86 protein-coding genes (2 of these 86 running past the window's edge) are annotated in these 115,343 nt (G+C 42.6%); 45 read left to right on the forward strand and 41 right to left on the reverse strand.

From position 1 onward, the window contains the following. The 7 genes from FRX45_RS03690 to FRX45_RS03720 form a co-directional block, all read left to right on the forward strand. On the forward strand, positions 1–2,715 hold the 3' portion of the coding sequence (locus FRX45_RS03690; RefSeq protein WP_193311571.1) for a TonB-dependent receptor. Its footprint begins 636 nt before the window's first position; only the last 2,715 of its 3,351 coding nucleotides appear in the window; its start codon lies off the left edge, out of view; its stop codon occupies positions 2,713–2,715. Positions 2,716–2,728: 13 nt separating this feature from the next. After that, the gene (locus FRX45_RS03695) at positions 2,729–4,348 is read left to right on the forward strand and encodes a RagB/SusD family nutrient uptake outer membrane protein (RefSeq protein WP_193311572.1); all 1,620 of its coding nucleotides are present in this window, start codon (positions 2,729–2,731) and stop codon (positions 4,346–4,348) included. A 76-nt stretch (positions 4,349–4,424) separates the two neighbouring features. Continuing rightward, positions 4,425–5,573 carry a formylglycine-generating enzyme family protein gene (locus FRX45_RS03700; RefSeq protein WP_152267062.1) on the forward strand — a complete coding sequence of 383 codons (1,149 nt, stop codon included), beginning with the start codon at positions 4,425–4,427 and terminating at the stop codon, positions 5,571–5,573. 47 nt (positions 5,574–5,620) lie between these two features. Further along, on the forward strand, positions 5,621–6,934 hold the full coding sequence (locus FRX45_RS03705; protein WP_152267063.1) for a fibrobacter succinogenes major paralogous domain-containing protein: 1,314 nt from the start codon (positions 5,621–5,623) through the stop codon (positions 6,932–6,934). A 137-nt stretch (positions 6,935–7,071) separates the two neighbouring features. Continuing rightward, positions 7,072–9,522, forward strand: coding sequence for a DUF6259 domain-containing protein (locus tag FRX45_RS03710; protein WP_152267064.1), 2,451 nt, complete (start codon positions 7,072–7,074; stop codon positions 9,520–9,522). 163 nt (positions 9,523–9,685) lie between these two features. Beyond that, complete coding sequence (locus FRX45_RS03715) at positions 9,686–12,616, forward strand: glycoside hydrolase domain-containing protein (protein ID WP_152267065.1); 2,931 nt, start codon at positions 9,686–9,688, stop codon at positions 12,614–12,616. Positions 12,617–12,668: 52 nt separating this feature from the next. After that, entirely contained in the window at positions 12,669–15,797 is a 3,129-nt protein-coding gene (locus tag FRX45_RS03720) for a DUF5107 domain-containing protein (RefSeq protein WP_152267066.1), read from the forward strand. A gap of 156 nt (positions 15,798–15,953) precedes the next feature. On the opposite strand, the gene FRX45_RS03725 is transcribed toward FRX45_RS03720, so the two are convergent. The 14 genes from FRX45_RS03725 to FRX45_RS03790 all read right to left on the reverse strand — a co-directional run bounded on the left by FRX45_RS03725 (position 15,954) and on the right by FRX45_RS03790 (position 31,562). Then, a complete protein-coding gene (locus FRX45_RS03725; protein ID WP_226804930.1) occupies positions 15,954–17,633 on the reverse strand; it encodes a HAMP domain-containing sensor histidine kinase in 1,680 nt (559 codons plus the stop codon). Then, positions 17,633–18,760, reverse strand: a complete 1,128-nt coding sequence (locus FRX45_RS03730; RefSeq protein ID WP_152267068.1) for a sensor protein KdpD — start codon at positions 18,758–18,760, stop codon at positions 17,633–17,635. The genes FRX45_RS03725 and FRX45_RS03730 overlap by 1 nt, the downstream gene beginning before the upstream one ends. After that, positions 18,757–19,848, reverse strand: a complete 1,092-nt coding sequence (locus FRX45_RS03735; protein WP_152267069.1) for a porin — start codon at positions 19,846–19,848, stop codon at positions 18,757–18,759. The genes FRX45_RS03730 and FRX45_RS03735 overlap by 4 nt, the downstream gene beginning before the upstream one ends. Before the next feature lie 55 nt (positions 19,849–19,903). Further along, complete coding sequence (locus FRX45_RS03740; protein WP_152267070.1) at positions 19,904–20,467, reverse strand: K(+)-transporting ATPase subunit C; 564 nt, start codon at positions 20,465–20,467, stop codon at positions 19,904–19,906. Positions 20,468–20,575: 108 nt separating this feature from the next. Then, positions 20,576–22,624 carry a potassium-transporting ATPase subunit KdpB gene (gene kdpB, locus FRX45_RS03745; RefSeq protein WP_152267071.1) on the reverse strand — a complete coding sequence of 683 codons (2,049 nt, stop codon included), beginning with the start codon at positions 22,622–22,624 and terminating at the stop codon, positions 20,576–20,578. A gap of 10 nt (positions 22,625–22,634) precedes the next feature. Beyond that, positions 22,635–24,350, reverse strand: coding sequence for a potassium-transporting ATPase subunit KdpA (kdpA, locus tag FRX45_RS03750; protein ID WP_152267072.1), 1,716 nt, complete (start codon positions 24,348–24,350; stop codon positions 22,635–22,637). Between the two features lies 1 nt (position 24,351). Further along, a complete protein-coding gene (kdpF, locus tag FRX45_RS23805) occupies positions 24,352–24,432 on the reverse strand; it encodes a K(+)-transporting ATPase subunit F (RefSeq protein WP_193311604.1) in 81 nt (26 codons plus the stop codon). 330 nt (positions 24,433–24,762) lie between these two features. After that, positions 24,763–26,112 (reverse strand): sigma-54-dependent transcriptional regulator, encoded by a 1,350-nt coding sequence (locus FRX45_RS03760; RefSeq protein ID WP_152267073.1) that lies wholly within the window; start codon positions 26,110–26,112, stop codon positions 24,763–24,765. Between the two features lie 63 nt (positions 26,113–26,175). Continuing rightward, positions 26,176–27,387, reverse strand: a complete 1,212-nt coding sequence (gene manA, locus FRX45_RS03765; protein WP_152267074.1) for a mannose-6-phosphate isomerase, class I — start codon at positions 27,385–27,387, stop codon at positions 26,176–26,178. Positions 27,388–27,408: 21 nt separating this feature from the next. Then, the gene (rnhA, locus tag FRX45_RS03770; RefSeq protein WP_152267075.1) at positions 27,409–27,882 is read right to left on the reverse strand and encodes a ribonuclease HI; all 474 of its coding nucleotides are present in this window, start codon (positions 27,880–27,882) and stop codon (positions 27,409–27,411) included. Positions 27,883–27,944: 62 nt separating this feature from the next. Next, positions 27,945–28,733, reverse strand: coding sequence for a PhzF family phenazine biosynthesis protein (locus FRX45_RS03775; RefSeq protein WP_152267076.1), 789 nt, complete (start codon positions 28,731–28,733; stop codon positions 27,945–27,947). Between the two features lie 59 nt (positions 28,734–28,792). Beyond that, the gene (locus FRX45_RS03780) at positions 28,793–30,421 is read right to left on the reverse strand and encodes an acyl-CoA carboxylase subunit beta (protein WP_152267077.1); all 1,629 of its coding nucleotides are present in this window, start codon (positions 30,419–30,421) and stop codon (positions 28,793–28,795) included. Between the two features lie 26 nt (positions 30,422–30,447). Further along, positions 30,448–30,828: a Dabb family protein gene (locus tag FRX45_RS03785; protein WP_152267078.1), complete on the reverse strand. Its 381-nt coding sequence runs from the start codon at positions 30,826–30,828 to the stop codon at positions 30,448–30,450. Between the two features lie 416 nt (positions 30,829–31,244). Further along, positions 31,245–31,562, reverse strand: a complete 318-nt coding sequence (locus tag FRX45_RS03790; RefSeq protein WP_152267079.1) for a peptidase associated/transthyretin-like domain-containing protein — start codon at positions 31,560–31,562, stop codon at positions 31,245–31,247. 351 nt (positions 31,563–31,913) lie between these two features. Here FRX45_RS03790 and FRX45_RS03795 point away from each other — a divergent pair, with 351 nt between their 5' ends. The 8 genes from FRX45_RS03795 to ytxJ all read left to right on the forward strand — a co-directional run bounded on the left by FRX45_RS03795 (position 31,914) and on the right by ytxJ (position 44,248). Beyond that, positions 31,914–33,812, forward strand: coding sequence for a toprim domain-containing protein (locus FRX45_RS03795; RefSeq protein ID WP_152267080.1), 1,899 nt, complete (start codon positions 31,914–31,916; stop codon positions 33,810–33,812). A gap of 59 nt (positions 33,813–33,871) precedes the next feature. Further along, the gene (locus tag FRX45_RS03800) at positions 33,872–34,705 is read left to right on the forward strand and encodes a DUF1835 domain-containing protein (protein ID WP_152267081.1); all 834 of its coding nucleotides are present in this window, start codon (positions 33,872–33,874) and stop codon (positions 34,703–34,705) included. Positions 34,706–34,740: 35 nt separating this feature from the next. Continuing rightward, complete coding sequence (locus FRX45_RS03805) at positions 34,741–37,245, forward strand: DNA gyrase/topoisomerase IV subunit A (RefSeq protein WP_152267082.1); 2,505 nt, start codon at positions 34,741–34,743, stop codon at positions 37,243–37,245. A 228-nt stretch (positions 37,246–37,473) separates the two neighbouring features. Continuing rightward, the gene (locus FRX45_RS03810; RefSeq protein ID WP_152267083.1) at positions 37,474–38,283 is read left to right on the forward strand and encodes an N-acetylmuramic acid 6-phosphate etherase; all 810 of its coding nucleotides are present in this window, start codon (positions 37,474–37,476) and stop codon (positions 38,281–38,283) included. Between the two features lie 373 nt (positions 38,284–38,656). Further along, the gene (locus FRX45_RS03815; protein ID WP_152267084.1) at positions 38,657–41,641 is read left to right on the forward strand and encodes a SusC/RagA family TonB-linked outer membrane protein; all 2,985 of its coding nucleotides are present in this window, start codon (positions 38,657–38,659) and stop codon (positions 41,639–41,641) included. A gap of 14 nt (positions 41,642–41,655) precedes the next feature. Then, positions 41,656–43,332 carry a RagB/SusD family nutrient uptake outer membrane protein gene (locus FRX45_RS03820; protein WP_152267085.1) on the forward strand — a complete coding sequence of 559 codons (1,677 nt, stop codon included), beginning with the start codon at positions 41,656–41,658 and terminating at the stop codon, positions 43,330–43,332. A 207-nt stretch (positions 43,333–43,539) separates the two neighbouring features. After that, on the forward strand, positions 43,540–43,728 hold the full coding sequence (locus FRX45_RS03825) for a hypothetical protein (RefSeq protein WP_152267086.1): 189 nt from the start codon (positions 43,540–43,542) through the stop codon (positions 43,726–43,728). 184 nt (positions 43,729–43,912) lie between these two features. Further along, a complete protein-coding gene (gene ytxJ, locus FRX45_RS03830) occupies positions 43,913–44,248 on the forward strand; it encodes a bacillithiol system redox-active protein YtxJ (RefSeq protein WP_152267087.1) in 336 nt (111 codons plus the stop codon). Between the two features lie 252 nt (positions 44,249–44,500). Here ytxJ and ahcY read toward each other — a convergent pair whose 3' ends face one another. Further along, positions 44,501–45,826, reverse strand: a complete 1,326-nt coding sequence (gene ahcY, locus FRX45_RS03835; RefSeq protein WP_152267088.1) for an adenosylhomocysteinase — start codon at positions 45,824–45,826, stop codon at positions 44,501–44,503. Between the two features lie 156 nt (positions 45,827–45,982). On the opposite strand from ahcY, the gene FRX45_RS03840 reads away from it, so the two are divergent. From FRX45_RS03840 to FRX45_RS03855, 4 genes are all read left to right on the forward strand, one after another. After that, the gene (locus tag FRX45_RS03840) at positions 45,983–46,492 is read left to right on the forward strand and encodes an Lrp/AsnC family transcriptional regulator (protein WP_152267089.1); all 510 of its coding nucleotides are present in this window, start codon (positions 45,983–45,985) and stop codon (positions 46,490–46,492) included. Positions 46,493–46,707: 215 nt separating this feature from the next. Next, positions 46,708–47,223: a DUF7935 family protein gene (locus FRX45_RS03845; RefSeq protein WP_152267090.1), complete on the forward strand. Its 516-nt coding sequence runs from the start codon at positions 46,708–46,710 to the stop codon at positions 47,221–47,223. Positions 47,224–47,364: 141 nt separating this feature from the next. After that, the gene (locus tag FRX45_RS03850; protein WP_152267091.1) at positions 47,365–48,066 is read left to right on the forward strand and encodes a MotA/TolQ/ExbB proton channel family protein; all 702 of its coding nucleotides are present in this window, start codon (positions 47,365–47,367) and stop codon (positions 48,064–48,066) included. Positions 48,067–48,304: 238 nt separating this feature from the next. Beyond that, positions 48,305–48,700, forward strand: a complete 396-nt coding sequence (locus FRX45_RS03855; RefSeq protein WP_152267092.1) for an ExbD/TolR family protein — start codon at positions 48,305–48,307, stop codon at positions 48,698–48,700. Here FRX45_RS03855 and FRX45_RS23150 read toward each other — a convergent pair. Together FRX45_RS23150 and FRX45_RS03865 are read right to left on the reverse strand one after the other, a co-directional pair. Further along, the gene (locus FRX45_RS23150; RefSeq protein WP_193311573.1) at positions 48,693–49,652 is read right to left on the reverse strand and encodes a N5-glutamine methyltransferase family protein; all 960 of its coding nucleotides are present in this window, start codon (positions 49,650–49,652) and stop codon (positions 48,693–48,695) included. The genes FRX45_RS03855 and FRX45_RS23150 overlap by 8 nt on opposite strands. 150 nt (positions 49,653–49,802) lie before the next feature. Beyond that, positions 49,803–51,440 carry a beta-N-acetylhexosaminidase gene (locus FRX45_RS03865; RefSeq protein ID WP_152267094.1) on the reverse strand — a complete coding sequence of 546 codons (1,638 nt, stop codon included), beginning with the start codon at positions 51,438–51,440 and terminating at the stop codon, positions 49,803–49,805. Between the two features lie 301 nt (positions 51,441–51,741). On the opposite strand from FRX45_RS03865, the gene FRX45_RS03870 reads away from it, so the two are divergent. From FRX45_RS03870 to FRX45_RS03880, 3 genes are all read left to right on the forward strand, one after another. After that, a complete protein-coding gene (locus FRX45_RS03870; RefSeq protein ID WP_226804932.1) occupies positions 51,742–53,028 on the forward strand; it encodes a TolC family protein in 1,287 nt (428 codons plus the stop codon). Positions 53,029–53,292: 264 nt separating this feature from the next. Next, positions 53,293–54,411 carry an efflux RND transporter periplasmic adaptor subunit gene (locus FRX45_RS03875; protein WP_152267096.1) on the forward strand — a complete coding sequence of 373 codons (1,119 nt, stop codon included), beginning with the start codon at positions 53,293–53,295 and terminating at the stop codon, positions 54,409–54,411. A 79-nt stretch (positions 54,412–54,490) separates the two neighbouring features. Next, a complete protein-coding gene (locus FRX45_RS03880) occupies positions 54,491–57,685 on the forward strand; it encodes an efflux RND transporter permease subunit (protein WP_152267097.1) in 3,195 nt (1,064 codons plus the stop codon). 226 nt (positions 57,686–57,911) lie between these two features. Here FRX45_RS03880 and FRX45_RS03885 read toward each other — a convergent pair whose 3' ends face one another. Then, entirely contained in the window at positions 57,912–58,781 is an 870-nt protein-coding gene (locus FRX45_RS03885) for a serine hydrolase (protein ID WP_152267098.1), read from the reverse strand. A 375-nt stretch (positions 58,782–59,156) separates the two neighbouring features. Here FRX45_RS03885 and FRX45_RS03890 point away from each other — a divergent pair, with 375 nt between their 5' ends. From FRX45_RS03890 to FRX45_RS03920, 7 genes are all read left to right on the forward strand, one after another. Continuing rightward, the gene (locus FRX45_RS03890) at positions 59,157–59,804 is read left to right on the forward strand and encodes a dihydrofolate reductase family protein (RefSeq protein WP_226804934.1); all 648 of its coding nucleotides are present in this window, start codon (positions 59,157–59,159) and stop codon (positions 59,802–59,804) included. 525 nt (positions 59,805–60,329) lie between these two features. Then, a complete protein-coding gene (locus FRX45_RS03895; RefSeq protein ID WP_152267099.1) occupies positions 60,330–61,532 on the forward strand; it encodes a hypothetical protein in 1,203 nt (400 codons plus the stop codon). Position 61,533: 1 nt separating this feature from the next. Next, the gene (locus tag FRX45_RS03900) at positions 61,534–62,664 is read left to right on the forward strand and encodes a hypothetical protein (RefSeq protein ID WP_152267100.1); all 1,131 of its coding nucleotides are present in this window, start codon (positions 61,534–61,536) and stop codon (positions 62,662–62,664) included. Positions 62,665–63,240: 576 nt separating this feature from the next. After that, positions 63,241–64,827 carry a family 16 glycoside hydrolase gene (locus FRX45_RS03905; protein WP_152267101.1) on the forward strand — a complete coding sequence of 529 codons (1,587 nt, stop codon included), beginning with the start codon at positions 63,241–63,243 and terminating at the stop codon, positions 64,825–64,827. Positions 64,828–64,840: 13 nt separating this feature from the next. After that, the gene (locus FRX45_RS03910; protein ID WP_152267102.1) at positions 64,841–67,915 is read left to right on the forward strand and encodes a PVC-type heme-binding CxxCH protein; all 3,075 of its coding nucleotides are present in this window, start codon (positions 64,841–64,843) and stop codon (positions 67,913–67,915) included. Between the two features lie 148 nt (positions 67,916–68,063). Further along, positions 68,064–68,612, forward strand: coding sequence for a hypothetical protein (locus FRX45_RS03915; protein ID WP_152267103.1), 549 nt, complete (start codon positions 68,064–68,066; stop codon positions 68,610–68,612). A gap of 192 nt (positions 68,613–68,804) precedes the next feature. After that, positions 68,805–69,578 carry a HEAT repeat domain-containing protein gene (locus FRX45_RS03920; RefSeq protein ID WP_152267104.1) on the forward strand — a complete coding sequence of 258 codons (774 nt, stop codon included), beginning with the start codon at positions 68,805–68,807 and terminating at the stop codon, positions 69,576–69,578. A gap of 12 nt (positions 69,579–69,590) precedes the next feature. Here FRX45_RS03920 and abc-f read toward each other — a convergent pair whose 3' ends face one another. The 8 genes from abc-f to nhaA form a co-directional block, all read right to left on the reverse strand. After that, positions 69,591–71,180, reverse strand: coding sequence for a ribosomal protection-like ABC-F family protein (gene abc-f / locus FRX45_RS03925; protein ID WP_152267105.1), 1,590 nt, complete (start codon positions 71,178–71,180; stop codon positions 69,591–69,593). A gap of 533 nt (positions 71,181–71,713) precedes the next feature. Then, positions 71,714–73,897, reverse strand: coding sequence for a phosphocholine-specific phospholipase C (locus tag FRX45_RS03930; RefSeq protein ID WP_152267106.1), 2,184 nt, complete (start codon positions 73,895–73,897; stop codon positions 71,714–71,716). Positions 73,898–74,162: 265 nt separating this feature from the next. Next, positions 74,163–74,687 (reverse strand): GNAT family N-acetyltransferase, encoded by a 525-nt coding sequence (locus FRX45_RS03935; RefSeq protein ID WP_226804936.1) that lies wholly within the window; start codon positions 74,685–74,687, stop codon positions 74,163–74,165. Between the two features lie 79 nt (positions 74,688–74,766). Then, the gene (locus tag FRX45_RS03940; protein ID WP_152267107.1) at positions 74,767–75,255 is read right to left on the reverse strand and encodes a DUF1572 domain-containing protein; all 489 of its coding nucleotides are present in this window, start codon (positions 75,253–75,255) and stop codon (positions 74,767–74,769) included. 408 nt (positions 75,256–75,663) lie between these two features. After that, the gene (locus tag FRX45_RS03945) at positions 75,664–75,882 is read right to left on the reverse strand and encodes a hypothetical protein (RefSeq protein WP_152267108.1); all 219 of its coding nucleotides are present in this window, start codon (positions 75,880–75,882) and stop codon (positions 75,664–75,666) included. 112 nt (positions 75,883–75,994) lie between these two features. Continuing rightward, positions 75,995–77,698, reverse strand: a complete 1,704-nt coding sequence (locus FRX45_RS03950; protein ID WP_152267109.1) for a tetratricopeptide repeat protein — start codon at positions 77,696–77,698, stop codon at positions 75,995–75,997. A gap of 231 nt (positions 77,699–77,929) precedes the next feature. After that, positions 77,930–78,289: a hypothetical protein gene (locus FRX45_RS03955; RefSeq protein ID WP_152267110.1), complete on the reverse strand. Its 360-nt coding sequence runs from the start codon at positions 78,287–78,289 to the stop codon at positions 77,930–77,932. Between the two features lie 149 nt (positions 78,290–78,438). Beyond that, complete coding sequence (nhaA, locus tag FRX45_RS03960; protein ID WP_152267111.1) at positions 78,439–79,800, reverse strand: Na+/H+ antiporter NhaA; 1,362 nt, start codon at positions 79,798–79,800, stop codon at positions 78,439–78,441. A gap of 239 nt (positions 79,801–80,039) precedes the next feature. On the opposite strand from nhaA, the gene FRX45_RS03965 reads away from it, so the two are divergent. Continuing rightward, positions 80,040–81,404, forward strand: a complete 1,365-nt coding sequence (locus tag FRX45_RS03965) for a TrpB-like pyridoxal phosphate-dependent enzyme (protein WP_152267112.1) — start codon at positions 80,040–80,042, stop codon at positions 81,402–81,404. 326 nt (positions 81,405–81,730) lie between these two features. Here the strand turns inward: FRX45_RS03965 and FRX45_RS03970 are convergent, their stop codons facing one another. The 6 genes from FRX45_RS03970 to FRX45_RS23155 all read right to left on the reverse strand — a co-directional run bounded on the left by FRX45_RS03970 (position 81,731) and on the right by FRX45_RS23155 (position 88,470). Continuing rightward, on the reverse strand, positions 81,731–82,756 hold the full coding sequence (locus tag FRX45_RS03970; RefSeq protein ID WP_152267113.1) for a DUF3500 domain-containing protein: 1,026 nt from the start codon (positions 82,754–82,756) through the stop codon (positions 81,731–81,733). Positions 82,757–83,267: 511 nt separating this feature from the next. Next, positions 83,268–84,431 carry a Gfo/Idh/MocA family protein gene (locus tag FRX45_RS03975; RefSeq protein WP_152267114.1) on the reverse strand — a complete coding sequence of 388 codons (1,164 nt, stop codon included), beginning with the start codon at positions 84,429–84,431 and terminating at the stop codon, positions 83,268–83,270. Positions 84,432–84,617: 186 nt separating this feature from the next. Beyond that, a complete protein-coding gene (locus tag FRX45_RS03980) occupies positions 84,618–85,646 on the reverse strand; it encodes a sugar phosphate isomerase/epimerase family protein (protein ID WP_152267115.1) in 1,029 nt (342 codons plus the stop codon). Between the two features lie 248 nt (positions 85,647–85,894). Further along, entirely contained in the window at positions 85,895–87,112 is a 1,218-nt protein-coding gene (locus FRX45_RS03985; protein WP_152267116.1) for a cupin domain-containing protein, read from the reverse strand. A 22-nt stretch (positions 87,113–87,134) separates the two neighbouring features. Next, the gene (locus FRX45_RS03990; RefSeq protein ID WP_152267117.1) at positions 87,135–88,199 is read right to left on the reverse strand and encodes an aldose 1-epimerase family protein; all 1,065 of its coding nucleotides are present in this window, start codon (positions 88,197–88,199) and stop codon (positions 87,135–87,137) included. A 124-nt stretch (positions 88,200–88,323) separates the two neighbouring features. Continuing rightward, entirely contained in the window at positions 88,324–88,470 is a 147-nt protein-coding gene (locus FRX45_RS23155) for a hypothetical protein (RefSeq protein WP_193311574.1), read from the reverse strand. A gap of 211 nt (positions 88,471–88,681) precedes the next feature. Between FRX45_RS23155 and FRX45_RS03995 the strand changes: the two genes are divergently transcribed. Continuing rightward, positions 88,682–89,458: a 3-keto-disaccharide hydrolase gene (locus FRX45_RS03995; protein WP_226804938.1), complete on the forward strand. Its 777-nt coding sequence runs from the start codon at positions 88,682–88,684 to the stop codon at positions 89,456–89,458. A 136-nt stretch (positions 89,459–89,594) separates the two neighbouring features. On the opposite strand, the gene FRX45_RS23160 is transcribed toward FRX45_RS03995, so the two are convergent. The 3 genes from FRX45_RS23160 to FRX45_RS04005 are packed head-to-tail and all read right to left on the reverse strand — an operon-like array spanning position 89,595 to position 90,658. After that, on the reverse strand, positions 89,595–89,756 hold the full coding sequence (locus FRX45_RS23160) for a hypothetical protein (RefSeq protein ID WP_193311575.1): 162 nt from the start codon (positions 89,754–89,756) through the stop codon (positions 89,595–89,597). A 31-nt stretch (positions 89,757–89,787) separates the two neighbouring features. Continuing rightward, the gene (locus FRX45_RS04000; protein ID WP_152267118.1) at positions 89,788–90,114 is read right to left on the reverse strand and encodes a four-helix bundle copper-binding protein; all 327 of its coding nucleotides are present in this window, start codon (positions 90,112–90,114) and stop codon (positions 89,788–89,790) included. Positions 90,115–90,145: 31 nt separating this feature from the next. Further along, on the reverse strand, positions 90,146–90,658 hold the full coding sequence (locus FRX45_RS04005; protein ID WP_152267119.1) for a hypothetical protein: 513 nt from the start codon (positions 90,656–90,658) through the stop codon (positions 90,146–90,148). Between the two features lie 524 nt (positions 90,659–91,182). Between FRX45_RS04005 and ku the strand changes: the two genes are divergently transcribed. Continuing rightward, complete coding sequence (ku, locus tag FRX45_RS04010; RefSeq protein WP_152267120.1) at positions 91,183–91,965, forward strand: non-homologous end joining protein Ku; 783 nt, start codon at positions 91,183–91,185, stop codon at positions 91,963–91,965. Between the two features lie 37 nt (positions 91,966–92,002). After that, positions 92,003–92,893 carry a non-homologous end-joining DNA ligase gene (ligD, locus tag FRX45_RS04015; protein WP_152267121.1) on the forward strand — a complete coding sequence of 297 codons (891 nt, stop codon included), beginning with the start codon at positions 92,003–92,005 and terminating at the stop codon, positions 92,891–92,893. Between the two features lie 97 nt (positions 92,894–92,990). Here ligD and FRX45_RS04020 read toward each other — a convergent pair whose 3' ends face one another. Then, a complete protein-coding gene (locus FRX45_RS04020; RefSeq protein WP_193311576.1) occupies positions 92,991–93,341 on the reverse strand; it encodes a hypothetical protein in 351 nt (116 codons plus the stop codon). Between the two features lie 556 nt (positions 93,342–93,897). Between FRX45_RS04020 and FRX45_RS04025 the strand changes: the two genes are divergently transcribed. The 11 genes from FRX45_RS04025 (at position 93,898) to FRX45_RS04075 (ending at position 104,034) form a co-directional block, all read left to right on the forward strand. Continuing rightward, complete coding sequence (locus FRX45_RS04025; protein WP_152267122.1) at positions 93,898–95,004, forward strand: nickel-binding protein; 1,107 nt, start codon at positions 93,898–93,900, stop codon at positions 95,002–95,004. Between the two features lie 190 nt (positions 95,005–95,194). Then, the gene (locus FRX45_RS04030) at positions 95,195–95,569 is read left to right on the forward strand and encodes a group I truncated hemoglobin (protein WP_152267123.1); all 375 of its coding nucleotides are present in this window, start codon (positions 95,195–95,197) and stop codon (positions 95,567–95,569) included. A gap of 30 nt (positions 95,570–95,599) precedes the next feature. Beyond that, positions 95,600–96,997 carry an FAD-binding oxidoreductase gene (locus tag FRX45_RS04035; protein WP_152267124.1) on the forward strand — a complete coding sequence of 466 codons (1,398 nt, stop codon included), beginning with the start codon at positions 95,600–95,602 and terminating at the stop codon, positions 96,995–96,997. Positions 96,998–97,309: 312 nt separating this feature from the next. Then, complete coding sequence (locus FRX45_RS04040; protein WP_152267125.1) at positions 97,310–98,083, forward strand: oxygenase MpaB family protein; 774 nt, start codon at positions 97,310–97,312, stop codon at positions 98,081–98,083. A 168-nt stretch (positions 98,084–98,251) separates the two neighbouring features. Continuing rightward, positions 98,252–99,115: a CvfB family protein gene (locus FRX45_RS04045; RefSeq protein ID WP_152267126.1), complete on the forward strand. Its 864-nt coding sequence runs from the start codon at positions 98,252–98,254 to the stop codon at positions 99,113–99,115. 16 nt (positions 99,116–99,131) lie between these two features. Beyond that, positions 99,132–100,520: a Gfo/Idh/MocA family protein gene (locus FRX45_RS04050; RefSeq protein ID WP_152267127.1), complete on the forward strand. Its 1,389-nt coding sequence runs from the start codon at positions 99,132–99,134 to the stop codon at positions 100,518–100,520. Between the two features lie 81 nt (positions 100,521–100,601). Then, on the forward strand, positions 100,602–101,468 hold the full coding sequence (locus tag FRX45_RS04055) for an amidohydrolase family protein (protein ID WP_226804940.1): 867 nt from the start codon (positions 100,602–100,604) through the stop codon (positions 101,466–101,468). Between the two features lie 427 nt (positions 101,469–101,895). Next, positions 101,896–102,459, forward strand: coding sequence for an RNA polymerase sigma factor (locus tag FRX45_RS04060; protein ID WP_152267128.1), 564 nt, complete (start codon positions 101,896–101,898; stop codon positions 102,457–102,459). After that, on the forward strand, positions 102,440–102,712 hold the full coding sequence (locus FRX45_RS04065; protein ID WP_152267129.1) for a hypothetical protein: 273 nt from the start codon (positions 102,440–102,442) through the stop codon (positions 102,710–102,712). The genes FRX45_RS04060 and FRX45_RS04065 overlap by 20 nt, the downstream gene beginning before the upstream one ends. 3 nt (positions 102,713–102,715) lie before the next feature. Beyond that, positions 102,716–103,372, forward strand: coding sequence for a ClpP family protease (locus FRX45_RS04070; protein ID WP_152267130.1), 657 nt, complete (start codon positions 102,716–102,718; stop codon positions 103,370–103,372). Positions 103,373–103,584: 212 nt separating this feature from the next. Next, positions 103,585–104,034, forward strand: coding sequence for a competence protein CoiA family protein (locus FRX45_RS04075; RefSeq protein WP_152267131.1), 450 nt, complete (start codon positions 103,585–103,587; stop codon positions 104,032–104,034). A gap of 453 nt (positions 104,035–104,487) precedes the next feature. Here the strand turns inward: FRX45_RS04075 and FRX45_RS04080 are convergent, their stop codons facing one another. The 3 genes from FRX45_RS04080 to FRX45_RS04090 form a co-directional block, all read right to left on the reverse strand. Next, positions 104,488–105,165, reverse strand: coding sequence for a hypothetical protein (locus FRX45_RS04080; protein ID WP_152267132.1), 678 nt, complete (start codon positions 105,163–105,165; stop codon positions 104,488–104,490). Between the two features lie 384 nt (positions 105,166–105,549). After that, positions 105,550–107,841 carry a hypothetical protein gene (locus FRX45_RS04085; RefSeq protein WP_152267133.1) on the reverse strand — a complete coding sequence of 764 codons (2,292 nt, stop codon included), beginning with the start codon at positions 107,839–107,841 and terminating at the stop codon, positions 105,550–105,552. Between the two features lie 358 nt (positions 107,842–108,199). Next, positions 108,200–110,215 (reverse strand): putative Ig domain-containing protein, encoded by a 2,016-nt coding sequence (locus FRX45_RS04090; protein ID WP_152267134.1) that lies wholly within the window; start codon positions 110,213–110,215, stop codon positions 108,200–108,202. A gap of 159 nt (positions 110,216–110,374) precedes the next feature. Between FRX45_RS04090 and FRX45_RS04095 the strand changes: the two genes are divergently transcribed. After that, positions 110,375–111,220, forward strand: a complete 846-nt coding sequence (locus FRX45_RS04095) for a polysaccharide deacetylase family protein (RefSeq protein WP_152267135.1) — start codon at positions 110,375–110,377, stop codon at positions 111,218–111,220. A 143-nt stretch (positions 111,221–111,363) separates the two neighbouring features. Here FRX45_RS04095 and FRX45_RS04100 read toward each other — a convergent pair whose 3' ends face one another. Continuing rightward, a complete protein-coding gene (locus FRX45_RS04100) occupies positions 111,364–112,869 on the reverse strand; it encodes a RagB/SusD family nutrient uptake outer membrane protein (protein WP_152267136.1) in 1,506 nt (501 codons plus the stop codon). Positions 112,870–112,888: 19 nt separating this feature from the next. Beyond that, positions 112,889–115,343, reverse strand: the 3' portion of a protein-coding gene (locus FRX45_RS04105) for a TonB-dependent receptor (protein WP_152267137.1). 1,151 nt of this gene lie beyond the right edge of the window; only the last 2,455 of its 3,606 coding nucleotides appear in the window; its start codon lies beyond the right edge, outside the window; the stop codon is at positions 112,889–112,891.

A 115,343-nucleotide genomic window follows, 5' to 3' on the forward strand; every position in this document is an offset into this window, starting at 1 on the left:
GATGTGGAAGGGATAGGCACAAGGCCGTTAAGTAACGCCAGTATTGCCCTGCAGGGTAAGGTGGCTGGTGCATTTATATCTCAGAATTCCGGTCAGCCTGGTCATGATAATGCGAGCATACTCATTAGAGGTGTGGGAACATTTAATAATACTTCTCCGCTCGTTATGATAGACGGAATGGAAGGCAGCTTAAGTGATGTTAATCCAAAGGATATTGCTTCCGTCTCAATTCTTAAAGATGCTTCTTCTTCCGCCATTTACGGCAACAGGGCAGCCAACGGGGTAATCCTGATCACTACCAAACGTGGCCGCCAGGATAAAATGAACGTAGAGTACACAGGCTATTATGGCGTTCAGAAAGTAACCTCCATGCCCGAAGTACTGAAGGGGCTGGATTATCTTGACCTGAGTGCAAAAGCCTATTACAATATCAATGGGAGAAACCCTTCCTGGTATACAGACGAATACATGGATAATTTCCGCAACAATGTAGATCCGGTTGTATATCCTTTGGATTTTGATTGGGGAGATTTCCTGCTCCGTCCCGCACGTATGCATGATCATTATGTATCGGTATCCGGCGGATCAAAAGCCTTTCAGTATTCCGCATCCGTTGGTTACCTGGATCAGGATGGGGTAGCGATCGGTAACAATAGTAAGAAGCTGACCTTCCGGTCAAATTTATCTTCGCATTTTCTCAACGACAAACTGCATATTAATATCCTCGCATCCGGTCATGAGCAATCTATCAACGACCTGGTTGACGGGATGACTTCGGCATTTTATTTTGCCTATGTTGCTCCTCCCACGGTAAGAATGGTGATACCCGGTGTTGGTTACAGCAATTATGCATATGGCTATGGCGCTAAGGAAGCCGGTGGTATCAATACCATTAAAGCCGGGCCGCTTAATCTGAGGGGTGTCATCACACTGAATCCTTTCAAAGGACTTGAGCTGAATGCTTCTTACGGCATCTATAAAAATTTTTATGAGCAGAAAATATTCCGGCCTTCCGTACAATTGCAATCACTGAACCCGGATGGAACCGTGGTGTTGCCTACACCAAGTGTCTCTAATTTATCTTATGTGCGTTCAGAATCTCTCACCACCATATTCAACGCCTATGCTACGTATGCATTCAACCTGCAGGGTGTGCATAATTTTTCCGTCATGGCAGGAATGGAAGCCAGGGAATATGATAACCAGGGCTATGAAATGTCAAGGGCCAATTTATCGGTCAATATTCCACAGTTCGGATTCGGCGACCCTGTTACGCAAAAAAACAACAGTGACGCTTCCGGGTTATCCTGGCTTTCACAGTTTGGAAGGTTTAATTACAATTATAAAGGAAAATATCTTTTTGAAACAAACCTCCGCAATGACGGCAGTTCAAGATTCCAGGATAAATGGGGGCTTTTCCCCTCCGTTTCCGCAGGATGGCGGTTGTCTGAAGAAACCTTTCTCCGGGATCGTGTGAACTGGTTGTCTGATCTGAAGATCCGCGCTTCCTGGGGCAGGCTCGGTAATGAAAGTATCGGTCAGTCCTATGCTGCTTCCGATGAACTCAGCCTTAACCTCCTGTATAATTTCAATAATACGCTCTACCCCGCAGGCGCTGTTACCAAGCTCGCTAACAGGAGTACTTCCTGGGAAACCGCTGAAATGACAAACCTCGGTATAGACTTCAGCCTCTTTGATAAAAAGCTGGGGGGTAGTGTTGACTATTTTATAAAGAAAACCTACGATATCCTGATGCAGATTCCCGTGTCCAGTACGCTGGGGCTTACCACTATTCCTTACCAGAATGCCGGTAAAATGAAAAACCATGGGATAGAGATGTCATTAAAATATAATGACCGGATTGGAAAAGTTGGCATTGGGGTAAATGTAATGGGTTCACGTGTTACCAACCGGGTTACAGATCTGGCCGGCAGAAGTCCCATCATTAATGGTAGCCTGGTATGGAAAGAAGGAAGTTCCTATAATTCATTGTATGCGTATGAAACAGAAGGCATCTACCAGTCGCAGGACGAGATCAACAAACACCTGATCCTTACTGATAAAGATGGCAATTCAACCAATCCCTATGTAGGACTGGTTCCTGCACCGGGAGATATAAGATTCAAAGATCAGATTACGGTGGATCGCGACCACGATGGTATTGCGGAGTCAAGAGACGGTGTGATTAACGAAGATGATAAAGTAATCATCGGCAGATCCTATCCTGACTGGACCTTTTCGTCCACCATTTCAGGCGACTGGAAGGGAATTGATCTGACAATATTTTTCCAGGGTGTATATGGGGTTAACTCACTGAACCAGGGATTTGTTACTTCACCCTTCCACGGGGGGGCTGCCAATACCGGCGCCTGGTATAAAGATTCCTGGACGGAAGAAAATCCAAGTAAAACCATACAGCGTGTGTATTCAGATCCATCCCGCTATGATATTGTCTCTGCTTACTATATGGAAGATGCCTCCTATATCCGGTTAAAGAATGTAGAAATAGGGTATACGTTGGCCGGCAATATTATACGACGTACGGGGCTCAATCCCGCCAATACAAAACTGAGAATTTTTGCCAATGTGCAAAACGCTTTTACCTGGACAAAAATGCGTTTCGGTTACGATCCTGAAAAACCTTCAACGATCATTAATTCTCTTCAATACCCCCAGGTTAGAATATATTCCTGCGGAGTGAATGTTAAATTTTAAAGCGCTTCTTTTTATGAAATATACGTTTCACCTCATTATAGCTTTCCAGTTGCTGTTCGGTTTATCCTGCAGTAAAAGTTTCCTGGAAAAAAAGCCACTGGATTTTATTTCACCGGATAATTACCTCACCAATGATGCGCAGGCTAAGATATTATTGAATGGTGTGTATACCAGTCTTGACTTTATCGGAACCAGCAATGAAAATCAAAAAATGTTTCCTTTTCAACTGGAGACCACGACCGATGATGTGTATGATTCCCAGCCCTGGCACAATACTACAGAATGGGCAAGAGGCCAGGGAAACAGCAACAGTCCCTGGGCAAGGTGGAAATGGGACCTGGATTTCCAGGGTATTTCCCGGGCCAATGTTTTTCTGGCTGGCATGACAGCAGCAACGTTTGAATCGGCTGACAGGAAAAGGTATATCGCAGAAGCTAAATTTCTCCGGGCCTGGTTTTACCATGACCTGGTTGTGTATTACGGAGGGGTGCCACTGATCCTTACACCCGGCGACCTGAGCAACAGCTTTCCTACCCGTAACAGCAAGGAAGAAGTAATCGGACAGATCCTAAAAGACCTGGAAGAGGCGATCCCTGATCTGCCCAGGCAATATGCTGCAGATGAAGACCGCGGAAGGATAGCCAAAGGAACAGCCATGGGATTGAAAGCGCGGGTATTGCTTTATAATGAGCAATGGGAAGCTGCTGCTGCTGCTGCCAAAGCCGTGATTGACCTGGGCGTATACAGCCTGTTTCCCGACTACCAGGGATTGTTCCTTGAGAAGAATGAAAACAGTACAGGACAGGAAATTATGCTGCAGGTATATTATACGCCTGATATCATGCCTTCTTTCATATATTATCCTATAGGTGTGTATCCTGCTTTTGCACCAACGCTCCAGTTTGTGAATGCCTACTATATGAAAAACGGGTTACCCATTGACCGGGCTGGTTCAGGGTATGATCCCGAAAATCCATATATGAACAGGGATCCAAGATTAAATGCTTCCATCTTTTATCCCGGTTCTAAATACGTAAATTATATTATAAAAACGCCGGATCCTGCCATTTCCAAGGACTCCGTAACCATCCCTTCCTGGTTACTTAATGAGAGCGGTTTCCGGGCAAAGAAACACTTTGACGGAACCCTGATGAATATCGAAAAAGAAGGCCATAACAAATGCTTTATGCGGTATGGAGAAATTTTACTTACGTATGCTGAAGCGCAGAATGAAGCCCAGGGTCCACAGGATTGTTATGATGTGATTGACCAGTTGAGAAGAAGGGTTGGAATGACGACTTTGTCGGATGCTATGCCGGGATTATCTAAAGACGATATGCGAAAGGTGATCCGCAACGAACGCAGGGTTGAACTGGCTTTTGAAGGTACGCGGTGGGCAGATATCCGTCGTTGGAAAATAGCAGAACAGGTAATGGTGGATGCAATGGGATACGATAATACAAAACTGGTGGCTTATCCCGGAGATGGATTAGGCACTTCGCCCGACTGGAAATATGAGCCGATGGTCATTGATCACCGTTCTTTTAATGCCAACAGAGATTATCTGTGGCCCATACCGCAGAAAGAAATCAATGCGAACCATAACATGGTGCAGAACCCCGGGTATAATTAAGGGTGTTATTACCTGCAGTCAGCTTAAAACCATTTACCATCCGGTCTGTTAACAGGATCATTAAACGTTTACAATAATGCGCAAACCAAATAGTTTATTATATTTTATACTGGCAGTCGTGCTGCCGCTGATGCACGGGGCGTGCAAAAAAGACACAGCCCTTCCCCAGCTTTCGAAAACAACACTCAAAGCAGTGGGGCCCACCTTCGCTGATATCCAGGGCCGCGTGTATGTGGAAGGTAGTTCCGCCATTATTCAAAGAGGCGCCTGCTGGGAAATGAAAACCAGTGCAGGTGATTCCAAAGTAGTGCAGTTCCCTACTATTCAGGCTGATACCATGCACGCAGAAGGAGGTACTGGTCTGATCAATTTACGCGTTACGGGATTACAGCCAGACACTGCTTATTATGTACGCTTTTTTGCTATTAACGGCGATGGCGTTCAATACAGTTACCCGGTACTGGCCCGAACTCCCCCCATACCAGCCGGTGGTGTTTTTGTAGAGGGTTTCCTCATCGGGCAAACATTCAGCATGGGAAGTCTTGTTGGAGCGCCGGACGAAACACCGGTTCATGAAGTAACACTTCCCAATTATTTTATTGCTACACATGAGGTTACCAACACCCAATATTGCAAATTCCTGAACAAGTTGGATAGCGCAGGACAAATTTCCCCGGAAGGCGCCGTAGGAAACCTCGAATATATTGATATGGATGATGAGGATGTGCTGATCGTGTATGATAACAATGCGTTTCGTCCTAAAACAGGATTTGAAGATTATCCCGCAGTAGAAGTATCGTGGTATGGTGCAAAAGCATATTGTAACCTGTTTGGTTATACGCTGCCAAGTGAAGCGAGCTGGGAATTTGCGGCAAGGGGTGGATTATTAACCAACAAATATATCTATGCAGGCAGCGATAATGCTGCTGACGTTGCATGGTACAACAGCAATGCAGGCGATCAGTTACACCCTGTTGGTCAAAAACAGGCGAATGAACTGGGTGTGTATGATATGACCGGCAACGTATGGGAGTGGTGCGAAGACTGGTACGGCGCCGATTATTATGCAAACAGTGGCATTGATAACCCTACCGGTCCTTCTTCAGGAGAGCATAAAGTACTGAGAGGAGGTTCCTTTGCCGAGGAAGCTTTTAGCAGCACCAAACGGTATTCCGTTTCTCCCGATGCCACGGAAGCTAATATTGGTTTCCGGGTAAGGTACTGACAACATCGTAATTGAACATTCAGCATCACAAATCATTCTACATTGTTATGAAAAAAATATTCCTTCTTCTGATACATGTCATGCTGTTCGCAGCCTGCACAAAAAAAATGGATTACAATCCGGCAGTAACGCCTGCCGTTGAAACCAAATATCCTGTGAATGTAACGGCTTCCACTGCGGAACTCGTAGCAGATGCACCTGATGGCGGCGGGGAGGTCCTTTCTCGCGGATTCTACTGGATATATCAAAGCCCGGAGATGTTAAATACAGATGGCTCTGTAAATATGTCTCTGGCAGATAGTCTTATTATTAAACAGGGTACAAAAACGGAATCGGATCCCAAAGGAGACTTTAAAAAGAAAATAGAAAACCTCGTAAAGGATACGGCGCTGTTTGTAAAAGCCTATGCCATTAATGCAGCAGGAACCACGTATGGAGAAGTTGTTGCTTTCCGTTCCTCCAAACTGGTGGCTCCAACCGTTACCATCAACCAGGAATATGAAAGCATCGGCGATACTGCCGTAATAGCTGTAGGCGAAGTAACGGCTGTGGGTGGAGACCTGGTTACCGAACGGGGGTTAATATGGGGAACACATGAAGACCCGCTGCTCAATACAAACAAAATGTTGTTGGGTGAAGCACAGGGTAGCTTTACATATACCATTCCATCGCTCGAATTATTTGTGAAATATTACATCACTGCCTATGCCGTGAATTCATTGGGTACTTCTTATAGCGAACCGTTGATCATTGTATTTATTCCGCCAACCTTTACCGATGCAAGAGACGGTGAGGTATATACGGTAAAACAATATGGTGGTGTGATCTGGATGACACAGAACTTCCGGCATCTTCCTGATATAGGCAATGCCGCAGGGATATGGGTACAGGAATATATGGGATCCAGCATCCCGGAAGCGAAAGCCACGCAGGAGTATAAAACCTACGGCGCATTATATAATCTTCAGCAGGCTACTGACCTGGCGCCGGAAGGGTGGCATTTGGCCACCGATGAGGAATGGAAAAAACTGGAAATCATCTCCTCAAACGGAGCATTAACTCCGGAAGCGGCTAACGCATTGGAATGGAGAGCCGCCGGTGGTGGCAGGCTGAAGGGATGGGATGGAGCAAACAATGATATGGCGTTCAATTTAATGCCCGGCGGTAAACAATGGTGTGGTGGGGCTTTCCAGGAGCTGGGCGTATGGGCGCACTACTGGGCGGCTAAAGAGGGTCATCCTTATGACTCCTTTTTCCGCAGGATGCTGGCAGGCTGGGATAATAATATTTTCCGGCAGGATTCTAACGTTGATGGATACCCTGTGTGTGCCGGTATGTCGGCCAGGTATGTAAAAGATTAAGGTTTCCATAAACAACTAGCATGTATTAATGTATTACCTGTTAACCGGATGCCTGTATTATGGCAGGTATCCGGTTACATTTCATCCGGAGAACCTGGTAGAAACTTCAATTGATTCAAACAACACTTTTATCCTGTATGCGCCTTATCATCATTTGCGTTTGTTTATTATCTATTTCTTTGCCTGCATCTGCACGCCACCCCGTTGAAAAAGCACAAAAAAATATTCAACTGGAAAACAGGCAACTGGCATTGGCATTTGATCCAGCAACCGGGGCGTTGACTAAACTGATCAATAAAAAAACCGGCGATAATTATATCAAAAATCCCGCAGGCGGAAACCTGTTCAGGTTATACCTCAACGCAGGTAAAATGCCGGATCTTTCAGCAGGACCGCATAATGGAAGCGACGGAGGTGTGCTTGTGGATCCTTCCGGTTGTATCCTGGAGCACTTTTCCCTGAACAAAAAAAAGGATGTTACTGAGCTCATTTTACAGATCCGCCCGAAAACATTTGCTGTTAAGGTAAAGGTTACCATCACGCTCTCCAATGCCGCGGATTATTTTGATTGCTCGCTGGCCGTTACCAATGGTTCAGATGCGTCCTGCCGCATATATTCAGCTTTACCTTATTTCTCAGGCATCAGTCTTGGAAATACAGCCGCGACAAATCTCGCCGTGAATATGTGGGACAGGGGTTATCCCGGCATTAAAGCATGGGAAAAAAACAGTGGGGGGGTATACGGCAGGGATGTTTCCATGCAATGGCAATGTGTATATGAGCCTGCGTTGGATGAGGGATTGGCATTTATAACCATGGATACTGCTTTCAGCAATAAAATCCTTACCTGTTTCCCGGGTGGGGGGATGCAGTCCTTATACTTTGATACCAAAGAGATACAACCTGGTCTTTCCTTTCAATGGCCAACCGCCCGCGTGGTTGTTTTTAATGGCAACTGGCGCACTGCTGCGAAAGTATACCAGGGTTGGGCCAATGAATATCTCAAACCGAGACCCGTGCCCCGGTGGTATACCAATGAAGTTGCCATACGGGGAAGTAGCTGGATTCCTACGCGGGAAGCTGTAGAAAAGAACAAATCAACTCAACAGCCCCATAGTTTTACTTCTTTCCGTAATCTGTTGCATTTATATCAGGGTGGTTATTCGGATTGCCTGGAAATGGCCATGTGGAATGAAGGGGTGAATCTTTGGCCGGAAACCTATGGGCCCTGGATGTCTTCAGGATTTCTTGACTTCCGCTCAGACCTTGGTGGAAAATCAGCTTTTGAAGAAGGTGTAAAAAATGTGCATCGCTTTGGCCGAAAAGTAGCCATGTACGTTGCCGGATATGGCATCAGAACAACCAGCCCGTTGTTTAAGGATGGTGACTGGAAAAAGTGGGCGATCGTTAATAATAAGGAAGGCGAAATCAATTTTGGTTACCGCGGTGAAAAGGAAACGGAGATCTTCGGCATTTTTAACTGCCTGGGATATAAACCCTGGCAGGATAACATCATACGGGTCTGTACCATGCTTGCCAGGGCAGGCGTTGATGAAATACGACTTGATGAAATCGGCTTTCCGTTCAAGCCCTGCTTCAACCAGGAGCACCATCATGCCAGCCCGTATGATAGCCAGGTATGGACGCGGGAATACCTGAGAAGAATCCGGGAAGCGGTAGATCAAATCAATCCACAAATGGTGATCTCCACCGAATTTTTCATGGACTATTTCCATACTTATACCAACGGCGCCCTGGTAATGGACTGCAGCGGTAAGGAAATTGATGCGATGAAAGTGGCCCTGCCGCAGTACATGGCCATGTCTTACCATGCAGGCGCTGCAGAAGCTGCTATCACAGGTGCCATCATGGGTAAGCCCGAAGCATACCGGCTCAACTGGGCCTGGACCGATAAAGGAACAGAACGGCCCGATGATTATCCTTCCGGACCCGGCATCCGTTTACCCTTTTACGAATTGTATCCAACATTTGCAGAAACGCTGGTGAAAGCGGATATCACCGACCAGGATCCGACCGCCGCGCAGGACCCCGCATGGATGGGACATCTTTGGAAGAACAAAGATTACTGGCTTTTAATAGGAGGGCATGATGATATCAGTGCGCTGTCCGCGGGCGAAATAGATGTGATGCTTCCGGAACTGCCTGAGAAATTTAAGTATGCTTTTGAATTTAATGTGCAGACCCTTGAGATGAAACCAATACCCATAACGCGCAGTAAAAAAGGTATATCCGTAAAACTGCATCACCCATTGTCGTTGGTATTTTTCCCTGCTGTTTCCTGCCCGCCACTGCCGGTCATAGAACAACTGAACCGGAAGCTAAGTGCCGGATCAGGGATGCAGGTGGCTGTAAAACTTTTCGCTCCCTGGAATCCGCTATCTGAAAAAAGAAATATTTCATCGCTTGTATTAAAAGCACCTGGCTTTGAGGTGAGCAAAGGAAAAGTAAAAGGAGATACTGTTTATTTTGATATTCAAAGTCCTGTTGGTATTGAACCCAATAATTATTTTTTACAGGTACAAAACAATCATTGCATGCCACGCAGGCAATGGTTCCAGGTAGAATAAATCAGTGATCTTTAATTATACTTATAAAACAATATAAATGCTTTGGTTCGGGGCTATTTATAATAAGGGAGAGGATTTCCTCTTCCTTTCTTTACATTTTCTTTCCATAGAGAAAATGTTCATCCATTCAACCCGGAGTATTCCATATGCATCAATTACTATCATGAAAAAAATTACCTGCTTCGTTTGTGCCTTATTTGTAATGTGGAGTACACAAGCCCAGAACAAGGATATTACCTATACTGTGCCTGCCGCTTCCTGGCCGGAACAATTCGGAAATCACCGGGCGGTTATCAACATCAAAGAGCCTGCGGATGCCGTGCATATTAATTTCCTGTGGAGAAGGCATGATAAGGATCCTGAAACAAGAAAAATGCAGATCGTATCTGCTGCAACAGGAACGGAAGTGCCTAATATTCACAGGGTGTATATTGATAAGGAAAGATGCGAGCTCGTTTTTGGTCCTGTAAAAGAGGCGGGAGAATATTACTTTTATTATCTTCCTTATACACCGGAACTTAAGCAATACAGTCCAGGATACTATCTTGATCCTGAAAAAAAACCTGCTGCTTCATGGACGCAGCAACATGCATTGGCTGACAATCCCTCCGCTTTCCATAATGTACAGGAAGCTACCGTTAAGCAAATACAGGCGAGATCATCTTTTGATAGTTTCTACCCCATGGAAGTCACCGCCACAGCCAAGGAAGTAGATAGCTTTCTGCACAGGAACACCGCAGATTTTCTTGTTTTTGCAGAAGACAGGACTTATCCCATCCGAATGCCGGATGCCTTGCCCCTACGCTGGATTGAAAAGCAACCATCGCTAGCCTTCACCGGGCATGCACTGAAAAATGAATATTATGCTTTTCAACTCGGCGTAATCGCAGCACGTAAAAACATTGAAAATATTAAACCGGTATTCTCCGATTTAAAAGATGCCAAAGGCAACACGATTCCTTTATCGGCAATTACCTGCTTCAATACCACCGGTGTGGATACGAAGGGGAAGCCCTTCACCAAAAAAGTACATATTATACAGGGAAAGGTGCAGCCACTCTGGATCGGGATAGATATTCCTGCAGGGGCAGCACCGGGTAATTACCAGGGTATGATTACTTTGGCTGCTGATAACGCGAAGGAACAAACGATAAAACTGCAGCTCAGTATTGCTGATTCAACCCTGCCCGACCGGGGCGACGGTGAAACATGGCGGCATTCAAGGCTCCGGTGGCTGAATTCCACCCTGGGCATCAATGATAATCCAACGTTACGTTATAAGGCGCTGCAAGCAACAGGTAACCGCATTGAAGCTACAGGAAAATCCGTGTTGCTGGATTCCTATGGATTACCCGCTCAAATCAATATCACGGATAAAAGTATTTTAGCTGCTCCCGTGCAATTTGCTGTGGAAATCAACAACAGGGTAGTGGTTTTTCCGGCAGGAAAATTTTCTATTACAGAAAAAAAGCCTGGTATTATCAAATGGAAAAGCAGGATCGAAAATGACAGCTTGTTGCTTGAATGCAATGGAGAAATGGAGTTCGATGGAAGGCTTAGCTACAAATACCGCGTGCAGGCAAAGATCCCTGTGCATATCCAGGATATCCGTATCGCTTTTCCCATGAAAAAAAAATTTGCTACCTACCTGGTAGGTATGGGCAGAATGGGCGGTTTTACACCCAAAAATCATATCTCCCGCTGGCTGAAAACAGAAGACAGTTTCTGGATAGGCGAAACAAGCGGCGGACTCCAATGCGAACTGAGGGGTGGCCGCTACCATGGCCCGTTGCTGAATTTATACCAGCCCAATCCGCCAGCCAGTTGGTTTAATGGCGTGAATGGCGGTTTCAGGATTGACAGTGATGAGCAAACCGTTACCGCATCTGCATATAGTGGAGCAAGAAAAATGAACGCGGGTCAATCCGTTGATTACGAGTTTGCGGTATTGCTTACGCCAGTAAAAGCAATGGACATGAAAAAACAGTTTACAGAACGGTATTTCCATAGTCCGTATCCTACTCCCGAGGTGATTGCAAACGGAGGGAATGTGATGAATATTCATCATGCCAACCCATACAACCCTTTTATCAATTATCCATTCATCGCGCAAAAAGAAATGAAAGGCATTACGGAGCAGTGGCATGCAAAAGGATGGAAGGTCAAAATATATTATACGGTCAGGGAGCTGAGCAATCATCTTACCGAAATATGGGCCTTGCGCAGCCTGGGCAATGAAGTATTGTCCGGTGGAGACGGTGGTGGTTACCAGTGGCTGCAGGAACATCTCGTAACGGATTATTCACCGCAATGGTATACGCACCTGGGTAATGGGGTAGTGGATGCCGCTATTCTGAACGGCAGTGAATCGCGCTGGTATAACTATTATATTGAAGGATTAAACTGGCTGGTAAAAAACATGGATATTGACGGGCTGTATCTCGACGATGTTTCCTTTGACCGCAATATCATCAAAAGAATGCGCAAGGTAATGGAGCTTACCAAACCCGATTGCATGATTGACCTGCATTCCAATACCGCATTCTCCCTGGGTTCTATGAACCAGAACCTGGAGATGTTCCCTTTTATAGATAAAACATGGTTCGGCGAAGGATTTAATTTTGACCTGATGCCGGCCGATTTCTGGTTGACCGAAGTAAGCGGAATACCATTTGGCATTGGCAACGATGTATTGATGCACATGAGTGTAAACAACAGGAGAGGGATGAGTTTTGGAATGACCCATCGCGGGTTTGTTCCGATGTGGAAACTTTGGGATGAATTCGGCATTGCTGAAGCGCAGATGAGAGGTTATTGGGAAAAAACGCCCGTAGTTACTACAGATCACAAAAACATCGTTGCCACCGCATATGTGAAAAAAGGGAAGACGCTGATTGCAGTGGGTAGTTGGGAAAATAAACCGGCTACGGTACACTTAAAACTGAACTGGAAAGTACTGGGCTTAGATCCTGCGAAAGTAAATATTACAGCACCTGCCATAGATGATTACCAGGTGAAGAGAACCTATAAACCAGGGGAACCGATTTTAATAGATGCCAAAGGAGATTGCCTGTTAATCGTTTCTGAGCGATAAGCGCTTACCTGCTTTTTTATTACTTACAAACAAGTCCTCAAAATTGTATACGATGAAGTATGTCATGAGTTTTTGTGCATTGGTTTTTTTTTCAGTCATATCTGTCGCGCAGCAGCAGTCGCAGCTTACGGAGAAAACGATGTCCATGCCAACGTATCCTTTTTCTGACCCTAATCCGATTGCATCTCCCGTTGAAGCCTATCCCAATATGTATCCTTATTATAGATTTGATGGGTATACCAACGAAGCCGTTCCTAAAAACTGGAAGGTCGTGGAACTGGAAAATCAATTTATCAAAGTGCTGATTTTCCCGGAGATCGGGGGCAAGATCTGGACCGCCATCGAAAAGAAAACCAACCAGCCTTTTTTATATTATAATCATGTGGTTAAGTTCCGTGACATTGCTATGCGTGGTGCATGGACCAGTGGCGGTATTGAATTTAATTACGGCATCATCGGGCATACGCCCAACTGTTCAACACCCGTGGACTACAGCACCCGAAAAAATGAGGACGGAAGCGTGAGCTGTTTTGTAGGCGCCCTTGATTTGATCACCCGGTCTACCTGGAGAATAGAGATCAACCTGCCCGTTGGTAAGGCCTATTTTACCACACGGTCTTTCTGGCATAATTCTAATTCTATCACCCAGCCTTATTATCACTGGATGAATGCAGCTATTCCTTCCGCAGGTAACCTGGAATTTATTGCACCGGGAAATCATTATATCGGCCATGAAGGCGAAGTGGGAAATTGGCCGATAAATACAAGCAATGGAAAACAATTGTCTTTTTATGAACAGAATGATTTCGGGGAATATAAGTCCTATCATGTGATGGGAAAACAGGCTGATTTTTTTGGTGGCTACTGGCATGACAAAAATTTCGGGATGGCGCATTATTCCCACAAAGATGATAAGCCTGGAAAAAAATTATTTATCTGGGGATTGTCTGAGCAGGGGATGATCTGGCAAAATATTTTATCTGATCATGACGGGCAGTATGTGGAAGTACAGGCCGGGCGACTGTTTAATCAGAATGTGGAAACCAGTTCCTTTACCCCTTTTAAGCAAACAGGTTTTGCACCTTATGGCATGGATACCTGGTCTGAATACTGGTTCCCCGTGCTACAAACAAAAGGGATCTCTGTGGCTAATCCATACGGTACCCTGCATGTTCAAAAAGACAGCGGTAAACTCGCGCTGTATTTTTCACCCGTTGCCGCCATCTCCGATTCCATCCAGGTTGAAGCAGCCGGAAAAACGCTGTACAGACGGTTTGTATCCCTGGCGCCGCTGGATTTTTTTTCAGACTCAATTTCAAGCCCTGACCTCAGCGGAAATATAGTGGTTAAGATCGGTAAGCATAAAATGGTATATGATGAAAAAGAAGAGAAGGATACTTTGACGCGTCCTTTATATGCTCCCGCGGGTATAGATAACAGTGCGCATCATCTGTACCGGGTTGCTACCGACAGGCTGCAACAAAGATTTTACGGCGAAGCGGAACGTTACCTCAGGCTGGCACTTCAAAAAGACAGCTTTCATGTTCCTTCCCTAACCGCTATGGCATGGCTGAAGCTGGAGTCTATGCTATATGATTCGGCTGCTTTGTATGCCCGCCACGCGCTGGCAATCGATACATACGATGGCGCTGCCAACTATTATTTTGGATTGGCCAGCCTTTCACTTCGCAAGAATGGCGATGCGTTGGATGCGTTCAGTATGGCAACGCAGTCAACGGAATTCCGGGGAGCTGCTTATACGGAACTGGCGAAAATACAGCTCAGGAATAAACAATATGCGGAAGCTGTGGCATACGCCGATAAGGCGCTTGCATACAATGCAAAAAACAATACAGCTCACGAAATCAAAGCCATCGCCTTCAGGCACCAGCATTCCATGCAGCAGGCATCAGCCTTGCTGGGCGAATTGTTACAGAACGATCCGCTTAATCATTTTGCCCGGTTTGAAAGATATTTATCGGATAGCATAAAGTATCCTTATACCTACTTCAGTATGCTTATCCGGAATGAGATGCCTTCCGAAACAATGCTTGAGCTTGCGATAGCCTATTATAACAGAGGTTGCACAAAGGAGGCAGAACAGTTGTTGACCAGAATATCCGGTCATCCCGAAGCGATGTACTGGTTGGCCTGGATATACCATCAAAGCCAAAGACCATATACCCCCTGGATCGAAAAAGCAGAAAAGCTTTCACCCGCATTCATCTTTCCGTTCCGCCATGAAACTGCATGCATTTTGGAACAGCTTACCCACGAAAGCCATTCCTGGAGAATCAAATATTACCTGGCACTTATTTACAGAAGCCATAACAGGATCAATGACGCAGGCGAGCTGTTGCATGCCTGTGGTACAGCACCTGATTATGCCCCGTTTTATATTACCAGGATGAACACCACTCCGCACGATGCCCCGGTCACACTGAATCATCTCAACAAGGCGATAAGCCTTGATCCATCCAACTGGAGATACCATAAACTCCTTACTGAATTTTTTATCGGGCAGCAACGGTATAACGAGGCATTGGATGCTTGTGAAGCATATTATAAAAAACATGCTTCCGATTATAAAATGGGCATGCTGTATGCGAAAACACTCCTGCTCAACCAGCAGTATACCAAAGCGGATAAGGTGTTGGCCGGATTGTATATCATTCCCTTTGAAGGCGCTACAGAAGGACATGAGCTTTATCGCGAAGCAAAACTGATGCAGGGCGTTCAGGCACTCCATCAAAAAAAATATGTAAAAGCGCTGGGTTTTCTTAAACAATCGAAAGCATGGCCCACACAGCTTGGATCAGGCAAACCATATGAACAGGATATGGATCAGTTGGTACCCGATTTTCTCGAAGTGATCTGTTATGAGGCATTGGGGAAAAAGGCGGCATCGGAAAAAATCATCCAGACCATTGTTCAGCGTCCGGCGACATATAAAATAAAAAACAGCAGTCTGCTGGTAAAAGCCTGGGCAATGGATAAGAGTGGACTTGGAACAGGTAGCGGCCTGGAATTTTTGACAAGCCAATTGAAAAAACATCCTTCACAAAAAATTATACGATGGAGTTTTAATATGTACACCGCACAGGCTTTTCCGGAACTGTCGGTTCATGAAAAAGATGCTGATATAAGGGTTCTTGAAGCTATTGCATCAAAAATTGAATAATTAAAACAAAGTTATTGCAAAACTTTGCTTAAAATGCTACACCAGGAGAAGGAGTTACATAAATGATTGTACCACAGCCTGAACTGCCTGTATCCTAACTTTATAAATAGTCAAATTAGATTTATTAAAGGTGAATCCTGATCGCACTTCCGCATTTTATAATTCAAACCCAAATTCACTCCCCATGCCGAAAGTGCTTTTCACCCATATTTTTCCACCCATGGCTTCAATAAATTCCTTGGAAATAGCCAATCCCAATCCCATGCCTTCTTTTTTACTGCCGGGTACTTTAAAATAGCGATCAAATATTTTTGGCAGGTGTTCTTCGGCAATGCCGCTACCGTTATCGGTTACCACAAAAACAACTTTTCCATTCAACGATTTTATGGAAAGATCAATAACACTATTATCGGGTGAATGTTTAATAGCATTGGTTAAAAAATTAATTAATACCCATCCGGTCTTTTCTATATCGGCCAAAACAGGCGGCAGGTCATCAGCTATTTGCCTTTGAATGCCAATGTTTTTTTCTTTTGCTGCGCTAATAACAGCCGCTATCGCCGCATCCGCAATGGTTGCGGCATTTGCCATTTGCCTGTGCAATTGTATATGCCCTGTTTCCACCTGCGATATATTAAGCAGTTCGCTTAATATTTTCAGCATCCGTTTATTGTCATCTTTCAAATGTTGTATCAACTCTTTTTGCCCGGTAGAGAGGGCTCCTGTTCTTTCGTCATCCAGCAACTTCAGCCCAAAATCGGAAGATGCCAGCGGGGTTTTTAGTTCGTGCGATATGGTTGCGATAAAATTTGTTTTTGCTGTATCCAGCTCTTTAAAAGAGGTAATGTTTTTTAATACGATTACCTTATTCCCACCTGTTTCATCAGAAAGTTCGAGGGTTTCCTTGGTAAAATAATTCTCCTTATCATTCACTACCACTTTAAAAAGCGTAGTGTTTTTTTCATCCAGCAGAAACCGGAACAGGTCATTTTTGCTGCTTACTTCATCGGCGGTTTTCCCTACTATATCATCCGTTTGCAGTGAAAGCAATTGTAAGGCCTGGTTATTGGCAAACAGCACGGTATTGCTTTTATCAATGCCAATGCTTGCGTCTTTCAGACTATTAATAACCGCTTCTGCACGTTTTTTTTCAAACATTAATTTACTGAGATTGCTGCTGGCATAATATTCAAGTCTTTCGGCCATGGTATTAAAAGCATCGGACATCTTACCAAATTCATCCTTACGGTCTATATGAATACGGTGCCCGTAATTTTTCGCGGCAATTTCCTGTATTCCTATGGTAAGTTCATTTATGGGATTGGTAAGAACAGACGGAAAGTTGTAGGAAAAGGAAAGTGCCACAATAAAGATCAGTGCGGCCATCATTGACAGGTAGCCCAGCGCTTTTTCCGCTGTTTTTTCAGATATTTTGTTTTTGGCTTCAATTGCCGCCATATTTAAATGGAGAATATGCTGCAATTGGTTCCTGATACCAGCCATAATGGAAAGTGTGGTGTCGGCCGATTTCAGTTTGTTGAAGTTTACACGTATAGCATGAGTTCCTTCTTTTTCGCCGGGTTCGGTGGTATTGGCTTCCTGCTGACGCAACGCCGTTTCAAAAACAGCTAATGATTTTTGAGGATGTACAAAAAAACTATCTAATGCCGACTGCATGGCATGGCAGTATTCCAGCGATTCGTAGTTGTTTTTTAAAATAACTTTTGAAACCTGTTTCAGTTGTACCAGGTAATAAATGCCAACTCCTCCCGCCATAAGCAGCAGCACGAAAAGAAAAAGCGTACCCGTTCGTATTTTATTCTTTACACTCGCCATCAGGAAAGAATTACAAGATCCACATCGTTTTTAGATAATGTTTTTAACAACTGGTTGAATATACCTGTTCGCAAAGCGATTTGAAAAAGATTAATATGGGGTTTACCTACGCAAACCGTGGTTATTTTTTTTTCGAGCACTGTTTCCATGATACTTGCCGTAATATCATCATTTTTTTTCTGTATTACTTCTGCACCCAGCTCGGTTGCGTTTTTAAAGTTATTGATTAAGTGCCGCTGCACCGCCAAAGGTATTTTTTCCATACTTTCTTTTGGTGTTTGCACATAAAGCACAAACCACTTGCTGTTGTAATACGATGCAAGGCGCGCTGCTTTACGTATAATGCGTTGCGCTATATCGTGGTTAGAAGAGATACAGGCAAGCAGGTATTCATGCCGGAAAGGCTGGGTTTTGGCCGTAATCTCATGATCTACTTTTCGCTCTACCTGTCCCGCCACTTCCTTAAGCGCCAGTTCACGCAACTGTAAGATTTTTTCCGGCTGAAAAAAGTTGGTAAGTGCTTGTTGTACTTTGGTATGATCATATATTTTTCCTTCTTTGAGCCGTTTTATCAGGTCCTCCGCCGTCAGGTCAATGTTCACTACTTCATCTGCCAACTGAAGCATTTTGTCGGGTATCCTTTCTTTCACCTCTATACCCGTAATTTGTTTTACATCTTCATTAATACTTTCAATATGCTGGATATTTACAGCGGTAATTACATCAATACCCGCATCCATAATATCCAGTACATCCTGCCAGCGCTTTTCATTTTTGCTGCCGGGTATATTGCTGTGCGCCAGTTCGTCTACAATAACAATAGCCGGGTGTAATAAAAGTATGGCTGCTACATCTAATTCTTCCAGCCTTTTTCCTTTGTAAAAAGCCTCACGCCGGGGTACAGCCGGTAAGCCTTCAGTCAATGCCTGGGTTTCTTTTCGGGCATGTGTTTCAATATAGCCAATACGAATGTTTACCCCATCATTGAACAGGGACCGGGCTTCCTGGAGCATGCGGTAGGTTTTACCTACGCCGGCACTCATGCCAATATAAATTTTCAGCTTCCCTTTACCGGCATTGGTTGAAAAGTATTGATCACCATTCGTATGTATTTCACCGGTATTCATTGCAACGAAACAGCTATTGAAAAAGTAATAAATGTGGTATTGTTCCCTGCACCGTCCTTTTTTTCAAAAATGGCATCTTTACTGTGCAAAGTTCTTCCTTCCAATCTTATCAGCGCATTTTTTACAGGAGCATAATCTACGTTAACGGAATAGCCGGTTGTTTGAAAGCCATTGGCACTACCCGTTGCAATGATCACCTGGCTTTTATCGCTATAGTGCTCGCCTCTTACCGCTATCGCCCATTTGCTACTGATGGTATATTTTAAAATACTCACGGGGCTATACCACGTGTTGGTGCCGTTACCGGAAACCGTTTTTTGCTCCGCACCAATATCAAAACCGAGCGTTAAAGTAATTTTATCATTTAGGCCAACAATGCCATAAATATTATGAAAAGCCCTTGTTAGCCTTGCCGAATCCGGTTTGTCGGTTCCAATAAAAGTACTGTAGTTCAGTAAAACTTTGTCGGATGGTTTGTATTGAATTTGGGTGCCCCAGCTCATTAACGAATTTCCATCTACCCGTTTAATACGTTGCCAGCCATTTAACGCCAGTCCGCTGAATAACCATTTTTCATTTTCAGTAATAAAGGTAAGTTTAACCCCGGCCTGATAATAAGGTGAACTTTCTGCAGACATGCTTCTTGTCAGCGTTGGGCAATCCTTGCTCACCGCGCTTTCAAAACCTATATGTGAGGTAAATATGCCCGCATCAAGCCAAAGGCTTTTATTCCTGCTCAGTTTTATGCCCGCGCTGGCTTCATAAATGTTTTTTAAAACATCCGGTTCTGCGCTATAGTTGGCGCTCATGTAAGTGCCGGCCGATAGAGCAAGACTGGCTCTTACTTTTTCGCCCGTATACGAGCCTTTTAAAAAACCGAGATTCAAATTAAACTCGTTCTGCCGGTTATGGCTGTAAATAAAGCCCGGGCGATTGTGATGGGATGGGATATTGAAATCATAAGCATAATATGCTTCTACATAACCACTCCATGTTATGGTAGTGTTTTGTTTTTCTTCCTGTGAATCATTTTGCGCGAATGTGGCATTGGTTGCCAGCAGTGCGAATACGATCAATACTTTTTTCATTGTTGTTCAGTTGTGACATGAAATTTTTATGATCATTCAATATGGCATGCCATCCCTATTTTAATTTGTCCAGGGCGATGTTAAGTTTCAGTACATTTATTTTTGATGGACCCAGCAAACCCAGTAATGGCTTTTGGGTATGATTTGCTACAAGTGTATGCAATTGATCTGCGGAAAGGTTGCGGGCTGCGGCAATACGTTTTACCTGTATACTGGCTGCGGCGGGAGAAATATCAGGGTCGAGCCCGCTACCGGATGCTGTAACCAATTCTACCGGGATAGCACTTTTAGTTATACCGGGATTATGTACTAAAAAGCTATCAATTCTTTCCTGTACTGTTTTTAAATAGTCGGGATTAGAAGGTCCCTTGTTGCTGCCTCCACTTCCGGCCGCATTATAATCCACGTTGGATGGACGCCCCCGGAAATATTTGTCATCGGTAAATTTTTGACCTACGTTGGCATAGCCTGCCACTTTACCATTTACGGATAACTTTTCACCATTACCTCCACCAGGCGTTGCTTTACCCACGGCGGCAATAAATAGGGGATAAATAACAGCGAGTAGTATAATGAATACTGCTGTAAGTTTAATGGATATTAACAGATTCTTTTTCATATAATGTTTTTAAATTTGAATAAATCATTTTTATGGAAGTTGTAATCAGGGTGTCGGGAGATGAATTCATTGAGATCATATCCTGCTACAGACACTATGCGTAATTATTTACATCCATACACCCAACACCATATCAATTAGTTTGATACCGATAAAAGGAACGATAACGCCTCCCAGTCCATAAATCACTAAGTTTCTTCTTAACAAAGCGCTTGCACCAATGGGCTTGTATTGCACACCCCTTAATGCCAGTGGTATTAATAAGGGAATAATGATCGCATTGAAAATGACCGCCGATAAAATAGCTGATTCAGGACTTTTGAGATGCATGATATTTAATGCCTGTAACGAAGGAATGGAAGCGATGAACAATGCCGGTACAATGGCAAAATATTTGGCCACATCGTTGGCTATGGAAAAAGTAGTTAATGTGCCGCGGGTAATTAATAACTGCTTACCAATTTCCACTACTTCTATCAGCTTGGTGGGATCATTATCAAGATCAATCATGTTGCCGGCTTCCTTTGCAGCCTGGGTTCCACTGTTCATAGCTACGCCCACATCCGCCTGCGCCAATGCCGGTGCATCATTGGTACCATCGCCCATCATCGCCACTAATTTACCAGACGCCTGTTCCTGTTTAATATAATTCATCTTATCCTCTGGTTTTGCCTCGGCAATAAAATCATCCACACCGGCCACACCGGCTATATATTTAGCCGTAAGCGGGTTATCGCCGGTTACCATTACGGTTTTCACCCCCATTTTGCGCAATCGTTGAAAGCGTTCCTGTATGCCAGGTTTAATTACATCCTGCAACTCAATAACACCAATGACTTTTTCATTTTCCGATACCACAAGCGGGGTGCCGCCGTTTACTGAAATTTCTTTTACTTTTTGAATAATTTCCGGCGGGATGGTATTGCCCGTTTTTTCCACCATATTTTTAATGGAATCATATGCGCCCTTACGGATACGGGTACTGTCAAAATCAATACCGCTGCTGCGTGTTCCGGCGGTGAAGGGAACGAACCGGGGATTATTGACCGGATAGCGGGCGGGATTAATACCAGCCAGTTCAATAATTGATTTGCCTTCCGGTGTTTCATCGGCCATCGAAGCAAGCATGGCACACTGCACGAAATGCTTTTCATCAATACTGTCAGATTTATGGAAATGAGTTGCCTTCCTGTTTCCGATTGTTATTGTTCCGGTTTTGTCTAATAATAAAACATCCACATCTCCAGCGGTTTCCACCGCCTTACCGCTTTTTGCTATTACATTGGCGCGCAGGGCTCTGTCCATACCGGCAATGCCAATAGCGGATAATAAGCCACCAATAGTGGTTGGTATTAAACATACAAACAGGGAAATATAAGCGGCGATGGCGATGGGCGTTTGCGCATAATCGGCAAAAGGCTTTAACGTAACACAAACAATCAAAAATAGGATGGTAAATGAAGCCAGTAAAATAGTGAGGGCAATTTCGTTGGGTGTTTTTTGCCGGTTGGCCCCCTCTACCAGGGCGATCATTTTATCTAAAAATGTTTGGCCCGGTTCGGTAGTTACTTTTACAACGATCTTATCCGATAATACTTTTGTACCTCCCGTTACTGATGATTTATCTCCGCCTGCCTCTCTTATCACTGGCGCCGATTCTCCGGTGATAGCGGATTCATCAATAGTAGCGATGCCTTTAATAATTTCGCCATCCATGGGTATCACATCACCCGCTTCGCAAACAAATCTGTCTCCGGTCCGCAATTGCGAGGAGGGTACTATTTTTATTTCGTCAACATACATTTCTCCAATTGGAAATATCTTTTTTGCAGCGGTATCCTGCCTGGTTCTGCGCAGACTTTCCGCCTGCGCTTTTCCTCTTGCTTCCGCAATGGCTTCAGCAAAATTGGCGAATAGCACTGTTATAAAGAGTATGGCGAATACGGTAATATTATACCATATAGCACCCTCCGAAGTATCACCCGATAATAAGGTGTAACCTGCAACACCCAGCATTACCAGTGTGCCCAGTTCAACGGTGAACATCACGGGGTTTTTGATCATGAAACGCGGATGCAGCTTAACAAAGGACTGCATGAAGGCTGCTCTCATCAGGGCAGCTTGAAATACATTTCCCAAACGTTTATTTGTTTTCATAACTATTCAATCATTTAAGTGAAAAGAATTCCGCAATAGGACCTAGTGTTAACGCGGGGAAAAAAGACAATGCGTTGATGATGATGATTACGCCAAAAGTCATCACTCCAAAAGTGAGTGAGTCGGTACGCAGTGTACCCGGGGATTCCGGAATGAATTTTTTGTTAGCCAGCAAACCTGCGATAGCTATCGGCCCAATAATGGGAAGGAACCTGGCCAATAGTAAAACAAAACCCGTAGTTACGTTCCAGAAGATATTATTATCACCCAGTCCCTCAAAACCACTTCCGTTGTTTGCGTTGGCAGACGTGTATTCGTATAACATTTCCGAAAAACCATGATAAGAAGGATTATTAAGCCAGGCTCCCGGTTGTACCGCCCATGCTGTTTCAGGATGATTCGCCACCATAAAAGCAGCCAGTGCTGTAAACCCTTTTATCAAAAAAGCAGATAACAAAGTAACCACGGCTGCGATCTTTACTTCACGGGCTTCCACTTTATGCCCCATAAATTCAGGGGTTCTTCCAACCATCAGTCCACCAATAAAAACAGCTATAATGATATAGATAAAGTAATTGAGGATACCAACACCGCAGCCGCCATAAAATGAATTGATCATCATGCCTAATAATTGCATCAGCCCCGATACGGGCATAGAACTATCGTGCATGGAGTTAACCGATCCTGTGGAGATGACGGTGGTAATAATGCTCCAGTAAGCAGAGGCGGCGGGGCCAAACCGCACTTCTTTTCCTTCCATGGCGCCTGTTGGCTGCATAACTCCTAACTTTTCAATTGCAGGGTTGCCACTCAGTTCAGCAATTACAGCAGGCACTAATAAACAAAGTATACCTGCCGTCATCACTCCAAAAATTACATTGGCTAATTTTTTTCTTTTTGTATAGAAGCCGAGTGCAAAAATCAGTGCAACCGGTATAATTACCTGTGCGGTTATTTCAACCATATTGGTGAAATAATTTGGATTCTCCAGGGGATGAGCGGAGTTGGCGCCAAACCAGCCGCCACCATTGGTACCCAAATGTTTGATTGCGACCATGCCCGCGGCGGGACCTCTTGATACCTGCATCGTATCGCCTTGCAGGGTGGTGATGGTATCTTTTCCCTGATAGCCGGAAGGCACACCATTAAAGGCCAATAGTATGGCAACAACAATACTTAGCGGTAATAATAACCGGGTGATTGATTTGGTAAAGATGACCCAGAAGTTGCCGAAGTTATTGGTTGTTTTTTCTTTCCATGCATTAAATACACCTATCACAGCGGCAATGCCGGTAGCGGCACTAACAAACTGTAGAAAAGTAACAACAAACAACTGGGTTAAATAAGTCATTCCCGATTCGCCGGAATAGTGTTGCAGGTTGCAGTTTACCACAAAGCTGATGGCCGTGTTAAAAGCCAGGTCGGGTGTTTGTGCGGGGTTGCCATCGGGGTTCAGTGGAAGCTTATTCTGAAACAGTAACATAAAAAACGCATACACTAACCATAGCATATTTATGGTGAGCATGGATTTTAAAAACTGTTTCCAGTCCATGTTTTTCGTGGCGTCAATACCGCTGATGCGGAAAATGAGTTTTTCCAGTGGGTTCATAAAATCCGTTACCGTTTTTTGCCCGCCAAAAACTTTCGCTACATATTTCCCTAATGAATAAGCTAATAGTATGGTGAGCAAAAAAGTAATAACAACACCTGTTAATTCTGTATTCATTTCAAAATTTTTCTGGTTTTAATAGTACATATACCAGGTAGCCCAGTACCCCAATAGACAGTATAAATAAAAAAGTCATCATGGTTTTACATTTTTTCAAAAAAGTCAACTGACTTAAAAAACAGCCGGAAGCATGAAAGCATGATTAATAATAAAAGCGCAGTAAGCATATTTTAAATTTTAGTTGAATGACCGTAAAGCCTGCTGCACGGTAAGGCTTTTTCAAGGCAGACGGGAATTTCATATTCGTTGATCATTTTAAATAGTTTATGGCTTAATGCCAAAATAAGTACCAAGTCTGTGTAAAGCGATTGAATGCGCCATAGCAGGAGATTGTATGGCTTCTGTTAAAATCAATACATAAAAAACCCTTTCATTTTGAAAGGGTGCATGCTATCGTTTTGAAAGGGGGTTATTTGATCTGGTACTCCTCCAGCTTGCGGTATAAAGTGGTTAAGGCGATATTCAGCAGTTTAGCGGTTTCGGTTTTATTGCCATTGGTATAACGCAATACTTTTTGAATATGCGATTTTTCGGCGTCCGCCAGTTCAAATGAAGTAAATTTTCCGCCTTCCTTATTTCGCGTATCGCTATTTTTAATATCATAAGGCAGATCGTCAATAGTGAGTGTTGTACCATCAGCCAGCAATACGCTACGTTCCATTACATTTTTCAGCTCCCTGATATTGCCATTCCACGGGTATTGTTTCAGCGCTTCAATAAAGCCGGGGTCTAAGGAATGTATTTTTCTGTTTGTTTTTTGGGCGAATACCTTTGCAAAATATTCAGCAAGTAGTGGTATGTCTATTACCCGTTCCCGCAAAGGCGGTAATTCAATTTGAAAAACGGAGAGGCGGTAATATAAATCCGGGCGGAAATTTCCTAACGCTGCTTCCTTTTTCAGGTTCCGGTTGGTTGCGGCGATAATACGTACATTCACTTTTACCGCTTTTGTATCACCCAGCCGGGGGAATTCGCCGGTTTCAATTACCCGCAGCAATTTAGCCTGCAACTCAGGGGCCATTTCTCCTATTTCATCTAAAAAAAGCGTGCCGTTATGCGCTTCTTCAAAAAAGCCCTTTTCATCTTTCATAGCGTTGGTAAAGGCCCCTGCTTTATGACCAAAAAGCTCATTCTCCAGCAGATCCCTGGAGAATGCCGAACAGTTGAGTGCTACAAATGGTTTTCCATTTCTGCTGCTCAACTGGTGAATAGCCTGGGCAAATACTTCCTTTCCTGTTCCGGTTTCACCTGTAAGCAGTACAGTAGCATCTGTGACCGCTACTTTTTTAGCTAATTCAATGGCAGCCAAAATAAGTTTTGATTTACCTGTAATGTTATCGAATGAGTATTTTTGGCCTACCTGTTTTTCCAACTGCATTATTCTTTTTGCCAGTGCCACTTTTTCGGTAGCGCGGAATAAAAGAGGAATGATCTTATTGTTATCATCTCCTTTTGTTATATAATCAAAGGCGCCGCTTTTAATAGCCTGAACTCCATCTGGTATATTTCCAAATGCAGTGAGTAAAATAATTTCAGTTAAGGGATGTTTTGATTTGATTTCTGAAACAAAATCAACACCATTTCCATCGGTAAGTTTTACATCGCATAACACAACATCAATATCTTTTTGCGATAATATTTTTTTGCCTTCCTTTAGAGTGGCCGCCTGTTCCACTATAAAGCCTTCAAGGGCAATAATACGGCTCATCAATTGCCTTATAGTTGCTTCATCATCAATAACGAGTATATTTCCCTGCATACCAAATTAAAGTACAAAGCTATCTGAAAGGAAGCAAAGATTGAAGATTTAAGGTGATGTGATTTATAGTTGTATTTGCTTCGGTACGCCCGCTTTATACAATACCGCCCTTGTATCAGTGCTTATGGTATAGGTTTCAGCAGCACCCACTAATACAGATTCCCCCTTTTTTAAATGAAGCGTTTGTACAGGAGTTGCCATATCAGCTTCTCCTTCTGCAATCAATAATATTTCTGCAGAAAAAGCGGTATGCCTGTATGTGGTTTGTTTGTCGGGCATAATTTTGCTTACTTCAAAATCGGGAACAGGACAATGATATACAGTTTCTGCCTCCTTTTCTTCTCCATTCATGATTTGCGGAACAATGCCTTCAAACAATGTGTGTTTTAGCAACTCGGGCACATCTATATGCTTGGGAGTTAGCCCACCGCGCAACACATTATCAGAATTAGACATCAGTTCAATATTCTGTCCTTCTAAGTAGGCATGTGGTACACCTGCCCCCTGGAATATGGCTTGCCCGGGGTGTAACTGTACAATGTTAAAAAAATAAATAGAAAATACCCCGCGGTCAATACCGGTATAATTGCCATTGTGCGATGTTACTGTTTTACATGCCCAGTATGCCGGGTCGGATTTTGATAACTGGTTGGCCTTATATAATGGTTCTGATTGGTGAAGTAAGGGTTCCAGCATACCATCAACCGTAGCCTGCGGTAATTCCATCACCTGTTTGTATAATCCATAATAACCTTCTTTTTCAAATACGGGCAACAGTATTTTAAATGCCTCTGTTTGCTGTAAGGTTTGCAGCAGCAATTTCTTTTCTTTAAAACCATGCAATAACCAAAACTCGCTTAGTGCCAGCATTACCTCAGGCTTATGGTTATCATCCTTGTAATTGCGGTGCGGCGCATTAAGCGGGATCCCGGCTTCATTTTCCCGCGCAAATCCTTTCTCCGCTTCAGCTTTGGAAGGGTGTACCTGTATAGACAGCATATCCTTTACGTCTAATACCTTAAAGAGATAAGGCAATTCACCAAATTGCCGGGCAACTTTTTCTCCGAGCCATTCAGGTGCGTCTTCTTTAATTAATTCATTTAATGCCATACCCTTGTTTTCATTCCACTGAACAATGGAAGGATTGCTGTTATGCGCACCCATCCAGTATTCGGCATAAGGTTGTTGTGCAGTATTGTTTATACCTAATAATGCCGGTATATATGCTGTTCCACCCCATGCATAGTGTTGTACTTTGCCTGTGAGTTTATACATAATTTATTTATTTAATTATAATCAGTCATTGATACCATTTTCATACATTTCATCTGCTATCAGGTTTTTTCCATCAGCAGCAGCAGTAGCCAATTCATCACAGCGATTATTGTAAGGGTTATCTGCATGCCCTTTTACCCATACAAATTGAATGCTATGTTTTTGCGAAAGCTGGTAAAAATGTTTCCACAGATCTTTATTTTTTTTGCCGCCTTTAAAATCTGTGGCTATCCATTTTTTCAGCCATCCTTCTTTTACCGCCTTTACTACGTACTGGCTGTCCGAATAAATGGTAACGGGCATATGCTGCTTTTTTATCGCCTCCAGCGCGGCAATTACTGCCATCAATTCCATACGGTTGTTCGTGGTAAGCCGGTAACCCTGTGATAATTCTTTTTCTGCAGATCCCCATTTTAAAATAGCCCCATATCCCCCACGGCCGGGGTTGCCACGCGCTGAACCATCAGTATAAATAATTAATGTTTGCTGAGACATAGTTGTTACCGGAAGCCCGAAGCATTTTAATTTTCGAAATTCGAATTTATCTTCTCCTGATTTTATAATATTATTTCTCCTTTCATATACGTAACGGCATAGCCGCTCATTAAAACCCTGTCGCCCGATAGTTCACAATCCAAATATCCCTTTCTTGCAGAAAGCTGTATAGCCGTAAGCCTGTTTTTGCCAAGCACTTCGGCCCAATAGGGCGTAAGCAAGGTATGCGCCGAACCGGTAACAGGGTCTTCATCAATTCCGCTTTGCGGAAAAAAGCAGCGCGAAACAAAATCGGATTCTTTGCCGGGTGCAGTTACCAGCACTCCCCTGCTTTTAATAGTGGCCAATGTTTTAAAATCGGGCTGTAATTGTTCAACACTTTGCTGGCTGTCTGTAACTACCATGTAATCAAACTTTCCTTTGTATACTTCTGTTACAGCTATCTTCAATCCTTCGCCTATTGCCGGCGGTATATCTTTTGGTTTTTCAAAATAATCACGGGGGAAATCCAATGTAAGCTGCCCGTTCCTTTGTTGCATCACTTTTAGCAGTCCGCTTTTTGAATAAAAGCTGATCTCTTTTTCCGTATGTTGTAAATGATTGAAAAAGATATGAGCTGCGACCAGCGTAGCATGCCCGCATAAGTCAACTTCAACGGTTGGTGTAAACCATCGAATATGATAATCGTTGTTTTCCCGGACAATAAATGCGGTTTCAGCAAGATTGTTTTCCAATGCTATATTTTGCATGAGTGCGTCCGGCAGCCATTCTTTCAAAGGGCATACAGCAGCGGGATTGCCGCCAAAAGCTTTTTCAGTGAAAGCATCCGCCTGGTATATCGGAATTGTCATTGATTGGTTGTTTGATTAGTTGATTGGTTAACTGATAGCGGATAGCTAACTGCTGATAGCTACACCTGAAAGACGCCCAATTTAAATGGACTTTTTATTGGAGCATGATTGGCTGCTGCTATTCCTTCTGCAATCAGTTTCCTGGTATCTGCCGGGTCAATAATATCGTCTACCCATAACCTTGCAGCGGCATAATAAGGCGTTGTTTGTTTTTCGTAGCGTCCTTTAATTTCATCCAATAATTTCTTTTCTTCTGCAGGCTCAATCACTTTGCCTTTTGCTTTTAACGAACTCACTTGTATTTGCAGTAATGTTTGTGCGGCCTGTTCGCCTCCCATTACCGCTATTTTTGCAGAAGGCCACGCATAAATAAACCGCGGATCATAGGCTTTGCCGCACATAGCGTAATTGCCCGCACCGTATGAGTTACCAATGATAACCGTAATTTTTGGTACAACTGAGTTGGCTACTGCATTCACCATTTTAGCGCCGTCTTTAATAATACCGGAATGTTCGCTACGGGTGCCCACCATAAAGCCGGTTACGTCCTGTAAAAAAATAAGAGGAATATTCTTCTGGTTACAGTTCATTATAAAACGGGCAGCCTTATCCGCACTATCGTTATAAATAACACCCCCCATCTGCATTTCACCCTTTTTTGTTTTTATTATTTTTCGCTGGTTGGCTACAATGCCTACCGCCCAGCCTTCAATACGGGCGTATCCGCATAGTATAGTTTGTCCGTAATCCCGCTTATACTGGTCAAAATCAGAGTCGTCTGTTATTCTTTCAATGATATCCAGCATATCATACGGCTTTGTGGCGTCTGAAGGCAGGATACCATATATTTCCGTTGGATCTTTTTTGGGGGGCTTAGATTTTATCCTGTTAAATCCTGCGTTTTCTTTCATCCCAAGCCTCCCGCAGATCTTTTTTATCTCGTCCAAGCATTGTTGCTCAGTATCAAATTTATAATCGGAGATACCGCTTATTTCGGTATGGGTAACAGCGCCGCCCAGGCTTTCGGCGTCCACCTCTTCACCGATGGCGGCCTTTACTAAGTAAGGTCCGGCAAGAAAAATGGAGCCATTGTTTTTTACCATTAATGTTTCATCACTCATAATGGGAAGGTAGGCGCCGCCGGCTACACAGGCGCCCATTACCGCAGCAATCTGGGTAATGCCCATGGCGCTCATCCGCGCGTTATTGCGAAAAATCCGGCCAAAATGTTCTTTATCCGGAAAAATTTCATCCTGCATTGGCAAAAACACGCCGGCGCTATCTACCAAGTAAATTACCGGCAGGTTATTTTCCATGGCAATTTCCTGCATGCGCAGGTTTTTTTTGCCGGTAACCGGGAACCATGCACCTGCTTTTACGGTTTGGTCATTCGCTACAATTACACATTGTTTTCCGCTTATATAACCAATGCCCGCAACAGTTCCACCTGCCGGGCAGCCGCCTTGTTCTTCATACATCTGGTAGCCCGCAAAAACACCAATTTCTATAAACGGTTTATCCGCATCAACCAAATATTCAATGCGTTCCCTTGCAAGCAATTTGTTTTTTTCTTTTTGTTTTTCTCTTGCCTTTTTACCACCCCCCGCGTAAATTTCCTCCCGTTCCTGTTTTACCTGGCTTAGGGCCAGTTTCAGAACATCTTCATTTTTATTGTTTTCTATCTTCATATCAGCAGCGTATTTATGATCGCTGTTTAATCCTTTGTCCAGTAATCTATCACCAAAACCTTATCTAAGTAAGGCTTTAGAACATCGCCAAACGCTTTATGAGCGGGATGAGGAAGATATGCAGCCCTGTCTGCTTCACTTTTAAAGCTCAGGAAAAAACAATGTGTAAATCCCTGCGCCAGGTTTTCAGGACTGTTGTTGGTTCCCCACTCAAACCCTTTAATTTCTTTGATTTTTGAAGGCAATGCCCTGAATGCATTTTCTACTTTTTTTACATCTTCGGGGCTGGCATCATCTTTAAATTTAAATACAACGACGTGTCTGAGCATTTTCTGTTCTTTATTTGTTCCTGAAATAATTGTTGCTGCAATAATGCAGGTAGCGATAATAGCGATTACATTTTTCATTTGATCTGTTTTAAATACCGTATTCAATAGTTGTTTTAAATACTGGTCAAATATAATCTATAGATTACATTTTCTTCCTTTCATCCATTTTATAGAACATTTTCCTTTAATTTTTTAAAGTGTATTGGTATGTAAAAAAGGAAATAAAGGGATAAAACAGATATAAGAAAATTTTTTATAAGAACAATTGAAAAATGATAAGCCCTGGCCGGGTATCCTGGAGTGATTGTATTATAAATAATAATAAACCAATGTTTTTATAGTTGAAGTATCACCCCCCACATTTGACGTAAGCATGCGCTTACAGCTAAGGAGAACAGAGGTATAAAAGCACAAAAGCGATATGATTTAACATATCGCTTTTGTATTGTGTTTAGCATAGACTACTAATTCATTACAATGAAATTAGTGTTCTGCTATTGTTCTAGTTTAATTTCGCCTAAGTCTGTTGCTTCGCCTTCTTTTACTTCTACACCATCTTTAGATGCATTTTTGTAAGGGGCGTTAGCTTCAATGATTACTTTGTATGTTCCCGGTTTGGCATCAGTTATTTCAAATGCGCCGTTTGCAATATCAGCTTTGAGCGTGTCGGTGCCTGAAATGGCCCATGCTCTAACCGCAGCATCTGGTGGGTTTACTGTACCTTTTACTGAACCATTGGTAATCACATTAAATGCGAATAATCCTGCGGCAACTATACTTAATGCTGCCAATGTGAGCCTTGCTTTTTTCATAATTCTGGAATTTATTGATTATGTAATTGGTTACAACTTTATCTGTTATTCCAGGGAAAGTAAATCAGGAGGGATATGCTACTTAAGACAACTACTATGCCAAAAAATAAAACGGCTCTTGTTAAAATGTTTTAACAGGATTGGTGACAGGCAAACTTCCGGTGTTTTTGTTTTTGAAAATTGAATAAAAATAATTTGATAAGCCATTGCATCGGATGGCTTATACACAGGGAGTGCATATTCTGCTTACCGTCTCTGATTTCGTTTTATTATATTTGCGGCGTTCTGCAAATACTAAAATAATTAGTATACCTTGTCATTTTAAACCACGTTGAACAATAGAAATAATATATGGCTGAAGCGAAACAAAACCTGTTTGACTACACGGAAGATTCAATCAAATCATTAGACTGGCGCGAACATATTCGTTTGCGCCCGGGAATGTATATCGGAAAATTAGGAGATGGGAGCAGTCCAGATGATGGTATCTATGTATTGCTTAAAGAAGTGCTTGATAATTGTATTGACGAGCATATGATGGGATATGGGAGGCAGGTGGATATTGTGGTTGAAGGTAAAACAGTAACGGTTCGCGATTTTGGCAGAGGTATACCTTTAGGCAAAGTGGTGGATGTGGTAAGCAAAATAAACACCGGCGCCAAATACGACAGTAAAGCTTTTCAGAAATCCGTTGGATTGAACGGCGTAGGTACCAAAGCGGTAAATGCATTGAGCAGCTATTTTAAGGTTATGGCAGTAAGAGAAAGTAAGCAGAAAACCGCGGAGTTCGAAAGAGGTATATTAATTAAAGAATATAAAGAAGCAAAAACGGATGAAACGAATGGAACCCTGGTAACCTTTATACCTGATGATACGGTATTCCGTAATTTTCATTTTCAGCCGGAATATATTGATAACCTGTTATGGAATTACTGCTATCTCAATGCAGGGTTGATAATAACATTTAACGGAAAAAAATACGTTAGCAAAAATGGATTGCTTGATCTGCTGCAACGCAAAACCAACGAAGATGAGATCCGCTATCCAATCATACATCTCAAAGGTGAGGATATTGAGCTGGCAATTACACACAATAATGATTACGGGGAAGAGATATTCAGTTTTGTAAATGGCCAGTATACCACGCAGGGCGGAACGCATCAACAGGCTTTTCGCGAAGCCTTTGTAAAAGTGATAAGAGATTTTTATAAAAAGGACTATGATTTTACCGATATCCGGCAAAGCATTGTGGTTGCGGTGGCGGTGAGAGTGGTGGAGCCGGTATTTGAGAGCCAAACCAAAACCAAGCTGGGTTCCCAGTACATGCAGGAAGGCGGCATTAGCATGAAGAATTTTGTACATGAATTTCTTTCTAAGGAACTGGATAATTTTCTGCATAAAAATCCGGCTATTGCCGAAGCTTTAAAGAAACGGATAGAACAAAGTGAAAGAGAGCGAAAAGAATTGGCCGGCATTAAAAAATTAGCGAACGAAAGAGCAAAAAAAGCCAATTTGCACAACCGCAAGCTACGCGATTGCCGTATCCATTTTAATGATGATCCTCCGAACAGCAAGAGTAAGGAAGCCTTTCATGAACGCCGGTTGGAGAGCACTATTTTTATTACAGAAGGCGATTCGGCGAGTGGTTCTATTACCAAAGCCCGCAATGTGGAAACACAGGCAGTATTTAGCCTTAGGGGTAAACCATTAAACTGTTATGGGCTCACTAAAAAGGTAGTTTACGAAAATGAGGAATTCAACTTGCTGCAGCACGCATTAAATATTGAAGAGGGCATTGAAGGATTGAGATATAATAATATAGTGGTGGCAACAGATGCCGATGTAGATGGTATGCATATCCGGTTGCTGCTGCTTACTTTCTTTTTGCAATTTTTTCCGGACCTGGTAAAGAACGGGCATGTGTATATTCTTGAAACACCCCTGTTCAGGGTGCGCAATAAACAGCAAACGATTTATTGTTACGATGAAGGCGAAAAACAGGCTGCTATTAAAAAATTAGGCGCCAAACCAGAGATCACCAGGTTTAAAGGGTTGGGTGAAATTTCACCGGATGAGTTTGTAAGATTCATCAGTTCTGATATGCGTAAGCAACCGGTAATGGTGATGCCCGAAACGCACCTGCAGCAATTGCTGGAATATTATATGGGCAAAAACACCCAGGACAGGCAGGAATTTATTATTGATAATTTACGTGTGGAGATAGACATTGCAGAAGAAATAAAAGTGTAGTAAACATTGGGCCATCGTTCTGATCTGGAATTTTATTTTTCTGATTTTAAAGTTGTTACATGATACATATTGTTTTTAATGAAGCAGATACATTGGTTTTGAACAAAGCCATTGAACTGGACAAAGCCCTCCAGGGTAAAGTGATACAGATAAAAGATGATTATGCTGTTGGCCCTTTGGCTAATTTATATGTTGGGGAAGGAATAGGTGCACGCAAAGCCTGGTGGGCACAGGTGCTGGCAGGCGGCGATTATGATGGAAAAGCAGGCGATGGCTCCGTGGATGATTATAAAACCATAGCCGAAATGGTGGGTGAATTGCGCCGCAATCCGGAAGAAACACTATGGATTTGGGCGGCACAGAACAAGCATGATGTGAGCGGTTATTACTGGCTGCTTCATTATGTAAAAGAATTCCAGGGGCGGGTGTTCATACTTTATTTGAATAACCTTCCCTTTATCAATGAAAAAGGAAATATTTTTTATCCTTCCTGGCTGCATACCATCCCCCCGAAAGAATTTTTAAAAGCAAAAAAATTAGCCCGGCCGATTACATTAAGCGAGTTTGAGGTAGATCCGGATGAATGGACCAGGTTGAGTGAGGAAAATAAAGGGGTACGGATATTAGAAGGCGGTAAAAAATTAGTTCAGTACGATTATGACTTTTATGACGCTGATCTGAAACGCTATATTACAAAGGATTGGCAGAAGGCAGGTAAGATCATTGGCCAGTTTTTATCTAAAAACAAACATACTACCGGCGATGCCTATATGTTATGGAGACTGAAATTAATGATAGCCGGCGGGGAATATGATATACAGGGCGAATTGAAGAATATGAAAGATTTTGAGATCAAAAGCAAAGCCGGTGTAACAGAGCGGGTAAATGGATAGGATGAAATTAATTTAAAAGTTGTGGAATTATTTATATGAGTAAAGACAATTTTTTAGGAAATGAATCAGGAATTCACGGGCAGTATAAAACATGGTTCCTCGATTATGCTTCTTATGTTATCCTGGAAAGAGCTGTTCCGGCAATTGAAGACGGGTTAAAGCCTGTGCAACGACGCATCCTTCATGCTATGAAGGAAATGGATGACGGCCGTTTTAATAAAGTAGCCAATATTATCGGGCAGTCCATGCAATACCATCCGCATGGAGATGCTTCTATTGGCGATGCGCTTGTGAATATGGGACAAAAAGACCTGCTCATTGAAACGCAGGGCAACTGGGGCGATGTGCGCACGGGCGATGATGCCGCTGCGTCCCGCTATATTGAAGCGAGGTTAAGCAAATTCGCACTGGAAGTGGCGTTTAACGCTAAAACTACTGAATGGCAACTGAGCTACGATGGGAGAAAAAATGAACCGGTAACACTCCCTATGAAGTTCCCTTTGTTGCTGGCTCAGGGAGCGGAAGGAATAGCGGTTGGGTTATCTACCAAGATATTACCCCATAATTTTTGCGAGATCATTGAAGCGGCTATTAAACATTTGCGTGGTAAAAAATTTGAATTATTCCCCGATTTTCAAACCGGGGGAATGATTGATGTAACCCATTATAATGAAGGCAAACGTGGGGGAAAGGTAAAAGTGCGTGCACATATTGAGGAATTGGATAAAAAAACGCTGGTCATACGCGATGTGCCTTACGGCGTAACTACCGCGCAACTGATGGATTCCATTGTTAAGGCAAATGACCAGGGGAAAATTAAAATAAAAAAAGTTACCGATAATACCGCCGCCAACGTGGAGGTACTTGTTGACCTGGCTCCCGGCATCTCTACCGATATTACTATTGATGCATTGTATGCTTTTACCGATTGCGAGGTAAGCATTTCGCCCAATGCCTGCGTGATCGCTGAACAAAAGCCACGTTTCATAACAGTGCACGACCTGCTGCGTTCATCAGCCGAATTAACGAAAGATCTGCTGAAAAAAGAACTGGAAATTAAGCTGGCAGAATTACAGGACAAATGGCATTATACTTCCCTTGAAAAAATATTCTTTGAAGAAAAAATATATAAAGAATTAGAGAAGAAGCATGAAACCTGGGAAAAGGTATTAATGGCTATTGACAAGGCATTTGGTCCTTTTAAAAAACAATTGAAAAAGGAAATATCCAAAGAAGACATTGTTAAACTAACGGAGAAGCCTGTACGCAGGATCTATAAGCTGGATATAGATGAACTGAATGCACAGATTGGAAATATTGATAAAGAGATCAAGCAGGTAAAATACGACCTGGAGAATCTTGTAGACTTTGCTGTAGCCTACTATGATAACCTGTTGAAAAAATACGGTAAGGGCAGGGAACGCAAAACAGAGATCAAACTATTTGAATCCATACAGGCCAAGCAGGTGGCTATTGCCAATGCCAAATTGTATGTAAACCGTTCAGAAGGATTTATAGGCACCGGGTTGAAGAAGGATGAATTTGTGGATGATTGTTCGGACTTAGATGATATTATAGCCTTTACAAAAGCCGGTAAAATGAAGGTGGTGAAAGCTGCGGATAAAGTGTTTATTGGCAAAGATATTCTGCATGTTGCCGTTTTTAAAAAAAATGATGAACGCACTACTTATAATATGATTTACGCGGATGGAAAAACGGGGATCAGTTATGCCAAACGGTTTAACGTTACAAGCGTTACCCGCGATAAAGAATACGATCTGACCAAAGGGTCAGACAAAAGTAAAGTACACTATTTTTCGGTTAATCCCAATGGCGAAGCAGAAGCTGTTAAAATTGTACTCAGTCCTTCTTCAAGCGCCCGTAATAAAGAACTTGAATTTTATTTTGAAGAATTAGAGATCAAAGGCCGGGGCAGCATGGGTAACCAGGTAACAAAATATCCGGTTAAATCTGTGAAGTTCAAGGAAGCCGGCCGCTCTACATTAAGTGGCAGAAAGCTATGGTTTGATAATAATTTTGGCCGGCTGAATACAGAGGGGAAAGGTTCGTTCCTGGGCATGTTCGACAGCGAAGACCGTTTATTGATCATTTACAGTAACGGCAACTATGAAATTTCCGACACGGAGCTCAGCCAGCGCATTGACGGGGAAAAAGTATTGCTGATTGAAAAGTTCGATCCGGAAAAAATAATCACGGCAGTATACCTTGATAAGGAGAAATTGCAATTCAATATTAAAAGGTTTAAAATTGAGACCACTACATTGCGCAATAAATTTTTCTTTATAAAAGAAGGTGAAGGAAACCAGTTGCAAACGGTTACTACCGATGAAACGCCGGTACTGGTAATGCAGAGCGGCAGGGGCGCCCAGATCAGGAAAGCTAAAATTAAAGTGAATAAAGTAGTTGAGGTGATGGGCTGGAAAGCCGTAGGCGCTAAACTGGCGGATTATTCTAAAACTGTGGAAATGGATTGGGAGAAAAAGAAACCAGAGGATAACCAGCAGCCTGAGCTGTTTTAATAAACTGCCATATGGCCAATGGGTATCTGTTACCATTTAATTTCTCTGGAAAATGAACGGTATATTAAATTTGAAACCTGCTTATACACTACTGTTATGTCAAAGTTGATAGGTGAGACGTGATGAATGGTGAGAGGCGAAATTCACTATTGCCCATTGTCTGTTCACCTTTATCCTCGCACCGCTCACGATAACATACAGATATAGTTTGATTAACTTAATACCATTATGATACGAATTACAGAACAGCCCTCTTTGTACAGGCGCCTGGAAAAAATGACCGTGGAAGAACTTACGGCTAATATTAATACTGAGGATAAAAAAGTAGCGCTGGCGATAGAAAAAGCATTGCCGCAAATCAATAAGCTCATTACAGCTATTGTTGATAAGCTGAAGGCAGGCGGGAGAATGTTTTATGTTGGGGCGGGCAGTGGCGGCCGTCTTTCTGTATTAGATGCCATTGAGTTGCCTACAACCTATGGCATACCCGGGGGTGTGGTAAACGTAGTACTGGCGGGAGGGGTGGAACATCTAATTGAGGCACCTGAAGAAAAAGAAGACGACACTGAGGCGGGATGGAATGCACTAAAAGAATATAATATTTCTGATAAAGATATTGTTGTGGGAATTTCGGCAAGCGGAACAACACCATTTGTGCTGTCTGCTTTACAGCAATGTAAATCTCATAATATAACAGCTGGTTGTATTGTCAGCAACCCCGAAACACCTATTGCGGCGATGGCAAAACTACCCGTGGAGGTAATTACAGGTCCTGAATTTGTTACAGGAAGCACCCGTATGAAATGCGGTACGGCGCAAAAAATGATCTTTGATATGATCAGTACCACCACTATGATACGATTGGGAAGAGTAGAAGACAATAGCATGGTAAATGTATTGCTGATCAATGATAAGATCACCGACCGGGCCGTAAAAATCTTGATGGAAAAAGCAGGGCTTACTGATTATAACGATGCAAAAACCGTTTTACTCAAACATGGCAGTGTAAAGAAAGCTATGGATGCGCTTGGCGGATAGGTTTCAGGTTTCATGTTTCAGGTTACATGTTTCAGGTTACATGTTGCAGGTTACATGTTGCAGGTTACATGTTTCAGGTTACATGTTGCAGGTTTCAGGTTGCAGGTTTCAGGTTATAAGCTCAAATCCTCCTTGTATCTTGTACCCTGTAACTTGTACCTGCTGTTCACTCACTATTTACTACTCACCGCTCCCCACTCCCATGCATCGTTTCCCTGCTGCAATTTGTCTGAGTGTAAGCGATAAAAGATAAATACCATAAGTATAGCGGAAAAAATTTCAAACGTTTGCACAACATTGGTACGTGTTTAAGTTAAAAAACAGTATTATGTTTACTTCGTATAGTATATTATAACCAAAATTATCTAAGCTCATGAGACAACGATTGCTATGGCTAATGGTATTCTTATTACCATTTTCTCTATGTCTTTCTGCCCAGGAAGCTAACAAACCTGTTTCAGGTACTGTTAAAACCGAAACCGGAGAAGCAGTTGCAGGTGCTTCTGTTACAGCAGAGAATTCTTCTAATAAATCAAAAACAACAGTTACCTCCAATGAGGAAGGTGTGTTTGCTTTTTCAGGGCTTGCAAATGGACGCTATACTTTTACAGTAAGTTATGTAGGTTATAGCACTGAAACGCTTACCGGTACTGTAGGCGATGCGGGGCTGCAACTGCCTGTTGTGTTAAAAGTAGCTGCTCAAAGCCTTGAAGATGTGGTAGTGGTAGGGTATGGTACGCAGCGCAAAAAAGATGTAACCGGTGCTGTAAAATCGGTTAAAGCCGAGTCGTTCAACCGGGGTATTGTAAATAACCCGCAACAATTATTGCAGGGAAAAGTAGCGGGTGTAAATATCACCTCGTCCAGTGGCGAACCCGGCGCCCCGGTAAATATTGTAATCCGTGGGGCTGCCAGTGTTAGAAACAGCAGCTCGCCGCTGTTTGTAGTAGATGGCGTTCCTTTGGATAATGCCGGTACCGGCACGGGTGACGCGTTAAACTTTCTGAACCCGCAGGACATCGCATCCATGGATGTATTAAAGGATGCGTCTGCTACCGCTATTTACGGCTCGCGTGGAGCCAACGGTGTAATCATCATTACAACAAAAAGAGGCAGGGCTGGAACATCCGTGTTAAATTTTACCACCAGCGCCGGTATCTCAAAAGTTGCCCGCAAACTCCCGGTGTTTTCAACCGATGAATTTAAAAAGCAGGTAGTGGGCGTAGGCGGCGACCTGGAAGATTTTGGCTCATCAACCGACTGGCAGGATGAAATTTTCAGAACCGGCCACACTTATGAAAACAATTTAACGCTCAGTGGTGGTGCTGATAAGCTGGTATATTATGCCTCGCTAAACGCCCAAAACCAAACCGGTATTTTAAAAGGCAGTAACATGAAACGGTATACCGGTCGTTTTAATGCCACACAAAAATTCTGGGACGATCGCTTGTCTGTTGATGTAAATCTTACAGCCACAAATACCAACAACCGGCGTCCTCCGATTGACGGTTTATTAGGAAGTGCCATTTCTAATAACCCCACTTTACCGGCACGTGATGCAGACGGGAATCCCGCTAAATTCGAAAATGCAAGCAACCCGCTGGTGGAACTGGATCTCTACAAAGACATTGCTTCGGTAAACCGTGTGCTGGGAAACATTTCGCCAACATTACGAATTATAAAAGGGCTTACCTATAAATTGAATTTTGGTATTGACAATACTACCACAACCCGCGACATCGTTAATTTTGCCAACGCGGTACCGCAGCGCGACGGCAGGTTTGAAACACAGAGCATACAGTTGAGAAACAGGTTGATTGAAAATTATCTTACCTATACAACCGATATTGATAAACATACTTTTTCTGCATTGGCAGGCCATTCTTACCAGAACATTATGTATCAATATCGCAGCTCCAGCATTAACAAGCTACCGCTTAATGACCTCGACCCCATCTACAATCCGGGCATAGGCCAGGAACTGACCATGGCCAATAACAGGCCCACTGGAAACGCTAATATTGATGAGTTGCAATCTTATTTTGCCCGTATTAATTACGCGTTCGACAACAGGTACCTGTTAACAGCAAGTTTCAGGATGGACGGATCTACCAAGTTTGGAGAGAACAACAAATACGGCTATTTCCCTTCCTTCTCATTGGGATGGAATATAAAGGAAGAAGAATTCATGGCTAATTCTGCTTTCAGCGCCCTGAAACTAAGAGGCGGCTGGGGTATGACGGGTAACCAGGAAATTGAGCCCAAATCAACACAGGCATACTTTAGAACTGAAGTAACATCGGGTGCCAGTTATCCTTTATATCCAACCGGCGCTTACCCGCCAGGTACATTCTTCGCACGCTTTGCAAATCCTGACCTGCAATGGGAATCTACTCAACAAACCAATATCGGTTTAGAGTTTGGTTTGTTTAATGGTGCATTGAATGGTTCAATAGACTGGTTTGATAAAATTACTGACAATATACTTTTATCTATTCCACCACAGGATCCCGTACAACCCGCCGGAACCACTTTCGCGAATATCCCTGGCATGAAAATCAGGAATACCGGTATTGAAATTGACCTGGAGTATCGCAAAAGAATTACTAATGACCTGAGCTTTGGCATTGGCGGTAATGCTACTTTCATGAAAAACAATGTAACGGGATCACCTTACCAGGTTATTTTCTCCGGTTCAGCTACCGGTTCCGGATTAACAAGTGCTACTCTGAACGGGTATATCAATGGTAACCCGATCGGCTCCTTCTACCTCTTAGACTTTATTGGGATTGATGCAGATGGGCTGAGTAAGTATACGGATACGGATAAAGACGGGATCATTACCCCCAAAGACAGGATCATAGCTGGTTCTGCAGTGCCAAAAACACTATATAACTTCTTTGGTAATCTTTCTTATAAAGGATTCGATTTTGTAGTGAATTTTAATGGCGTGAGTGGCAATAAAATATATGACAACACCGCTACCGCCAATTTTTACAAAACGAAAATTGCTAAAAACAACAATACCACAGCCGAAGCGGTACAATACCCGGAAGAGTCTATTAACAATGCCGCAGGCGTGAGTACCCGTTATTTGAAAGATGGCGGTTATTTGAGGCTCAACAACATGTCTCTGGCTTATAACTTTAATACAGACCGCCTGGGTGTACAAAAATGGATAACCAACCTGCGGCTGTATGTAACCGCTCAGAACCTTTTTGTAATTACGAAGTACGATGGTTTTGATCCCGAGATTAATAGCGACAGGTCAATTGACAGGGCGGTGTCGTATGGGATTGATTATCTTAATTATCCCAAAGCACGCACGGTTATTTTCGGTTTAAATCTATCATTCTAAAAATTTGATTGTATATGATTAAGAAGCTATTTTATATACTTTCCATTTATACGATTGCTGTTGTTTCGGGCAGTTGCAGTAAGTTGGAAGAACAGGTGCTGGATGAAACTTCCAGTACCGGCGCTACCGATAAAGAGGTAACAGAAGGGCTGATTGCACCGGTTTATGCGGTTTTACCCGGGCTGTTTCAACACACACAATACTTTGCTTTGCAGCAAATTTCTACTGATCAGGCTATTTTACCCTACAGGGGCGGTACAGACTGGGGAGATAACGGCATCTATATTTCGCTACACAAACATGAAACGACCAGTAGCGATCCTAATGTAAGGAATGTATGGAACAATATCACCCTTGGAATTTCGCGTGCTATACTGGCTATTAATACTTTACCCACCAGTACCGATCCCAATGCACAATTGTTTTTAGCGGAAGCAAGAGGCATGCGGGCCTATTATAACCTGTTGTGTCTCGATTTATTCGGAGTAGCATTCGTTAAAGATGACCCTAAGATAAATTCGGTTATTTTAAGAGGTAACGATGCAGTAGAATACATTAAATCTGAACTGCTGGCTATTGAACCCATCGTTCGTGATGATACCGGCCCCGGCAGAATTACAAAAGCAGCCGTATGGGGATTACTGGCAAGGTTACATTTACAGGCTGCGGTTTACAGGGATATCTACGGGTCATTTAATTTTACAGGTGACGATATGGATAAAGTGATTCAATACTGTGACCAGATTATTAATTCAGGGAAATTTGAACTGTCGCCCGAATACTTTGAGATATTTGGCGATGCCAATCACACCAATAAAGAATTGATTTTTGCCATAGATCAAAGGGCAGATCTCAATGGCCACAACCGCATGGCGTATTTTTCTCTTTCCGGCGATCAGTTCCCCCTGGCTGCTTACCCCGGTGCAAATGGTACAGATGGTCCGGGCATTACCTCCGACTTTTATGAAACCTGGGCGCAGGCCTATGCACCCGATGACCCCGCGGAAATGGATGGCAGGTTTTTTAAGAGGAATCTTGATACTACGACAACCTGCATCGCGGGAGACGATTTTTACATTGACCGCGGTATTTTAAGGGGACAGCAGTATGGACTGATAAGAACGGGAGGGGTATTTGAAACATGTCCTAACGGAGATATGAAAGTGGGTAAGCTGTATAACAATACCCGTAATCGTCCGGATTTACCGGTGTTTTTTACCGAAAACATAGATTTTACAGTAGCTGGAAGCAATTACAACAATGGCTACCGGGTTGAAAAATATGAGTTTAGCCGTGGTTCTGTAAGTGGTAGAAATTTTGGAGAGCATGATATTGTGATCTTACGCCTTGCTGATATTTACCTGATGCGTGCCGAAGCCCGGTTAAGAAAGGGTGGGGGCGAAACAGAAGCACTGGCAGACGTGAATACCATACGTGCTGCCAGAACAGCAAGAGTGGTTCCGCCTGCATTAACAGAAATGAACTTAGATTTATTATACCGGGAAAGAGGATTTGAGCTGTATTGGGAAAACGTTCGCCGCACCGATATGATCCGTTTCGGAAAATATGAAGGTACATGGACGGAAAAAAACAATTCCGATCCTCAGAAACGCATTTTCCCTATCCCGCAAAACGCAATAGACGGAGCATCTAACCTGCCTGATTACTTAGTGCAGAACCCGGGTTATTGAGTTGTATAGCAGATGCTTGTTCCAGTCCGGAGATTAAAATTTGCAACACAGATTTAGTCTCCGGATTTTTTATTTTACACATCTTCTGTAGAGCAATTGCCCCATAATATAAAAATATAATGATCTCCGATAGCTGTAAGTATCTGCTAAAGCCAATGACGGAATTTGGTACGGTATTTTATTTATATCAGTTTAAAACACAGCTATATGAAAAAGATAAAAGATCAGCAAACGGCGAAACACAATACGCAGTTTAATACCAATAAAAATCGTCCGGAAAACAAGGATGACCTGGATAGCAGGGAAGGAGAGGAACAGGAATTTAAAGGAGATGATACGACGCATAACCCAAAGACGCATAAGAACAAAAAGCCCGGGCAAAAAAAGAATGGATAGGGAATGGTTGCAAAAAGTCTATAGTTTATGGTTTGTTGTTTATAGTTTTTGGCAACTGCTCCGGAGCTTATCTTTGCATTTCTCTTTTTCGCATTTTATCTGCCCCCCAATGATTCGTTCCCCTACAGGCACACGGACAGGCGGGCATGAAAAAGAAAAGCAATAAATTTCAAATCAAATAATTATGGACTGGCAGAAACTCATTAATGAAAATCAATTGGAGGAATTGGTCGGAAAATCACAAGAAAAGCCACAGCTCATTTATAAACATTCTACCCGTTGCGGAACCAGCTCACTTATTAAGAGCAGGTTGGAAAGAGCGGCTGCTCCGTCTGGTATGGATTTTTATTTTCTTGACCTGATCGCATATCGTTCCCTGTCCGATAAAATTGCACAAAGTTTTGGGGTGAGCCATGAATCGCCCCAGGTACTGCTTATTCAAAACGGTGAATGCATCTATCATCAAAGTCATGGCGCCATTTATATGGAAGAAATAGCAGCACAAAGCATGCGTGCCTGATAAAGGGGGTATGAGCTATCGGGTATCAGCTATCAGTCAGTGAGTACTACTAACTACAGGCTGAGTGCTCCTTTTCCGCTTCGAATTTATAGTTTGTGATTTATAGTTGAAATTTCGCTCGGGCGGACAGCCTTTCGGATCTCTGATTTGTAGTTATCAGATTTAGATATCAGGTGGAAGTACCTTATACCTCACACCCGATACCCATATCTCATGCCTGATACCTCACACCCCATACCTCACACCTCCTCCCTAATACCTGTACAGTTCCGGTTTGAAAGGTCCTTCTTTTGGAATGCCGAGATATTCAGCCTGGGTTGTTGTAAGCTCTTCCAGTACAACACCAATTTTTTTCAGGTGCAAACGGGCAACTTTTTCATCTAAGCGCTTGGGAAGCACATATACTTTGTTCTCGTAATTTTTATAATTGGTCCAGAGTTCAATCTGCGCCAGGGTTTGGTTGCTGAATGAATTGCTCATTACAAAGCTGGGATGCCCGGTAGCGCAGCCCAGATTTACCAGGCGGCCTTCTGCCAGTAATATAATGTCTTTGCCGTCTATCGTATAAAGATCAACCTGTGGTTTAATGGTGTCTTTGGTGCTGCCATAATTTTTATTCAGCCAGGCCACGTCAATTTCAATATCAAAATGGCCTATATTACAAACAATGGCTTTGTCTTTCATCAGCTTAAAATGATCGCCTGTTATCAGGTCGCGGCAACCGCTGGCTGTAACAATGATATCGGCTTCTTTAACTGCATCAATCATTTTCTTTACTTCATAGCCGTCCATAGCAGCCTGCAAAGCACAGATCGGATCAATTTCTGTAACGATCACACGGCAACCCGCACCCGATAATGATGCAGCGGAACCCTTGCCCACATCGCCATAACCACCTACAACGGCTACTTTACCCGCCAGCATTACATCTGTGGCGCGGCGTATAGCATCTACCAGGCTTTCTTTACATCCGTACTTGTTATCAAATTTCGACTTGGTAACAGAGTCGTTTACATTTATGCAGGGAACGGGTAATGTGCCTTTCTGCATTCTTTCATATAAACGGTGAACGCCTGTTGTGGTTTCTTCACTCAATCCCTTCACGTGCTGGATGAGTTCAGGATATTTATCAAAAACAATATTGGTGAGGTCGCCACCATCGTCTAATATCATATTCAAAGGACGGTCGGCGCTTCCGAAGAATAAAGTTTGTTCAATGCACCATTCTGCTTCTTCATTGGTTTGTCCTTTCCATGCGTACACTCCAACGCCTGCTGCTGCTATAGCGGCTGCGGCATGATCCTGGGTAGAAAAAATGTTACAGGAACTCCATTTTACTTCCGCACCCAGTTCAATCAGCGTTTCAATTAATACGGCTGTTTGAATGGTCATGTGCAGGCAACCTGCTATGCGGGCTCCTTTTAAAGGTTGCTGCGCACGGTATTCTTCACGAATAGCCATAAGCCCCGGCATTTCTGCTTCGGCCAATTTTATTTCTTTACGGCCCCATGCGGCAAGACTAATATCTTTTACCTTATTGGGCAATGAAAAATCAATGGATTTGGAAACTGCTGACATGTGTAAATGATTTAATAGATGTACAAATATGTTTTTCGCTCACGCAATAGTTAATGCTGCAAAACTACGCTTATAGAATATAATTTTACAGAGACGGTTATATTTGGGGGAAAACCATGTTTTTTTTAATTTTAAAGGATATTTATATAGTCAGGTATGAAAAAGACACAGCAAAAAGAAAAACCGGCTATACAGCTTCCGGTGTTAGATGATAAAGATGTTGCTATACTTGGTTTGTTGCAGCAAAATGCCAGGATAACGGTGAGGGAAATATCTGATGCCATACACCTGAGCACAACGCCGGTGCATGAAAGGATTAAAAGGATGGAAGAGGCCGGGGTGATCCGCCAGTATGCTACTTTGCTTGACCATACCAAAATAAAAAGAGGGCTGATAGTGATTTGTTATGTGTCGCTCAAACAACACAATAAAATGGCGGGTGGGAGGTTTATCAGAGCCATACAGGATATGCGGGAAGTGGTGGAATGTTATAATATTTCAGGCGATTTTGATTTTATGCTTAAAGTAATGGTAGAAAATATGGATGCTTATTATGATTTTCATGTAAACAAATTAAGCGAGGCCGAGAATATAGGACATGTTCAAAGTGTTTTTGTGATGGGCATCATTAAGCAAACCCACCAATTGGTGTATCAGGGTGAGTAGTCAGTGGTGAGTGGTCAGTGGTGAGTAGTGAGAAGTGGCAATAACGGGCACCTCATAGCAGTTGATTGGTTGGTTTATGGCGGTTGATTATTTTGTCCCTGTATTAGCTGATGGCTAAAAGCTCATAGCAGTTAAAAGATTTATTTTATTTCTTCTTTTATTGAACACAACACAATACGCTTATTTTTGTTTTATGAGCAGCATAAATTACCAGCATGGACAATAGCAGCATTATTATTTTGGCTATCGCAATTATTGCGGGTGTTTTAGGAATTTACCTTTTTGCTTATTTCCGTGAAATAAGAGGTGTTAAAAAAGAGCAAAAAAAACCTGTGTATGATGCAACATTGCAATTGCAGGCGTACGAACGGCTTACCATATTGGCCGAACGCATCTCACTGAAGAACCTGATATCAAGGGTATCTTCTGCCAACATGCAGGCCGCGGTATATCATTCATTACTGGTGGAAAGCATTAAGCAGGAATATGAATACAATCTTTCACAGCAATTATATGTATCTGCACAGGCCTGGCAGGCGGTAACCAATCTTAAAGAGCAGAATATTTTTATTTTGCACCAGTTGGCCAATACCTTACCCGATTCAGCCACAGGCATGGATTTGGGCAAACGCATCCTTGAATTACTGGATGCAGATCCCAAAGCTTCTTTGCATAATATTGTGCTGGAAGCATTGAGATATGAAGCCCGGCAGCTAATGTCTGGTGTATGATCGCTTTCTATATAAAATGTTAATAGAATCCGGCAAGCCATTTGTAAAGAAAATAATCACACTATTTTCACGTTCGGCAAACGGGTAAATAAAGTTGTTTATTTGTCGTTACATTTGTTGCACTTTCAACAATACTATAATATGAAATTATTTTTCCTGCAGGTTGCTCCCGATTCTCTTAATAAAGCTTTGGCCAGTCAACACGGTATTCCCGAACCCGGCACACAAATGAATCTTTGGGAACTGTTGCTGGCGGGAGGTTGGATTATGCTGCCCCTGGCTTTATTAATGGTAATAGCTATATTTTTCTTTTTTGAACGCCTGATCGCTATTCGTAATGCCGGCAAATTAGATTATAATTTCATGAGCATTATCCGTGATCATATTGTAACGGGCAATGTTACGGCGGCCAGGTCTCTTGCCCGGAATACATTTAACCCGGTGGCAAGAATGATTGATAAGGGATTGCAACGTATAGGCAAGCCCATTGAAGCTATTGAAAAGAGCATGGAAAATGTAGGGAAACTGGAGATATATAAGATGGAGCGCAATATTTCGGTGCTGTCATTAATAGCAGGTATAGCGCCTATGTTTGGTTTTTTGGGAACCATTGTAGGGATGGTACAGTTATTTTACGGCATTTCCGCAACGGGCGAATATACGCTTAACACCATTGCCGGCGGTATCTATACAAAGATGATAACTTCTGCGAGCGGGCTCATCATAGGATTGCTTGCATATGTAGGATACAATTACCTGAATGCACAGATTGATAAAAACGTTAACCAGATGGAATCTGCCAGTGCCGAATTTATAGATGTATTGCAGGAACCGACGAAGTAGTGTGAGGAATTTGCAAATTTGAGAATTTGAAAATGAGTGTATCCTAACGGTAAACTACAGATTATAAATTATAGTGTGAGGGTGAATAGAGAGTGCGGATTGCCATAAACTATAAACAACAAACAATAAACGGCAAATATTTGAAGGTGGGAGATAAGGAAGCCTTTATTTAACGTATTAAACCCATTTCTTTCAATCCACTTGCTTAACTTACTTTTACGTAACGAACATAGAAGCAATGAATCTGAGAAAAAAATTAAGGGATCACGCCAAAGTACATACCGATGCGCTCAATGATATATTGTTTATATTGTTGTTGTTCTTCCTTATTGTGTCTACGCTTGCCAATCCGAACGTAATAAAAGTATCGGCCCCCAAAGGTAAAAGCGACACCAAGTCAAAGCAAACGGTTGTGGTATCTATTGATAAAAATAACCAGGCTTATATAGGTCAAAAAAGAATATCGCTCGATGAACTGGAAAGTGAACTGCAGCTTGTGCTGTCTAAGGGAGCGGAAAAGCCTTCGGTAGTAGTAAATGCCGATACTGCCGGGCATTGGGGCGATGTATATAAAGTATTACAAACCGCAAAAAAATTAGGTGCTACTGCAGTGGCCTCGGTAAGCGCTAATTAGCTTTTGCAGCTTTTACCATACGGTCCTTTCCCTGCATGTCTTTCCGGATAACAGTATATTCAAATCCTTGTTGTACAAAAACATTTTTTACCGCATCCCCCATCGTTTCATGAATTTCGGTATAAACACAACCGCCAGGATGTAAATGCAGTACTGCAAATGCGGCTATTGCCGAATAAAACAGCAGGGGATCATTGTCTTCCACAAACAACGCGGTATGCGGTTCATGATCCAGTACATTTTTATGCATTTCCTTTTTATCCTTTACAGGAATATAAGGCGGGTTGCTTACAATAATATCAAACAGTGGCAATACATTTCTGTGATCGGTATTTAAAAAATCTACTTCTAAAAACTGAACAGCGGTTTGCTGAACTTTTGCATTTTGTTGCGCAACAGCCAGTGCTTTACTGCTAACATCTATCGCATATACTTCACTTTCGGGAATGTTCTTTTTTAACGCCATGGCAATGCAACCACTACCGGTACCTATATCCAATATTGCAGAAGGTCTGCCCCCTGTTCCCTGCCCCTTGTAACCTGCCCCCTGTAACCTGTAACCTGAAACCTGCTCCCTGCCCCCTGCAACCTGCTCCCTGCAACCTGCAACCTGCAACCTGTTCTTCTCATCCTTCACCACCCATTCCACCAGTTCTTCCGTTTCAGGGCGGGGAATCAGCACATTTTCGTCAACGTATAATGGCATGCCATAAAACCATGCTTCGCCCAGCACATGCTGTACGGGATGGTGTTGTAAAAGCAATTGGGTATAATGTATAAGCCGGGTTTCCTGTTCTTCCGGTAAAAATTGATTTTTATTCAGCGAGCGGTCCATTCTTTGCAGCCCGGTAACCTTTTCAATTACCAATGCCGAAATATTTTCCGCTTCACGCCGGTCGTATATATTATATAGTGCTTCGCAAACGAAGCGGTAGCCTTCGTTAATGGTCATGCGCAAAGATAGGGTGGATAGGGGTTACAAGTTTCAAGGTACAGGGGAAAGGTGTAAGGTGTATGGTATAAGGTGCAGGACAAGTTGCAACCTGTAACCTGCAACCTGAAACCTGCAACTGAACCCTGCAACCTGTAACCTGCAACTCACTTACTTTAGCGGTTCATCTAATTTTGGATAATAATGTACACCCCAGAGATCGTACCGTTTGAATTGCTTTGCAATGCGTTTTTTAAATCCTTCCCAGTTTTTATTTTGAACAGGACTCCAGCATACTTCGCTCAATGCGGTAAGGCGGGGAAATAGCATGTATTCCGCTTTTGCCGGATTGGTTATGTATTCCGTCCATAAATTAGCCTGCGCACCCAGTATATAGTGATATTCATGAGCATTTAATTCGTTGGGAACCGGATTGAAACTGTATACTTTTTGCAGGGGAAGGTAACCGCCAATTACAACGGAGTCTTCATTTTTGCACTGCGAATGATCAAGATACAGGTAGGAGTTGGGCGTCATAATCACATCGTGCTTCTGTTTAGCGGCTTCTATACCCCCTTTTTCACCACGCCAGCTCATTACCGTAGCATTGGGCGCCAGCCCGCCTTCTAATATTTCATCCCAGCCTATCATGGCTTTACCTTTGCTGTTCAGGTATTTTTCTATGCGTTGCACAAAATAGCTTTGCAGCCCGTGTTCATCTTTTAAATTTTTTTCTTTGATCAGGTTCTGGCAAAATGCTGATCTTTTCCATGCTTCTTTAGGGCACTCATCGCCGCCTATATGTATATATTTTGACGGGAAAAGCGCTATTACTTCATCCAGCACGTCCTGTAAAAAATTGAAAGTATATTCACCGGGGCAGTATACATCCTCAAATACGCCCCATGCCTGTTGCACATTTTTCCCTGTACTGTCGCCATGCCATATTGTTCTTTTGGCAGGTTTGGTGGGCTCATCAGGGAAACAGCTCAGTTGTGGATAGGCAGCGATAGCAGCAGAGGAGTGCCCGGGCAATTCTATTTCTGGAATAACGGTTATAAAACGGTTGGCAGCGTATTGCACAATTTCCCTGATTTGATCCTGCGTATAATAACCACAATATTTATCACCATCATTCCCTTTACCCGGGAAGCGCCCGGTGATGGTACCATTTCTGCAACTACCCACTTCCGTTAGACGCGGATATTTTTTGATCTCAATCCGCCAGCCCTGGTCATCCGTTAAATGCCAGTGAAAAGTATTGATCTTATGCAAAGCAAGCAGGTCAAGATATTTTTTAATAAAATCCACGTCAAAGAAATGACGGGATACATCTAACATGGCGCCGCGGTATCCAAAACGCGGATAATCTTCAATAGCTACGGCCGGTATTTTCAGTGAACCCGATTTTTGAACCGGTAATAATTGTAGTAATGTTTGTAACCCGTAGAAACTGCCCCCGTGGCTATCGCCCTTTATTTGAACAGCCTTATTGGAAATCACTAATGTATAGCGCTCCGGCCGGTCGGGCGCTTTAATAAAGGTACGGGTGCCAATGCTGATAAAATTTGTTGCGGCCTGCTTAACGGTGCGTAGCGAAAACCCGTAGTATTTCTGCAGGTAAGCGTTTAAAAAGTTTACCGTAGCGTTTTCTTCATTACTGTCTGCTACAATAACGGTTTGGCTGGTAATGGTAAAACTTCCGGTTTTAATTTCGGCTTTAACCGGAGCAGGAATAACAGAAACGGAGGTTTGTGCCCGTGTTTGTAATAAAATGCAGCTTAAAAAAATGGTTAAGAATCTTTGCATGAGATATAATATTTTAATGATCAGGAATGATTATTGATGCCTGATATTCGGATTATTACAGTAGCTAAAAGCCGGAATAGGGGTTCGTTAATAATTCATTAACAAAAAAATTAAACAAACGTTTGATTTATTTATGGATTTAATTTTAACTTCGCCGCCTGATTTCCTTTCCCTGTACTTGCACATTGGATTAACCGGAATAATACAGGTATTATAAGTGCCGTACCCGGCTGATATTTCACTAACGGATAGTATATATAATATATTTATGAGAAAAGGGGTTCTGTTATTTTTAACGTGCTTGATCTTTATTTCCTTTCGGTCAACGGCGCAGCAACAATCTGATTCGACATTACAGGATGCTACCCTGCAAAATTGCATTACCTATGCTGTGGAAAAGCAGGCTGTTGTACAGCAGGCACAAATAGACGAAGCTATAACGGAAGAAGCCATTAAGAGTAAACTCTCAGAGTGGTTTCCCCAGGTTAATTTTAATTATACTTTTCAACACAACTTCCAGGTGCAAACCAGTGTTATTGGCGGTAACCCTGTTAAACTGGGTGTTGATAATACTTCCGGTTTAATGTTTACCCTTAACCAGCCCATTTTTAACAGGGATGTGCTGTTGGCAAGCCGTACCCGTGCCGATGTTCGCCTCCAGGCCAGGCAAAATACGGAAAGCGTTAAAATTGATGTTGCAGCCAGCGTTTCAAAAGCTTTTTATGATGTGCTTACAACGGAACAGCAGATCAAAGTGTCCGAAGAAAATGTTGTTCGCCTCGAACGCAGCTATAAAGATGCATACAACCAGTACCAGGCAGGCATAACCGATAAAACGGATTATAAGCGGGCGGCTATTGCGCTCAATAATACAAAGGCGGCAAAAAAAAGTTATGAAGTATTATTAAAGGCCAGGATAGAAAACCTGAAAGCGCAGATGAACTATCCCGTAGAAGCTTCCCTGAAAATAGTTTATGATAGTACCCAGATGGAAAAAGAGATACTCCTGGATACTACACAAACTCCGGATTATACAAGACGTATTGAGTACCAGTTATTGAGTACGCAGCAAAAATTGCAGGAAGCGAATGTGCAATACAACAAATGGAGCTTTTTGCCGCAACTCTCCGCCAATGGCGCCTATAATCTGAATTACCTCAATAACGATTTTAATAAATTATACAATCAGTCCTATCCAGCTTCGTATGCAGGACTAACCCTTTCTTTTCCCATATTCCAGGGCGGCAAGAGAAAGTATGAAATACAGCAGGCAAAGTGGCAGTTGCGACGAACAAGTCTTGATATAGTAAACCTGCGCAATGCTGTAAATGCAGAATACAATGGCGCTTTGGCCAATTATAAAAGCAATTACGCCAGCTATATGGCAATAAAGGAAAACCTGGTTCTGGCAAAGGAAGTATACGATATTATTCAATTGCAATATAAATCGGGTATTAAAACCTACCTGGAAGTGATCACATCGGAAACGGATCTGCGTTCGGCACAGATCAATTACTATAATGCCTTGTATGAATTACTGGCAAGTAAAATTGATGTGCAGAAAGCGGTTGGGGCGATTAGGTATTAGTCCTAACAGGTTTAGAGGGAGGGCTTTATTGTAGGGCGGAGAGGCCTGTCAGCCGGCAGGCTGGTTTGAAAATTTGGAAATCGGCAACCTGTCAGGACTGCAGCGCTGCTTCGATATTGAGGAGTTCTAACCGGGTTAAAGTGGTGAGCGATTTTTAGAATCTGCATTTTATCCGCCACGGCGGACAGGTTTGGTTCTTGTTATTTGGTTCTTGGTTCTTATCATTTGGTTCTTATGTTTTTTAAAATATAATTTAATAGTTCAATGATATATAAATCAATACTAGCATATACGGCAGCGGGTGTTTCCTTATTAATCATGTCGTGCGGCGCTAAACAGCAACAACAGCAGGGTCCTCCGCCTGCAGTACCCGTAACCATTACTGAAGTAAAAACCAGCAACGCTATTTTTTATGATGAATATCCGGGTATTGTAACAGCACTTAACCAGATAGAACTGCGTCCCCAGGTGAGCGGCTATATTACCGGCATCTATTTTAAAGATGGCGACAGGGTTAGGAAAGGGCAAAAATTATATTCAATAGATCAGCAGGTGTACAGTGCCAATGTGCAGCAGGCGCAGGCCAACTTACAGGTGCAGGAAACCAATTTGCTGAAAGCGCAGAAAGATGCGGACCGCTACCATGAACTGGATAAGCAGGATGCCATAGCCAAACAGCAGGTAGACTATGCGGATGCTGCACTGGAGGCCGCAAAGAAGCAGGTGGAAGCTGCCCGGGCAAATGTAAATGCCGTGCAGTCGAATGTACATTTTGCCAGCATAGCTGCACCTTTCGACGGCACCATCGGTATTTCGCAGGTTAAAAAGGGTACCTCGGTAGTAGCAGGACAAAGCATTTTGAATGTGGTGTCTACCGACAATCCTATTGCTGTAGATTTTACCGTAGATCAGAAAGAGATATACCGCTTTGCCCAATTGCAGCAGGGCAAAAAAAATCCAAAAGACTCTACTTTCACTATTGCTTTTGGGAATGATATATATCCATATAAAGGGAGCATCAGCTTTATTGACAGGGCGGTGGATGCGCAAACCGGAACCATTAAAGTGCGGCTTGTTTTTCCCAATGAAAAAAAATTATTAAAAGCAGGCATGAGCACTACTGTAAAAGTATTGAACAGTGCGGCCGAACAATCGGTACTGATACCTTATAAGGCGGTAACGGAACAGTTGGGCGAGTACTTTGTATATGTGCTGAGCGACAGCAATAAAGTATCGCAACGCAAGCTTGACCTGAGCAGGCAGATAGGGGCGGATGTAATTGTGAAGGACGGATTAAAGGCGGGTGAGAAAATTGTGGTGCAGGGTGTACAGAACCTGAGAGAAGGCGCGGTAGTAACCATACCTGCTCAAGCCGCACAGTAGGTTGATTTGATTGGCTGACAGCTTATAGCTGGTGGCTGATACCCGATACCTCACACCTGAATATTTTTATTAGTACAACATGATAGCAGAAACTTTTATAAAAAGGCCGGTAACGGCAATCGTAATATCCATTGTAATTGTATTGGTTGGTCTTATTTCCATGATCAATCTTCCCATTGCACAGTACCCGGATATTTCTCCGCCAACGGTATCTATATCCGGCAATTTTACCGGCGCTGATGCTAAAACCGTTGAGCAAACTACAACAACCGCTATTGAAACGCAGGTAAACGGAACGCCGGGCATGACCTACATGACCAGCAACAGCACCAGCAGCGGGCAAAGCAGTATTACTGTAAACTTTGAAGTAGGCACCAATATTGACATTGCTACCCTTGACGTGCAGAACAGGGTGAGCGTGGCAGAACCTTCTTTACCGGATGCCGTAAAGCGCTTAGGCATTACCGTTCGTAAGCGAAACCCCAGTATTATGATGGTGCTGGGCTTCTACTCTCCCAATGGAACGCATGATGCCACATTCATTGGTAATTATGTGAACATCTATGTTAAAGACGCATTGTCGAGGGTAAAAGGTGTTGGTGATATTTTTGCACCGGCCGATAACTTTAGCATGCGCGTATGGCTGAACCCCGAAAAGCTGGCCGCGCTTGGTATGACACCTGCCGAAGTGAATGCAGCTTTGCAGGAGCAAAATGTGCAGGTGGCCGCCGGAACAATTGGGGGTAATCCTCAACGCGGAATGCAAACCTTTGAGTACAGTGTATTAACCAATAGCCGCATCAACACACAGGAGCAATTTGAGAATATCATTGTGCGCAGCCGTCCTGCTGATGGAAGCATTGTTTACCTCAAAGATGTAGCAAGAGTTGAGTTGGGGAAGTTTGATTATAATACCAATGCTTTTGTAAATGGTAAGCCGGCGGCATTTGTATTGCTGTACCAGGCTCCGGGGGCTAATGCCCTCGATACATACAAAGGCATCACCAAGGCGCTCACAGATATGAAAAGAACCTTTCCAAAGGATATTGATTACCTGGTACCGCTTGAAACAGCTTCAGTGGTGCAGGTATCTATAAACGAGGTGCTGCATACCTTAGTGGAAGCGCTGATACTGGTGGTGCTGGTGGTATTCTTATTTCTCCAGAACTGGCGCGCAACACTGATACCTGTATTGGCCATACCGGTTTCCTTAATTGGTACTTTTATTTTATTCGCTCCTTTGGGCTTCACTATTAATACACTTACCTTATTTGCTTTTGTGCTGGCTATCGGAATTGTGGTAGACGATGCTATTGTGGTGGTGGAAGCTGTGCAGCACAATATTGACCATGAAAAGATGTCGCCAAAGGAGGCTACCCGTAAAGCAATGAAAGATATTTCGGCGCCTGTAATAGCCATTGCGCTGATCCTGGCTGCCGTATTCGTTCCTGTGGGTTTTATACCGGGAATAGTAGGTCGTTTGTACCAGCAGTTTGCTATTACCATTGCCGTATCTGTTCTTATTTCCGCTTTTGTTGCATTGTCGCTTACTCCCGCACTTTGCGCTATTATGCTCAAACCATCCAAGGGTGAAGAAGAAAAAAAGAATTGGCTCGAACGGTTTTTCGCAGGATTTAACAGGGGCTTTAACCGCTTAACCAATGGCTATACCAAAGGTGTAGGAAGCTGGATACGGCGTACACCTTATGTTTTGATCATGCTGGTGGTATTATTCGTGGGATTATTCTTCTTATTCAAGAATAAGGCGTCCGGGTTTATTCCTACGGAAGATGAGGGACGGTTGTTTGTTACTTACGAAATGCCGGAGGCCACATCCACCACCCGCAATATTGCCATGTTAAAAGAGCTCAGCACCATTATAAGGTCGTTGCCTGAGGTAAAGGTAGCAGGTGGTTTAGCGGGTTTAAATATCGTGAGCTTTTCCAGCAAATCCAATGCGGGTACCATATTTGTATCGCTGAATCCGTGGGATGACAGGAAAGGTAAAGAACATCATGTGCAAAGTGTTATTGCAAAAATACGGGCTGCTACGGCGCATATCAAGGAAGCAAGGGTTATACCTATTGCTCCGCCTGCAATACCCGGCCTGGGTGCTACATCCGGGTTTACATTTCAGTTACAGCAAACCAGCAGTACAGATGATATTCAGCAGTTTGAAAAGGTGGCCCAGGATTTTTTGGGCAAACTATATCAGCGGCCCGAAATTGGTGCGGCTTACACATTCTTCAATGCCCGTACACCCAGCTACCAGGTTGATGTAGACAGGGAAAAGGCTAAGAAATTAGGCATATCGGTTTCTGATATTTATACAACACTTTCAACTTACCTGGGAAGCAGTTATGTGAACGATTTTAATTTATATGGAAGAAACTTCCGCGTGATGCTGCAGGCGGATAGTTCATTCAGAAGTTCATTGCACAATATTGAAAAATATTATGTGCGCAACAGCCAGGGCGGCATGGTGCCCCTCGGTTCGCTGGTTACTACAAAAGTAATTGAAGCGCCTGCTGTTATTTCGCATTATAATATTTATCGTTCTGTTGAAATCAATGGCTCACCAAAGGATGGGTACAGCAGTGGTCAGGCTATTGCAGCTTTAACGGAGGTAGCCAAGACGTTGCCCGCAGGCTACAGCTATCAATTTTCGGGCATGAGCCGCGAAGAAATAGCAGCAGGCAATCAGCAGTCGGTCATTTTTGCCATTTCCATCATATTTGTATTTTTATTTTTAGCGGCGCTGTATGAAAGCTGGTCGGTGCCGTTTTCGGTATTGTTTGCAGTACCTATTGGTGCATTGGGCTCCATACTTACACTTACTTTTATTCCCAGCCTGTCTAATAATATATATGCTCAAATCGGGCTGATCACATTAATTGGGCTGGCGGCCAAAAATGCCATCCTGATTGTTGAATTTGCCAAAGAAAGGGTAGACAAGGGTATTGACATTGTGCATGCCACTTTACAGGCGGTTCGGTTGCGGTTACGCCCCATCGTTATGACGTCGCTGGCATTTATATTGGGTGTGCTGCCCCTGGCTTTTGCCAGCGGTGCGGCGGCGGAAAGCCGTAAAACCATTGGCTGGACGGTTTTCGGCGGAATGCTGGCCGCCACTACATTGGCCATATTTGTAGTGCCGGTATTGTTTGCACTTATTACCAGGCTTTCATACGGAAGAAAATTGAAGCGGCTCCAGGAACAATCCAAACAGGAAGAGGCTATTGATAAAGCCATTATTGGTGGAAGAATAGGGTAGAGCTGATAACTGTTTTCTACAAGAGGCTGTATCAAAAGAAGCCGGTATAGAAGATATGTCACCAAGACACTCAAAGAGGCTGTATCAAAAGGGCCGGTATAGAATATCTGCTACTAAGACACAAGGGCACAAAGCCTTGATTTTCAGGTTTTATTTTTTAGTGACTTGGTGACTTGGTGGCAAAATAATATTTTTCAGACAGTTCCTATGCGCCTGATCCTGTAAATTACTTACCGTTATAATATGCCCACAGGAGCGCCGATATTTTTTTCGTCATCATCCATGCTTCATTGTTTTCATTCCAGCTTTGGTCTTTATTGTTTTTGGTGAATATGCTGAAGATATAAGGATTCTTTTTCCCGTTCACATACAGCACTTCATTGCGGCTCCCATCCACAGCGCCGGTTTTATCGGCTGCAAAAACACCGGCCGGTATTTGTGACAGGGCCTGCTCATCCCAGTATTGCCGGCCCAATAGCCGGAGCATTCTATCGCTGGCGGCTTTGCTGTATATTTCACCGCGAACTATCTTTTCCATAATACCGGCTATCTCACGTGGTGATGATTGTCCCCAGCCGTATATGCGCCTGTTTTCTTCCCGCCCCGGGGTGCGGCTGTTTACCCTCGTGGAAGTATAGCCGAGACTGTCAACGATTTCGTTGATCCTTGTTCCGGAACCGGCAAGCGCCTGCAGCCACAGGCTGGCGCAGTTGTCGCTGATGGTGATCATCAGCATCATTACCTTGCTGAGCTCAATGGTGGCGCTGTCTTTAAAGCGTGAAAGAATATCATCGCCTTCATCATAAAAAAGCGAATCCCTGTACATGAGCCGCTGGTGATAGTTCAGCTCACCCGTTTCTATTTTTTGCATAATGCCCAGGAGGATGGGTATCTTAACAATGCTGGCGGTAGGAAATACCGTGTCGGCGTTGAAGTATGCCACTTTGTTATGCTTCAGATCGTGCACGTATATACCCACGGTGCCATTAAAGCCGCTAACGGCGTCGGCTATACGGCTTTGTAATTTTTTATCAACCTGCTGCGCACGTGCAGAACAAATGCATACGGCGAGTAAAATAGTTATGATAATTCTCATATTATGAATGTAATGATTTTTTGGAAACGAATGCCGGAAGTTGGAAGAATTATATACGCCGAAGCAAGCCGCCTGAAGCGAAGCGGAGTAGCAAGCCAGGTACAAAAAAATATAATCCGCCTCCTCCATTGGGGAGTACTTCGACCCTTAAAATTGTTACGCATTATCCAGATCAGTTTAGGGTCTTGTAATGACGTAACATCAAATGAACCATCAGAACTCTTCCCGAAAACAAGCGGCAATCCCTGCCCGTCCAACCAGTGCGGGAGAGCCTGTGGTTTTTCAAAAAATGATTGCATTGTAAAGATTATTCTTATTCGGCGGCTCAAAATGAATTAGCCGGGATCAACCAAAAATGAGGAACAATCATAAAAAATGAATAATTTCGGAACCCGCATCTATCCGGGTCTGATACATCCAATAATCAGGCCGCTTGATACTCCGGCAGGGATGCCGTGGTCAACAAGTGATATGATAAATAAAAGAATAATGCGAACATTAACACTAAACATAGCGACAAGCCTGGACGGTTATATTGCAAAGCCCAATGACGACCTCAGCTTTCTAAAATTAGTAGAGAAAGAGGGCGAAGATTATGGCTATGCTGCATTCACAGCGACGATTGACACGATAATTCTTGGCAGAAAAACCTACGATTGGGTACTCAGGGAAATCGGCCCGTCGCATTATGATAATGGAGACAGGAACGTATATGTCATAACAAGAATCGAAAGACCAGCTGTTGGCAGAACAATATTCTACAACGGGGACTTAGCTAAATTGGTGCAACAACTGAAATCTGGAAGCGGAAAGAATATTTATTGTGATGGCGGGGCAGAAATTGTGAACGCACTTTTGGAAGACGACCTGATTGACGAGTTTATTATTTCAGTTATTCCTGTTCTTGTTGGTAATGGAAGACGACTTTTCAAAGACGGCAGACCCGAACAGGAACTTGAACTTATCAGCGTAAAAACTTTCGACACAGGACTGGCTCAATTTCACTATAAACGGAAAAAATAATGAACAGGGCACTTAAATACCCGAATCGCTAACAAAGGTATTTGCAAAAACCTGGCGTTAAGATTTTGTTCTTCATGGTTTTCAATACCAATCGAAAGTGTATTGAATAGAGCGTGGAAGAAATTGTAAAGCTGCTATTTTATCAAAGTCCATTGCCGGAAAATTACAGGCATAAACCCCGAATTTTTTTTCAATTTTAAAAATAAATGAATAGGTTTGGTAACCGTTTCAATCCGCACCATATATAACACCCAATGCCAGCCTATTTAATGTTCCGGTTTATAATTTATTTGAGTGCAGAAGTAAAGCGAACCCTATTGTTAGTACCCTTTTGTAAGCGCTTAGAAACGACTATAAGTTTGTAAGTGCTTAAAAGTATTTGTAAAGGAAAAGGGTTACGTAAAGGAATGAGTTGTATGAACATTTACGGAGCATCGTGCAAACATTCAACATGACTTACACCAAGTTTTGAGAGTTTTATTGATACTAACTTTATTTTCTTAATTTAACACCTAAACTATTATTATGGAGATAAAAATTCTATCAAGAATTTCGGATAGAAAAATTAATGCCTTGAATGTTTTAATTGAAATTAGAATAAAGGATTACTTATCTATTGCTAATCAGATTTTGACAAATAATGAGCTACAACGAAAAAAAGTAAAGTCATCCAAAAGTGTGTATTCCCTATTGAGAAACGACCTTAAGAGTGGTTGCACAATACCACCAATATTTCTTGCAGTTAGAAAAGAAGCAGTGGGATCTCAAAAGAAGTTGGAAGAAATTGAAAAAATTACAGACAAGCAAATTATAACTCTAATTGAACAGAAAAAATTACTTATTCTTGACGGTTTACAAAGAACTTATCAGATCATTGAGTTAGAACAAGAATTAAAAAAAGGGAGAGATTCAGAAACCTTGGCAAAATTCTTGGCTAGACCACTACGTGCAGAAGTTTTTATTGGAATTAACAAGATTGGGATATTATATAGGATGTTGACATTAAATACAGGTCAAACTCCTATGTCTGTTCGACATCAAATTGAAATTCTTTACCAAGATTATTTAGGTGAACATAAGATAGATGGTATAGAAATAATCAGAGAAGTAGAGGGTGGAAAGGCAATAAAATTAGGAAAGTACAAATTCAGTGAAGTTGTTGATGGATTTCAATCTTATTTAGAAAAGGACGAATTAGCTATAGACAGGGGTTCACTACTTGAGGATGTTAAGACATTGGAAAAACTTTCAAAAGTTGGGCAAAAGAAAGAGCTTTTTCAATCCTTTGTTTTATCGTATCACCACTTTCTATCCAAAATAATTACGCTAGGAAAAAAATGGGAGCTTGAAGAAGACGATGCTTTCTTCGAGGCAGTTCCACAGCCATTTGCTTTGGATGTTGAAACTCTCTTTTTGAGAAGCCAGGTAATTACAGGATTTGGGGCTGCTATAGGTTCTTTAGAAGATGCTGAAAAACTTAAGGATATTGATTACTTGTTAACATTAATAGCAAAAATCAAATTAGGAGATACTTCCGAAAATACATTTGAACAACTATTAACCAACTTAGAAACAATTAGAAAAACCTCTAAAAAAATAGGAAATAGTCAACGTCGTTATTTTTACTTTTTCTTTAAAGCATTATTTAATGACGATGGTGACGCCTATCTAAATGTAAAAAAAGCTATAGACAAAGCTTTCCAAAATTACAAAGTAGAATTCCTATAATATGGCTCTTTTATTTACTCGACTTAATGAAGATGATTTTGAAGTAAATCGCATTAGGTTCTCTCGACAACTAAAGGTATTTATCGCAAAAGACAGGCAGTCTGACAATGAGATTGAATTTTTATATCCATTAGAACCAGATGATAAGTACGGGACTACAGAAAAGGATTTTGAGGTATATCTTTTTCATAAAGATGATTTTGCTGCGAATGACATTTTCCAGATAAAAGCACAAAACATGCGAATTGGATGGCTATTTCCAATTCAGGCACTACTTACTTCTCAACATGATTATGCAAATAACGAACACTTCTTTCCTTATAGCTATAATGCCTATCGCATCTTACTAAAGAATAGACAGAATCTGCCATATGCAAAACAAGAATATAGCGAACAGATCAACCTCGAAGATATTTATGGCGAAAACACAATTATCTTTATTGCGCATCGCAAATCCATGAGGGAATATAAAAAAGCGTTTAGCTTATTTGATATTGAAAACTATCTTCTTTTCTTTTATCAATATGGGTATACTTTTTTATCATCAGCAAATTTTAATAGTTTATATTCTTTAAAGCAACCAAATTTTATAGCTAAGCCATTCCCATCAAAAGTGGTAGAACTCCAAACAGTTTCAGAATATCTAAATGACAATAAGTCATATTTAAATAATTTAATACAAGGCCTGATTAAGTTGGAAAAACACCCTCTTGTTAAGTTTCATTTGTTGTATTCCGTAATTGAACTATTTATAAGCAGAATATTTGAAGCAGAATTCAAAACATCTTTAAATTTTTTTTTAAATTCAGTTGACTTTTACGATGCGAAAGAAAGATTGGCAAAGTTGGCAAACGAGAAGGATAGAATAAACAAATTGTTATCAACGAAATGCCCTGGGTTAAATCATTTGATACTGCAGGAATTACAGGACACCTGTAATTCTTTCCTGTCTTTTGTTTTTGCTCCACAAATTTTTAAAAAACCAACAGGTGAAGCAATTTATAAAGTAAGGTCGACTATCTTTCATAACCTCCGGCTAATGCCGACTGGATATGAAGTAGAGCTGGAAAAAGTATTATCGAGTTTTGAAGCTTTAATTTTCGACATTTCAATAAAAATCAACTTGGCTTAGGGAATAACCCAACAGGTTACATACAGCATTGGTATTGCCAATCTGTTATACTTTCCCACTATTCCCGCCGTTGTTTGTGTTCGTGTACAGCCATAGCAGGGAGGCATCACCAACAACCTATGGAAGGAGGCTTTTTCTACAAAGAATATAATCCACCTCCGCCATTGGGAGATTACTTCGACCCTTATAACGTTTATGAAAGGTTGCTTATCTATACTATAAAATTTAAACCCGAAGCAGGAATTCGAAGAGAATACAAAGCACCAGGAACCAAATAACAAGAACCAAATAAAGTTCAAATATTAAATTTAAAATCCGAAGCAAAATGCAACCATAAACTGTAAACTAAAAAAAATCGTATCCCAATTGGGAGATTGATTCGACCCTTAAAAATAGTACGCATCATTCAAATCCGTTTAGGATCTCGCAATGACGTTCACAAAAAGGAGCTGTCTTTGCGAAACAGTATGCTGGTTAATATCTTAGATCAATCCGTTAATATTTCAGACCTGTTAACACTACAAAAATGATTAATTTGAGGCGAGCCGGAATGCTCTCAAAAATATTTCAGTGATCATGCAATGTTCCATTTTCAATAAACTGCTTCGTACCCGTTTTATATACAGCTTTTTTTACGCCGCAGGAATAATGCTACTGGCCGGCGGGTGTAACACATCTCCACAAACAGATCCCGGGTTTTTCAACGGTACCAGCCTGGATGGATGGTCTGCCTCCGACAGCAGCTACTGGTTGGTGCAGGAGGGGGCTATTGTAGGGCATTCCGCTCACGAAGTGAAGCGAAACGAATTTTTATGGTCCAACACAGAAGTGACTGATTTTTACCTGAGCGTAGATGTTAAGCTGGAACCCAATGGCGGTAATGCCGGCATCCAGTTCCGCTCGAAAAAGCTCGATGAATCGGGACAGGCCGCAGGCTACCAGGCAGATGTAGGGAAAGCTGTTTGGGGAAGGCTTTACCATGAGCATGACCGCACTTATATAGATTGGCCCGACGAGGGTGAAAAGGCGGTACGCCCGGGAGACTGGAACCACTACGAAATACTGGCATCGGGCAACCGGATATGGACAGCCATCAACGGTGTTTTATCCGTTGCGGTAGAAGATCCCTTCGGTGAAAAAAAAGGACGGATCGCGGTGCAAATGCATAGCGGTCCTCCCATAACAGTGCACTACCGCTTTAACAAGCTGGTGCATCACCCCAAAATAGAATTGGCCGGATTCAATGAAAAACAATTGGAAGAAAAGTTGCGGACACCTTTGAACATTCCGGATGGAAAAGCATTGGGCAACCGGAAATTAGAGCTTAAAGATAATGATGTGGTGGTTTTTACAGGGGCCACCAACATGGCCAACTTTCGTAAGAGCGGTTACTTAGAAACCTTATTGATCGCTGCCAACCCCGGTAAGGCCCTGCATTTCCGCAACATGGCATGGGAAGGAGATGTAGCGGCAGAGCAATATCGCGAAACAGGTTTTGGGGGATGGGAAAGCAACTTAGACAGTGTTCGTTGCAATGTGTTATTTGTTCAGTTTGGTCAAATGGAATCTATACAGGGAGAAGATTCCCTGCCGGGCTTTATCAACAATTACAAACGCTTGCTGGATAGCGCCCGCAAAGGCGGCAGGCAGATCGTTGTTGTGTCTCCTGTTCCATTCGAAGCCAAAGCGCTTAAATTATCCGGAAATCGGGCAGAAAGCATACCTGTTGTTCAGGCGCCTGTAGATAAATATGCCGGGGCCATTAAACAGATGGCCGCAGAGGAGGGTTATGTGTATGTAGATCTATTTCGTCAAATGAAAGTGCACAGTTTAAGTGAACGCTATACTACAGATGGTATACGGCTTACTGCAAAGGCGCAGCAACTGGCGGCAACGCTTATTATGAAGGAGTTGAATTTGCCTTCTGTTTACAAAGCCGCTTATGAGCCTTTGCGCAAACAGGTACAAAGCATGAATAGTTTGTGGTTCCAATATTGGAGGGCAGGTAACTGGGCATTTATTTACGGCAGTGAATTGGTGCAACCCTTCAGCCGCGATTGGAAGGACAGGAACCACAGGATATTGCCGGAAGAAAGAACGGCGCTGGAATCATATCTCAAAAAAGCGGAGCAACACATTCGGGAGGAAAGCGACAAATTATAACCTAAAAGCATACATGAATCATATCCCCAAAACAACCGGATCAGAAAATAACCGGATGCGGAGTTTCCGCATTGTAACGCTGATATTGCTGGCTGCAACAATTTGCACCGGCTCCTGCAAACAACCGGGGCAGGCTCCCGTGCCCGGTAAGCAAAAGACCGTGGAAATACCTGATCCTGTACCGACACAAAATATAATGTCGGTAGCGCCATCGGAAACAGACAATTCGGTTGAAGCGGAACTGGCGTCTTTTAAAGTTGCCGATGGCTACAAAATAGAATTGTACGCATCAGAATCGCTGGGTATCGCCAACCCGGTAGCGATGCGCTGGGATGAACGCGGCAGGCTTTGGGTTTTGTGTACCACAACTTATCCCCACCCGGAACTGGGGAAGAAGCCCAACGATAAGCTTTTTATTTTGGAAGACAGCAACAACGATGGAATAGCGGATACATCAGGCGTGTTTGCCGACAGTCTGAATATTCCACTTGGCTTTGAGCTCGGCCATGGCGGAGTATATATGGGACAACAAACCGAGTTGGTATTTCTTGAAGATACCGACAACGATGGGAAAGCCGACAAACGGTCGGTGATCTTTTCCGGATTTGGTACCGGCGATCTCCACCAAACGATCAATTCATTTACCTGGAGTCCGGGCGGTGATTTGTTTTTTTCGCAGGGTCATAATATCTATAGCCGCATTGAAACCCCCTGGGGAATACAACGACAAAACCGGGCGGGGATATGGCGATACCGTCCGTCTACAGGTAAGCTGGATAATTTCTTCGACTGGTCTACCGCGAGCGTTAACCCATGGGGAATGAATTTTGACGATTGGGGCAATATGTTTCACAAAGCCAATGATCCGCCGCTGTATTATTCGGTTCCGGGATTAATTGAAAACTCCAAACGTACCTACCTGCCCGAAATCGGAAGCCTTGAGATCAAAGGTTCAGGCCTCGCGATTGTTCGCTCCCAACACATGCCTGAAAACCTGCAGGGAGATTTTATAATGGCCGGCTATTACAATAACCGGGTAGAACGCATGAAGGTGAGCAACGATGCTTCAGGATTTAAAGCCCGGCTTATTGAACCGCTGGTCATATCCGCCAGCAGAAGCTTTCGGCCGGTAGAAGTGCATATGGGACCTGATGGTGCGATTTATGTATTGGACTGGTATGATCCGATCATCGGTCATTACCAGGCATCTTTGCGGCACCCCGACAGAGATAAGCTGCGTGGCCGTATATGGCGCATTACAGCCAAAGGCAGACCGCTTATAAAGCCGCCGCAACTGGCAGGCCAGCCTGTTGCCGAACTCCTTAACCATCTGAAGTCACGCGAATTCTGGGTACGCTACCAGGTAAAACGGTTGCTTGCCGCCGCTCCTGAGGATACGGTTATTGCTGCAGTGAATGCATGGATCCAAAAGCTTGATCCGAAAAATATCGCATACGAGCATCACCTGGTGGAAGCAGCGGGTGTGCTCGAAAGTCACGATACCGTGAATGAAAGCCTCGTTACCCGTTTGATGAAGGCAAAACAACCAGGCGCAAGAGCGTATGCGGCGCAGGTAATTTCAAAATGGTACGACCGTATGGCGGATCCGCTGCATGCGCTTCGCATGTTGGTAAACGATAGCAACCCACGGGTAAGACTACACGCGCTGGTAGCTTTAAGTTATATAAACGAAGGACAGTCCATAGCGATAGCTGCTGAAATATTCGATCACCCCACAGATAAGTTCATTCGCTATGCGTGGGAAAAAACAGTATACGCGCTGCGTCCTGTGTGGGAAAAAGTTTTGCGCGAAGGAAATATTCGTTTCAGCAAACCCGCTCACCTGGCCCACGTCATTGCCGACGACCCGCCAGCCTGGTTTCTTGCAAACCAGCTTACTGAACTGATAGCGTTAAAAGAGGTACCGGCAACAGAAAAAACAGGGTTGTTGCTGGCCTTGGCGCAGGCAGACAGCGGCGCTTATGTAGAGGACGTAATTAAAAGCGGAACCGAATTAAAAGACGCGGTATTGCTTGACAAATTATCGGCTCTCGGTCCTCAGCCGCTTTCAGATATGGCTGCAGGTTATTTAACGGAAGTGCTGAATGCGGCAAATGGAACGCCGCTTAAATTAGCTGTAATGAAACTGCTGAAGCACTGGCAGATCAAACAGGCGGGTGCTACGGTCGGTCATCTTGTGCAGGACAAATCGCAGGAGGTTGAAATCCGTGCTGCAGCTATACAAGTTTTCGCGCAATTGGAAGGGGTCAGTGCCGCATCGTTGTTAAAAACACAGGTGAGTACCGGAAACAATCCCCGTGAAATAAGACTGGCAGCGCTTAAAAGTCTGAGTGGACTGGATTTAAAGCTGGCGACCCGTCTTACGGTGGATGAAATACAGCGATCAGCAAAAACGGTTGGGGAAATGCTGGCGATCATTTCACCTGTTATAGAACAACAGGGAGGTGTTGCATTGATCACAAGCCAGATAAAAGAACAAACCATTTCTGCTGAGGCTGCCGGGCTTATGCTGGAAGCATTGGCCAATAAGGGAACGGAAGCGCCGGGTTTACGAGCGCAGTTAAATACAATTGCCGGAAGGGTGTCTACCGTTCCTGGCGGTTACGATAGTGATTATATAAGTCAGTTGATAAAATTAGTAAAGGAAAGGGGTGATGCATCACGTGGAGAGCAGTTGTACCTGGGCATGCCCTCCTGTGCTTCCTGTCATACCATTAATGGAAAAGGCGGGCATATTGGCCCCAATCTTTCTGCGCTGGGCAGAGGTTTGTCACCGGAGGAAATAGCCATTGAGGTATTGTGGCCCTCGCAAAACATCAAAGAAGGTTATAGCCGCGTAACGGCAGAAACAGCTAACGGGGAAATCATACAGGGGATCAAGCTGGCTGAAGATGCGGACAATATCCAAATTAAAACGGCCACCAGGGGAAATGTGAGTGTCAGCAAAAAATTGCTGAAACATTTTGAAGAGGATGGTTCATTAATGCCCGGTGGTTTGTTAGATGGCACCCGAAGGGAAGAGTTGGCTGATATCATCAAATATTTAAGCATGCTGGGGCAGAAGTAGTAAATCAGCGTTACAACAATTGACTGAGAGGATATGTATTGTATTTGCATTACCAAATGCGCTACCAGCAAATTTTTTCCCGTTATTTGTGTTTGCATGCGGGTTTAAAAATAAGTATAATTTAATTTCAACTAATCAATAGGAAAACATGACAAAACTTTTGACGAGTATTTTGCTCCTCACCTTTATAACATGTGGCCAGGCACAAAACTCCAGCGACACTGCAAAAGGAATAAATCCAAAATGGAAAGCATTTGACAGAGCAAATTATTCTATTCGGTATCCGTCAGAGTGGGAATTAAACCAAAGTGGACAAATGGGAACGGCCTTCATTCTATTTTCACCTTTAGAATCAAAGAATGACCAATTTAAAGACAATATCAATCTATTAGTTCAAGACTTAGCGGGGCACAACATAGACCTGGACAAATACGCTGAAATTTCCGAAGGACAATTAAAAACAATGATTACCAATTCAACTTTGATTGAAAGTAAAAGAATAAAAAGCGCTTCAGGAGAACATCATCGCATGATTTTTACAGGCGACCAGGGAATATTTCATCTCAGGTTTGATCAGTATTATTGGGTTAATAACGACAAAGCATTTGTTCTGACTTTTACTTGTGAAAAAGATAAATTTTCGCACTACAAAGAAGTTGGAGAGTCGATTTTGAACTCGTTCGTTTTAAAAAAATAGAATAAAAAAGTGCAATGGGCGCGGCTATCAATCTTTGAGCAAAATGACTGCCTGCCTGGAATGACACGCCTTCGGAGGAGCAGCATGACGCCAACAAACACCAACCCACTAAGCGCAGTGGCTAACAAAGACATTATTAAAGAACACTATCATTATCTTAAAAGGAATTGAAAATAGATTATAAACAAGACAATGGCATTTTATGATTTATCCAAACAGGAGCGTATGCGGGTTGTTGCAAAAATATGCAACGACATTTTAAAGGAAACTAAAAGCGGAAAGCTTATAAGCACGTTTTTATATTTTTCAGACGAAGACACCTACATAAGAAAATCAGCTTACTTATGTGTTGGACGACTTTATTTCAGCCATAGCGCACTGCAATCCAAAATCATTCAAATGCTTGCGATATTGCTGGCGCAGGATAATTTTAAAATACGGCAAACAGTTATCAATGCAGCGGGGGAAATTGGTAAAAGAGATTTTGGAACTGTACAGCATTTTTTTGATAAGGGTTTGTTTGATACACATCATTCGCCGCGAAATGCGGTTATTGGTTCTGTCAAAAAAATGGGAGAAGTAAACCCGGAACCGGTATTAAGTTGGTCTAAAAAGTACCTGCACCACCCGGACAAAGAAATCCGGCGGGAAATTTGCCACGGAATTGAGCTTCGGGGAAGAAGGTTTCCGCAAGACATATTGCCACTTTTACAGGAATTGCAGCACGATGAAACCGCAAGGGTTCGCAGCACTTTGATCCACGTTATCGGGCAAATTGCTTATAAAAAAGGTTGCTTAAAAATTGTAATAGCGCATCTTAACAATTGGGGCAATAAAGCACTCGTTACAGACGCTTTGGAAGAAATCATTGACGTTCACTACCGCTATCGGAATTTTTCCGCGATGACACAAAACGAAGCAAGACAATACATTGCCGGAAACTATCAACCTCATCAGGATAGATAACAAGCGTGGAAGCTATTCCAAATGGATAACCCGCTTCACATGTATTTGCTCTAAAAAATATTCATCGTGCGAAATAACGATGAGTGTTCCCTGGTAATCGTTGATTGCTCCCGTTAATATTTCAGTATTCTGAATATCTAAATTGTTAGTGGGTTCATCTAATATGATCATGTCCGGCGACCGGTTGCTTATGGTCAGGCAACAGAGCATCAGCCGCATTTTCTCTCCGCCGCTTAAAACGCTGCAGGGTTTATCCCAATCTTCTTTTGTAAACAAAAACCTTGCGAGCCTGATCTTTATTTCATGTTCCTGCAATGCAGATGTGTTGTATTGCTGCGCCTGTTCATAAACGCTAAGCCGACTGTCAATCAGCGAATAATCCTGGTCAAGATAAACCGGTTGGTTGTCTGCCCTGTAAACCGTTCCTGTTTGCGGTTCTAATTTTCCCAGGATTATTTTTATCAAAGTTGTTTTACCCGATCCGTTTAATCCCTTCAGTGCAATTCGTTCACCGCTTGTGATCTGAAAACTTAAAGCCTGCTGCCAAAGCAACTGGTTGCTGTAACCGAAATTGATGGCGGTTGCCGTAAATAATATTTTTCCTTTATGCAAAGCGGCATCATCAAAGCCCAGTTTCATTTTGTCTGTATCCGGCAGCGCTGCCCGCAATGCCTGTAGTTCCTGTGCAATGCCCCCTGTTTTTTCGGCATGCACACTTTTTAAACGGGCGGTGCTTTTTTCTGCATTATTCTTAAACGTATTCATGGATATGGTTGGCAGCCCTGCTTTTTCCTGCTTCTTCTTTCCACGGACGTCTAACCGTTGTTGCTTTTCAACCGTTTCCCTCTCTTTTTCCTTGGCTTTTCGCAATGCTTTTTCCTTGCTTTTCACATCCTGGTTCAGCGCATTATTTTCTATCCGCTTTTGCGCAGTATAAAAGTCATAATTGCCACCATACATCGTTATTCCGCGTTTGTCTAATTCATAAACAGTGTCCAAAAGATTCAATAATTTTCTATCATGGCTTACAGCGATTAGTGTGCATGACGTGGATTGAATAAAGTTATACAGCAATTGCCTGCCTGCCGTATCCAAATGGTTGCTGGGCTCATCTAATAAAATAAATGCAGACTGATGAATAGCAATGCCCGCAAGAAAAACTTTTGTTTTTTCGCCACCACTCAGCGTTTCCATTTTCTGGCTTATATCCAAATCCTCCAGCTTCCAGTAGTTCAGGGCTTCCCGGCAGCGTTCTTCAATTGTCCAGTCTTCATCAAGCAAAGCCAGGTTGGCTTCCGTAACATTACCGTTAAGAATTGCTTTTAAAGCGTTAAGCTTATCTTCTACCCGCAGCGCCTGTGCAATGCTCAGATGATTGTATTGCCCAAAAATTTGAGGAACATAATAAGGTATGGCATCCACTTTTAATAATCCACCAGATGGTTGCCATTCGCCTGCAATGATTTTGAGTAACGTAGACTTTCCTGTACCATTGTTGCCAACCACGGCAACTTTATTACGATCGCTGACCGTAAAATTAATGTTGTCAAACAACAGGTCTTTGCCGGGATGTATATAAGTGAGATTTTGCAGAATAAGCATAATTTCTTTCTTTAAGCGTGAATAACCACAGCGAACCGCTTTGCGGTCCTGCTATCTGTTTTGTTCGAAAGAAATTACATTTTACATTTAATCTGCCTGCTTTGCTGATGGCTGCAAATATACCATTTTTTAAATTTAGGCCCGAAGCGGAACCTCACCCCCGCCCGACTGAACATCGTTCGGGCGGGGTCTTTCCCTCTCCCCGCAGCGGCGAGGGACGGTGCTTAATGACAATGCCCGTCCGACCGCGCCATCCGGGCGGGCTAAGCATAGGTTCTTCCATTTCAACTATTGAATAAAAGTGAACAAAGCTGTAGCTGACTGCTGATCTGATAGCTGTTAAATCCGGGGTGAATACAAAAGAACCAGGAAGCAAATAAATACAGATGGTTCGTTCCTCACCATGACAATACAAGAGTGTACAACGGTTCGTTCCTCACCATGACAATAAGGGTATACCACGGTTCTTACCTCATCATGACAAGTGGAATCCGAAGCCTGTTAACAAACCATACACTACAAACCATAAACGCTCATATCCCCATTGCCGGATCACTAATAGCAGGTTTCCCTGTTTCCACTCTTCCGGCAAACCGGTGCAGGTAGCCGTTACCCGATTGAACAGAAAAATCATACCAATTGCCACTATTGCCAAGCAGCCACTCCTCTTTTTTTGTTTTTCCGGCTGCAAGCTGAAATGGCTGAGGCACATCATATCCATAGGCATTGTCCACGATATTGATATCAATCACAACGTTATGGGGGTTGCGCATCTTAACCAATATGCCGCCTTTTCTATGATTATACTTAAGTGTAATTTCAGGCTCCTGTGCCTCTGTATTACTTGTAAACTTGTGAAAATATCCATTGGTGCCGTACACTTCAAGGTCATAAGCGCCATTGTCGTCCAACACATTCCATTCATCGGCCAGCGATTTGCCGGCTTCTACGGTATAACGGCGTGGGATACGTGCTAAATGCTTAAGGTCGTACACATGGTATACCGCACCGGCCTTGCCATCATTATCAAATATCAGCCTGATCTTATGTTCCTGCTTCAACGCCTCAAAACGGGTATGCAGGCGATAAGGCAGCGCTCTTGAAAAACGACTTCCCTTTTCCTGGTAAAGCGGGGAGGGTGTTTCGGGAGCCACAGCTTTGGGCAGCAATTTTGAAGCTTCGTCGAGGGCTGCATGATTGGCCGTTTCCGGCATTTTGGGAAATGCGGGATTGTTGGGCGTTTCAAAATCAAAGGCTGATAGCAGGTCGCTGCATACAGCGCGGTGCCAGGGGCTGATTGCCGGAATGGTAACACCAAAACGTTTTTCAATGAACTGCCCTACCGACGTATGATCAGCCACCTGCGAATCTACCCATCCTCCCTTACTCCATGGTGAAATAATATACATCGGTACACGCGGTCCCAATCCCCACGGGCGTATATTGCCGCTGATGGTATCTCTTTTATCCTGGTACGTTCGTGTTTTAACCGGGCCTCCTTTGCTCATTTCTTCTGCAAAATAAGGATTCGGAAATTTGGATGTGCCTTTGTCATTGTTGAAATACATCCCCGCCAAATCAAGTGTGGACTTACCGGCCAGTGTATTATCTAAATTATAGGAAGGCACAGCAGGCGCCGGCAGGTGATCAAAAAGCCCATCGTTCTCATCAAAGGTTAAAAAGAAAACGGTTTTGCTCCACACTTCGGGGTTGGAGGTAATAGCGGCTAAAATTTCGTGTGTAAAATCTGCGCCCCGGTACGGACTGGAAGGTGCGCCGGGATGTTCGGAATCTATTTGTTTGGGTAGTATCCAGCTAACCTCTGGGAGGGTATTGTTTTTTACATCGTTTGCGAGTTGCTGCAGCGACCAGTGCCGCATGCCGTTTTCGTAAATGGGTGAACCGGGTTTAGCGGTCCGGAAACTTTCAAAGGCCAGGCAGCCATGCATAGCGCCGCTCCAGTTATCGTTGGGATCCTGGTAAATGCGCCAGCTAATCCCTGCCTTTTCCAATACATCGGGTATGGTGGGCCACTTCAATGCATTGCCGCGATAGGTATAACCAGGATCGGGCATTTTATTATTGACCCAGCAGCGGAGGTTTACCGGTTCTGAATCTTCATCGGTACAATTGATGCCGGCTGCTCTTTTTTCAGGATTGAAATTACTGCCCGACCAGAATACGATCCGGTTGGGATCTGTACCGGTTGCTACGGAGCAATGATGCGCATCGCAAATGGTGAATGATTCGGCCAATGCATATTGAAACGGAATTTCCTCCCTTGTATAGTAAGCCATGGAGTAGGGCGTTTTATACATCGGCCAGAAGCCGTACTTTCCCTGGTTCCATGCCGCCTGCATATCCGGGAAGTCGTGCGGTGTGCCATTGATGAGCGCTGCATTGGAAGTTTTTTTGCTGGCATGATAAGGAGGAATAATTTTCTTTCCATCCGACTGCGAAAATGCCCGTTCCCCGCTTTCCAGCGGAATAGGAAAACGGTCGCCAAAACCTCTTACGCCACGCATTGTACCAAAATAATGATCGAAGGAGCGGTTTTCCTGCATGAGAATTACGATATGTTTTACATCGCGGATTGACCGGCTGGCATTATAAGCTTCTACCGCCAGCGCTTTTTGCAGCCATGTTGACCATATAGCAGTAGCGGCAGTTGCTCCTGCCGACATTTTAATGAATTTTCTCCTGTTAAGATTGGACATGAATAAGTGATTAGTTGATTAGAACAGAACTGAAAACTACAAATTATATATGAACCTGTGTTTTGTATTCGCCCCGCCGGGGTCTTCACCGGGTGGATAAGAAGTGCTAAGGTGACCCCGGCGAAATAGGATAAGTTATTTATACCGCGTAAATTATTGAGGCTGCTTATTCTTATCGCCAGGGTTTCATAGCTCTGCACATGCCTTTTGATGAAAACCCCGGCGCGAATTATCAAACTATAAATCTTTAAAAAATAAATTTTGTTTAGTTGCTGTACAATAGTAATTCTTTATTAGTCCCCGGGTAGCAAATTTTCCTGGTAAATTTGAGTCCTGTTTTTTCTAAGAGCCGGATTGATTTTGCATTGTCAGTTGCGGTTATTGCTTCGATAGTTGAAATATGTAATTGCTGTTTTGCGTAATCCATAGTAGCGCCCGCTATTTCCGTAGCATAGCCATTGCCATGATAGCCGGGGAGGAAAGCAAATCCTATATCCGGGTTGTCCAAAAAATCCCGGTTAATAATGCCGCACATTCCAATGGCTTTGTTATCATTTTTCAGTTCCACCAGCCATATTCCATAACCATTTTCTATATAACTTTTTAATGGACCATCTTCAAGATACCGCTTTGCCTGCTCTTCTGTTTTTACGTTTCTGTCTCCAATGAACTGCAGCCATGCCGGGCTGTTCAGCAATTCAATAATGAATGCGGTATCGCGGATTATAAATTCCCTGAGCCTTAGTCTGCCGGTTTCTAAATATATTTCAATATTGCTATAGCTGAGCAATGTACTGCTACTTATTGCTCATTGTATTGAAGTGTGATATGTAATAATAAAAAGTATGGCCAACTTCGGCCTAAGTGTTTTATTTGATGCTGTAATCTGTTCTCATTTCTAACTGTAATTTCTTAATTAGCACGATCTGTCCTAAATGATAGTGCGCATGTTCAATTATTCCATGAAGATTTTTATAGTAGTTGCCGTATTTTTCAGCGGTAAAAGTTTCCCAAAGTTTGTCTTCCGGTAATTGTTCAACCAGGTCCGCAAAGTTTTCAGCATCAGCCCAGGTTTTATCCAATAGTTTATTCCAGTCTTCCTGTGATTCGATCGGCGGACAGTCGAAACTAAATTTATCATGCGCCTGGAGCGGTTCTCCTTTTTGCACTTTCATCACTTCACTTACATAATAATTCATATGGTAAACAAGCGCCGCAATAGTATTGAATGAAAGAACTTTCATAGTTGCCTGCTGCCAGTCTGTATCAGTGAGGGTTTCTTTAAGATTGACAGAGGTCCAGTTTCCTCCAAAATGGATTTGTCTGAAATGCTTTGCTATTTGCGCTGTTAAAGTCATGTGCTTAAAAATACATAAAATGCCTGAACCCGGCTAGCGTACATTCAAATTGTCACCTGTTGATGGGGACACCATAGCCGTCAACTTAAGCCCGGAGGGCTTGAATTTGAATAGCCGTGAGAGAAACTCACGGTAAAAATGTCGAAATTTTTGTTGAACCCTGCAAGGGTTCAATATCAAAAATATTTCATTTGTCCACCGGTTGCACCGATGGCTATTCAAATTAGACCCCATTCGGGGTATTTTATTGTTCATGTTTCTTAAGTTGACGGCTATGTTGGGGACACCAACCGGGGCGTTCGCCTTGGGCGGTGTCCTCACCGCCCACATAAAGCAACAATGCGACAATTTGGAATGCAAAATGCCTGAACCCAGAATGGCATTTGTCACCAATGTTATGACCAGAACTTATTCTTCAAATGCGGGATTATGTTGTGCAATATAAGTGCTTAAGCCTATTTGTGCTGAGGCAAGCTTTTTCATGGTTTCAATGGCTGCACGGCCGGCGCTGCGATAGGTGTAGGTATATACTTCCTTTCCGTTGAATTGAACCGCAATAAAATCAGTTCCTGAGCGGTATGCAGTAACACCCGACTTTTTGCCGCTCTTGCTTGAATATGGAGTCATTTGAATAGTACATTAAGAATTAAAATAAACAATACTAAGCAAATGAAATGTTCAATTTCGATGCCATATAATAAAGCGCTTATTTCCATTCATGCAAACCAGGATGAATGGATTAAAGATGCGGGTACTTTTTTAAGAACTGGTTTATTGCAGTTAGTTTCGGTCTTTGGGAATTACTCCGGCTGGCAATCTTTACTATTTGCCTGTAGTAAACAGCGGCTTTTTCAGCGTCTCCGGTTTTTTCGGCTGCTAAACCAGCGCCATACAGTCCGTTAAAGCGATTAGGATGTTTTTTAAGATTTGCTTCATAGGCTTCCAGCGCTTTCTCCGGTTTGTTCATCAACAAAAGCATATCTCCCAATAATTCCCTGGCCGGAATTACTGCACCCGGTGTTACAGGATGTTTTTCAGTTTTATCTTCCAGTGCCGCGGCTTCATTCATGAGTACCAGAGCTTCCGGCTCATTTCCTTCTTTACATGCAATCCATGCTGCCGAGGCTTTAATTTGTATTTGCAACTGGTTGGCATTATAGTTATCCTGTTGCGCAGCCAGTGTATCATACAGCAGATTGAGTTGCTGTAATTCGGACCTGGCAGCAGCTATTTTGCCAGTATGAACAGCACCCATCAGTCTTGTAAAATGAATATTGGCTTTCTGCCATGGAAAATTTTTCCAGGGAAAGTTTATGGGATGAATTTGCAGGTTGACCGCTTCTTCCCAATTTCTATTTTCAAATAAAAACCTTGAAGGAATGGCAGCAAAGGCATAGGCCACTTTAAAATTAACAGGAAAAACAGTATCGATTGTTTTAAGATAATCCCATTGTTTTTTGGCAAGATCATTTTCTCCTGTTTGCAGGTAGGCGTAAACAAGGTAGTCCATGCCATGGAGTTCCTCATCCCAATGTCCTTTTATACCGGATTCTTCTGCATAGCATTTGGCGGCAGCAACAGAAGCCAGGTTTGATTGTATGCATTCGTCCCAAAGTCCCAGCATGGTAAAAGTGTGCGAAGGCATATGCAGGGCATGTGCAGAAGATGGAGCAATGGATGCATATTTTCGTGCTACAGGCAAGGCCGATGTTGCAAGTTCAGGGTAATCGTAGGTGTGAATGATATAATGGGCAATGCCTGGATGGCTGGGTTCATTTGGATACAGGGTGTTAAGGATAGTCCCTGCTTTTATTTGATTTTTGAATGATTTATCGGCAGGGTCAGCGGCGGCATCAAGCGCTAAAGCATAAAAGACAGCCGCTTCTTTATCGCCTTGAAATGCTTTATATAGTTTTTCCATGGATCTTTCAAAATTGGTACTCCTGGTTTTGTGATCCACTTTTTCCCAATCCTTGTAAAAAGATGCAAGCGCCTCAATATAAGCGGCCTCCCTTGTTGTTTTTTGTTGGATGGAACCTGCGATTTCAATTGCATTCGCTCCTTTTTTAAGTTCAGGCGCAGATGGGGGAGTCCACAACGGGTGATAGTTGCACATTGCTACGCCCCAGTAGGCCATTGCACAACCCGGTTCTTTATCAATGATTCCTGCAAAAACTTTTTCAGCCTCGTCATATTCAAATGAGTGCAGCAACGCTATACCCAGGTTAAAATCCTTTTTAATATTTTCATTGCCGGAAAACGCAAACTCAACCAGTCCAAACTGTTTGCCAGGCTGTCCGCAGGAAATAACCGCTCCTCTTTTAAGATTTAATTCGTTGATTGCATTCTTTGAAGGTATCGTGTTACTTTCCCTGCACGACAGGAAAATCATGTGGAACAAAATGAAAAAAGGGAAACATGCTTTAAACAATAGCTTTTTCATAACCTGGAATTAATGTTCATAATAATTTATGTACATCTTTAACAGGGAGCAGAGCAAATTTTCAGAGGTAGGGTGGAGCCCGTTCTGGCATTACCGGTTGGGAAAAGGGATGAATGGCGCATCTGCTGATGCAGCAGGTTAAAGAAACAACGGTTTCTTAGTAATACCAAGGCAATGCCGAAAGTGCCGGGGTATATTTATGTTTACGCCCCGGTACCAATAAAGAAAAATTTAAGAGAAATCGCGCGGACCTTCACCAAGCGGCTCCTCATTAGTGGAAATCTGGAACCATTGCACCACATTGGCGGCATCTGCGTACCAGTTAAAATGCACCGGCTTCTCGCTTTGCAAAATATTATACATATCTGCAAAGTCAGAAATGTTGGCATATCCCACAACGTATTTGCTTGAAGTGGGCGTTGCGTAGCCAATATCCGTATCATTGGTTATTGTTTCCTGCACAAAAAAATAAATTACAATGTGCTGCACAGTACTTGTGGGCGTTTTAGGTACCAGAGAAATCCATCTCCTGTGATAGTTCGCGGCATTGCGCTGCCTGTTGGTACCAACATAATACGATTTGATTTCCATATTTTTATTTTTAAGCCTTACCTGAATGAATCCGTTAATATGAATATAAATCAGTATTGCAATTTGTTACCCTGCAACAGCGGAGAAATTTTCTTCCGGAATTTACTTTATGAGAGACGTTGTAATTTATTTTTAATTCCTGGCTCGTATCAGATCTCATCCGGTACTTTTACCGGCTTTTTAATCCTTTTAAGTATAAAGAATCCTGTAAAACCACCAATCACCGAAGCAATGATAATGCCTATTTTGGCTTGTGCAATATTTTGGCTTCCTGCCTCTCCCAACGGGCCAAAAGCAAGTTCGTTAATAAACAACGACATGGTAAAACCAATAGCTGCAATAAATCCCACACCCAGCAGGTGTTTATAGGTTACGCCTTCAAGGGATGGTACCCATTTTAACTTTATCAGCAGCGAAGACACTCCAAAAATTCCTATCATTTTCCCTATCAAAAGTCCTGATGCAACACCAATAGCTACTGCACTGGTTGCCTGTTCTATGAAATTTCCGCTAAAGCTTACTCCGGCATTTGACAGCGCAAAAACAGGCATTACCACAAAAGCCACGATCGGGTGCATGTCGTGTTCTAATTTTTGCAGCGGTGTCATCGCCTTTTTAGTCAATGTTTCCATATCATCCAGAATATGCAGTTGTTCTGACGTTAATGTAGGTACGCTGTGATCGGGGTCGGCAGCTTTAAACTTTTCGATATACGCTTTCATCTTACCGATAAAAGAGGTTTCATTAATTTTAACAGTGGCAGGGATGGCAAAAGCTGCCAGGATAGCGGCTATTGTAGCATGAACGCCCGATAGTAAGAAAAACAGCCAAACACCTCCGATGCCTATAAGTCCGTAGTAGAACGTATTTCTGACGCCTAAAAAATTAGAAATAAATGAAACAGCCAGGAAAGCAACACCGATTCCCAGGTTCACCAATGAAATATCTGACGTATAAAAAAGAGCAATGACCAAAACAGAGCCCAGGTCATCAATAATGGCAAAAGCCGTTAAAAATATTTTTAATGACCCCGGCACCCTGTCGCCCAGGAGATATAAAATGCCCAGCGCAAATGCCAGGTCGGTAGCCATAGGAATTCCCCATCCGTTTATGGTTGCTAACCCACCGTTAAAATACGTGTAAATGAGCGCAGGAAAAATCATACCGCCAATACCGGCAACAATGGGTAAAATAGCATTTTTGGGATTGGAAAGTTCCCCGGCCACAATTTCTCTTTTTAATTCCAGTCCGATCACAAAAAAGAAAACAGCCATCAATCCATCATTGATCCAATGATGAAGTGATTTGTTTAAATGAAAGTTATCATTTAGTCCGAATGAAATTTTATACTCCCATAACTGGTGATACCAATGCGCCCAGGGCGAGTTGGCCATAAGAATGGCAACAACGGCTGAAATGATTAACACCACGCCTCCTGTAGATGATTTACTTATAAAAGCGTTAACGGGATTTATAATCCATTTGTCTACAGGTGTTGTTTTAGTTCCCATTTATTGTTATTAGCTGCAAATATAGTACTGTCAATACTTTTGCTTGCTTTTAAGCTTGTCATTTTAAGTAGTAGCATATTTACCTTGCTGCATTGTTGTTTTAAAAGTCAATTGTTTCAGGATTGCCAGTGACGTTTATAGTACAGAGAAATTTTTTTCAAAAAATCATTTAAACAACAAAAATCTTATCTTCTGTGTTTGATCTTTTTAAGTATCTTGATTACCAAAAATTGTATTACATGCTACAACAAAGAAAAATAACTTTGCAGGAAGCGGAGATACCAACCCATTGGTACAATATTATGGCAGACATGCCCAATAAACCGCTGCCGCCCCTGCATCCCGGAACCCGGCAACCTATTGGCCCGGAAGATTTGGCCCCGCTGTTCCCAATGGAATTGATTAAGCAGGAGGTGAGTGCTGAAAAGTGGATAGAAATTCCCGATGAAGTAAGAAACCTGTATTCCATCTGGCGGCCTACCCCTATGTTCAGAGCATACGGACTTGAAAAAGCACTGGGTACAAAATCTAAGATTTATTATAAATACGAAGGGGTTAGTCCTGCAGGTTCGCACAAGCCCAATACCGCCGTTCCGCAGGCTTATTATAATATGAAAGAAGGTGTAAAAAAGATATCAACGGAAACAGGCGCCGGCCAGTGGGGCAGTGCATTAAGCTTTGCCTGTAAATTATTTGGGATAGCATGCGAAGTATTTATGGTAAAAGTGAGTTATGACGGAAAGCCTTACAGGAAAATTATGATGAACACCTGGGGAGCAACAGTACATGCTTCTCCCAGTAATTTAACCAATTCCGGCCGAAGTATCCTGGCAAAAGATCCAAACTCTCCCGGCAGTTTGGGCATTGCCATATCTGAGGCCGTGGAAGTAGCTGCCACACATGATGATACCAAATATTCTTTAGGCAGTGTATTGAATCATGTATTGATGCATCAAACCGTTATAGGACTGGAAGCATTGAAACAAATGGAAAAAGCAGGCGATTATCCTGATATTGTGGTTGCACCTTTTGGCGGAGGATCAAATTTCGCGGGTATTGCCTTTCCTTTCTTGCAAAATAATTTAACGGGGGGAAAAAAGATAAGGGCAATAGCGGTGGAACCTACTTCCTGCCCGAAATTAACGCGTGGTGTTTTCCGTTACGATTTTGGCGACACAGTTGGTATGACGCCATTAATTCCAATGTATACTTTGGGACATAATTTTGTTCCTTCACCCATTCATGCAGGCGGCTTGCGGTATCATGGCGCCGGCGCCATTGTTAGCCAGCTATTGAAAGATGATATTATTGAAGCTGTTGCCATTAACCAAACAGAATGTTTTGATGCGGGTTTATTGTTTTCCGGAACAGAAGGAATTATTCCTGCACCGGAAGCTACCCATGCTATTGCCGAAGTGATACGCCAGGCAAAACAGGCAGACGAAGAAGGGGTTTCCAAAACAATTTTGTTCAACTTATGCGGTCATGGTCATTTTGATCTGAGTGCGTATGAGCAATACCTGAACGGTAAACTGGTGGATTATGAAGTATCGCAGGAAGATATAAATGCATCTTTAGCGGAGTTGAACACACCTGCTATTTAGACCTTTTTATAATTGCAGAAGAAAAAGTGCAGCAGCGATGTTGCACTTTTATTACGCTTTACAATCTATAGCGGGGATGGTTAATCGTAATTATAAAATCTCTATTGGCTTTCACGCCGAACGCTTTAGTTGTTGTTGGAAGGTTTGTCCTCACACCGGGTCTTAGTCATCGTGTTTATGAGCATTGAGTGAAACGCTGGTGGATTAGAAAGCTGTCTGGTTGCCTAAATAAATAAAGGCTTTTCATTGCCAGGGGTTCATGGCTGTACATAACACATAACCCTTCGTGAAACCCCGCGCCACCCAGGTTCAATAGTAGTCGTTATTTATTTATGTTCTTTTTCATAATGTTCTCTCAAAATATCCTCAGCAAAGTCGTTGGTAAGATCGCGTACTACAGTATGAACATGGTTTGCGTTGTTTTGGGTGTTATCGTACTCAATCAATAACATAGGCCCCTGAATTCTGTAATAGTGACCAATTCCGGGTTTCAAACTTCCCGCCCATGCAAAAGTTAAATTTGCGGTGCCTGCATCGTTTATTTTATTTCTTAATGTTTTAGCAAAGCCCAATTCATAATTGTCAATATACACATTGAGCAACTCCATAAATGTTTTTTGCTGGCTATCAGAAAGTGCAGTATAAAGAATACCTTTTTGTTCAAGACTTTCTGCTTTACGTTTATTCCCGGTGATGATTTCTGCCGGTGCTTTGGCAGAAAAAATAGCGACTTTAAGTTGATCCTCATCCAATGAATTTATAAGCCGGAATCCCAAATCACTTTCAAGCTTTAATACTTCTTTTCTGTTGAATCTTTTCACGTCAGCAATTGCCGGGTTTGATCCGAAAAAAGAGGGAGTGGAAGATACGATTTGATTGTCTGTTGAGATGAAATTCAATGAGATATGGTGTCCTTCAAATTTCCATCCCCAAACACCGTCTGCCGCAGGATTTCCAAAAATCCAGAAGTGATAATTTAATGGGTCCCGCATTGGACTTCCATCAGGAAATTTATGTTCATTATTCTCCAGTTCAATCAATACCTTTTCCAACTCCATTATTTCGGAAGTTTTTCTGTACCCTTCTTTGCTCACTGAAGCTTTCAGCAAATCTATGGCAGCTTTTTTTTGTTTATCATTGAAATGATGCAGGGTTGTCCCACTTCGTATTTTGGGCACAAAGTTCATATTAAACCGCTCTGCATCGTTCAGTGGAAATAAGGTTTGTGACTTTAGTTCCGGAGAAAGCGTGTTCAAAAATGCGTTTGCTTTTTCCGATAAATGCTGTGCTTCAAGATTTCCCAGGAGAGTTAGTGAAATCAGGAATACAACTATTTTCTTTGTCATCTTCATCGTTGGGGTTCTTATTTTATTGTTGCTTAAATGATTGTGGGTGTGCCCAATATAATAATAATTCTGACAAGTACCGAAAATAGTGCATGTTCAAAATGTTGTCAGTGCATTGAACCAGGTATTAAGGTAAAAGAGAAGTTTTATTTGATAAGGATAAGCTCTCACCGCCGGGATTGCACGGTTGACACAGACCCATTTGCCACCATTGCGAAACAAACATGGAACTGAAGTCACAGCCAGGTATTACATCAGGGCTCCCAATCTATCCGGATTGGTTTTTTACGAAAAAACCAACAAAGAATACTAAATAAGAAAATAGGTTCACTTTAATGTGACTATGATTTCCGGATAGCGTGATGTTGTACAAGCGTGCGATCGCCACGCGGACAGGCTGCCTCAAAACTCATCTCTATTTTTTCAGCCGGACTCATAAAAAATATGGTTATAAAAAAAGCTACTGAAAAAACTTCAGCAGCTTAACTAATTCTGTATTCACTGACTACTCTCTCTCTTATTTCTCCTTCCACTCCACCCCGGTATCTTTCCAGCTTTTTGAATTGGCCGAATCAATTACTGCTTCGCAAACCTTTTGGGTTTCATATGCATCCTGGAATGTGGGGTGACAAGGTTGTCCTGTTTCGAGTGATTTGAGGAAATCGGCTACCTGGTGAATAAAGCTGTGCTCATAGCCAATGCCTAATCCGGGTACCCACCATTTGTCCATATAGGGCTGATCGCCATCCGTAACATGTATGGAGCGCCAGCCACGAACAATGGATTCGTCCCTGTGGTCAAAATATTCCAAACGGTTCAGGTCGTGGAGGTCCCAGCGAATGGAAGCATGCTCGCCATTGATCTCAAAAGTATATAAGGCTTTATGACCGCGGGCATATCGGGTAGATTCAAATAAACCTAACGATCCGTTATCGAAATGGCAATGGAATATACAGGCATCATCTATACCTACTTTTTGCACTTTGCCCGTTACCTGGTGCATGCGCTCCTTGATAAAGGTTTCGGTAACAGCCGATACATCTTTAATGCCACCGTTCAGCCACATGGCCGTATCAATACAATGTGCCAGCAAATCACCGGTAACACCCGATCCGGCTGCTTCTGCATCTAAACGCCAGGCGGCAGTTCCACCCTGCGGTACATCGGCGCTGATGGTCCAGTCCTGCAAAAAGTTAGCGCGGTAATGAAATATCTTCCCGAGTTTACCCGAATCAATAATTTGCTTTGCCAGGCTAACCGCGGGTAAGCGACGATAGTTATACCATACCGTATTGTTTACACCTGCTTTTTCTACGGCGTCTACCATTCCTTTCGATTCGGACAGGGATCTTGCAAGTGGTTTTTCGCATAAAATCATCTTGCCTGCTTTTGCTGCAGCAATAGCAATTTCGGCGTGCATATCATTGGGTGTGCAAATATCCACCGCGTCAATATCATTGCGGGCGATCAATGCTTTCCAGTCTGTTTCAATGGATTCGTATCCCCATTGATCCGCAAAAGCCTGTACTTTCTCTTTATTTCTGGAACAAACTGCTTTCAGTACGGGACTGTATTGCAGTTCGGGAAAAAAATTATCAACACGGTTATAACCGTTAGAGTGGGTGCGGCCCATGAAGCCTGTGCCGATCAGCCCTATGCGCAATTCTTTTTTATTCTTCATTTTTACTGATTAAATGTTGATGTGAAATATAAATCTCTTGTCGTTTTTGTAAGACCGGAAAATTGTAAGACCGTAAGACCGGAAAGTTGTAAGATCTTAAGACAGGAAAATTGTAAGAATGTAAGACCGTAATAGGTACGTTCTTACCCTCTTACTGTCTTACCCTCTTACTGTCTTACTCTCTTGCTACTCTCTCCATCCATGCTGATCACGTACTCTTATCATGGCGGAAAGAATATCATTCCATGTTTGCTGTTTGTGCATTACTTCATTGGGAAACATGCAACCATCCCAGCAAATATGGTTGAACGCTTTTGTAAGGTTACCTTTTTCATCGCGCAGCCAGTAACCTGCATCGTGAGCGATATCTAATTTTCCGTTGGGGTCTGTTGCGAGACAATGCCGCCCGGTTTTGTCGTGCGAGCCTGTGCCATGAACTGTTCCGTCGTTCTGCGCAACATGAAAATCAATGGTCCACGGACGAAGCGCGGCTGTTAATTTTTTCAACCCTTCTTCAAGTGTAGCACGATCGCCCCATTGAAAATCAGCAGGCAGGATTCTGTCTTCAGGTGCATTATAACCTAAGAGGTATAAAAAAGTGTGCGACATGTCGGCCTGGAAACCAATATTGGGACGATCCACTGCTTCCAGCGTATCAATCATTGCCTTCCAGCTATGCATACCCGCCCAACAGATTTCACCTTCTGCGGCCAGCTTCTCACCATATTCTGCTGCTACATCACAGGCTGTACGAAATGTTTCTGCAATCAATTTTGTACTATTCACAGGATCTTTATACCATTGATCCGGGCTGCTGGCAGAGTCAATGCGAATAACTCCGTACCGGCGAATGCCTATATCATTTAATTTTTGTGCAAATACACAGCTTTTGCGCACCTGCTCCACAAAAAACTTACGATCATCAGCACTGCCTAAAACAGGCCCACCCCATATAGGCGCTACAAGACTGCCAATACTCAGGTTATGCTTACTGACTTTATCCGCCAGTTTTTTTGGACCATCGGCATCATCCAGGTCTATAGAGGGATCAAATAATCCTACATCCACTCCATCGAATTTTATACCATCCACTTCAGCGGCAGCAGTATATTCAAGCATGGTATCTATCAGCAATGGTGGTTCTGAATCAGGGCCTTTGCCAACAACACCTGGCCATGTGGCATTGTGCAATTTTGGATAATTGTTCTTCTCCATATCTTCTCAATTTATGATTTGTGATTTATTGATTTGTGATTTATTATCATAACACCGGTGTTAAGTTAACCATAATAAGCTTTATCACTTTGTGAAAAGTGAGTGGTCAATAGGCAATAATGAATTCTTCTCTTTTCACTTTTCACGTTTCTCCTCTCACTTCTCACCTTGTGAAACGATAAACGTGAAACGGTAATTGTTCCATTCACTATTCACCATTGACTATAGCCTAATATGCCACATTACAATCAGCTCAACACCAGGTCCGGGTTGCCGGGTCCAAAGTGCTTTAATATTACAATAGGATCGGTTGCCGACGGATTTACAATGGTAACGCCTTCCTGTGCCGCTTTTTCACTCACAAAAAATTCGTCGTTGGTTAATTGTCCGTAGCGGATCAAAGCCGGTGTTTCAATATCCCAAACGCCAAATTTGCCATGGCCCTGCATTACAATGATACCATAGGCGCCGCTGTCTTTTACTGTTACCGTTGCACCCGGAAGAACCGTAAGTTCTTTTGCACTGAAAGCATCCGATTTGTAGCAGATCCAGTTTTCTACGTAGCCCTGCGCTTTCATTTCATCCAATGATTTCACGGGTTTGGGCGCCATGAAGCGGTTTGCCATGGTATTGGGATCAACATTTAGTTCCCAATCCAATACATCAATCAATGCATCAAAATCACCAATGCTTTCTTTAGGCGTTCCGTTCCATAATAATTCTTCCGGAATGATAGCTTCATTTACCAGCGACTGGTACATAGCAAATACATCGGAAGCTTTCTGTGGTTCATACGTACACATACTGCCCGGCGCATGCAGCAGTCCCGGCGGCACATCCCATCCGGTGCCAGGTTCAAGACGGTATGCCTGTGAATAATTGGTGATTTTATTGTCTCCTTTCGTAAAATTTACAAGGCATTCACGGATCTGTTCTTTAGTGGTGCCGGGGGCAATGCCGATAAAGGTATAGGGGTAATCGCCGCCATGATTATTGAGTTGCGGGGGAAAATAATACGCTTCGGGTTTACCTTTCTGCCCTATCAATGCAGCTTTTTCATCATTGTGATGCACATGGTGGGGGAGTGGCCCCATATTGTCGAAGAACTTTGAATACATGGGCCAGGATTCATATTCCTTCCACAGTCTTTCACCAATGAGGGCGCCTTTGAGCTCACTCACAGCATCTCTCAGTAATATTTGTACTGTTTTTGATCCATCGTTAAATACCACAGGACTTAATCCTTCATTTTCTCCGGTGAGGGGCCCGTTTTTTGCCGGTGTGGTGGAAGAGAACCAGCGTTCGTCTATACCTCCGCGCTGCCCGCCCAGTACATAGTAATCATCGGGATGTAATTTAATTCTTCTTCCCGGCACGCAAAACGACCTTGGTACCCAGGTTGGCGCCAAACGCAAGATCCCTTTTCCCTGATCCAAAGCTTTTTGTGCTACACTTAATTTTTCCATTGTGTGAAATTGAAATTGGTTTTTAATCAGCTATGTTATGTGTTTTTAAAAAATCGCCAATGTGTTTTTCCTGGTGTAAAACTTCGAAGCGCAGATCATATTGCCGCGTTTCTCCGGGTGCAAGATAAATTAATGTATCCTGCATTCTTGCCTTTGCCTGTCCAATGGGGGGATGGGTTCCCGGTTCAAGTCCTGTAACATATTCACCCTTTCCCCAATGCTGCCAGTTGGTTAGCCAGGGCAGTTGCGCCTTGGAAAAACGGATGCTAACAGCGATGCCTAACTGAGCATTATATAAACCGCATACAGCCTGCCCGTCACTATCAGCCGCCACATCAATAAAAGCGGCCTCTTCCCCGCCTCCGCTATGTTCTTCTAATGGCGCCATACAGGTGCGGAAATCATTTCCCTGCGTAAATATTTTGGGACCGGCATCGCGGGCCTTCCATTGCCCGTTCCAGATTAACCTTGAACCTTCATCTGCCAGCGGCCAACCCAAATTGCAATGGTACAACAGCATGTGTGGTGCCGTAGTATTGCCCCTGTTGCTTACTTCATCATGAATGTGAATGAATGCCTCACCGAGTTTTCCGGAAATTGTTCGCCTGAGTTCAAGTTGTGTACCCAATGCCTGGCTTTCTTTTATTATGCCGGTTATACTCATTTCCATTTTGCCTGCGATAGGGTCGGGTTGTATTACAGATTCAATGGCCGCGGGAATATTACTTATTGCCCCATGCAGTCCGCGTTCACCATATTCATCTGATTCGGGTCCGCCCGCATGGGTTAACCCGCAGGTAGTAACCAATCCGCCACCAAATGTTTTAAGCCAGTCTGCACCTTTATTTGAAAACGGCTGGGGAGCGCTGATACCCGAATGACTAAGCCATGCCAGGCTATGCTGATTATAGAACGCATCCGCAATATCCATGGCACGGTCAATAACTATTTTATAGCGTAAGCCGGTGCCGGTGTTGATCCACGCAATACGGGCGCCGCGTGATAAACCATTATCTAATACCGCTGTTTCAATGCCGCCCAATTGTGTATATGTGGAAATTTTATGCGTCCAGGTGTGATGTGCCAAACCGTTATTTTTAAGCAATCATTAATTGTAATTTGATCTTACCAAATCCCGTATTGGTTATACAGGGAGCTAATATTTTTTTGCAATTGAGGTTCTAATGTAGGAAAATCCGCCGACAAAAAAATCAGATCAGGGGAGTTAATGTTAACTTTTCATCCTTCTCTTTTACAGTAAAACCAGGGTAAAAAGCAGGTGTATATTTTTTCCCGTGGTCAAATGTGCCTCCCGGCCTGTTTAACTCATGCACAATGCGGGTTTGAAGTATGAACATCGGCCGTTGAAATATGCAATTTTTGGGCATTGCCACCGGTTATTTTTGCGGCATTCTGTCCTGTGCCGTCCTGTGCCGGATATACTGCAAATGGCAATTATATATGGAGACATTCACAACTGAAAAAGTATATAAGCAATTGTTTTGCGCTGTCTTTGTTTTTTTCTTAGCTTGTTGCCGTATAAAAAATTTTATCTTAAAAAAAATAAAAATGATAAGAAAAATTAGCTACTGCTTTGGGATAATGATTGCAGGTCTTATAATGAGTAGTTGTAACCCGGGTACAACCACTGAAAACGAACAAACAGATTCCGACACTGCTGCTGTTGCAACTGATGATGGATTTGAACAGATATTCGATGGTAAAACACTTAATGGATGGGAAGGCGATACTGCTTACTGGAGAGCGGAAAATGGCAGCCTGGTAGGTGAAGTAACACCGGACAAACTTTTAAAAAGCAATACTTTTATTATTTACGAGGGTGGTAATCCAAAAGATTTTGAATTAAAACTGGAATTTAAGATCACCGAAACGGGGAACAGTGGTATCAATTACAGAAGCGAGATGTTTCCGGGTGTGCCCCATGCATTAAAGGGATACCAGGCAGATATTGACGGGAAAAACAATTACACAGGACAGAATTATGAAGAACGCGGACGCACAACACTTGCCTACCGCGGGCAAAAAGTTACCATACCCAATACACCCGGTGAATCTCAAAAAAATGCCTGGACGGCTGCTGTTGTTGACGGATCGCTGGGTAGTTCTGATTCATTAAAAACACTGATCAATTCCAATGACTGGAATACATGCCATTTAATTGTGAAAGGCAATCACTTGCAACATTATATTAATGGTGTTTTAATGAGCGATGTAACAGATGATGATACAACCCACCGCAAGATGGATGGATTACTGGGTATACAGGTGCATGTTGGTCCTCCCATGCAGGTAGAATACCGCAATATCATGTTGAAGAATTTATAGACGAAATCCTATATAAGTCTTTTTTCAGGCAGGTCATTTCAGCAAAAGCGAAATGACCTGTTTTATTTAAGATCTTTTGTATTGTCTGGCAGGGATTAGCCGATCCATCCGGGATTTTTTTCGCGCTGCGCTCTGATCAGTCATACCCTTTTACAATTCTGAAAATGAATACAATAATACCCGCTGCCATGCTGGTATATATAATGGCAGGCGGAAAGGCCAATAAAAGATAGCCCAGATAGGAAACTGCAAACAGGAATATCACCAGCAGGTATGTTAAATGGGAATTGGACGACATGTTTCAGATTTTAAATACAGATCAGTAAATATCAGGCTGCCACCATACCAATACATTCCTCCGCACAGTAACGGCAGGCTGCCGCGCATTTTTTGCAATGATCCATAGTATGCTTTTCGCATTCCTCAGCGCATGCATTACATATGTCGGCGCACAATCTGCAGGCTTCATGGGCAAACTTGCTATCCATGCTCATCAGTGTTGCTGCTGCTCCGCATATGGCTGCGCATTCAAGATCGGTGCGAATACAGGTTGCCATTGCCTTAACATCATCTTCGCCCAGGCAGGAAGAAGCACAATGTTTGCAGGCGGCGATACAATCCATGCAGGCTTCAATGCAACTTTGATAGTTATTCATATACAATTGTTTTTATATTCCATATGTAGCACTATACCGCCTGCTGTTGCAAAGCAACCGGACTTAGATTTAGCGAAAAAGATAACGGGTTCATGCCCAGCAGCCACTGATAAAACTGGGTTACAAAACCTTTTATACCTTTACGGGGTAACGGTTGCCTCCACTCGTAATACATTATATTTTCCATTTTTAATTTTATGATAATAATATTTTCTTTTTTTAAGGCATCCCCGCTTCCTTTCCACTGCATTAAATGGTTTAATAGCCCGTTATCGTTCAGCAAAGTGGCGCAGCCCTGCACCTCCACAAAAAATGGTTTTCCCTTTTTATAGAATTTCAACAGTGCAGGAAATTGCATTTCATCTTCAGTAAGCTTGTATTCAGGACGCTGGATCAGCGTGTATAAATTCCCGGTTTCGTCTACTTTAAGTACATTAATGATGGTTGCCGGAATGCGGGCTATTGTTGCATTCATGCAATAAAACAATGCACTACCTATTTCATAAATTCTTTGATTAAGAAATAGTATGTTGTGGTGCGACATACTTAATGGTTTTAAAAGTAACTATTCAAAAGTGATGCCCCAACGGGAATTTCACTAATACATTTACCCGTTCATCAGAACATTCAGGGGTGCATACGCATGGGTGGAAAGGACGATGAAAGACAATTGCACAGATGATTTAAAAATGCGTCACCTGGTTTAAATTTTGCAATCACATCACAAACATCTTGCGCTATGGGTAATATTTTCTACAAAAGCATGTGGAGTAATTTACTCCTCTTTGCACCATTGTATCCTTTTTCAAGAGATTGCGAAAAGTATTTTTGATCCGTTTCATGCTGATAGCGTATAAAAGGGTTTTGGCGAAGGCCAAAACCCTTTCTCCCTTTGCAGATTCTATTTAGCTATCATTATCCCTGTCACAACATTCCGGGTAAATCCAATTTGAATCATCGCAAGGGAATTTGCAGTAAGTATTCCAAAAAGCATGCCTTGTTGTTCCTGAAAAATACCACCTGCATTTTTGATGGCATAATATTTCATATACATATGGAAAAACCGATATGAAAGCAATCTGGACAGGGGCCATAGGATTTGGTCTCGTAAATATTCCCGTTAAATTATACAGCGCTGTTCAGCAAAGCGAACTCGACCTGGATATGCTCGATAAAAAAGATCACGCGAACATAAAGTTCAAAAGAGTAAATGCCAATACGGGCAGAGAAGTAGCCTGGGGAAATATTATCAGGGGTTATAAAATGGATGACCGCTATGTAATATTGGGGGACGAAGATTTTGAAAAAGCCAGTCCTGAAAAAACAAAAACCATATCTATTGACGCATTTGTAAACGAAAAAGACGTAGAAGGCATCTATTATGAAATGCCATATTACCTGCAACCCGAAAAAGCTGGCGTAAGAGCTTATGCCTTACTGCGCGATGCATTAAAAAAAACGGGAAAGGCCGGGCTGGGCACCTTTGTATTGCGAAACAGGGAAAGTCTTGTATTGGTTAAGCCTGCAGGCGATATTTTGTTGTTGAATAAAATTCGTTTTGCACAGGAAATCAGAGATATGGATGAGATTAAAGTGCCATCCACCCAAACTAAACCAGCAGAGCTGAAAATGGCTGTTCAGCTTATTCAGCAGTTAACAACAGACTTTGATATCAAAAAATATAAAGACACTTATTCTGAAAAATTAATGAAGCTGATCAAAGCAAAAGGGAAAGGCAAAAAGGTGGCTGCACCTGCTTTGCATGTGGCACACTCCCGCAGCCGCGACCTGATGTCGCAATTAAAAGCCAGCCTGGGAACGCCTGCTGCTACTAAACGAAAAGCTTCATGATCACCGGTAGGCAATATTATAAAGTAAAATCTGTAGTATGAAAAATGAGCAACTTCATTTAACAAGCCTGGATAAGGTTTATTGGCCCGATGAAGGGATTACAAAAGGTGATCTTATTGAGTATTACAAAACAATGGCTCCTTATATTCTGCCTTACCTGAAAAACCGGCCGCTCTCATTGAAACGCAATCCTAATGGTATACTTGATGAAGGTTTTTACCAGAAAGACGCCGGCGAACTTGCTCCCGGCTGGATAAAAACTGAAGCGGTATATGCTGAATCTTCAGATAAAATGGTTCATTACCTGGTATGTAATGATGTAAAAAGTCTGTTGTTTATCGCTAACCTGGGTTGTATTGAAATGAATCCCTGGAATTCGGTTATTGCCAAACCGGAATATCCCGATTACCTGGTAGTTGATATTGATCCTTCTGAAAAAAATACATTTGACGAGGTAGTTGATGTGGCGCTTGTTATTAAAACAGTACTTGACAAAGCTAACGTTGAAGCATACTGCAAAACTTCAGGCTCAAGCGGCATGCATGTGTATATTCCGTGTAATAAAAAATACAGTTATGATGAGGTAAGAGACTTTGCTAAAACAATAGCCACCCGGGTGCATGAGCAACTGCCCCGCATTACTACTATGGAGCGCTCATTGGCTAAACGCAAAAAGAACGAAATATATATTGATTACCTGCAAAACAGTATTGGGCAAACGCTGGCCTGTGCTTACAGTGTACGGCCAAAGCCCTTAGCCACTGTATCTGCGCCACTGGAATGGAAGGAAGTAAAACATGGGTTAAATCCTGCACAGTTTACACTCAAAAACATGCATGAAAGGGTTAAACAAAAGGGTGATCTTTTTAAAGCCGTTCTGGGAAAAGGACTGAATATGAAACCGGCGCTGAAGTTACTGGGAATATAAAATTATTCGATTCGGCCAAAATACATCATAATCTCATTTGGCTAACGAACTGCCAAGCAATCATCAATCAACAAATCACCAATCAACCAATCCGGCGTTATCTGTCCGTATCGCCCGAAACATCCTTCTTTGAGATATCGTCTACCTCATTCATAAATTTATTCACTTTAAGATCTGCATAGGGGCCATAAGCGTCTACAAGAGTGCCTTTTACACCATCAGAAGTTTCAATGGCATATAGTATCGAATTATCTCCGGGATCGCTGGCGCCTTCAAAACGATAAAAATTTATCACATGGATCTGGTGAGGCTTATAGGTTTTTTCGTGCTGCACAGAAAGCAATCCTTTGTCTGAAGCCTTAAAATCTTCGGTATAACCATCTAACACGAGTTTATTCAAACATAATGTCAGCGTCTTCATATCTTCTGTTGTTGCGTTCTTTATCATCGTTATTGTTTTTAAATGTTTGTGATCTGGCTTAGTTATATAGGATGATTAAGGTATTAAATGATTAAAAATCATACCAATACACGATGCAGCGAACCTCCTGTAAAAGACCGGTCAAAAAAGGAGAAACTGAGCAAATTATTCTACAACCGCGGTGCGGACCGGGGTGCTTTTATGCTGAGCCATTGTCGAATGGGGCGGTTCAATAAACCTTTTAGTAAGAGCTATTGCGCCCCGGGAATATATAAACAATCAGTGAACTATTATTTATAAATTTGGAACAGGAGTAAACTTAAAAAATCCTGGATTCCACCCATTCTAAGCCCCTAATGGATAGTTATGATTTATTACTTAATTTGTTTAAGCAACGCAAAAGAATGGAAAATGGACGTTGATGAGTAGGTGCGGGGAACCCAAATAAACTAACTGTAATGCAAGCGTTATAGGAAAATCCAATGAGTGTAAACCACATCGTCCGCAACTGGAAGAGAACAGTTACAAAAATGGAAGTTGCCGTAAAGCTATTTTTGGATAAAGAAATTTAAAAAATAATCGTATGCCAATTTATATGGACCGCCACGATGTTTCCGAAACGGTAACGGCAGAAAATGTGGCTCAATTACATCAGCAAGACTTAAAGATTCAGGATCAATTTGGTTGCAGAGGATTAACTTATTGGTTTGATGGAAAAAGAAAAACTGCTTTCTGTTTAATTGAAGCGCCTGATGCGGAATCGCTTAAAAGAATGCATGATCAGGCTCATGGAGAGGTTCCACACAGCGTAATAGAGGTAGACCCCCACATCGTAGAATCATTTTTAGGCAGAATTGAAGATCCTGAAAAAGCACAAAACAACGCATTAAATATAATTAATGACCCTGCCTTTAGAACAATAATGGTTATAACGTTACAACAATTATCGCTTAAACAAAATGATGATGCTCAATTTAAATCTTCATTACATCAATACAATAACGCTGTTCTTAATTTATTGAATGCTTATGAGGGTACACCCGTTAAACAAACTGAAAACCATTTTTTAGTTTCTTTTAAATCGGTGTCCAATGCCGTGCAGGCCGCATTTGATATTCAGTTACTGTTTAAAGATCTCAGGAAGAATATTACTAATAATAAATTTCTTTTAAAAATAGGGTTGAGTGCCGGGGTGCCGGTAACTGACAAGAAACTGATTTTTGAGGACACTATAAAATTGGCTGAACGGATGTGTAAGATTATTGAAGGAGAAATTATAATATCATCAGAGGTTAAAGAATTATACAATAGCGAAAATGCAAATGCTTTAAGTGAAGGAGAGAACAGATTGGTTCTTACGCAGGCAGATGAAAGATTTTTAACCCTATTAATGGATTACACAGAATCTGCCTGGAGCAATACAAATTTAAAAGTGGATGATTTTAGCAAACCTGTGGGGTGCAGTAAATCTCAATTGTACCGTAAAATGATTTTACTCACAGGTAAATCACCCAATACATTTCTTAAGGAATACCGGTTAAATGAGGCTTTGCTATTATTGCATAAAAACACCCGCAATATATCGGAAATTGCCTTTGAAACAGGCTTTAGCAGCCCATCGTACTTTTCTAAATGCTTTCAAAAACGATACGGCCATTTGCCTTCTGGTTATTTACCTAACAAAGCGTAGCAATGTCAGATTTGGATAGCTGAACTAAAATTACCAGTATTTGATCTAAATGTTGGGGTATTCAAATTTACCGGAACGTAAATTTGATAGAGAAACTATTTTGGTATATACAGATTCATTAACCGGTAAATGCTAAAAGTGATTTGTGCTATCCATGCGTCTTTTAGTTTTTATTTTTAAAACATTCGCTATGACTAAAATTCTTTTTGACCGGCTTGGGGGTACCAGGGGTATAACGGCTATTGTTGACGATGTGGTGGAGGAACACATGAACAATCCCGCAATCAACGCAAGGTTTTTGCCTTACAAAGAACAGCCGGAAAAATTAGCTGTGATCAAACAACATACTATTGATTTTTTTAGCGCCGGAAGTGGCGGCCCTGTAACCTATTCTGGCAGAGACATGCCTGCCATACATAAAGGAATGAACATAAATCCGACCGAATACATGCAGGCTGTTGATGATATTTTGAAGGTTCTGGATAAACATCAAACTGATGATGAATCTAAAAAAGATGTGCTTGCCATTCTCTGGTCATTAAAAGACATGATCATTGCCAAATAAATAATTCTTATAGAACTTAAAAAACCATTTATGCAAAACTTAGTAAAAAACGTAAAAGCCTCTGTTATTGACGAATTTGTTTCTCAAATCAGAGGGGAAATCCTACTTCCCAAAGACCCTGGTTATGATGAGGCGCGTAAAGTGTATAATGGAATGATAGATAAGCATCCCGGTATTATTGTAAAATGCGTGGATGTTGCTGATGTTATACATGCCGTAAATTTTGGCAGGGAAAACGATCTGCTGGTTGCTGTTCGTGGTGGCGGACATAATGGTGGCGGTTTAGGTGTATGTGATGATGGTTTGGTTATTGATTTGTCCGGGATCAAATTTGTGCGGGTTGATCCTGCCGAAAAGACAGTTCGTGTAGGAGGGGGAAATGTCTGGGGAGAAGTGGATCATGCCACCCATGCATTCGGACTTGCTGTTCCGGCGGGAATAATCTCTACAACTGGCGTGGGTGGTTTGACACTTGGCGGAGGTGTTGGTTATTTATCAAGAAAATACGGACTTACTATTGATAATTTATTGGAAGCCGACATGGTTTTGGCCGATGGGTCATTTGTTACCGTAAACGCCAGTCAAAACGGGGATTTGTTTTGGGCTATTCGGGGTGGTGGCGGAAACTTTGGGATCGTTACTTCCTTTAAATTCCAGGCGCATCCTGTCAACAATATTTATGGAGGCCCCACTTTATGGCCCATTGAAAAGACCAGAGAAATAATGGAATGGTATCACAAATTTATTAATAATGCCCCTGACGATTTAAATGGCTTTATCGCTACTCTGATTATACCCGGGCCACCTTTTCCCGAAGCGCTTCACCACAAACAGTTTTGTGGAATTGTATGGTGTTATGTGGGCGATTTAGATAAAGCAGAAGAAATGTTCAAGCCAATACTTGCCATGAATCCATTGTTTGCACATGTAGGCGTTATGCCTTATCCATCTGTACAAACATTATTTGACGGCATGTTCCCTCCGGGCTTGCAATGGTATTGGAAAGCCGACTTTTTTAATGAATTGGGATCGGAAATCAGGGCTATGCATTTAGAATTTGGATCGAAGATACCAACGCCCCTTTCTCAAATGCATTTGTACCCGATAAGTGGCGCTGCCGGCAGGGTGGCAAAAGATGAAACGCCCTGGGCTTATAGAGATGCTAAATATGCCGGAGTAATTGTTGGGGTTGATCACGATCCTGAAAATGCAAATAAAATTTCAACATGGTGTAAAGCGTATTGGGAGGCATTACATCCTTATTCGTCAGGTGGTGCCTATTTAAACTTTATAATGAACGAAGGCCAGGATCGTATAAAAGCAAGCTACCAACACCATTACGTTCGTTTAACAAAAATTAAAAAGAAATACGATCCGAATAATTTCTTCAGGGTTAACCAGAATATTTTGCCAGATGCAAGTAGTTAAGATTTTTAGATTCGCCAGCCCTTTTTATATTTTCAAATTAAAACAACATGAATGAAAAGATCAAAATTCTATTTTTAGACAGTTTCTAGCAGACACAACCTCTTTTAGAAATACTTCTTTACCTGAATCTGCACCTCCTCTCAGCATTGTTTTCTACAGCCCGAATTATTTCTTCTCCTTTACGAACATTAATGATAGTGGCGGGAAGCCGGAACCTGTTATTGTTCATGCTATAAAACAAAGCATTTTTTTAAAAGACAGAGAAATGTTGGAATATTTACATTACTTTGTATTTCAAAGTGCTTTTAGTTTATGGAATATTTTACGGAACAACAGTCTGTTGTAAGAAAAATATGGGGCAGGGCGGATACCGTGCTGTTTATTTTTGCCGGGGCCGCTGCTGAGTTTGCATTGAATAAGGCGGTTGATTGGTTGTATTTTACGGGAAAACTTCCTGCTGATCCCCTCGGGCGTTTATTTGGTACTGTAGGATATGCCAGGCAGATCATTTTTTCTGAAAAGGAGAAGGCGTATTCAGCAATTGATAAAATGTCGAAAATTCATTCGGCAGTGGAAGCATCACGCGGAATGGTTATACCCGATTATGCTTACCGCGATGTATTGTTTATGCTGATCCATTATTCTATAGCCGCATTTGAAATGCTGGAAAGAAAATTAACCCTGCCGGAAAAGGAAGAAATAGTGGAAGTTTTTTGTGTTGTGGGTCAACGGATGAAAATACCCGGCTTGCCCCATGGATATAATCAATGGAAAGCAATGCACGGCACGCACCTCGAAAATGATTTGCGCAAAAGCCAGTATACCACCGATTTGTATAAGCAGTACAGGCGCAGTCTTGGAAATATCCGTTACATGGTTTTGCTGGAAGTGCAAAAGCGTCTTGTGCCCCCGCGGGTGAAAGCATTATTGCAGTTGAACGGGGTGTCTTTATTATCGCCTGCCCTTTTCCTGTATAAAATATGCCGAACCTTAAAAGTGGAATGGTTGTTAAAATCACTTTTATTACCCCCGGCATATATAAAACAAATTAAGGCGCTCGACTACAAAGGTCATGATGCTGTGTGATTTTTAAATGGCTTATGTATTTTTTGCCGCAGATGCGCAGATTTTATTTGGAAATCTGCTGTATTTTTTATTACGGTATCCGTAACAGTAATCTTTTTTAAACTGTTTCTGAGTAGAAACCAAAACTTCTGCCTTGGAAACATAGTGAATGCCATATCTTTATTATTTATGATCAGACCAGGAGCATACAATTTACTGAAAGTGATTCGCGCCGTTGCTATTGGCGTGTACCTTGATGATGAAAAGGAAGGTATTTTGCTGCCCAAAAGATATGTGCCGGATGGAACAAAAGTGGGCGATATGCTGAATGTGTTTATCTATCACGATTCCGAAAGCCGCGTTATCGCCACCACACAGCAGCCTGCAGGAGTAGTAGGCGATATTGTAATGCTGCCGGTAGTTACCGTTACGCCGCAGGGTGCTTTTATGGACTGGGGATTGCAGAAAGATATTTTTGTTCCCAAATCAAAGCAGCGGTTGCGCATGCACGTGGGCGAAAAATACCTCGTAAAAATATATCTTGATGAACAAACAGGAAGGGTAGCGGCTACGGAAAAAATTGATGCATTCTTAGACAATGAAATGCTTACGGTAAAAGAAATGGAAATGGTTGACCTGGTGGTTTACCGCCGTACAGATATCGGCTATTTTGTAATCATCAACAATAAGCATACGGGTGTGCTCCATTACAATGAAGTGTTCAGAGACCTGGAGCCCGGAGATAAATTAAAAGGGTTCATTAAAAACATAAGTGAAGAAAATAAAATAGATGTTGTAGCCGGCAAACCGGGTTATGAAAAGGTAACGGATGAGGCCGGTAAGATCATACGTTTACTCGAAGAAAATAACGGTTACCTTCCGTATAATGATAAATCGAACCCCGATGATATTTACCGTTTCTTCGGCATGAGTAAAAAAACCTTTAAAATGACGACCGGTAGTTTATACAAACAGCAAAAGATCGTGTTTACCAAAACAGGTATTCAGCTAACGGATTTGAAATCCGCCACGGCGGACAGGTTTGAGATTTGACTTCAAAATTCCTGCTATGTCATCCTCTTCACGAAGAAAGTTTATACAACAGCTTGGCGGCACAGGCTTGGCACTCACTGCCGGACCACTTCATGCATTTGCCGGCGACCCTGCTTTTCGCGAGTATGTATTGCGCGAAGAAAAGAAAATCAGCGCCAATGATCGTTTGCGCATAGCCAGCATTGGCATGGGCATAATGGGGCATAACGATACGGATACTGCGTTAAAAATTGAGGGTATAGAACTGGTCGCTGCCTGCGATTTGTATACGGGCCGTTTAACCAGGGTGAAAGAAAAATACGGTAACCATATTTTTATAACTAAGGATTACCGTGAGTTGCTTGAAAGAAAAGATATTGACGCCGTTATTATAAGCACGGGCGATCACTGGCACTCCCGGATTGCCATTGATGCCATGAAAAAAGGCAAACATGTATATTGCGAGAAACCAATGGTGCACAAAATCAGTGAAGGCGCATCGGTTATAGCCACGCAACAGCAAACAAAAAAAGTGATGCAGGTGGGAAGCCAGCGCATAAGCGGGCTGCTTTATCAAAAAGCCAAGACATTGTACGAAGCAGGTGAAATAGGAAAACTGAATTGCATAGAAGCTTCTTACGACCGGCACAGTGCAATAGGCGCATGGCAATATACCATGCCAACAGATGGTTCACCTGAAACAGTAGACTGGGACCGTTATGTTGCCGGAATGCCCAAACAACCGTATGATGCAAAGCAATTCTTCTGGTGGAGAAATTACAAAGCATTCGGTACCGGCGTTGCCGGCGATCTGTTTGTGCACCTGTTAACGGGTATACATATGATAACAGGATCAAAAGGCCCGGAAAGAATTTTTGCTTCGGGGGAAACGAGCTACTGGAAAGATGGAAGAGATGTGCCGGATGTAATGACTGCTATTATGGATTATTCCGAAACGAAAGAACACCCTGCATTTCAGCTCACATTGCGGGTTAATTTTTCAAGCGGGATGGGTGATCGTTCCCTGATAAGATTGATTGGCGATGAAGGTGCCATGGAATTGGGTGATGGATTGACCATAACGCATGACCTGCTGCCCAAAGCACCGGGCATTGGAGGATGGGATGCGCTGACAACCTATCCCAAACAAATGCAGGAGGCATTGCTGCAGGCCTACAATGAGAAGTATTCAAAACAAGACAAAGAACAACCGGAAAAACCCAATATAAAGTATAAAGAACCAGGGGGGCATGATGCGCATGTGGCTCATTTTACCAATTTCTTTGAAGCCATACGCACAAACGGAACCGTAGTGGAAGACCCCGTATTTGGATTCCGGGCCGCGGCGCCTTGTCTGGCCTGTAACGATAGTTATTTTGGAAAAAAAGTAGTGGAATGGGATCCTGAAAAGATGAAATTGAAATAGGAATAAATGAATAGGTTTGATAACCCTTTCATCTGTACCGACAATTTAAGTTTCTATGGTCAATACCTTTAAAAAAATCAAGTGAAAATTCTGTTTTTTTTATTTACAGCCATCTGTCTGTCCCTTTCTTTTAACCAAAAAAGTGGCCGGAAGGTATTTGATGTGCATATTCACGGAAGTAAGGATATACCGAACCAGCTAATGGAATTAGAGCAGGCGGGTGTGTATAAAGCCGCTATAAGCAGTTCCTGGAATTTGCAAAATAGCTACAGAGGTAAATCGGATATACATCTGCTGTATGGACTTATGTTTCCCTGCCCTAATGGGAAAGTGCCATACAGTCATCAACTATGTTATGAAAACGGGCAGGAATGGCCGTCTCCCATTTGGGTTGAGCAGCAAATAAAAGAAGGCAGGATTGATTTTTTAGGTGAGCTCTTAAATGAGTATTATGGTATTTCTCCATCCGACACTTTGCTTTTTCCATATTACGCGCTGGCAGAAAAATATAAGCTTCCGGTAGGCGTTCATACAGGGGGTGCGGGGCCAAATCATGGCAGTCCAAACTTTAAAATTGAAATGGGGAATCCGCTCCTGTTAGAAAAAATACTCGTTCGGTTTCCACAACTAAAAGTATGGATAATGCACAGTGGGGATCAGTATTATAAAGAGACTGTTGATATCATGCATAGATATGACCTCGTTTACGCCGATATTTCTGTTATTTCTAACCCTGATATTGTACCCGCCGCGCAATTCAAAATCATAATGAAAACATTTGTAGAAGCAGGTCTGGAAGATCGAATAATGTTTGGTTCGGACAACGGAAACATCGAAAAAGTGATCGCGTCTGTTGATGATCTTGATTTTTTGACCAAGGAACAAAAGGAAAAAATCTTCTGCAAAAATGCAGAGCATTTCTTTGTAACTGCAAAGAAGGCAAAATAGTTCAATCCCGCTGTTCCATAGCACTTCAGCCAATACCAGGTTTAAGTCGCAGGGGTCTTCATCGGGAATATTGTCAACAGCAATGGTTTCACTACCACAGGACTTTTTTAATTATAGTAATAAATGATTAGGTTTGATAACCCTTTCAATCTGGACCGGTATAAAGCCCGGCACTCAACCCTTTTTTATCCCAGTTCTATGATTTTTGGCTTAGTGCAATAATATAGGAGTATCCTTGTTGCCGGTTTGTAAACGCTTAGAGGCGATTAAAAATATTTAAAAATAAACCAAGTTGCGTAAAGCGAAGTGTTATTTGCAACCCCAACAAACACCTCATGGCAAACAAGGGTGTAGCCTGAAAAATAAATTTGGCATTTCATGGTGATATTTCTGAAATAAAAGCCACATACCTATAAATGCAAAGCTTATGACCATTGCAGAAATTTCATTCGATCTCAAAGACCCCCAGCAGCGTGAGAAAAACTTTGAACACTTATACGAGGAAATATTTCCTGTGGTCGCTGATATAGTCGGCAAACAAGGAGGTTCGTTTCATGATGCGAAAGACATTTTTCAGGATGCATTAATAATTTTTTATGAAAAAAATGTAAGTGGAGAGTTAAATGTAAGACTTTCAGATGAAGCCTATATCGTAGGGATTGCCAAACATTTGTGGAATAAAAAATTCAAATCCAAACATAGATTATTGTCACTTGACTCTTTGGAAAAAGAGATCACGCTTCCCCAGGATTACTTTGAAATAGAAACAACGAAAACAAACCGGCTACTTCGTTTACTGGAAGTTGCAGGAAAGAAATGCATAGAATTGCTTCGCTCTATTTATTACGACAAACTATCTATGGATGAAGTATCTCAGGTACATGGATTTTCAAACGCTCACTCTGCATCGGTACAGAAATACAAATGTATAGAGAAAATAAAAGTTATTGTAGAACAAAAATCATTAAACTATGAAGACTTCAGGGAATGATACGTATCATATCGAACGGTATCTGAATAATGAGCTTTCCGAAGAAGAAAAGATACTATTTGAAGCACAACTTATCCTCGATCCGCATTTTAAATTAAATGTAGGGTTACTAAAACAAATTCATTCTCTCATCAAACTTTACGGACGCAGGAAGATGAAGGCAGAGATTGGAAAAATACATCACAAACTCTTTCAGAACCCGGAGCATGTGATATTTCAGCAACGGATACACCAGCTTTTTAAAGACAATTAAATTATGATTAATTCCAGTATCATTCCCATGGTCATTGATGACAGTGGTGGACGGGGAGAGCGTGCTTATGATATTTATAGTCTGCTGTTAAAAGAACGAATTGTTTTCTTAGGTACTCAGATTGAAGCCCAGATGGCAAATGTCATTGTTGCTCAATTACTTTACCTGAATAGTGTGGATAAGAAACAGCCGATTCATCTTTACATTAACAGCCCTGGTGGTCATGTGTATGCAGGTCTTGCCATTCATGACACCATGCAAATGATTGAGGCACCTGTTTATACCTACGCGATCGGTTTTACTGCCAGCATGGGCACGGCTTTACTCTGCATGGGTGAAAAAGGACATCGTTATGCCTTACCACATGCTACGATTCACATGCACCCCACAGGCGGCGGAACACAGGGTTATACAGAAGATGTGCGTATTGCAACCCGTGAACAGGAACGACTGCAGGCCCAGCTATTTCATTTGATGGGCCGGCGCACCGGACATTCATGGAAAGAGCTTGAAGACTATTTCCTGCGTGATCGCTATCTTAATGCGGAAGAAGCAAAATCGTACGGATTAATAGATGAAATTTTAGGAGATTCAAGTGATGTGGTTCATCTTGATTATTCTGAATTAATTATAAATACTCGTGAACAATTGGAAGTTTGATACACTTTCATGGTCAAAGTAGTGAAACAGATTCCTAAGTATTTTGTATAAAAGGGCAGCAAATAGCAAAAGGTTTGGCAATAGGCTGGCTTAAGGAATAACAATCGGCTAACGTTCGGGCGTGACGTTCATTGAATGCCTGCCCATCACCAAGCCCTGTTCGTAAGCGGTAATTCTAAATCGGCATTGCTTTCATAAACCGACAGACTTGAATGACAAACATTCTTTACACAGTTGCAATAGACAATGACGGAAACCTTATTAAAGCAAATGATGCAGAAAAGGATAACGATTTTTTCTGTCCGGTTTGCAAGACGGACTTAATTCTTCGAAAAAGTGGTAAAACAGGTAAAGGAACAAAGCGACCTCATTTTTCTCATCGTAAATTGACACCAAATTGTATACCGGAGACGGCTTTACACTGCTCTTATAAAAACCTGCCTGCAAAGAAAATTGAACATTACCTAAATTCCAAGATGCCGCTTACAATTTCCTGGCATTGCAATTTTTGTGGCGAAAACCATTCGGGAAACCTGCTCAAAAAGATAAAGGCAGTTAATGTGGAACAAAATTTGATAGTTTGCCAACCAGACATTGCTTTAATTGACAACAGTGAGAAAGTATTTGCAGTTATTGAGATTGTCGTAACACACAAAACCTGAAGCATCTGTTATGAACTTTTATAGCGACAACGGTATAATAGTAATTCAAATTAATCTCACTTCTGACCAAGACATGGAATAAATTAGAGAGCAAAAATATTTATCCCTGTTCCGTAAGCATTTGTTACAATCCCAAGTGTAATTCTTGTGGACAATTCCAACAAAATAAAAAAATATAAGTCGCGCAGGGGTCTTCATCGGGAGCCATGTGGCAGCCATGAGACCCCCGCGCCGAACATGCGACGGGGTCTCACCCTACGCGCAATAATAGCCCGGCTGTGAAGACCCCATCGCGACAATTTAAGTTGAAATAGGTGTACGAAGTATTGGTTTGGTACGCTGTGTGAAGTCTCCGTACTTCGTACTGCTATGTTCTTACCGGACTCTGTCCGGAAAACACTGACAACAATTGTATAGTGTGATAGAACAACCGCGATGCAACGTATCTAAATGTCATCCCTCTATACCAAAAGCACGGTTAAGCGACCATATCACATCTTCCGGCCGCCTGGCGCTTGCAATAAATTTTCTTAATGGTTCTACTATTTTGGGATACTCATCTATAAAAGCAATGCCGGGTATTTCTGTAAGATCAAAATTACGCATGCGTTGTAAAAATCCCTCTTTGTTGCTTCCGGAAAAGCGGATATATTTTGCTGATGTAATGATGATCTCTGTAAGTTCATTCATGGTATGGGCATACAAATTCAATTGCAAAGCACAATCCTGTGTCAGTTCCTGCCTGTAAGGCGAGATCTTTTGCAGAACGGTGGCCTGCGGAAAGTATTCCGTGGTTACTGTTTCATCTTCATTTAAACTGTATTCGCAGCATATTTCTTCCGGCAGCAGGTTTAACAGCGCCAGCATTAAATTCCATAGGTTTGAGTTGTTGATGTTGATCTCTGCCTGGAAAGTATAAGAAAGCTGGCGTATAGTATTGGGTGTTATTTTGTACCCTTCTGTTATCTGCGCTTTTTTTCTTTTAAGCAACAGTTCTTCTATATCCGGCCGGTGAGGCATTTCTCCGGGAAGCGGAATGCGCACGGTAACAGGTAATTCTAACATGGGGTAAAGATAAGAAACGGTATAGCTGCCGTACAGGATTTTATTTTGCTGCAAAGTTATTTGCATTGAGCCGGGCTGCGTAAACAATAGGAGAAAGCAAAAGGGGTGCATTTCAAATCCGGAATTGCTACTCACCATTCAATCTTAATCTTCAGGCAAAGTAGCTATCCTACGAACTACTAAAAAATGAAAAAGCAGCAGTGAAGTGAAGCTGAAACTACAGTACCGCAAAAGCTCCATCAAGGCCCTTCCCGAAATCGTGCTGTATAATGATTTCGGGCGGCTTTTTTGGTTACTTTTTTTCCGCAAAAAAAGTGACAAAAAAAACCAAATAAAACCTGTCCGTAGCGGATACAGACGCTTTGTGCCACGCTAAGGCGGGCAGGTTGCCAAATTACTCTTCATGTCATTTTCAAAGCGCTTAATCCCGCTTGAATTATAAAATGTTATTTACATGGAGCCCAACTGTGAGCGTATAAATTCGCAGTTGATCACTTTCTCTATTAAATCCTGCGGTACATAATAATACTGGTTGGAAGCTTCAAACCCGATGCGGGAATCGGATTGCGTGATTTCAAAGAGTGCTTTGGCTAATATCATTTCATTGTTTAGAATGCTATTGATCGCTGTAATCTGAATTTGTTTTTCGGCAGGCGTTAAATGATGCTTTTGTATACTATCCCTGGCCATAACAAACCTCACCTGGTTGGCCACCGATGCAAAATGGAGCCAGGCAGCTTTGGCTATACCAAAGTCTTCTTTTGCAATGGTCTGCTTGCCGGGTGCTGCAAGCTGTATCACTTTTTCAAAGTGGCCGAGTCCTTCCTTCCATCCGGTGGCTACTTTATCAAACTGTTCTGCAAATACTGTTGCGGGATAAATGCTTCGCCAACCTTTAAGATCATCATACGGAAAGCCTACCATCGTTGATGCGTACCCGGTAGGTTCAGCAAACAATAAGTTAGCCGGGCCGTATTGCTGTGGCGCATTGTATACCACGCCGCCATTATAAGGAAATTCCCGGAAAGCTTTGCTGAATGCAGTCCAGGCTTGCCGGGCAAAAGGTGCGGCCGTTGTTCCGTAACGCTGCACGGCCAATGCATTAAGCACCGTTTCGGGCTTAGCAGCAGGATCTTCAGCAAAAGCCTGTGCTATTTCGAGGTTGGGTGAGGGATAGCCGCCCAGCGACCAGCTCAGCATAAGTCCGTCGGTATCCATTTTGGCAAGATTGGAAGCATGTTCGGCAATAAGATCAGAAACCGGCAACCAGGGCACGGCGGATAGTTCCCAGGTATTGTTGAACTGCACTTTAGCCACCGTCTTTAAACCGGCCTGCTTTGCCAGCGCCCAATGCCTTGCAGCACGGGGGCCGGGGCCTACTGTGGAGATAGAATATTCGCCCACCTGTGAAGCGATGCCTCCCCGTTCAATAGGTTTTGCCCATTCACTCACAGACATTAACCATACCGACTTTGGCAATTTTGCAATAACATCAGGCGCATCACCATGCCCGTGCCACCCCCAGTCCCATGCAATAACTTTGGCATTGGGATTGCCTGCATGCACCCCGTTGTCAATGGCTTCATTAACCCCGGCGATAATATCCGCATAGTCGCGCTGGCTGCAGCGAGGACAGCCTTTCTGGTTGCCATGTGAGGCACAATTGGTGAAATTTTCAGATGCAGTAATGGTAAATACACCGCCCAGCTCAGGCACCTGTGTAAAAACGTGGGCAAGCGAATGGCTGATCCAGTTGAGCACTTTTTCATCGCTGGTGCACATGGCGGCAAAAGCGCCTTCCTGCGTACCCATCATCTCCTGCCGGTTTTTGAAAAAGGATAAAGGCATAGCCCTGGGTTCATTCATATACAGGTAAACCGAAATACCGTATTGTTTTGCTCTTTGGGCAATACGCCGCAGGTTAGCAATACGTATACGGTGTCCTTCACCAAATTCAGGGAAATCATTTCCACCGGGAGCCAGTTGGTTGAGTACAACGTGCATCCATATTCCATTGACTCCTTTGGCGGCTAACCGCGAAAGCAATCCATCGGGATAGGGATCATGAAGTGTATCAATTAAAGGATCGCCGAAAATGCCAAAATAAGAATAGATAAACCGTAGCCCATTTTTATTTGAAATCTGGTTCATTTCGTTTTTTGGAAAACCATCCGTTGATTGCAGATCCTTTACAAAAGCAAACCGGGGCACGGTTGGCCGGGCGAGGGAAGCTTTAAAATGTTTTTGCACCAATTGTTTGATCTGCTTTGCCCGTGCCAGTGTTTTGTTATCGGGTTTTATATATATGATCTTTGAACATTTTGGTTTAAGGTTGCCTAATTTAACGAACAGGAAATCATCTTCCTTCAGCGCAAATTCCAGTTCATCGGCCGTCATATCCAGCAGGGTTAGCAACTGATCGTAGGGAAGCAGGTGCCAGTTCCTTCGTATCACGGTAATGTATATCCTCTTCTTAAAATCGGGCGAAACAGATGCTGCAGGTGGTAAGCCCATAGATCCGGCAATAGCAATAATGTCTTTTGTTTGGCATCCTATGGTTTGGGCAATACGCGCAGGTTCCACGAGGTTCCAGTTGCGCCATACCAGCGCATATACGCGGTTGGGGAAGTGTTTAAATTCAATAGCCGGCGGGTGAGTGCCAACAGGAAGCTGTTCCTGTGCAGGTAACCCGGTATATGTTATAATGGTTAAAAAGAATAGCGGAATGAAAACTTTGATCATGACCATTTGTATTTGAATAATATTGCCCACAAGCTTAGTGCCTTTTTTAAAAAGGTATTGACGATGGTAAAAATAAGAATTAAAGACAGACTGGCATGACGGCAGGGTGCATTTACCTTCGGTGAGAAAAGTTCAAATTGTCGTTTCCATTTTGCGACCGTGGCCAGTGGAACACCGGCCACGGCGGACTGCCCTGGCTGGTGGAGACACCAGCCAGCAACAATTATATATACCCCATGCAGAAAATGCCGCAGATGCGCAGATTAATCTGCGTATCTGCGGCTAAAAAAGACAGGGTATATTCCCAGCTCGGCTAATTTGAAATGCACCCGATGACAGTATCTGCGGTAAAATAAAATTATTTTATCAGCAATTCCAGTTCACGTTCAACGGTATTGCTGTTCTCATCCTTTGCTTCCACTGTAAAACAATAAGAGCCTTTAGTCGTTGCCAGTCCACTTATTATTCCGTTGGAGGATAATTGAATGCCGCTGGGTATTTTACCTTTTTTTAATTTCCAGGCAATTTCCCCTTTACCATACAGTGAGGTTAATTGTTCTTCATAATAGTTTTTTGCAAGCCCGGCACTAAGGATGGTTGTATTAATTTCCGGGTCGGTTTGCATGGGAATAAGCGGCGCTATCAATACAAAATAATTGGTATTTACGCCATTCCTTTTTTCATCAGCAGCAGGCAGTGTTATTTTGCCTTTTGGAAATGTTTTGTAATAAAGGTCATAATAAAAATACTGTGCTGCTATTTGGGATGAGGGCTGCTTCTTAAATTGTTTCAGCCATTGTGGTATGGTGGAGGTATAAAGGTTGTCCAGTTTTTCGTAAGCAACATAAACCATGGCATCTTCATCTGTAAAAAAGCTAAGATAATTTTCCGCGCTGCGGGCTGTATCCCTGTTGTTACCCGCTATATAGGTTAACCCTTCGTAAGCGCCTGTTTCACTAAAGTTGATTTCATCGTCGTACCGGTTGAAAAAAGGCAATCCTCCCTTCTTCATTTTTGAAACGGGGAAAACAACACCTGAATCGTTTACAGCACGGGTAACGATAACTTCGCCCGGTCGCTTATCCAGCACATTTAAGGTATATTTAAAAACAGATGAATCACCATCTTCATCCTTTGCACAAATCAAAAAATTGTATTCTTCTTTAATTACCGGAATACCTTTCATTAGTCCGGCAGGCGACAGCGATAAGCCATCGGGTAAAGTACTGCCATTCTTTAAAGCGTATTGTATTGCACCATTGCCATTTGCCGCAAGTTGTTTTGTATACAATGCACCCGGCCTGGCGTAAGGTAGTTGTGTGGTGATAATGGTTACGGGGATATTCGTTTTAATGATGGTTGTAGCTGTGCTTGTCTTTCCTTTGTTATCGTAAGCTGTCGCTTCTACCAGGTTATCTCCCTCATGCGGAATAAAGTTGAATGAAAATGGTAGCCCCTGTAATTTTTTAAAAGGCTGTTTGTTGATATGTATTTCTATTTTGCTGATGCTTCCATCGGGATCATTGGCACCCACATTCACTTTTATCGCAGTGCCTTTTTTTACGGTTGCCTTCCATTGGGGAGCGGTAAACCAAACATGAGGGTACAGGTTGCCATCGTTGATTTTAGCATAAGCCCAGTCGGTTAAATTTTGTGTACTCGCTGCTATCCATTGTACCCCATGCCCGATGCCTTTAAAATCACTAAAGCGGGGGTTAATACCCGTTACCCATGAAAATCCCGTGTCTTCAACAGCCCCGTTCAGCTTTCTCATTTCCGCAACTTGCTTAGGCATGTTTCGCGAATACCAGTCCGTTTCTCCGCGGTTGATCCAGATAGGCACATCTTTTACTTTTTCAAGATCGCCTTTCATTTCCATACCCATTATTATAGCTGCTGCAAAATAACGTGGGTACCGGCTAATGAATTTAAAAGTACCATCGCCACCCATAGAAAATCCGCAAACATATATGCGTTGCGGATCGGCCTGGTTTGTCTCTATAAGATCATCCATTACTTTTTTCAGATTGCCAAAGTGGCGTTCCCAGCCCCTTGAAGTTGCCGGCACAATAATATAAGTGGGAATTTTTTGTGTATTGGCGCCAAAGTTATGCCACATACGGGCAGGAGGGTCAACGGCATTGCGCAGGGAAGCATGCTCATCCACACCGCAACAACCATGCATGAACAGCGCCACGGGGTATTGCTTACCGGGTTGTATACCCGAAGGGGTGTACAGATAATATTCTGTAGAATCCTGCCTGTGCCAGCTCCATTGCGGGAAACCCTTGTAATCAATTTGGGCAAAAGATGCGGTGATGGATATAAGAACAATAGCAATGATAAGGATCAGAGGACGAAGGCCGTTGTGCATGTTAGGTGTGTTAACAAAATGAATGAATCCGAAGCGGTTTTTCGCTTTCTAAATTAATCTTACCTGGTACGGTGTGTGTACTGTACTATGCTGTTGTAACGTTTTTTGCGATACCCGGTTTAACTAATTTACGTAGCTTCCGGTAAACTTTATATGCGAATGAAATATTACCTGATTGTTGCCTTTTTTTTATGCAATACAATAATGCTTTATGCACAGCAAAATCCTGCACGTTTGATCGTACGTGGAGATGATATGGGGTTTTCGAACAGTGGTAACCTGGCTACTGTTAAAACCTATAAAGAAGGAATCGTGCGTTCTGTTGAAGTGCTGGTTCCTTCGCCGTGGTTTCCGGAGGCTGTTCAATTGCTGAAGGAAAATCCCGGCGTGGATGTGGGCATTCATCTTACATTAACCAGCGAGTGGGATAATGTTAAATGGAGACCGTTATCAGATTGTCCCGGTCTTAGGGATGCCGATGGATATTTTTATCCCATGATATGGCCCAATAAGAATTATCCCAACCGGGCCTTGCTGCAAAAGAAGTGGACGATTGAAGATGTGGAAAAAGAATTCAGGGCGCAGATAGAACTGGCTATAAAAAAAATACCACGCATCAGTCATGTTTCGGGGCATATGGGTTGTACGCATATGAATGAGGAGGTAACAAAACTCACTAAAAAGCTGGCGAAGGAATATAACATTGATATTGATCTTTCAGAAAAAAATGTGAAGCCTGTTGGCTATAAAGGCCCCAGCAAAACAGCAGCAGAAAAGAAGAAAGCCTTTACTGCCATGCTGCAAACACTGGAACCCGGCAATACTTATTTATTTGTAGACCATCCGGCTTTTGATACACCGGAAATGCGGGCGATACATCATATCGGTTATGAAGATGTAGCTGCAGACCGCCAGGGTGTGGTGGATATATGGACAGATGCTGCGATCATAGTATTGATTAAAAAATTAAACGTACAGCTTATCAGCTATAAAGATTTATTGTAGCAAACCCGTTAATGCATTTTCAGCATCGTTACGTTTCCGAAGCTTATCCAACGAATACAGTAAAGGATATTGAGACAAAAGACATGGAAAAATAAACCCCTGAAAAGTCCAGGGGTTTACACTACCAAAATCAAACTGCAAGTTTAATAGTCAGGATTCTGTGTCACATTTGGGTTTTTATCAATTTCATCTATAGGAATAGGCATTAGTAAATGTTTGGGCGCCTGGAAAGACATGGCCTGCGTGTTAGCAGGACTAAAAAAAGCATTGTTTAAAGTAATGTAGCCCGCCACATGCCATCTTTTTAAATCAATCCACCGCTGTCCTTCCCCTGCCAGCTCCAGTAATCTTTCATTCATGATCCAGTCCATGATCGTCGCTTTATCGGTTTCGGCTGTAGTATAATCTGCCGGAACTGTACCTCCGCTTACCATATCCCTGGCTCTTTTTCTTACCTCATTAATAAGCCCTATAGCATCGGCGGTTGATCCTCCCGATTGCAATACCGCCTCTGCTTTCAGCAGCAATACATCTGCATAACGCAAAATACGCGGATTGTTAACGCTGCCTGCGCCATTGGGCGCAAACTGGTTATGTGTTACGTATTTGCGAATGGCTTTGGAAGCTACATCTAATGTACGGTCGCGCCGGGGATCATCCGCTTCAAAAGCGTCGGCTAATTTTTGCGTGCCAATATGAGGAGAGGCGCCGAACAACGACCAGTGATTGTCGTAATATCCCCAAAACGAAGATATGGTTCCAATGGCTGCATCAAATTCGTTGGGGAGCCAGATATTATCACCAGGACTTTGCGAAGCCTGGAACTCAAATAAAGACTCTGCATTGTTTTCTGTAAAGGCCGAATTGTTATCGTCGAATTCAGGAACAAGCGCCAGTCCGCTCAGTGCATTAAATGCGGATAGGGCAGCAGTATAATCTGCCGGCGTATTGGTGTGTGAGCCTCTCACTACCAATGATTTTCCCAGCATGCCGTTGGCTGAGTTTTTTGTAGCCCTGCCCAAATCGGAAGCCGGCCATGCATCGGGCAATAAAGACGCTGCTTCTGTAAAATCAGCTATAGCCTGGTCAAGCATTTGTGTACCCTGCGATTCAGGATTGGTCCAGTCTTCCGACGAGGTGAGCCTTTTTAATATGATAGGTGGTTTTCCAAAATAGTTCCATAAATTATAAAACATTAATCCTCTTAAAAACAAGGCTTCGCCTTTGTGGTAATTTTTAAGATTAGGAGTACTATATACACCATTTTCCGCTTCAATTTTATCGAGCACAATATTGGAGCGGGTTATTAATTCGTATGAACTTTTATAGTAATTGCCGAGCTTTCCATTACTTGCCTGTAAACCTGCGAAATGTTCAAATGGATCATCTGCGGTGGTTGTAATATCATCTCCCGGTAAAAATGTTATTTGCATCAGGGTGCTGCGGCCATCCCGTGCGTTGTAATTATAAAAATCGGTAAGCTTGGCATAAATCCCTACAATGGCTTTTGTAAATTCCGTTTCCTTCTTAAAGTAAGATGCTTCTGTTTCATTAGAGGGTTGCAGGTCAATTAAATCCCTGTTACAGGATATGCTGAACAGTAAAAGCAGCATGGTTATCAGCCCGCTTATTTTTATTATTTTATACATATAGCAGTATTTTTTTCAATTAGAAGGATGCACTTAATCTGAACAAAATTTGTTTGGCAGGAGGATAAAGATCATTTTCCGGATCAAGGCCTTTCCATTGTGTAAATGTGGCCAGGTTAATGGCGCTAACGGCAACGCGTATACCGGATAATGTTCCTATTTTGCTTAAGAATGTTTTGGGAACGGTGTAGCCGATTTCAATATTTTTCAATCGCAAAAAACCTGCATTTTCCACAAAGCGGCTTGATTCGCGGTTGTTACCGTTCGGATCTTCGAATACGGCCCTTGGCATGGTGGCAGAAGGATTGTCAGCCGTCCAGCGATCTGATACCGTAGACCATTGATTTACGCCATTGCTGCTCATGGCTTCTCCCCCGGCCCGCTGCCAGTTGTATTTCTGCACATCGCCCACTCCCTGGAATAGTATAGAAAGGTCGAGCCCGCGCCATGAAGCGCTGGCATTAAAACCATAGAAAAAACCTGGTATTGTTTTGCCGAGGTATGTTCTGTCGTTATCGTTGATCAGGCTGTCTGTATCTTTATTCCATTTTCCGGGAGTGGCAGGTCTGCCGTGTACATCAAGAAAATATACATCCCCTGGTTTTGGTCGTTTCACATTGGGGTCGTTGGGGTCTTGTCCGGCAGAAACATCGGTATAATTGGCTCTCCAGGCGTCAATTTCCGCTTCGCTTTGAAAAATGCCGCCCATTTTATATCCCCTGATAAAAAACATGGAGTAGCCTTCAATTACATTGTCGCTGAAGGGAACGCCGCCGTTTAATTTAACTACCCGGTTTTTTACCGTAGTAAAATTGCCGGAAAGATTAATATTAAAATCGCGGCTGAAAGTTTCGGTATAACCCAACTGCAGTTCTATACCACTGTTACGCACAGACGCTACATTTATATCGGGTTGATATTCTATACCTGTGCTGGGTGGTGGGGCTACGGACTGAATGATATTCTTATTCAGTTTATTGTAGTATTCCAGCGTGAAATTAACTTTGTTATTGAAAAGCATGGCGTCAAGTCCAAGTCCGGATGTAGTTAGTGTTTCCCAGCTTAAAATCTCGTTGGCAAAATTGGGAAGGAAAGCACCGAAGTACTGTGTTCCTATGGGGTCGCCGTTTCCGGAACCGAATGAATAATTAGGTACAGTAATACCGGGATTTACGATAGACAGGTAGGCGAATCCGGCAGTTCCCTGTTCATTGCCAACCTGTCCCCAGTTTGCCCTGAACTTAAGATCATTGAGCCAGGGGTTAGGCGTGAAAAATTTCTCTGATGAAACACGCCATGCGAGAGCGGCTGAAGGAAAAGTTCCCCACCTGTAATGAGGCGCAAAACGCGATGAGCCATCCCTGCGAACACTCAGATCAACATAATACTTATCCGAATATTTATAGCTTATTCTGCCCACAAAGCCCAGTAATGCCCTTCTTTCCAGTGTTTGCTGGCCTCCCCCTCCCAATAGGGGCAACTGTGAAGTAGTACGTAAATTGGGATCTCTTGAAAACAATGCACCGCCGCCGCTTAAAATTTTCCATTGCCAATTCTGATGATTGGCGACACCCGTAATTTCAATACTGTGATTGGTTCCTATTGTAGTATTATAGATAGCCTGCAGCTCTTTGGTATAGCTGATGTTATACGTATTGCGGGTGTTTAACGTTGCCACCACATTACTATCTCTGCCATATGGATTACCCGGTGTTTGATTAAAGCGATAACTTTCAAAATCGCTGTAATTATCATTACGGGTGTTAAAATAATCGCCCGCCAGTAAACCCCTTATCCGTAATCCTCTTACAGGGGTTATTTGTATGTAGCCATTGCCTAATGCACGTTGCTGATGGTATACGTTATCGTTAGCCGCCATAAAACCAAAAGGATTGAACTTCGTTTGCTGGCCATATAACGGGTAAGGGTACCCGGCAGCGAATCTTTTTATTGGATTTGAATTTATCAGTGCAGGATCAAAATCAGGATTAGGCTCAAATTCGGTAGCATATACCTGTGCGTAACCTAAATACCCATTGGGATCATGAATAGGTTGCCAGGGTAGCGCAGATAAGGCCGAACCGAGATCACCACTGGTTTCATTAAGGTTTTTTTCATATACCAGCCGGGTGGTCAATCCTACTTCTATGATACGGGAAATTTTACTGCTGATATTGGTAGCCAGGGAATAGCGGTCCAGTTTACTGCCAATTAGTGTTCCCTCAGTTTTATAATAGCTACCGGAAATATAATAATTGAATGTTTCGTTGGCTCCGGATAATTTTAAGCTCACATTCGATACCGGGGCATTTTTATTCAGGTATGCCTTTTGCCAGTCTGTAAAAGAACTGTTGCCCAAATATTTAGGGCTTGCTGCATCAAACTCGGGTCCGAATGCGGTTGGGTCGCCAAAAGGAACAGCAACACCGGCATTGTACTTGGGATTATTATTATAGGCTTCTTCATATAAATCC

It is taken from the genome of Agriterribacter humi (assembly GCF_009192765.1).
GTDB lineage: Bacteria > Bacteroidota > Bacteroidia > Chitinophagales > Chitinophagaceae > Agriterribacter > Agriterribacter humi.

What these genes read in the sequence shown, in the direction of transcription:
- FRX45_RS04095 (WP_152267135.1), top strand. Translation starts at nt 110,375, where the DNA reads ATGAAATATTACCTGATTGTTGCCTTTTTTTTATGCAATACAATAATG.
- FRX45_RS03700 (WP_152267062.1), top strand. Translation starts at nt 4,425, where the DNA reads ATGCGCAAACCAAATAGTTTATTATATTTTATACTGGCAGTCGTGCTG.
- FRX45_RS03920 (WP_152267104.1), top strand. Translation starts at nt 68,805, where the DNA reads ATGGCATTTTATGATTTATCCAAACAGGAGCGTATGCGGGTTGTTGCA.
- FRX45_RS04100 (WP_152267136.1), bottom strand. Translation starts at nt 112,869, where the DNA reads ATGTATAAAATAATAAAAATAAGCGGGCTGATAACCATGCTGCTTTTA.
- FRX45_RS04090 (WP_152267134.1), bottom strand. Translation starts at nt 110,215, where the DNA reads ATGCACAACGGCCTTCGTCCTCTGATCCTTATCATTGCTATTGTTCTT.
- FRX45_RS03940 (WP_152267107.1), bottom strand. Translation starts at nt 75,255, where the DNA reads ATGACTTTAACAGCGCAAATAGCAAAGCATTTCAGACAAATCCATTTT.
- FRX45_RS03820 (WP_152267085.1), top strand. Translation starts at nt 41,656, where the DNA reads ATGATTAAGAAGCTATTTTATATACTTTCCATTTATACGATTGCTGTT.
- FRX45_RS04005 (WP_152267119.1), bottom strand. Translation starts at nt 90,658, where the DNA reads ATGTCGCACCACAACATACTATTTCTTAATCAAAGAATTTATGAAATA.
- FRX45_RS04025 (WP_152267122.1), top strand. Translation starts at nt 93,898, where the DNA reads ATGCCAATTTATATGGACCGCCACGATGTTTCCGAAACGGTAACGGCA.
- FRX45_RS03785 (WP_152267078.1), bottom strand. Translation starts at nt 30,828, where the DNA reads ATGAAAAATGTAATCGCTATTATCGCTACCTGCATTATTGCAGCAACA.
- FRX45_RS04035 (WP_152267124.1), top strand. Translation starts at nt 95,600, where the DNA reads ATGCAAAACTTAGTAAAAAACGTAAAAGCCTCTGTTATTGACGAATTT.
- FRX45_RS03885 (WP_152267098.1), bottom strand. Translation starts at nt 58,781, where the DNA reads ATGAGAATTATCATAACTATTTTACTCGCCGTATGCATTTGTTCTGCA.
- FRX45_RS03875 (WP_152267096.1), top strand. Translation starts at nt 53,293, where the DNA reads ATGATATATAAATCAATACTAGCATATACGGCAGCGGGTGTTTCCTTA.
- FRX45_RS04085 (WP_152267133.1), bottom strand. Translation starts at nt 107,841, where the DNA reads ATGATCAAAGTTTTCATTCCGCTATTCTTTTTAACCATTATAACATAT.
- FRX45_RS03890 (WP_226804934.1), top strand. Translation starts at nt 59,157, where the DNA reads ATGAATAATTTCGGAACCCGCATCTATCCGGGTCTGATACATCCAATA.
- kdpA (WP_152267072.1), bottom strand. Translation starts at nt 24,350, where the DNA reads ATGAATACAGAATTAACAGGTGTTGTTATTACTTTTTTGCTCACCATA.
- FRX45_RS04000 (WP_152267118.1), bottom strand. Translation starts at nt 90,114, where the DNA reads ATGAATAACTATCAAAGTTGCATTGAAGCCTGCATGGATTGTATCGCC.
- FRX45_RS03895 (WP_152267099.1), top strand. Translation starts at nt 60,330, where the DNA reads ATGGAGATAAAAATTCTATCAAGAATTTCGGATAGAAAAATTAATGCC.
- FRX45_RS03845 (WP_152267090.1), top strand. Translation starts at nt 46,708, where the DNA reads ATGGACAATAGCAGCATTATTATTTTGGCTATCGCAATTATTGCGGGT.
- FRX45_RS03995 (WP_226804938.1), top strand. Translation starts at nt 88,682, where the DNA reads ATGATAAGAAAAATTAGCTACTGCTTTGGGATAATGATTGCAGGTCTT.
- kdpB (WP_152267071.1), bottom strand. Translation starts at nt 22,624, where the DNA reads ATGAAAACAAATAAACGTTTGGGAAATGTATTTCAAGCTGCCCTGATG.
- FRX45_RS04050 (WP_152267127.1), top strand. Translation starts at nt 99,132, where the DNA reads ATGTCATCCTCTTCACGAAGAAAGTTTATACAACAGCTTGGCGGCACA.
- ligD (WP_152267121.1), top strand. Translation starts at nt 92,003, where the DNA reads ATGAAAAATGAGCAACTTCATTTAACAAGCCTGGATAAGGTTTATTGG.
- FRX45_RS03775 (WP_152267076.1), bottom strand. Translation starts at nt 28,733, where the DNA reads ATGACAATTCCGATATACCAGGCGGATGCTTTCACTGAAAAAGCTTTT.
- ytxJ (WP_152267087.1), top strand. Translation starts at nt 43,913, where the DNA reads ATGGACTGGCAGAAACTCATTAATGAAAATCAATTGGAGGAATTGGTC.
- FRX45_RS03855 (WP_152267092.1), top strand. Translation starts at nt 48,305, where the DNA reads ATGAATCTGAGAAAAAAATTAAGGGATCACGCCAAAGTACATACCGAT.
- FRX45_RS03805 (WP_152267082.1), top strand. Translation starts at nt 34,741, where the DNA reads ATGAGTAAAGACAATTTTTTAGGAAATGAATCAGGAATTCACGGGCAG.
- FRX45_RS23155 (WP_193311574.1), bottom strand. Translation starts at nt 88,470, where the DNA reads ATGTTCATACTTCAAACCCGCATTGTGCATGAGTTAAACAGGCCGGGA.
- FRX45_RS23150 (WP_193311573.1), bottom strand. Translation starts at nt 49,652, where the DNA reads ATGACCATTAACGAAGGCTACCGCTTCGTTTGCGAAGCACTATATAAT.
- FRX45_RS03795 (WP_152267080.1), top strand. Translation starts at nt 31,914, where the DNA reads ATGGCTGAAGCGAAACAAAACCTGTTTGACTACACGGAAGATTCAATC.
- FRX45_RS23160 (WP_193311575.1), bottom strand. Translation starts at nt 89,756, where the DNA reads ATGTCGTCCAATTCCCATTTAACATACCTGCTGGTGATATTCCTGTTT.
- FRX45_RS04020 (WP_193311576.1), bottom strand. Translation starts at nt 93,341, where the DNA reads ATGATAAAGAACGCAACAACAGAAGATATGAAGACGCTGACATTATGT.
- FRX45_RS03930 (WP_152267106.1), bottom strand. Translation starts at nt 73,897, where the DNA reads ATGTCCAATCTTAACAGGAGAAAATTCATTAAAATGTCGGCAGGAGCA.
- FRX45_RS04060 (WP_152267128.1), top strand. Translation starts at nt 101,896, where the DNA reads ATGACCATTGCAGAAATTTCATTCGATCTCAAAGACCCCCAGCAGCGT.
- FRX45_RS04045 (WP_152267126.1), top strand. Translation starts at nt 98,252, where the DNA reads ATGATCAGACCAGGAGCATACAATTTACTGAAAGTGATTCGCGCCGTT.
- FRX45_RS03970 (WP_152267113.1), bottom strand. Translation starts at nt 82,756, where the DNA reads ATGAAGATGACAAAGAAAATAGTTGTATTCCTGATTTCACTAACTCTC.
- nhaA (WP_152267111.1), bottom strand. Translation starts at nt 79,800, where the DNA reads ATGGGAACTAAAACAACACCTGTAGACAAATGGATTATAAATCCCGTT.
- FRX45_RS04070 (WP_152267130.1), top strand. Translation starts at nt 102,716, where the DNA reads ATGATTAATTCCAGTATCATTCCCATGGTCATTGATGACAGTGGTGGA.
- FRX45_RS03715 (WP_152267065.1), top strand. Translation starts at nt 9,686, where the DNA reads ATGAAAAAAATTACCTGCTTCGTTTGTGCCTTATTTGTAATGTGGAGT.
- FRX45_RS03705 (WP_152267063.1), top strand. Translation starts at nt 5,621, where the DNA reads ATGAAAAAAATATTCCTTCTTCTGATACATGTCATGCTGTTCGCAGCC.
- rnhA (WP_152267075.1), bottom strand. Translation starts at nt 27,882, where the DNA reads ATGTCTCAGCAAACATTAATTATTTATACTGATGGTTCAGCGCGTGGC.
- ku (WP_152267120.1), top strand. Translation starts at nt 91,183, where the DNA reads ATGAAAGCAATCTGGACAGGGGCCATAGGATTTGGTCTCGTAAATATT.
- FRX45_RS03910 (WP_152267102.1), top strand. Translation starts at nt 64,841, where the DNA reads ATGAATCATATCCCCAAAACAACCGGATCAGAAAATAACCGGATGCGG.
- kdpF (WP_193311604.1), bottom strand. Translation starts at nt 24,432, where the DNA reads ATGATGACTTTTTTATTTATACTGTCTATTGGGGTACTGGGCTACCTG.
- FRX45_RS03905 (WP_152267101.1), top strand. Translation starts at nt 63,241, where the DNA reads ATGCAATGTTCCATTTTCAATAAACTGCTTCGTACCCGTTTTATATAC.
- abc-f (WP_152267105.1), bottom strand. Translation starts at nt 71,180, where the DNA reads ATGCTTATTCTGCAAAATCTCACTTATATACATCCCGGCAAAGACCTG.
- FRX45_RS03840 (WP_152267089.1), top strand. Translation starts at nt 45,983, where the DNA reads ATGAAAAAGACACAGCAAAAAGAAAAACCGGCTATACAGCTTCCGGTG.
- FRX45_RS03980 (WP_152267115.1), bottom strand. Translation starts at nt 85,646, where the DNA reads ATGGAGAAGAACAATTATCCAAAATTGCACAATGCCACATGGCCAGGT.
- FRX45_RS03880 (WP_152267097.1), top strand. Translation starts at nt 54,491, where the DNA reads ATGATAGCAGAAACTTTTATAAAAAGGCCGGTAACGGCAATCGTAATA.
- FRX45_RS03735 (WP_152267069.1), bottom strand. Translation starts at nt 19,848, where the DNA reads ATGAAAAAAGTATTGATCGTATTCGCACTGCTGGCAACCAATGCCACA.
- FRX45_RS04075 (WP_152267131.1), top strand. Translation starts at nt 103,585, where the DNA reads ATGACAAACATTCTTTACACAGTTGCAATAGACAATGACGGAAACCTT.
- FRX45_RS03790 (WP_152267079.1), bottom strand. Translation starts at nt 31,562, where the DNA reads ATGAAAAAAGCAAGGCTCACATTGGCAGCATTAAGTATAGTTGCCGCA.
- FRX45_RS04030 (WP_152267123.1), top strand. Translation starts at nt 95,195, where the DNA reads ATGACTAAAATTCTTTTTGACCGGCTTGGGGGTACCAGGGGTATAACG.
- FRX45_RS03865 (WP_152267094.1), bottom strand. Translation starts at nt 51,440, where the DNA reads ATGCAAAGATTCTTAACCATTTTTTTAAGCTGCATTTTATTACAAACA.
- FRX45_RS03825 (WP_152267086.1), top strand. Translation starts at nt 43,540, where the DNA reads ATGAAAAAGATAAAAGATCAGCAAACGGCGAAACACAATACGCAGTTT.
- FRX45_RS03725 (WP_226804930.1), bottom strand. Translation starts at nt 17,633, where the DNA reads ATGGCGAGTGTAAAGAATAAAATACGAACGGGTACGCTTTTTCTTTTC.
- FRX45_RS03740 (WP_152267070.1), bottom strand. Translation starts at nt 20,467, where the DNA reads ATGAAAAAGAATCTGTTAATATCCATTAAACTTACAGCAGTATTCATT.
- FRX45_RS03710 (WP_152267064.1), top strand. Translation starts at nt 7,072, where the DNA reads ATGCGCCTTATCATCATTTGCGTTTGTTTATTATCTATTTCTTTGCCT.
- manA (WP_152267074.1), bottom strand. Translation starts at nt 27,387, where the DNA reads ATGTATAAACTCACAGGCAAAGTACAACACTATGCATGGGGTGGAACA.
- FRX45_RS03815 (WP_152267084.1), top strand. Translation starts at nt 38,657, where the DNA reads ATGAGACAACGATTGCTATGGCTAATGGTATTCTTATTACCATTTTCT.
- FRX45_RS03900 (WP_152267100.1), top strand. Translation starts at nt 61,534, where the DNA reads ATGGCTCTTTTATTTACTCGACTTAATGAAGATGATTTTGAAGTAAAT.
- FRX45_RS03695 (WP_193311572.1), top strand. Translation starts at nt 2,729, where the DNA reads ATGAAATATACGTTTCACCTCATTATAGCTTTCCAGTTGCTGTTCGGT.
- FRX45_RS03850 (WP_152267091.1), top strand. Translation starts at nt 47,365, where the DNA reads ATGAAATTATTTTTCCTGCAGGTTGCTCCCGATTCTCTTAATAAAGCT.
- FRX45_RS03975 (WP_152267114.1), bottom strand. Translation starts at nt 84,431, where the DNA reads ATGAAGAATAAAAAAGAATTGCGCATAGGGCTGATCGGCACAGGCTTC.
- FRX45_RS03780 (WP_152267077.1), bottom strand. Translation starts at nt 30,421, where the DNA reads ATGAAGATAGAAAACAATAAAAATGAAGATGTTCTGAAACTGGCCCTA.
- FRX45_RS03800 (WP_152267081.1), top strand. Translation starts at nt 33,872, where the DNA reads ATGATACATATTGTTTTTAATGAAGCAGATACATTGGTTTTGAACAAA.
- FRX45_RS03950 (WP_152267109.1), bottom strand. Translation starts at nt 77,698, where the DNA reads ATGAAAAAGCTATTGTTTAAAGCATGTTTCCCTTTTTTCATTTTGTTC.
- ahcY (WP_152267088.1), bottom strand. Translation starts at nt 45,826, where the DNA reads ATGTCAGCAGTTTCCAAATCCATTGATTTTTCATTGCCCAATAAGGTA.
- FRX45_RS04040 (WP_152267125.1), top strand. Translation starts at nt 97,310, where the DNA reads ATGGAATATTTTACGGAACAACAGTCTGTTGTAAGAAAAATATGGGGC.
- FRX45_RS03985 (WP_152267116.1), bottom strand. Translation starts at nt 87,112, where the DNA reads ATGGAAAAATTAAGTGTAGCACAAAAAGCTTTGGATCAGGGAAAAGGG.
- FRX45_RS03945 (WP_152267108.1), bottom strand. Translation starts at nt 75,882, where the DNA reads ATGACTCCATATTCAAGCAAGAGCGGCAAAAAGTCGGGTGTTACTGCA.
- FRX45_RS03730 (WP_152267068.1), bottom strand. Translation starts at nt 18,760, where the DNA reads ATGAATACCGGTGAAATACATACGAATGGTGATCAATACTTTTCAACC.
- FRX45_RS03915 (WP_152267103.1), top strand. Translation starts at nt 68,064, where the DNA reads ATGACAAAACTTTTGACGAGTATTTTGCTCCTCACCTTTATAACATGT.
- FRX45_RS03810 (WP_152267083.1), top strand. Translation starts at nt 37,474, where the DNA reads ATGATACGAATTACAGAACAGCCCTCTTTGTACAGGCGCCTGGAAAAA.
- FRX45_RS03965 (WP_152267112.1), top strand. Translation starts at nt 80,040, where the DNA reads ATGCTACAACAAAGAAAAATAACTTTGCAGGAAGCGGAGATACCAACC.
- FRX45_RS03955 (WP_152267110.1), bottom strand. Translation starts at nt 78,289, where the DNA reads ATGGAAATCAAATCGTATTATGTTGGTACCAACAGGCAGCGCAATGCC.
- FRX45_RS03720 (WP_152267066.1), top strand. Translation starts at nt 12,669, where the DNA reads ATGAAGTATGTCATGAGTTTTTGTGCATTGGTTTTTTTTTCAGTCATA.
- FRX45_RS04065 (WP_152267129.1), top strand. Translation starts at nt 102,440, where the DNA reads ATGAAGACTTCAGGGAATGATACGTATCATATCGAACGGTATCTGAAT.
- FRX45_RS04080 (WP_152267132.1), bottom strand. Translation starts at nt 105,165, where the DNA reads ATGCAAATAACTTTGCAGCAAAATAAAATCCTGTACGGCAGCTATACC.
- FRX45_RS03760 (WP_152267073.1), bottom strand. Translation starts at nt 26,112, where the DNA reads ATGCAGGGAAATATACTCGTTATTGATGATGAAGCAACTATAAGGCAA.